Annotated in this window: 103 protein-coding genes, 2 tRNA genes, 2 pseudogenes and 3 riboswitches (2 of these 110 running past the window's edge); of the genes and pseudogenes, 40 read left to right on the top strand and 67 right to left on the bottom strand. The window is 63.6% G+C overall.

Annotation, left to right across the window (positions count from 1 at the left end; genetic code table 11):
• Both ACP8ML_RS02545 and mscL read left to right on the top strand, forming a co-directional pair.
• Positions 1-242 carry the 3' portion of an SAF domain-containing protein gene (locus ACP8ML_RS02545; RefSeq protein WP_333490145.1) on the top strand. The gene continues 343 nt to the left of window position 1, outside the view, so only the last 242 of its 585 coding nucleotides appear in the window; the start codon falls outside the window, past its left edge; it ends in the stop codon at positions 240-242.
• A 113-nt stretch (positions 243-355) separates the two neighbouring features.
• The gene (gene mscL, locus ACP8ML_RS02540; protein WP_016667066.1) at positions 356-724 is read left to right on the top strand and encodes a large conductance mechanosensitive channel protein MscL; all 369 of its coding nucleotides are present in this window, start codon (positions 356-358) and stop codon (positions 722-724) included.
• A 6-nt stretch (positions 725-730) separates the two neighbouring features.
• On the opposite strand, the gene ACP8ML_RS02535 is transcribed toward mscL, so the two are convergent.
• The 3 genes from ACP8ML_RS02535 to ACP8ML_RS02525 are packed head-to-tail and all read right to left on the bottom strand — an operon-like array spanning position 731 to position 5120.
• On the bottom strand, positions 731-1102 hold the full coding sequence (locus tag ACP8ML_RS02535; protein ID WP_016667065.1) for a hypothetical protein: 372 nt from the start codon (positions 1100-1102) through the stop codon (positions 731-733).
• A complete protein-coding gene (locus ACP8ML_RS02530) occupies positions 1099-2493 on the bottom strand; it encodes a UTP--glucose-1-phosphate uridylyltransferase (protein ID WP_117188778.1) in 1395 nt (464 codons plus the stop codon). Before ACP8ML_RS02530 ends, ACP8ML_RS02535 begins: the two co-directional genes overlap by 4 nt.
• Positions 2494-2528: 35 nt before the next feature.
• Complete coding sequence (locus tag ACP8ML_RS02525) at positions 2529-5120, bottom strand: sugar-binding protein (protein WP_249361246.1); 2592 nt, start codon at positions 5118-5120, stop codon at positions 2529-2531.
• A 164-nt stretch (positions 5121-5284) separates the two neighbouring features.
• On the opposite strand from ACP8ML_RS02525, the gene ACP8ML_RS02520 reads away from it, so the two are divergent.
• Positions 5285-5357, top strand: a tRNA-Arg gene (locus ACP8ML_RS02520).
• 3 nt (positions 5358-5360) lie between these two features.
• Here the strand turns inward: ACP8ML_RS02520 and ACP8ML_RS02515 are convergent.
• From ACP8ML_RS02515 to ACP8ML_RS02495, 5 genes are all read right to left on the bottom strand, one after another.
• Complete coding sequence (locus ACP8ML_RS02515) at positions 5361-6977, bottom strand: MFS transporter (RefSeq protein ID WP_065673247.1); 1617 nt, start codon at positions 6975-6977, stop codon at positions 5361-5363.
• Between the two features lie 175 nt (positions 6978-7152).
• Positions 7153-7536: a thioredoxin gene (trxA, locus tag ACP8ML_RS02510; protein WP_171048615.1), complete on the bottom strand. Its 384-nt coding sequence runs from the start codon at positions 7534-7536 to the stop codon at positions 7153-7155.
• Positions 7537-7677: 141 nt separating this feature from the next.
• Entirely contained in the window at positions 7678-8757 is a 1080-nt protein-coding gene (locus ACP8ML_RS02505; protein WP_065673246.1) for a hypothetical protein, read from the bottom strand.
• 20 nt (positions 8758-8777) lie between these two features.
• Positions 8778-9500, bottom strand: a complete 723-nt coding sequence (locus tag ACP8ML_RS02500) for a metal-dependent transcriptional regulator (protein WP_065673245.1) — start codon at positions 9498-9500, stop codon at positions 8778-8780.
• Positions 9501-9627: 127 nt separating this feature from the next.
• A complete protein-coding gene (locus ACP8ML_RS02495; protein ID WP_117188992.1) occupies positions 9628-10758 on the bottom strand; it encodes an N-acetylglucosamine-6-phosphate deacetylase in 1131 nt (376 codons plus the stop codon).
• A gap of 30 nt (positions 10759-10788) precedes the next feature.
• Between ACP8ML_RS02495 and serC the strand changes: the two genes are divergently transcribed.
• The gene (serC, locus tag ACP8ML_RS02490) at positions 10789-11973 is read left to right on the top strand and encodes a phosphoserine transaminase (protein ID WP_016667056.1); all 1185 of its coding nucleotides are present in this window, start codon (positions 10789-10791) and stop codon (positions 11971-11973) included.
• Here the strand turns inward: serC and ACP8ML_RS02485 are convergent.
• A complete protein-coding gene (locus ACP8ML_RS02485) occupies positions 11970-12809 on the bottom strand; it encodes a hypothetical protein (protein ID WP_117188996.1) in 840 nt (279 codons plus the stop codon). The genes serC and ACP8ML_RS02485 overlap by 4 nt on opposite strands.
• A gap of 303 nt (positions 12810-13112) precedes the next feature.
• On the opposite strand from ACP8ML_RS02485, the gene ACP8ML_RS02480 reads away from it, so the two are divergent.
• Positions 13113-13823, top strand: coding sequence for a hypothetical protein (locus ACP8ML_RS02480; protein WP_486703025.1), 711 nt, complete (start codon positions 13113-13115; stop codon positions 13821-13823).
• Here ACP8ML_RS02480 and ACP8ML_RS02475 read toward each other — a convergent pair.
• The gene (locus ACP8ML_RS02475) at positions 13798-15201 is read right to left on the bottom strand and encodes an NCS2 family permease (RefSeq protein WP_117188994.1); all 1404 of its coding nucleotides are present in this window, start codon (positions 15199-15201) and stop codon (positions 13798-13800) included. The genes ACP8ML_RS02480 and ACP8ML_RS02475 overlap by 26 nt on opposite strands.
• 123 nt (positions 15202-15324) lie before the next feature.
• Here ACP8ML_RS02475 and ACP8ML_RS02470 point away from each other — a divergent pair, with 123 nt between their 5' ends.
• Positions 15325-15603, top strand: coding sequence for a DUF2530 domain-containing protein (locus ACP8ML_RS02470; RefSeq protein WP_065673243.1), 279 nt, complete (start codon positions 15325-15327; stop codon positions 15601-15603).
• 22 nt (positions 15604-15625) lie between these two features.
• Here ACP8ML_RS02470 and ACP8ML_RS02465 read toward each other — a convergent pair whose 3' ends face one another.
• The 3 genes from ACP8ML_RS02465 to nagB form a co-directional block, all read right to left on the bottom strand.
• Positions 15626-16426 carry a DUF3027 domain-containing protein gene (locus ACP8ML_RS02465; protein WP_065673242.1) on the bottom strand — a complete coding sequence of 267 codons (801 nt, stop codon included), beginning with the start codon at positions 16424-16426 and terminating at the stop codon, positions 15626-15628.
• Positions 16426-16809, bottom strand: a complete 384-nt coding sequence (locus ACP8ML_RS02460; protein WP_179856547.1) for a cold-shock protein — start codon at positions 16807-16809, stop codon at positions 16426-16428. The genes ACP8ML_RS02465 and ACP8ML_RS02460 overlap by 1 nt, the downstream gene beginning before the upstream one ends.
• A gap of 141 nt (positions 16810-16950) precedes the next feature.
• Positions 16951-17736 (bottom strand): glucosamine-6-phosphate deaminase, encoded by a 786-nt coding sequence (gene nagB / locus ACP8ML_RS02455; RefSeq protein ID WP_065673240.1) that lies wholly within the window; start codon positions 17734-17736, stop codon positions 16951-16953.
• Between the two features lie 165 nt (positions 17737-17901).
• On the opposite strand from nagB, the gene ACP8ML_RS02450 reads away from it, so the two are divergent.
• The 4 genes from ACP8ML_RS02450 to ACP8ML_RS02435 all read left to right on the top strand — a co-directional run bounded on the left by ACP8ML_RS02450 (position 17902) and on the right by ACP8ML_RS02435 (position 23565).
• A complete protein-coding gene (locus tag ACP8ML_RS02450; RefSeq protein WP_371258412.1) occupies positions 17902-18663 on the top strand; it encodes a hypothetical protein in 762 nt (253 codons plus the stop codon).
• A complete protein-coding gene (locus ACP8ML_RS02445; RefSeq protein WP_117188782.1) occupies positions 18660-20789 on the top strand; it encodes a helicase-associated domain-containing protein in 2130 nt (709 codons plus the stop codon). Before ACP8ML_RS02450 ends, ACP8ML_RS02445 begins: the two co-directional genes overlap by 4 nt.
• A 62-nt stretch (positions 20790-20851) precedes the next feature.
• Complete coding sequence (locus ACP8ML_RS02440; RefSeq protein ID WP_117188784.1) at positions 20852-22510, top strand: DNA repair helicase XPB; 1659 nt, start codon at positions 20852-20854, stop codon at positions 22508-22510.
• 44 nt (positions 22511-22554) lie between these two features.
• The gene (locus ACP8ML_RS02435; protein WP_117188786.1) at positions 22555-23565 is read left to right on the top strand and encodes a serine hydrolase; all 1011 of its coding nucleotides are present in this window, start codon (positions 22555-22557) and stop codon (positions 23563-23565) included.
• Positions 23566-23591: 26 nt separating this feature from the next.
• Here the strand turns inward: ACP8ML_RS02435 and ACP8ML_RS02430 are convergent, their stop codons facing one another.
• The 3 genes from ACP8ML_RS02430 to groL all read right to left on the bottom strand — a co-directional run bounded on the left by ACP8ML_RS02430 (position 23592) and on the right by groL (position 26897).
• Positions 23592-24278 carry a copper homeostasis protein CutC gene (locus ACP8ML_RS02430; RefSeq protein ID WP_117188788.1) on the bottom strand — a complete coding sequence of 229 codons (687 nt, stop codon included), beginning with the start codon at positions 24276-24278 and terminating at the stop codon, positions 23592-23594.
• Between the two features lie 3 nt (positions 24279-24281).
• Positions 24282-25073 carry a CPBP family intramembrane glutamic endopeptidase gene (locus ACP8ML_RS02425; protein WP_117188998.1) on the bottom strand — a complete coding sequence of 264 codons (792 nt, stop codon included), beginning with the start codon at positions 25071-25073 and terminating at the stop codon, positions 24282-24284.
• Positions 25074-25265: 192 nt separating this feature from the next.
• On the bottom strand, positions 25266-26897 hold the full coding sequence (gene groL, locus ACP8ML_RS02420; protein WP_117188790.1) for a chaperonin GroEL: 1632 nt from the start codon (positions 26895-26897) through the stop codon (positions 25266-25268).
• Positions 26898-27232: 335 nt separating this feature from the next.
• Here groL and ACP8ML_RS02415 point away from each other — a divergent pair, with 335 nt between their 5' ends.
• From ACP8ML_RS02415 to ACP8ML_RS02405, 3 genes are read left to right on the top strand one after another with little or no spacing between them, the layout of a single operon-like run.
• Positions 27233-27517 carry a DUF3263 domain-containing protein gene (locus tag ACP8ML_RS02415; protein WP_016667042.1) on the top strand — a complete coding sequence of 95 codons (285 nt, stop codon included), beginning with the start codon at positions 27233-27235 and terminating at the stop codon, positions 27515-27517.
• Positions 27518-27565: 48 nt separating this feature from the next.
• Positions 27566-28747, top strand: coding sequence for a mannose-6-phosphate isomerase, class I (gene manA, locus ACP8ML_RS02410; protein ID WP_486703024.1), 1182 nt, complete (start codon positions 27566-27568; stop codon positions 28745-28747).
• A gap of 26 nt (positions 28748-28773) precedes the next feature.
• Positions 28774-29256, top strand: coding sequence for an S-ribosylhomocysteine lyase (locus ACP8ML_RS02405; RefSeq protein ID WP_171048616.1), 483 nt, complete (start codon positions 28774-28776; stop codon positions 29254-29256).
• Positions 29257-30114: 858 nt separating this feature from the next.
• Here the strand turns inward: ACP8ML_RS02405 and ACP8ML_RS02400 are convergent.
• The 4 genes from ACP8ML_RS02400 to cobT all read right to left on the bottom strand — a co-directional run bounded on the left by ACP8ML_RS02400 (position 30115) and on the right by cobT (position 33537).
• Positions 30115-30190, bottom strand: a tRNA-Thr gene (locus ACP8ML_RS02400).
• Between the two features lie 79 nt (positions 30191-30269).
• The gene (locus ACP8ML_RS02395) at positions 30270-31034 is read right to left on the bottom strand and encodes a helical backbone metal receptor (RefSeq protein ID WP_016667039.1); all 765 of its coding nucleotides are present in this window, start codon (positions 31032-31034) and stop codon (positions 30270-30272) included.
• Positions 31031-31870, bottom strand: a complete 840-nt coding sequence (locus tag ACP8ML_RS02390) for an adenosylcobinamide-GDP ribazoletransferase (RefSeq protein WP_353663930.1) — start codon at positions 31868-31870, stop codon at positions 31031-31033. Before ACP8ML_RS02390 ends, ACP8ML_RS02395 begins: the two co-directional genes overlap by 4 nt.
• Positions 31867-33537 (bottom strand): nicotinate-nucleotide--dimethylbenzimidazole phosphoribosyltransferase, encoded by a 1671-nt coding sequence (cobT, locus tag ACP8ML_RS02385; RefSeq protein WP_486703023.1) that lies wholly within the window; start codon positions 33535-33537, stop codon positions 31867-31869. The genes ACP8ML_RS02390 and cobT overlap by 4 nt, the downstream gene beginning before the upstream one ends.
• Positions 33538-33762: 225 nt before the next feature.
• On the opposite strand from cobT, the gene ACP8ML_RS02380 reads away from it, so the two are divergent.
• The gene (locus ACP8ML_RS02380) at positions 33763-34515 is read left to right on the top strand and encodes a cobalt-precorrin-6A reductase (protein ID WP_486703022.1); all 753 of its coding nucleotides are present in this window, start codon (positions 33763-33765) and stop codon (positions 34513-34515) included.
• Here ACP8ML_RS02380 and cobA read toward each other — a convergent pair.
• Genes cobA through cobO form a run of 3 tightly spaced genes read right to left on the bottom strand, consistent with a single transcriptional unit; the run spans position 34509 to position 38331 of the window.
• Positions 34509-35285: a uroporphyrinogen-III C-methyltransferase gene (cobA, locus tag ACP8ML_RS02375; protein ID WP_004810745.1), complete on the bottom strand. Its 777-nt coding sequence runs from the start codon at positions 35283-35285 to the stop codon at positions 34509-34511. The genes ACP8ML_RS02380 and cobA overlap by 7 nt on opposite strands.
• Complete coding sequence (cobBC, locus tag ACP8ML_RS02370; protein WP_486703021.1) at positions 35285-37717, bottom strand: bifunctional hydrogenobyrinic acid a,c-diamide synthase/histidinol phosphate aminotransferase CobBC; 2433 nt, start codon at positions 37715-37717, stop codon at positions 35285-35287. The genes cobA and cobBC overlap by 1 nt, the downstream gene beginning before the upstream one ends.
• A complete protein-coding gene (cobO, locus tag ACP8ML_RS02365; RefSeq protein WP_036979703.1) occupies positions 37717-38331 on the bottom strand; it encodes a cob(I)yrinic acid a,c-diamide adenosyltransferase in 615 nt (204 codons plus the stop codon). Before cobO ends, cobBC begins: the two co-directional genes overlap by 1 nt.
• Before the next feature lie 40 nt (positions 38332-38371).
• A riboswitch (cobalamin riboswitch) is annotated at positions 38372-38508 on the bottom strand.
• A gap of 23 nt (positions 38509-38531) precedes the next feature.
• Between cobO and cbiT the strand changes: the two genes are divergently transcribed.
• Positions 38532-39128, top strand: a complete 597-nt coding sequence (cbiT, locus tag ACP8ML_RS02360; RefSeq protein ID WP_202724899.1) for a precorrin-6Y C5,15-methyltransferase (decarboxylating) subunit CbiT — start codon at positions 38532-38534, stop codon at positions 39126-39128.
• Between the two features lie 216 nt (positions 39129-39344).
• Here cbiT and ACP8ML_RS02355 read toward each other — a convergent pair whose 3' ends face one another.
• The 4 genes from ACP8ML_RS02355 to ACP8ML_RS02340 are packed head-to-tail and all read right to left on the bottom strand — an operon-like array spanning position 39345 to position 42127.
• Positions 39345-40178, bottom strand: coding sequence for an energy-coupling factor ABC transporter ATP-binding protein (locus tag ACP8ML_RS02355; RefSeq protein ID WP_065674341.1), 834 nt, complete (start codon positions 40176-40178; stop codon positions 39345-39347).
• Positions 40175-41020, bottom strand: coding sequence for a cobalt ECF transporter T component CbiQ (cbiQ, locus tag ACP8ML_RS02350; protein WP_486703020.1), 846 nt, complete (start codon positions 41018-41020; stop codon positions 40175-40177). The genes ACP8ML_RS02355 and cbiQ overlap by 4 nt, the downstream gene beginning before the upstream one ends.
• Positions 41017-41451, bottom strand: coding sequence for an energy-coupling factor ABC transporter substrate-binding protein (locus ACP8ML_RS02345; RefSeq protein ID WP_486703019.1), 435 nt, complete (start codon positions 41449-41451; stop codon positions 41017-41019). The genes cbiQ and ACP8ML_RS02345 overlap by 4 nt, the downstream gene beginning before the upstream one ends.
• A complete protein-coding gene (locus ACP8ML_RS02340) occupies positions 41444-42127 on the bottom strand; it encodes an energy-coupling factor ABC transporter permease (RefSeq protein ID WP_065674338.1) in 684 nt (227 codons plus the stop codon). Before ACP8ML_RS02340 ends, ACP8ML_RS02345 begins: the two co-directional genes overlap by 8 nt.
• A 293-nt stretch (positions 42128-42420) precedes the next feature.
• Between ACP8ML_RS02340 and ACP8ML_RS02335 the strand changes: the two genes are divergently transcribed.
• On the top strand, positions 42421-43074 hold the full coding sequence (locus tag ACP8ML_RS02335; RefSeq protein WP_065674337.1) for a precorrin-8X methylmutase: 654 nt from the start codon (positions 42421-42423) through the stop codon (positions 43072-43074).
• Positions 43075-43278: 204 nt separating this feature from the next.
• On the opposite strand, the gene ACP8ML_RS02330 is transcribed toward ACP8ML_RS02335, so the two are convergent.
• The 6 genes and pseudogenes from ACP8ML_RS02330 to ACP8ML_RS02305 form a co-directional block, all read right to left on the bottom strand.
• Positions 43279-44352, bottom strand: coding sequence for an ABC transporter substrate-binding protein (locus ACP8ML_RS02330; RefSeq protein WP_486703018.1), 1074 nt, complete (start codon positions 44350-44352; stop codon positions 43279-43281).
• A gap of 1 nt (position 44353) precedes the next feature.
• Positions 44354-45145, bottom strand: a complete 792-nt coding sequence (locus ACP8ML_RS02325) for an ABC transporter ATP-binding protein (protein ID WP_221268786.1) — start codon at positions 45143-45145, stop codon at positions 44354-44356.
• Entirely contained in the window at positions 45142-46161 is a 1020-nt protein-coding gene (locus tag ACP8ML_RS02320; protein ID WP_171048617.1) for a FecCD family ABC transporter permease, read from the bottom strand. The genes ACP8ML_RS02325 and ACP8ML_RS02320 overlap by 4 nt, the downstream gene beginning before the upstream one ends.
• Before the next feature lie 86 nt (positions 46162-46247).
• Positions 46248-46427, bottom strand: a riboswitch (cobalamin riboswitch).
• A 568-nt stretch (positions 46428-46995) separates the two neighbouring features.
• A complete protein-coding gene (locus ACP8ML_RS02315) occupies positions 46996-48006 on the bottom strand; it encodes an ATP-binding protein (protein ID WP_486703064.1) in 1011 nt (336 codons plus the stop codon).
• A gap of 297 nt (positions 48007-48303) precedes the next feature.
• A pseudogene (locus ACP8ML_RS02310) lies at positions 48304-48564 on the bottom strand (AlbA family DNA-binding domain-containing protein); the annotation flags it as partial.
• 24 nt (positions 48565-48588) lie between these two features.
• Entirely contained in the window at positions 48589-48759 is a 171-nt protein-coding gene (locus ACP8ML_RS02305) for a hypothetical protein (RefSeq protein ID WP_462575180.1), read from the bottom strand.
• A 423-nt stretch (positions 48760-49182) separates the two neighbouring features.
• Between ACP8ML_RS02305 and ACP8ML_RS02300 the strand changes: the two genes are divergently transcribed.
• Complete coding sequence (locus ACP8ML_RS02300) at positions 49183-49605, top strand: AlbA family DNA-binding domain-containing protein (protein ID WP_435917154.1); 423 nt, start codon at positions 49183-49185, stop codon at positions 49603-49605.
• 534 nt (positions 49606-50139) lie between these two features.
• On the opposite strand, the gene ACP8ML_RS02295 is transcribed toward ACP8ML_RS02300, so the two are convergent.
• The 11 genes from ACP8ML_RS02295 to ACP8ML_RS02245 all read right to left on the bottom strand — a co-directional run bounded on the left by ACP8ML_RS02295 (position 50140) and on the right by ACP8ML_RS02245 (position 63035).
• Positions 50140-50976, bottom strand: a complete 837-nt coding sequence (locus ACP8ML_RS02295; RefSeq protein ID WP_486703017.1) for a VOC family protein — start codon at positions 50974-50976, stop codon at positions 50140-50142.
• A 63-nt stretch (positions 50977-51039) separates the two neighbouring features.
• The gene (locus ACP8ML_RS02290; RefSeq protein ID WP_486703016.1) at positions 51040-52311 is read right to left on the bottom strand and encodes a CbiX/SirB N-terminal domain-containing protein; all 1272 of its coding nucleotides are present in this window, start codon (positions 52309-52311) and stop codon (positions 51040-51042) included.
• Positions 52308-54884, bottom strand: coding sequence for a precorrin-3B C(17)-methyltransferase (gene cobJ, locus ACP8ML_RS02285; protein ID WP_117188812.1), 2577 nt, complete (start codon positions 54882-54884; stop codon positions 52308-52310). The genes ACP8ML_RS02290 and cobJ overlap by 4 nt, the downstream gene beginning before the upstream one ends.
• Positions 54881-55852: a precorrin-4 C(11)-methyltransferase gene (gene cobM, locus ACP8ML_RS02280; RefSeq protein ID WP_117188814.1), complete on the bottom strand. Its 972-nt coding sequence runs from the start codon at positions 55850-55852 to the stop codon at positions 54881-54883. Before cobM ends, cobJ begins: the two co-directional genes overlap by 4 nt.
• Positions 55849-56625, bottom strand: a complete 777-nt coding sequence (gene cobI, locus ACP8ML_RS02275; protein WP_117188816.1) for a precorrin-2 C(20)-methyltransferase — start codon at positions 56623-56625, stop codon at positions 55849-55851. Before cobI ends, cobM begins: the two co-directional genes overlap by 4 nt.
• Before the next feature lie 50 nt (positions 56626-56675).
• A riboswitch (cobalamin riboswitch) is annotated at positions 56676-56747 on the bottom strand.
• Positions 56748-56807: 60 nt separating this feature from the next.
• Positions 56808-58268, bottom strand: a complete 1461-nt coding sequence (locus tag ACP8ML_RS02270) for a cobyric acid synthase (RefSeq protein WP_117188818.1) — start codon at positions 58266-58268, stop codon at positions 56808-56810.
• Positions 58268-59296 (bottom strand): adenosylcobinamide-phosphate synthase CbiB, encoded by a 1029-nt coding sequence (gene cbiB, locus ACP8ML_RS02265; protein WP_117188820.1) that lies wholly within the window; start codon positions 59294-59296, stop codon positions 58268-58270. Before cbiB ends, ACP8ML_RS02270 begins: the two co-directional genes overlap by 1 nt.
• 324 nt (positions 59297-59620) lie before the next feature.
• A complete protein-coding gene (locus ACP8ML_RS02260) occupies positions 59621-60232 on the bottom strand; it encodes a response regulator transcription factor (protein WP_002549688.1) in 612 nt (203 codons plus the stop codon).
• Positions 60229-61335: a sensor histidine kinase gene (locus ACP8ML_RS02255; protein WP_063810874.1), complete on the bottom strand. Its 1107-nt coding sequence runs from the start codon at positions 61333-61335 to the stop codon at positions 60229-60231. Before ACP8ML_RS02255 ends, ACP8ML_RS02260 begins: the two co-directional genes overlap by 4 nt.
• Before the next feature lie 27 nt (positions 61336-61362).
• Positions 61363-62115, bottom strand: coding sequence for an ABC transporter permease (locus ACP8ML_RS02250; RefSeq protein WP_117188822.1), 753 nt, complete (start codon positions 62113-62115; stop codon positions 61363-61365).
• Complete coding sequence (locus ACP8ML_RS02245; protein ID WP_117188824.1) at positions 62112-63035, bottom strand: ABC transporter ATP-binding protein; 924 nt, start codon at positions 63033-63035, stop codon at positions 62112-62114. Before ACP8ML_RS02245 ends, ACP8ML_RS02250 begins: the two co-directional genes overlap by 4 nt.
• 92 nt (positions 63036-63127) lie before the next feature.
• Here ACP8ML_RS02245 and ACP8ML_RS02240 point away from each other — a divergent pair, with 92 nt between their 5' ends.
• Positions 63128-63715 carry a histidine phosphatase family protein gene (locus tag ACP8ML_RS02240; protein ID WP_117188826.1) on the top strand — a complete coding sequence of 196 codons (588 nt, stop codon included), beginning with the start codon at positions 63128-63130 and terminating at the stop codon, positions 63713-63715.
• A 19-nt stretch (positions 63716-63734) separates the two neighbouring features.
• On the opposite strand, the gene ACP8ML_RS02235 is transcribed toward ACP8ML_RS02240, so the two are convergent.
• A complete protein-coding gene (locus ACP8ML_RS02235; RefSeq protein WP_117188828.1) occupies positions 63735-64751 on the bottom strand; it encodes an NADP-dependent oxidoreductase in 1017 nt (338 codons plus the stop codon).
• Positions 64752-64860: 109 nt separating this feature from the next.
• On the opposite strand from ACP8ML_RS02235, the gene ACP8ML_RS02230 reads away from it, so the two are divergent.
• Positions 64861-65382, top strand: coding sequence for an O-acetyl-ADP-ribose deacetylase (locus tag ACP8ML_RS02230; protein ID WP_117189006.1), 522 nt, complete (start codon positions 64861-64863; stop codon positions 65380-65382).
• A gap of 3 nt (positions 65383-65385) precedes the next feature.
• Here the strand turns inward: ACP8ML_RS02230 and ACP8ML_RS02225 are convergent, their stop codons facing one another.
• The gene (locus ACP8ML_RS02225; protein ID WP_016667025.1) at positions 65386-65748 is read right to left on the bottom strand and encodes a DUF488 domain-containing protein; all 363 of its coding nucleotides are present in this window, start codon (positions 65746-65748) and stop codon (positions 65386-65388) included.
• A gap of 24 nt (positions 65749-65772) precedes the next feature.
• Positions 65773-66603, bottom strand: a complete 831-nt coding sequence (locus ACP8ML_RS02220) for a DedA family protein (RefSeq protein WP_117188830.1) — start codon at positions 66601-66603, stop codon at positions 65773-65775.
• 125 nt (positions 66604-66728) lie between these two features.
• Here ACP8ML_RS02220 and ACP8ML_RS02215 point away from each other — a divergent pair, with 125 nt between their 5' ends.
• From ACP8ML_RS02215 to ACP8ML_RS02200, 4 genes are read left to right on the top strand one after another with little or no spacing between them, the layout of a single operon-like run.
• Positions 66729-67553 (top strand): ABC transporter ATP-binding protein, encoded by an 825-nt coding sequence (locus ACP8ML_RS02215; RefSeq protein ID WP_117188832.1) that lies wholly within the window; start codon positions 66729-66731, stop codon positions 67551-67553.
• Positions 67550-68203 (top strand): ABC transporter permease, encoded by a 654-nt coding sequence (locus tag ACP8ML_RS02210; protein WP_117188834.1) that lies wholly within the window; start codon positions 67550-67552, stop codon positions 68201-68203. Before ACP8ML_RS02215 ends, ACP8ML_RS02210 begins: the two co-directional genes overlap by 4 nt.
• Positions 68200-68895 (top strand): ABC transporter permease, encoded by a 696-nt coding sequence (locus tag ACP8ML_RS02205; protein WP_117188836.1) that lies wholly within the window; start codon positions 68200-68202, stop codon positions 68893-68895. Before ACP8ML_RS02210 ends, ACP8ML_RS02205 begins: the two co-directional genes overlap by 4 nt.
• 22 nt (positions 68896-68917) lie before the next feature.
• Positions 68918-69832 carry an ABC transporter substrate-binding protein gene (locus ACP8ML_RS02200; RefSeq protein WP_117188838.1) on the top strand — a complete coding sequence of 305 codons (915 nt, stop codon included), beginning with the start codon at positions 68918-68920 and terminating at the stop codon, positions 69830-69832.
• Positions 69833-69856: 24 nt separating this feature from the next.
• Here ACP8ML_RS02200 and ACP8ML_RS02195 read toward each other — a convergent pair whose 3' ends face one another.
• The 6 genes from ACP8ML_RS02195 to ACP8ML_RS02170 form a co-directional block, all read right to left on the bottom strand.
• Positions 69857-71047 (bottom strand): glycine C-acetyltransferase, encoded by a 1191-nt coding sequence (locus ACP8ML_RS02195; RefSeq protein ID WP_117189008.1) that lies wholly within the window; start codon positions 71045-71047, stop codon positions 69857-69859.
• Positions 71048-71082: 35 nt separating this feature from the next.
• Positions 71083-72120: an L-threonine 3-dehydrogenase gene (tdh, locus tag ACP8ML_RS02190; protein WP_065674323.1), complete on the bottom strand. Its 1038-nt coding sequence runs from the start codon at positions 72118-72120 to the stop codon at positions 71083-71085.
• A gap of 106 nt (positions 72121-72226) precedes the next feature.
• Positions 72227-73120, bottom strand: coding sequence for a carbohydrate ABC transporter permease (locus tag ACP8ML_RS02185; RefSeq protein ID WP_202724876.1), 894 nt, complete (start codon positions 73118-73120; stop codon positions 72227-72229).
• A complete protein-coding gene (locus ACP8ML_RS02180) occupies positions 73113-74072 on the bottom strand; it encodes a carbohydrate ABC transporter permease (RefSeq protein WP_069101840.1) in 960 nt (319 codons plus the stop codon). The genes ACP8ML_RS02185 and ACP8ML_RS02180 overlap by 8 nt, the downstream gene beginning before the upstream one ends.
• Positions 74072-75367: an ABC transporter substrate-binding protein gene (locus ACP8ML_RS02175; RefSeq protein ID WP_117188842.1), complete on the bottom strand. Its 1296-nt coding sequence runs from the start codon at positions 75365-75367 to the stop codon at positions 74072-74074. The genes ACP8ML_RS02180 and ACP8ML_RS02175 overlap by 1 nt, the downstream gene beginning before the upstream one ends.
• A 25-nt stretch (positions 75368-75392) precedes the next feature.
• Positions 75393-77696 (bottom strand): ROK family protein, encoded by a 2304-nt coding sequence (locus ACP8ML_RS02170; RefSeq protein WP_117189012.1) that lies wholly within the window; start codon positions 77694-77696, stop codon positions 75393-75395.
• Between the two features lie 254 nt (positions 77697-77950).
• On the opposite strand from ACP8ML_RS02170, the gene ACP8ML_RS02165 reads away from it, so the two are divergent.
• The 9 genes from ACP8ML_RS02165 to ACP8ML_RS02125 all read left to right on the top strand — a co-directional run bounded on the left by ACP8ML_RS02165 (position 77951) and on the right by ACP8ML_RS02125 (position 92622).
• The gene (locus tag ACP8ML_RS02165) at positions 77951-79381 is read left to right on the top strand and encodes an L-serine ammonia-lyase (protein WP_117188844.1); all 1431 of its coding nucleotides are present in this window, start codon (positions 77951-77953) and stop codon (positions 79379-79381) included.
• Between the two features lie 884 nt (positions 79382-80265).
• Entirely contained in the window at positions 80266-81366 is a 1101-nt protein-coding gene (locus ACP8ML_RS02160; RefSeq protein ID WP_016667013.1) for an ABC transporter ATP-binding protein, read from the top strand.
• A 286-nt stretch (positions 81367-81652) separates the two neighbouring features.
• Positions 81653-83551, top strand: a complete 1899-nt coding sequence (locus tag ACP8ML_RS02155; RefSeq protein WP_117188848.1) for a hypothetical protein — start codon at positions 81653-81655, stop codon at positions 83549-83551.
• Complete coding sequence (locus ACP8ML_RS02150) at positions 83551-85245, top strand: class I SAM-dependent DNA methyltransferase (protein WP_117188850.1); 1695 nt, start codon at positions 83551-83553, stop codon at positions 85243-85245. Before ACP8ML_RS02155 ends, ACP8ML_RS02150 begins: the two co-directional genes overlap by 1 nt.
• The gene (locus ACP8ML_RS02145; RefSeq protein WP_117188852.1) at positions 85245-86408 is read left to right on the top strand and encodes a restriction endonuclease subunit S; all 1164 of its coding nucleotides are present in this window, start codon (positions 85245-85247) and stop codon (positions 86406-86408) included. The genes ACP8ML_RS02150 and ACP8ML_RS02145 overlap by 1 nt, the downstream gene beginning before the upstream one ends.
• A gap of 55 nt (positions 86409-86463) precedes the next feature.
• Entirely contained in the window at positions 86464-87156 is a 693-nt protein-coding gene (locus tag ACP8ML_RS02140; protein ID WP_117188854.1) for a hypothetical protein, read from the top strand.
• A complete protein-coding gene (locus tag ACP8ML_RS02135) occupies positions 87153-88310 on the top strand; it encodes a helix-turn-helix domain-containing protein (protein WP_016667008.1) in 1158 nt (385 codons plus the stop codon). The genes ACP8ML_RS02140 and ACP8ML_RS02135 overlap by 4 nt, the downstream gene beginning before the upstream one ends.
• Positions 88307-91468, top strand: coding sequence for a type I restriction endonuclease subunit R (locus tag ACP8ML_RS02130; RefSeq protein ID WP_117188856.1), 3162 nt, complete (start codon positions 88307-88309; stop codon positions 91466-91468). The genes ACP8ML_RS02135 and ACP8ML_RS02130 overlap by 4 nt, the downstream gene beginning before the upstream one ends.
• A 50-nt stretch (positions 91469-91518) precedes the next feature.
• Complete coding sequence (locus ACP8ML_RS02125; protein WP_138774612.1) at positions 91519-92622, top strand: hypothetical protein; 1104 nt, start codon at positions 91519-91521, stop codon at positions 92620-92622.
• Positions 92623-92954: 332 nt separating this feature from the next.
• On the opposite strand, the gene ACP8ML_RS02120 is transcribed toward ACP8ML_RS02125, so the two are convergent.
• Genes ACP8ML_RS02120 through ACP8ML_RS02085 form a run of 8 tightly spaced genes read right to left on the bottom strand, consistent with a single transcriptional unit; the run spans position 92955 to position 96852 of the window.
• Positions 92955-93311: an Asp23/Gls24 family envelope stress response protein gene (locus tag ACP8ML_RS02120; RefSeq protein ID WP_117188860.1), complete on the bottom strand. Its 357-nt coding sequence runs from the start codon at positions 93309-93311 to the stop codon at positions 92955-92957.
• Positions 93304-93828 carry an Asp23/Gls24 family envelope stress response protein gene (locus ACP8ML_RS02115; protein WP_117188862.1) on the bottom strand — a complete coding sequence of 175 codons (525 nt, stop codon included), beginning with the start codon at positions 93826-93828 and terminating at the stop codon, positions 93304-93306. Before ACP8ML_RS02115 ends, ACP8ML_RS02120 begins: the two co-directional genes overlap by 8 nt.
• Positions 93819-94394, bottom strand: coding sequence for an RNA polymerase sigma factor (locus tag ACP8ML_RS02110; RefSeq protein ID WP_117188864.1), 576 nt, complete (start codon positions 94392-94394; stop codon positions 93819-93821). Before ACP8ML_RS02110 ends, ACP8ML_RS02115 begins: the two co-directional genes overlap by 10 nt.
• A gap of 60 nt (positions 94395-94454) precedes the next feature.
• A complete protein-coding gene (amaP, locus tag ACP8ML_RS02105; RefSeq protein ID WP_117188866.1) occupies positions 94455-95171 on the bottom strand; it encodes an alkaline shock response membrane anchor protein AmaP in 717 nt (238 codons plus the stop codon).
• The gene (locus ACP8ML_RS02100; RefSeq protein WP_117188868.1) at positions 95168-95722 is read right to left on the bottom strand and encodes a DUF6286 domain-containing protein; all 555 of its coding nucleotides are present in this window, start codon (positions 95720-95722) and stop codon (positions 95168-95170) included. Before ACP8ML_RS02100 ends, amaP begins: the two co-directional genes overlap by 4 nt.
• 1 nt (position 95723) lies before the next feature.
• A complete protein-coding gene (locus ACP8ML_RS02095) occupies positions 95724-96137 on the bottom strand; it encodes an Asp23/Gls24 family envelope stress response protein (RefSeq protein ID WP_065674313.1) in 414 nt (137 codons plus the stop codon).
• Positions 96137-96322 carry a DUF2273 domain-containing protein gene (locus tag ACP8ML_RS02090; RefSeq protein ID WP_004810640.1) on the bottom strand — a complete coding sequence of 62 codons (186 nt, stop codon included), beginning with the start codon at positions 96320-96322 and terminating at the stop codon, positions 96137-96139. The genes ACP8ML_RS02095 and ACP8ML_RS02090 overlap by 1 nt, the downstream gene beginning before the upstream one ends.
• An 11-nt stretch (positions 96323-96333) precedes the next feature.
• Positions 96334-96852, bottom strand: a complete 519-nt coding sequence (locus ACP8ML_RS02085; RefSeq protein WP_065674312.1) for an Asp23/Gls24 family envelope stress response protein — start codon at positions 96850-96852, stop codon at positions 96334-96336.
• A 149-nt stretch (positions 96853-97001) separates the two neighbouring features.
• Between ACP8ML_RS02085 and ACP8ML_RS02080 the strand changes: the two genes are divergently transcribed.
• Together ACP8ML_RS02080 and ACP8ML_RS02075 are read left to right on the top strand one after the other, a co-directional pair.
• A complete protein-coding gene (locus tag ACP8ML_RS02080; RefSeq protein WP_117188870.1) occupies positions 97002-98171 on the top strand; it encodes a trans-sulfuration enzyme family protein in 1170 nt (389 codons plus the stop codon).
• Between the two features lie 76 nt (positions 98172-98247).
• A pseudogene (locus tag ACP8ML_RS02075) lies at positions 98248-99639 on the top strand (DUF4032 domain-containing protein); the annotation flags it as partial.
• A 17-nt stretch (positions 99640-99656) separates the two neighbouring features.
• On the opposite strand, the gene ACP8ML_RS02070 reads toward ACP8ML_RS02075, so the two are convergent.
• Positions 99657-99905, bottom strand: a complete 249-nt coding sequence (locus ACP8ML_RS02070) for a hypothetical protein (RefSeq protein ID WP_065674310.1) — start codon at positions 99903-99905, stop codon at positions 99657-99659.
• A gap of 47 nt (positions 99906-99952) precedes the next feature.
• Between ACP8ML_RS02070 and cysS the strand changes: the two genes are divergently transcribed.
• Together cysS and rlmB are read left to right on the top strand one after the other, a co-directional pair.
• Entirely contained in the window at positions 99953-101383 is a 1431-nt protein-coding gene (gene cysS / locus ACP8ML_RS02065) for a cysteine--tRNA ligase (RefSeq protein WP_065674309.1), read from the top strand.
• Between the two features lie 13 nt (positions 101384-101396).
• The gene (gene rlmB / locus ACP8ML_RS02060; RefSeq protein WP_065674308.1) at positions 101397-102359 is read left to right on the top strand and encodes a 23S rRNA (guanosine(2251)-2'-O)-methyltransferase RlmB; all 963 of its coding nucleotides are present in this window, start codon (positions 101397-101399) and stop codon (positions 102357-102359) included.
• A 3-nt stretch (positions 102360-102362) separates the two neighbouring features.
• On the opposite strand, the gene ACP8ML_RS02055 is transcribed toward rlmB, so the two are convergent.
• Positions 102363-104135, bottom strand: coding sequence for a DUF2264 domain-containing protein (locus ACP8ML_RS02055; protein ID WP_249361260.1), 1773 nt, complete (start codon positions 104133-104135; stop codon positions 102363-102365).
• A 239-nt stretch (positions 104136-104374) separates the two neighbouring features.
• Between ACP8ML_RS02055 and ACP8ML_RS02050 the strand changes: the two genes are divergently transcribed.
• A complete protein-coding gene (locus ACP8ML_RS02050) occupies positions 104375-106861 on the top strand; it encodes a polysaccharide lyase 8 family protein (protein WP_249361248.1) in 2487 nt (828 codons plus the stop codon).
• A gap of 19 nt (positions 106862-106880) precedes the next feature.
• Here the strand turns inward: ACP8ML_RS02050 and ACP8ML_RS02045 are convergent, their stop codons facing one another.
• Complete coding sequence (locus ACP8ML_RS02045) at positions 106881-107534, bottom strand: NAD(P)-dependent oxidoreductase (protein WP_212750687.1); 654 nt, start codon at positions 107532-107534, stop codon at positions 106881-106883.
• Between the two features lie 551 nt (positions 107535-108085).
• Here ACP8ML_RS02045 and ACP8ML_RS02040 point away from each other — a divergent pair.
• Positions 108086-109102 (top strand): LacI family DNA-binding transcriptional regulator, encoded by a 1017-nt coding sequence (locus ACP8ML_RS02040; RefSeq protein WP_117188877.1) that lies wholly within the window; start codon positions 108086-108088, stop codon positions 109100-109102.
• Positions 109103-109189: 87 nt separating this feature from the next.
• On the opposite strand, the gene ACP8ML_RS02035 is transcribed toward ACP8ML_RS02040, so the two are convergent.
• From ACP8ML_RS02035 to ngcE, 3 genes are read right to left on the bottom strand one after another with little or no spacing between them, the layout of a single operon-like run.
• The gene (locus ACP8ML_RS02035; RefSeq protein WP_249361250.1) at positions 109190-110077 is read right to left on the bottom strand and encodes a carbohydrate ABC transporter permease; all 888 of its coding nucleotides are present in this window, start codon (positions 110075-110077) and stop codon (positions 109190-109192) included.
• Positions 110074-111099 carry a carbohydrate ABC transporter permease gene (locus ACP8ML_RS02030; RefSeq protein WP_249361251.1) on the bottom strand — a complete coding sequence of 342 codons (1026 nt, stop codon included), beginning with the start codon at positions 111097-111099 and terminating at the stop codon, positions 110074-110076. Before ACP8ML_RS02030 ends, ACP8ML_RS02035 begins: the two co-directional genes overlap by 4 nt.
• A 34-nt stretch (positions 111100-111133) precedes the next feature.
• Positions 111134-112552 carry an N-acetylglucosamine/diacetylchitobiose ABC transporter substrate-binding protein gene (ngcE, locus tag ACP8ML_RS02025; protein WP_117188883.1) on the bottom strand — a complete coding sequence of 473 codons (1419 nt, stop codon included), beginning with the start codon at positions 112550-112552 and terminating at the stop codon, positions 111134-111136.
• Positions 112553-112959: 407 nt separating this feature from the next.
• Between ngcE and ACP8ML_RS02020 the strand changes: the two genes are divergently transcribed.
• Complete coding sequence (locus tag ACP8ML_RS02020) at positions 112960-114156, top strand: Gfo/Idh/MocA family protein (RefSeq protein WP_117188885.1); 1197 nt, start codon at positions 112960-112962, stop codon at positions 114154-114156.
• Positions 114153-114450, top strand: the 5' portion of a protein-coding gene (locus tag ACP8ML_RS02015; RefSeq protein WP_117188887.1) for a sugar phosphate isomerase/epimerase family protein. The gene runs 542 nt beyond the window's last position; 298 of the gene's 840 nt are visible here — the first part of the coding sequence; the start codon lies at positions 114153-114155; its stop codon lies beyond the right edge, outside the window. Before ACP8ML_RS02020 ends, ACP8ML_RS02015 begins: the two co-directional genes overlap by 4 nt.

Genomic DNA, 114450 nt, shown 5'->3' with positions numbered 1-114450 from the left:
ACTCGTCGATGGTCGGGATGCTGCAGGTGGGCCAGCGGGTGTCCGTCGTCTCCCCCGGCGAGGATGGGACACCGCACGTCCTGACCCATGGCGCGATCATCCGTAGCCTGCCCACCAGCGGAGGTGGACTCACGCAAGGCTCCCCGTCCACGGAGTTAGTGGTGGTGTCCACCGGATCCGCCGATGCCGCGGCGATCGCCGTGGCAGGCCAAGGACAGCCCCTGGGACTGGTTGTGGAATGAGTTCGCATCCGACGAAACAGCGTGAACGGTTTTAGCCGCACCTCTGATGTCCCATTATGGTTCTCGACGGGCCCGAGGCCATTGGGCACACACCACAACCCGAAAGGAGCCCTGTGAAGGGATTCAAGGACTTCCTGATGCGCGGCAACCTCATCGAGCTCGCCGTGGCATTCATCCTTGGCGGCGCGTTCTCCACCGTCGTCAAGTCGTTCACCACAGTGATCATGGATCTGCTCGGCAGGATCGGCGGCACCCCCAACTTCTCAGGTTGGGTACCCGGTGGAGTCCATGTCGGCGCCTTCATCACCGACGTCATCTCCTTCTTCGTGATGTCCCTCGTCATCTACTTCGGGCTCATCAAGCCCGTGGAGATCGCCACGAAGAAGCTCAAGCACACCGAGGAGGAGGCGGTTGCCGCCCCCACCACCGCCGATCTGCTCATCGAGATCCGCGACGAGCTGCGGTCCCGTCCGGTTCAGTGAGCCGCCTCAGTGCAACACGCTGTGCGGTGGTCGTTCGGCCAACAGACGAGCCTCGTCCGGCCCGATGACCACCGCGCCGCGATGCACTGTCGCGCTCAACCCGTCCAGCCCGGCGATCCGACGCGCCTGGGCGAGTACCGCTCCATAGCGGGCGAACTCAAGTCCGGTGGACAGGTCGTCGGGAAGCGGATCGGGCCACGAGCGACCGGCCTGTTGGCATTCAGCACGCCGCTGCGCGAGTCGTCCGGCAGGCCAACCCAACCCGACCAACCACTTCACCAGGTCGGCTGCCTCCCAACCGGGCTCGTCAGGGGCGGTGAACCGCTGTCCGGTGAGGACTGCGGCCACCGCTTCCCAACACTGCTGATCAGGTGTCACTTCTCACCGGGAATCTCGCCGGTGAGTACGGTGCCGTCAGGGATCGTCTGAGGCTTCTCGGTGCTGAGAGAGACATCTCCCTCGACGACGACCCCCGACCCGAAGGTCCAGTCTCCCTTGACCGTGAGAGAGGTGGCCCTGCGCAGCGACGGTGGCTCCGCGATGCGGTCGGTGAAGTCACCGACCTTCTTGTAGAACTCCTTGTCAAGGTCAATGGCGCAGGTGTCGTCAGTCATCTTGACCAAGTGAGCGGAGTCGTCGAGATCGTAGACGTCGGAACGCAGCAGCAACAGCTCATTAGTCGTCTTGACCGGCAGGAACCGGGAACGATCCACGCAGATGCAAGTGGCACCCTCGAAAATCTCGATGGCACCGCCCATGGCCGACTCGATCTGGATGACCGGGGTCGAGGAGGAATCCTTCGGGTCGACGGTCTTCTCGTTACGGATGATCTGCAGACCCATCACGCCGTGACGCTCGTCGAGGACCTTCTTGAGGGCCTCGAGGTCGAACCACAAGTTGTTGGTGTGGAAGTAGGGATGACGGTTCTCGTCGGTGAAGTACTCCATCTCCTCATCGGCGGTTTGAGCGGTGTCGCGCAGGATGAGCTGGCCGTCGGACTTGCGGACGGCCAGGTGTCCACCCTTCTTGTCATTGATGGTGCGACGACACAGCTCAGCGGCGTACGGGGCACCCGAGGCAGCGAACCAGCCAGCCAGACGACCGTCGGGGACCGCTCCCAGGTTGTCGCCGTTGGACACCGAGGCGTACTTGAACCCGGCCGCCAGGAGCTTGTCGAGCACACCGGATCCGAGCAGGGCGGTGTAGAGGTCACCGTGGCCCGGCGGGCACCACTCCAAGGAGGGGTCCTTCTCCCACTCAACCGGGGCGAGAGTCTCGGCGTCAAGCTTGGGCTCCTGATTCTGCAGGAAGTCCAGGTCCAATCCCTCGACGGCTAGGTCCGGGTACTTCTCGAGGGCCTTGAGGGTGTCCGCACGGGTGTTGAAGGAGTTCATGAACATCAGCGGCAGACGGGCGCCGAACTCTTTGCGGGCCGACAGCACCTGGGTAGCGATGATGTCGAGGAATGACTTGCCGTCACGCACCTCCAGCAGCGACTTGGCGCGATCGAGCCCCATTGAGGTTCCGAGCCCGCCGTTGAGTTTGATGATGACGGTCTTGTCGAGGGCATCAGCAGCCTGTTCCTCGCTGAGTTCGACGTCGTCGAGCATCAGCGGATCGGTCAGCGGGGAGATGGTGTCCTCGCGGATGAGTCCGGTGACACCGGTCTCGAGCTGGTGGTAGTAGGAGGTGAAGACATTGATGGCGACGGGATCGACACCTGCCTCGGTCATCTTCTGGCGTGCAGCTTCAAGTCCTTCTTCGCTCATCCTTGCTCCCCTGCTGGTAGACGGACCTGGCCAGTCTATCGAGGAGGGTCTACCGGCGCGGTGGAGCATGCCACCCCGTCACCGGTGATCCACGCAGCCAGAACGCGAACCCGGCTCCCAGGGCGACGTTCCGGGGACAGGGTCAAGGTCACTTGACCAGGTTCGTCCACCGTTGCCACGCTGGAGGTGACAGTGCGGGAGCGTCGGTCCACCAGTAGGACGTGGACGACTCCCCCGACCCAACCATGTAGGCCGACGGAGACCGCGTCCCCCACCCAGCTCGCGGAGATGACTTCCCCGGCCCGGCGCGAGTCCAGACGTGCCAGCCCGGACAATCCGATCCCTGTCGTCATGGCCTGCTCAATGGATTGCGGGGAATCCGCCGAATTGAGGGCGTCCAGTGGCATGACAGGATCGTCGACCGGCCAGTCCCGACCCTGGCCGGGATGATCGTCGAGGACCGCAACTCCCCAGCGATAGGGGTCTCCCTGCACCCCTCCCCACACCGACCAACCAATGCGACTCTTGGCAGTCTGGTCGGAATCGGTGTCGTAATAGAGGATGTTCACCCCGATGTGGTTGGGGTCGATGGGTGAGGGCAGGATCGACATCGGAATGGCCACCTGAATGTGGCTGCCGTCCGGAATCGGTCGAGCCGTCCATCTCATGCCGGGAGCGGTCTGCCAGGCCGGACCCTGACGCTGGTCGGCGTCACGCAGAGCCCACGCCCCGACGTCTGAGGTGAAAGGGATGACGGCCGCCTTGAAGGTGGACGAGGTGTTCTCCGAGGTCCCCTGCGGATCGATGTCGATCTCCAGGGAATCCGTACGCCAATGGCCCTTGCAGTCGGCGCTGGCCAACACCGATCCCCGCTTGGGGTCATGAACGGACGCATCGACGTAGAGGTAGTCGTCGCACCAGGCCATCCAGACCTTTCCGGAGGCGTCACGCATGGCCGCACACTCGTCACCTTCCCAGACCCGGGAGATGTCCATGGGCTCACCGGTGAAGACCTCGGAGTCGAAGGCACCATCGAGTTTGGGAGGACGTGGGGCGTGGGGAACACGGGTGGACGGCACCAGCTCGATCCACTGCGGAGTGGACCACTGACCGTCCTGCGATGTCACCGTCAGGGTGTACTCGTAGTCGCCGCCGTACTTGCCGGTCTCCAGGGTGGGGTCGGTGTTCGTCAGCTCCGCCTCGACCCGGCAGGCCTCTCCCGGCGGCAACGGACCGTAGCTGATGCGGCTACAGGCAACATCGAACCCTTCGGGAAGGTCCAGGATGAGGTCGCCGGACTGCTCTCGGTCGCTGTGATTGGTGACGACCAACCCCAGCCGCCTCGTCAGCCCTGATCCCAGCGTCACGACTGGCCTGACCAGCCTTGAAAGCTGAGGCATCCCGACTGAGTCAACCCACTGTTCATATTGGCTGACCTGGGGCAGGAAATCCTGGTGGGCACTCACAGATGGCAGGACGACGACTCGCGTGTCGGTGTATCCCACTCCCTGGTCGGCACGAATCCGCAGCCCGACCCGAGCAGGCCCCTCAAACGCATTCATCGGGATCGTCACCCTCACCTCGGTGGTGAACGCCGGCTCAGGGGAAACCTCATCGATCTCTCCGATCTCCACCTGCCAGCCCTCGGGTGCGACGGTCTCGAGGGTCACTCCGGACAGATCACCGGAAAGTGAGAGACGACCATCGAGTACCTGCCCGGCCGTGGCCGTCGCGGGAAGGTCCAGGTCAACCGTCGTTCCCAGCGGCAACCCGCCATCCTGCCGCACTGCTGCACCGGCGAGCACGGCGTCGACGCGAGATGCTTCCGGGATCCCCATCTGGGGGTGGGGGCCCCGGGACGCCACCTGACTGAGGAAGGTTGAACCGATGAGATGGGGCTGGGTGGGAACATCTCCCAGACATGCCCAGCCCTGGGAGATGAATCTCCGCTGAGCCTGACGCTGATGGTGGGCCCAGGTCACACCGGCATCGTCAGTGGCCCCTTCCCACAGCGCGTAAACGGTGCTGGCATCAGCCTGTTCAGGCACCAGGGCTGCGTCCGGGCCAGTGGGGCGCTCCCCGCCGAAAGAGTCCAGGAGGAGCCGTGACACCTGCCACGGCTGGAGTCCTTCGACCTCGACCTGGTCGGGCGCGAAGGTGGGATCAGCCGCCGCCAGATAGGCCTCGACGGCCAGCCGACCGGCCATCTGATGGTTGCCGTGTTGCCCCGGCATCGGGGCTGGATTCATGGTGATGATGACCGAAGGCTGGGTCGCCCTGACCACCCTGACAAGCCGAGAGAGGGTGTCGAGGTGTCCCCACACCCGAGCCGTGAGGGGCGCCGAAACGGTGTAGTAGAAGTCGACCTTGTCGAGGTAGAAGAACCTCTCAACGCCCACCAGGGACAGGGCACTGCGTTCCTCCCTCTCCCGCAGCAGACCCAGCAGCGGGCCGTCCTCGCTGCCAACCGCATTGCCGCCACCCTCACCACGGGTGATGGACACGACGCCCACCTTCACTCCGCACTCGTGACGCCACCGTCCGAAAGCAGCGAGCAAACCGGACTCGTCGTCGGGATGAGCACCGATGAAGAGGACGTCGAGACGCTCGGGCCTGGGCTGGGTCATCCCCACTCCCATCGCAGGTGTTTGGCGGTCAGGTGTTGATGACCGAGTGTAGCGAGGCCCGCCTGCGTGGCCCACGAGGTTGACAGGACATCCCGGTCCATCTGAGAGGCGGGTTGGCCCTGCCCACCACACCGGACTAGGCTGGTGTGGCCCTTCGTGGGCAGGGCCCCGTAGCTCAGGGGATAGAGCAGTGGTTTCCTAAACCATGTGTCGTAGGTTCGAATCCTATCGGGGCCGCCCTTAGGCGTACCGCCGCTTCATCTCGACCTCGATCTCCTCCAGCGAGCGTCCCCGTGTCTCCGGCATCACCTTGACCAGGATGAGCGCGATGACGAGGTTGACAATGCCGTAGGTGAGGTAGGTTCCGGCACCACCAAGCCCTGCCAGCATGGCCGGGAACGTCCAGGTGATCGTCGCGTTCGCCAGCCATCCGCAGAACACCGCGGCACCATTCATGGCTCCGCGCATCCGGGTCGGGAACATCTCACCGAGCATGGTCCACACCACCGTGCCGTTGGTGGACTGGACGATGAGCATGAAGATGCTCATGAGGACGAGCACGAGGATGGGCGCCCATGTCGGCACACCCTTGCCCATATGCGGAGCAATGGCGAATCCGAAGGTGGCGGCAATCCCGAGCAGACAGACACCGACAGCGGTGACGTCGAAGATCAGCAGGTGCCGACGATCGAACCTCTCGATGAGCCACAGTCCAGCACCGGCGCCGATGACGGACATGACGCCGTTGGCCACCTGGGCAATGATCGAGGCCTGGGTGCTCATCCCTGCGAATTCCAGCACCTTCGGCGCGTAGTACATGACGGTGTTGACACCTGTGGTCTGGTTGACCGCAGCAAGGAAGATTCCGACGAGCAGAAGACGACGCGTCCACCGCGACTCCATGACGACGGCCCACTGCTGGCGATGAGTAAGTCTGCCGCCCTCACCGTTGAGCTCGACCATCTCGGTGACCTCGTCGACGATCGGCTCGTCAACCCCTTCGACGCGCACCTGCTTCAGACATGCAATCGCCTCCTGCAGCCGACCGTGGCTCAAGTGCCAGCGCGCCGACTCAGGCATCCTCCGCATGCCGATCCACAAGGCAACAGCCGGCAGGGTGCACACCACGAGCATCCACCGCCAAGCTCCACCAGATCCGGCAGACACCGACAGCTGCATGACGAAAGTGTGGAAAGCTTCGTCACTCATCGTTCCGCCATGGGACGTTGCCATGGCCTGCAGCTTGTCCCAGGAATAGGTTCCGGGAGCGAGTCGGCCGGACGGATCTGCCGTCACCGTCAGGATCGGACCGCCATGTGCCGCAGAAATGGCGGCATTGACGGAGAAGGCCAACAGTTGACCGAAGACGATCATGAACTGGTCAAGAGCGACGATGCGACCACGCATCCGCTTCGGAGAGGTCTCCGACAGATAGACCGGCACCGTTGCCGAGGCCGCGCCAACGGCAAAGCCGAGCACCACCCGGAAGGGGTACATCACCCAGATGCTGGGAGCCACGGCCGTGCCGAGAGCACCAATGATGAACAAGACAGCGAGGGTCAGCAGGTTGTGACGGCGTCCCCAGCGATCGCTCATCATGCCGCCGATGAGCCCACCGAAGGCCGCACCAAGGGTGAGCGTTCCTCCGATGGCACCTTCATGGCCCACCGTCAGGGCCAAACCACCAGCACCATGTGGCAGGTACATGAAGGGTAGGGCGCCGGAGATGACCCCGGTGTCATAGCCGAAGAGCAGTGAGCCCAGGGTGGCGACCGCCGCCACCACACCAATGCGGCGTTTCGGGCCTGCCGGTTGCGTCGTCTCGACGAGCTTGGCGACCGCGGTTCTCGATGTCACGGACAACTCCTATGGACGGGATGTCGCACCGACGCACCACTGCGCTCGGCACCGCGACCTACCTGGCATCCATGGCTCAATCACGTATGACGTAAGCAGGGTCGACGGCAGGACGTTACCACCCTGTCGCCGACCCCGTGTCCGCACACATTGGCGGGAATGAGAAAACCTGGTGTCAGCCCTGCTTCTGGGCCTCGGCCTGCTTCTTGAGATCCTCGACGTCAATCTCCTTGACCTTCTCGATGAGCTCGTCGAGCTGACGGCCCTGCAGCAGGCCGGACTGACGGAAGACGAGGTAACCGTTGCGGAAGGCCATGATCGTCGGGATGGAGGTGATCTCCAGACCGGCGGACAGCTCCTGCTGGTCCTCGGTGTCGACCTTGGCGAAGGTCACGTCAGTGTGACGCTCACTGGCGTCCTCGTAAATGGGCGCGAAGCGCTGGCACGGCCCGCACCAGGATGCCCAGAAGTCGATGAGGACGACATCGTTCGAATCGATGGTCGAGGAGAAATTGTCCTTGGTCAATGCGACGGTAGCCACGTTGTACCTCCCGGTAATCGTTTGGGTTCGGTCGACCGCAACGCCGTGGCGCCTCGGCCCATGTCTGGTGCAACAGCGTCAGGAGCTGGTGTATTCCCGATGTGCCGATCCGTGATTCACCTGGATGTCGCAGCGCTCGGTGCCATGCCGACTTAAATGTCACACGGCCTTCAACTCGGCAATCGCCGTCGCTCCCAGATCACGTAGCAGATGACCGGCGCGAATGGGTCGCGCGGCGATGACCGACACCACACGGGACAGGCCGGGCAGTGCCTCGTCGGAGACGTCGACGTCGTAGCCGGGAGTCGAGGGGTCCAGCATCGGGTTGGACCCGTCCGCCCACTGCTCGTTGAGCTTGTTCCAGGTCGTCACCCAGGCGTTGCCGATCTCGTTGCCCGACGGCACCCCGAAGAAATGCCCCACTGGGGCATGATGGCGCAGGGCCACCAGGCCAGATTCCTGGAAGATACGGGCCAGACGCACCCGAGCGTCCAGGGCCCGGCGTTCCTCCCACGTACCGGCGAGCACCCACTGACACGGGTGCGGACAAGTGATACCGACGTCAGGACGCTCACCGGCATCAATGGTGGCATGGTTCATCGCACACACCCCCAGGGCCTCACCCAACCTGGAATGGAACTTGTCCAGATACGAGGTGTAGCCCTCCTCATCACCCTGAGCAGCATGAAGGCTGCGCCGAGCCGTCGCGTTCATGGCCGAGGTGTGGGCGCAGTCCTGGCCGTCGACTCCCCACTTCTCCCCCACCTTGCCGGGCAGCGTGAGTGGGTCCCCGCCGTCTCCCAGCACCGACTGCCAGGCCAGCTGACCCAGGTACTCTCCCAGGATGTGGCAGGTCACGACGACCTGCTGTGGCTCCTCGCGGTGCATCCGAATGTCGAGGACCTCGAGCATGAGCTCGTAGAGGGGCACCAGGTCTCCCAGTGCTCCCCTCTCGGTTGCCCGCGGGTGGTGCGGAAAACCCGCGGCGGTGAGACGGGATCGCAGATCAGCAGGCAGGGGGTCCCCGATCTCCTCGAAATCCTCGGCGTCGAGGGCCAGGACTCTGCGAGCCACGGCCGTCACAGCAGCGGCCTGCACCAAGTGGGGATCGTCGGATTCGGACGCCCGCGTCATCCGTAACATGGAATCGGCGGTGTCATACCAACCCGCCTCACAGAGCGTCGCGATCTGGTTTAGATCTGGCAGCTGACGGGGCCGCAGGGTTTGGGACACACTCATTGCGGCATCGTCACCGCGATTCAGGAGTTCTGGACGACGAACAGACCGGAAAGGACCTCCGGATCGACGACAACCGAACCGTCGGGACCCGTCAGACGGATGCCGTCGGCATCATCCTTGACCTCGATGCTCATGCCCGGCAACAGTCCAGCGGCGTAGACGTCGGTGAGATTGCCCTCGGTGGCCTGGAAGAACTCCGACAACCGGGTGATGGTCACACTGACCGGGCAGCCGGCCTCGGCAATGATCTCGTCGAGAGGCTTGGAGTCGTCGTGGAAACGGGCGGAGTCGTCCGGACGACGACCGATTTGCTCGGGAGGAAGGGGGCAACCGTACGGGGAGACATCAGGGCTGTCGAGGATCTCGGTGAGGCGCTTCTCAACCTCACCGGAAATGACGTGCTCCCAACGGCACGCCTCGTCATGGACCAGGTCGGGGCGAAGACCGATGACCTCGGTGAGCAGGCACTCGGCCAGACGATGCTTACGCATCACCGCCTCGGCCGCGTCGTGGCCTTCCTGCGTCAGCGAAATCGAACGGTCAGACTCGACGACCACGAGTCCGTCACGCTCCATACGAGCCACGGTCTGGGAGACGGTAGGGCCGGACTGGTGCAGTCGCTCGACGATACGGGCGCGGCGCAGCTCGACACCCTCCTCGAGCAGCTCGTAGAGAGTCCTCAGATACATCTCCGTTGTATCGACGAGCTCACTGCTCACGGTGCACCTCTTCCCCGCCCTCACAGCCGAGGGGCGTCGCTGTCCACCTGCCCATCGGACAGATTGTCTGACAAAACGGTCGGGGCGTCATTGCTCATGCCCGAGCGACCCCCCGTCAGGAAGTTTAGTGCTCAAATACCTGTCGTGATCGTCAGACGGACTCACCGCGACGGATGACGCGGACCAGACGACCCTTCTCGTCGGTGAGGCACATGTCGGCCCAGCGCCCCTCCTCCAGGATGCCAACGTCGCTCAGACCGTGGAGTTCGGCCGGTGTGGTGGCCGCCATGACGGCAACTTGCCCCAGCGGCAGTCCCACGACCGAGGTGACGAACTCGACTGCGCGACCCATCGTCAGAGTGGATCCTGCAATCGCTCCCAGCGAACCGTCAGCGTCCAGCAGTCGGGCGCGGCCGTCGACAACCTTCACCGGCAGGCTGCCCAGAATGTAGTCGCCGTCAGGTTGACCGGTGGCGCTCATGGCGTCGGTGACCAGAGCGATGCGCTGCGGTCCGGCAGCCAAAACGGCCATCCGAATGACGTCTGGTGCCAGGTGCACGCCGTCACAGATGAGCTCGCAGACCACGCGCGGGTCAGTGAGCATCGGCGGGACCGGACCGGGCTTGCGGTGATGGATGGACGGCATCGCGTTGAACAGGTGGGTGATGACATCGGATCCGGCATCGACGGCAGCGCTGGCAGTGGTGTTGTCGCACTCGGTATGACCGATAGCGGCATGCACCCCCGCCTTGCTGAAGGTCGCGACGGCCTCCAGACCGTGCTCGCGCTCCGGAGCAATCGTCACCATCCTGAGAGCAGGCCCTCCTGCCTCGATGAGTCGATCCACCGAGACCGGGTCGGGGTCGCACAACAGCTCGACAGCGTGGGCACCCTTGCGTGACTCTGCAAGGAAGGGGCCCTCGAGGTGGATGCCGGCGATCTCGTCCTCGTCAATGAGTTGACGGAGTCGTCCGATCTGGTCGACGACGTCGTCAATGGCGGCGGTCACCGTGGAGGCGAAGAGGGTCGTCGAACCCTGGCTGCGGTGGTAGGTAACGGCTCGCACGGCGGCGTCATGGTCGGGATCGGTGAAGTCGACACCGGCGCCACCATGGCAATGGGTGTCGACGTAGCCAGGCAGGATCCACTCGTCGACGAGCTCAGCCTGCGGATCGATCCCCTCCCCGACCTTGGTGATGCGTCCGGCCTCGACGGTGATCGTTGCCGGTGAATCACTTCCGTCACGGGCGACGACGTGGTGCGAAGCAATACGGCTGATCATCGATGCCTCCTTGACAGCGGGTTTTCCCACATGCTGCCACATGGTCACAGCGTGAACACGAGCTTCGTCAGCACCAAGATCTGCGAGGATCGGACCATGGCTGAGCCAAGGATTCCCAATGACCTCCTGCCCTCCGACCCCCGTTTCGGGTGTGGCCCGTCCCGGATTCGACGGGAGGTGGTGGCCAGTTTGTCCGAACCGGGATCAGTGATGGGTACCTCCCATCGCCAACCACCTGTCCGCCATGTGGTCGCCGCGATCCGCGAGGAACTCTCCACCCTCTACGACCTTCCCGCCGGATATGAGGTTGCCCTTGGCAACGGCGGAGCCACCCTCTTCTGGGACATGGCGACCGTCTCCCTGGTGGAGAAGCGCGCCGCGACAGGCGTTTATGGCGAGTTCACGAAGAAATTCTCCTCGGTCCTGCAGGGGGCTCCCTTTCTCGCAGATCCGGCAGTTTTCCAGGCCCCGCCCGGCGAGCTCGCCCTGCCACAAGCTCTGGGAGAGATCGACGCATATGCGTGGGCTCACAACGAGACCTCCACCGGGGTCGTCGCCCCGATCCGTCGACCGGATGAGATTGACGAGAATTCCCTGGTCCTCGTCGATGCCACGTCAGCTGCTGGCGGAGTTACTGCAGACGTGGCGCAGACTGACGCCTACTACTTCTCACCGCAGAAGAACCTGTCCTCGGACGGCGGGTTGTGGCTCGCAATTCTGTCACCAGCAGCGATCGAACGCTCGGAACGATTGACTACCTCGGCTCGCTGGGTACCTCAGATGCTCGATCTGAGCGTCGCAGTGAAGAATTGCCGGGCAGATCAGACCCTCAACACTCCCGCGCTGGCCACCCTCGTCATGTTGGAGGCGCAGTGCCGCTGGCTGCTGGACAACGGCGGCATGACGTGGGCGGCATCCCGCACCGCGTCGACCTCAGGGATCCTCTACCGCTGGGCTGAGGACAACCCGTTGACAACCCCCTTCGTCACCGATCCGGCGCTACGCAGCCCGGTGGTGGTGACGATCGACATCGACGAGTCCGTCGACGCCACCCAGCTGTGTGCCCGCGCCCGCGAGAACGGGATCCTCGACATCGAGCCGTATCGCAAGCTGGGCCGCAATCAGATCAGAGTGGCCACCTTCAGCTCGATCGAACCCGGCGACATCGAGGCGTTGACGGCCTGCCTGGATTGGCTACTGGAGCACCACGACTAACGGTGTCGCCAGGTGATGTCCTGGGAGCGGTCGTACACGAAGGTCACAACGCCGGCACACAGCGCCACCGCGACCGCTCCCAACACCGCGATAAAGGTGCCCGAGCGCGCCTTGGAGGTGGGCTTGCCACTGGCCTGGGTGGCCCCTGCCTTGGCACTCGGAGTCGACGAGGGGGTCGGCGAGATCGAGGTCAGCGTCGTCGGGAAGTCGATTTCCCGCACCTTGTTGCCGGAGGTCGCGATCTCCAGGGTCTTCTGAGTGGTGTCTGTGGTGATGGTCTGCCCGCCCGAGAACGCCGCATTGGCGACCGTCTTCCAGGAGTAGGCGTCAACGACCCGAACCTCATGGTCGGTCAGCACGGCCAGCCGTGACCCGTCTGGCAGGAAGGTGGCGTCTTTGACTCCGGCGGGGGCGTCCGCCACCTTTTCGAGCGGGTTGGACTCCGTGCGACTGACCTGCGGGCCACTACGGTAGATCGCCGGGTGGGGACCGTCAGTGACGATGTAGAAGCTCCCCTTGGGACTGACTGCCATGGCCTTGGCGTCGTGAGCGCCGTCGGGGTACGTGAACATCCACTCGTAGTAGGTGGATTGACTGGCTGCCGTCGAGGTGGGAGACATCACGCGGATGCCGCGGCGCCTGGTTTTCTCGTCACCGATGTCGGCGACGTAGAGCACGCCATTGGCCCACGCCATCGCCTCCACGTCGTGGAAGGCTGGCTCCCACCTCACCCGATGGACTTCCTTGCCCGTCTTGTCGAGGGCAAGCAGGGAGTGGACCGTCGACGGAGAACCATCGGTGACCCAGTAGCAGTCATTGTCGAGGTCGGCAGCCATGCCAACCGGGATGCCAAGCTTCTTGTCCGTCGTGATGGTTAGATCGACGGCGGCAGCAGGGCCAGCCGACAATCCCCAGGCGCATCCCAGGGCCACCAGCGCACTCGCGCTGCGGGAACGTCGGGGCCAGGATCGTCGGGTCACGAAAAGACATCCTGCCATGTCGGATCGACCTGTCACAGCAGGGATCCCACCACGACGATCAGTACGAGGATGATGAGAACCCCGCGGATGATGTGTTGCCTAGAGCGTGGATTCATGGATTACACCTTATGTCGACCTCATGGCGAATAATCTGTAGCCATGAGTGGGTTGAGGCTCAACGCCATCGCGATCGACGAAGTTCGCGACATGTTTGGGGCTGACGAGGGCCTCTCGGCGAAACTGCGCAAGTGGACCGAGGCCACATTCAGCGTACCCGTCCACCACCATTGTCGATCAGGTCGGCGCAGCCCGTTCCACCCGCTCCACAAGCCCAATGTCGAGGGACCGATGCTGCCTGTGGGATGGCCAACTCCCAATGATGTCGAGGACTTGGTTCGTGGCCGATTCATCGAGCCTGATCGCCTGGGACGGTGCTGGCGACTCGTCAATGAGTGGTTGACCCACCTGTCGTGGGGATGGACCGAGATCCCGATGTCGGTGGCGCGGCTCGATGAGCTTGATTTCGACCTCGCCGCTGTCGGCTTGTCCAGTACCTGTGCCATCAAGCGGCTCATGGTAGGGGAACCGCAGATTCCGCTGCGACCGGCACCTGGCATGAGGATCGGTTATGCGCGCACCGGGCAGGTACTGACGACTCGGCTTGGGTTGGCTGATGTCGTCGACAAGATACCGGCCGAGCGGCGAGGCGAGGGTGACGCCATCCTGGAATTCCTCAACTCATATCCGGGATGGATGGACCTCGCCGGCGACCTGGGGCGCCCGGCACCAGACCTCTTGGTGGTCTGGCAACCGGACACCGTCGGTGGGATTCAACCCACCAGCCTCACATCTGGCCAAACAGTCTCATGAGCAGGGACTGGACGAAGTAGACCACGAAGAGGGCCGCAACCACCCACAACAGCGGATGGATCTTGCGTGCCTTGCCAGCGATGGTCTTGGTGATGCAGAACATGATGAGGCCAGCGCCGATGCCCGTCGTGATCGAGTAGGCGAACGGCATGAGCACCATGCCCAGGAAGGCCGGAAGACCTTCCTCGACGTCTTTCCAGTCGATGTGGGTGACCTGGGCCATCATGAGGAATCCAACGAAGACCAACACCGGCGCGGCTGCCTCCGAGGGAATGATCGACACAATCGGGGACAGGAACATCGCCAGCAGGAATCCGATACCGGTGACGATGGAGGCGATACCCGTTCGCGCCCCCTCCCCCACGCCAGCGGCCGATTCGACGTAACCGGTGGCCGAGGAGGCCGACCCGAGACCACCAGCGACGGCAGCCAGGGCATCGACGACGAGGATCCCCTTGAGGTGCTCGGGGTTGCCGGTCTCGTCGAGGATGCCGGCATGGTCACCGATGGCGACAACCGTTCCCATGGTGTCGAAGAAGTCGGCGAGCATGAGGGAGAAGACGACCAAAAGGGTCCCCAGGAACACTCCGACGTGGAAGTGACCGTCAACCAGGAAGCCACCGAACAGGTCGACGTGACCCAGCAGGCTTAGGTCTGGCAGGCGGAAGTCATCCGCCCCGGGCAGCCGTGGGACGTTGAGGGCCCAGCCGGTGGGATTCTTCTCGCCCTGCGGTCCCAGGTGAGCGATGGCCTCAATGATGACTCCGAGCAGGGAGGTACCAATGATCGCGATGAGCATGGATCCCTTGACGTGACGCTGGTGCAGCACGACGAGAAGGAGGAATCCGAACAGGCACAGGAAGATCGGCCAACCCTCCAGGCTGCCGCCGACGCCCAAGGTGACGGGGGTGCCGGAGCCGCGACGGATGACGCCCGAGTCCACGAAACCAACGAAGGCGATGAACAGGCCAATTCCGACGCTGATCGCCGAGCGTAGAGAGTTCGGGACGGCCCGGAAGATCATTTCTCGGACGCCGGTGAGGACGAAGACGAGGATGAGGACGCCTTCCCACACCACCAGGCCCATCGCCTGGGACCAGGTCATCGTCGGGGCAACGACGTAGGCAAGCAGGGAGTTGATGCCAAGGCCGGTCGCGATACCCATCGGGAATCGTCCCCAGATACCCATGGCAATCGTCGTGATCGCAGCCACGAAAGCGGTGACGGCCATGACCATCATCTTGTTGTCGTCAATGGCAGCCGTGTTGAGGGTGGTGCCGGCGGCGTCGAGGAACTTCGGAGCCCCGTTGAGGAGCTTACCGTTCTTGTCCGCCGCGGTACCGATGATGAGAGGGTTCAGGGCCAGGATGTAGGCCATCGTGAAGAAGGTGACGAGGCCGCCGCGGATCTCGCGCGATCTCGTCGATCCTCGTTCCGTGAGATGAAACCAATTGTCGAATCTTGCTGATGAGGTGTTGCTGGGCACGGGGGCATTCTAGGGATGACATGTCACGGCCATGTTGCAGGGCATTACGATGGAACCGTGGCCAACCAGCGTGAACACCTGCTAACCCAGGCCAATGTCGCCCCTGTCGATGAGAACGGGGTGACGGTCGGCATCGTGGGAACCATTGCCTTCGCGGTGGCGTCCATCGTCTGCTGGATCATGCTCGACCGCCTCACCGTGAACGGCTACCGCGACTGGCTCTGGATCTGCCTGACGGGTACTGCTCTGGGAATCGTCGGCACGGCATACTGCTGGCGACGATCCCGCCACTGAGCCCCTCTCTGGGGCTCACAACTCAGTCGAACAACGAGTCGTCAATCGAGATGGTGTCGAAGACCGGCTCGGGCAGCTCGATACCGCGATGCTTCTCGACGACGTCGGAGTGACCGCCACAGCCATGATCGACGTGGACCACTGAGCCGTCAGAGGGCGAGAACTCGTTGGAACACACCCCGAAGACCCGTCCCAGGGAGTGCTGCAAGCGCACGAAGTAGCCACAGGTGACGCAGCTGGCAGGAGCATGACGACTCATGGCGTTGTCAGGGCCACCCTCACCGGCGAGCCAACGCTCAGCGGTGGAGTCACGGCCCTCCCGCGACAGCAAACGCTCACGGCCCAGCCCCAGCTCAGACGCCACAGCTCGGGTGGTAGCCCACTCAGCCGGATCCTCGTCGGCGGCAAGCTCACCACCGGTATAACCAGGCTCCAGGCGCGGATCATTGTCAGCGGTGGGCATGAGGGTGCCGGCGGTGATGTCCCCGGCACGCACTCGGTCGCGCCAAGGCACCCACTCGGGGGCCAGCAGGGAGTCGTCGCCCGGAATGAGAACGACCTCATTGACGGTGACGTTGCGTCCGCGCAGGGCACGCGACATCGTGACGGCCCACCGCCATCCCCGGTATCCCGGATGCGGGCATTCGAAGAGATGGGTCAGGACGCGCTCGTCCTCGACGATCGTCCCGACGTGCTCACCGACCCCGAAGTCACCCGCGCGACGCTCGGCCGCTTCCCGGGCCTGGTCAACAGCCTTCGCGATCGTCGCGTCAACCCTGACGGCCCGGGTCGCAGCGCGCGATCTCGACGTCACCTGTGTCATCACAGCTCCAACTCGTCGGCAACAGCACGAAGCATCTTGGCCACCGCGCCGGCGGTGCGCGGATCGGGATGACGTCCGTGCCGGTAGCCATTGCCCATCTTGTCGAGCATCTTGATGAGGTCCTCGCAGATCACCGCCATCTCCCGCGGCTTCTTGCGGCTCGCCTTGGACAGCGAGGCCGGGGTCTCGACGATCTGCAGGGACAGGGCCTGCTCTCCTCGACGCCCCTCAACAACCCCGAAGTCAACCTTCTGACCGGGTTTCAGGGTATTCACCCCTGCGGGCAAGGCGGAAGCGTTGACGTACACGTCGCCGCCACCGTCCTTCGTCAGGAAACCGAACCCCTTGGTGGCGTCGTAGAAACGCACCTTTCCGGTTGGCATCTCTGGCTCACTCCTTCTGGTCATGACGGTCAATGGACCGCCATACAAGGCTACAGCCTTGTCGACGGTCCACCACCCGCGATCTTTCCACAGCCCGACGGGAAGGTTTCCGACGGGCTGGGAGCGTCACACCGACGGGTCTCACATGGCGCCGGGGAGATCACCCCGCTGGCCGTCAGTCCATCGGAAGTAGTCGGCCATCGCCAGCTTGGAGGCCGCGGCCTCGTCGGCGATCACGAGAACATGGGGGTGGAACTGCAGCACCGAGGCCGGGCACATCGCCGAGACCGGGCCCTCGACGGCTCCGGCGAGGGCATCGGCCTTGTTGGCCCCGACGGCCAGCAGAACGACATTGCGGGCGTCCATGATCGTCCCAAGCCCCTGGGTGACGCAGTGACTGGGAACCTTCTCGCCCTCCTCGAAGAAGCGAGCATTGTCGGCCTTGGTCCGCTCAGCGAGGGTCTTGACACGAGTCCGCGAGGACAGCGAGCTGGTTGGCTCGTTGAATCCGATGTGACCGTTGGCCCCGATACCGAGGATCTGGACGTCGACGCCGCCGGCCTCCTGGATCGCCTTCTCATAATCCGCGCATGCCGCTTCGAGGTCGTCCGCCATGCCGTCCGGAGTGTGCACGTCGGCCGGGTCCAGACCGAGCTGCTCGGTGACGGTGTGTCGAATGGTGGCGGCGTAGGAGCGCTCGTCGTCGGCGGGAAGACCGACGTATTCGTCCAGGGCGAAGGCACGCAGACCGGTGAAATCAGCCTTGCCCTCCTGAGCGAGAACAGCCAACGAGGAGTAGGTCGTCAGCGGGGTCGACCCGGTAGCCACTCCCAGCACCGGTGTCTTCGCCTGGGCCAGAACCCTGGCAATGCGCTCGGCGGCAATCCGTCCGACGGCCTGCTCGTCGGGGCAGATGATGACCTCCATGTCGGCCCTCCCTCACATGCGCGGCCACGCCGCGCGTCGCTTCGTGTCTAGGTTGAGATTATGGCCACGTGAGCGTTTCTGAGCGATCACAATCATCTCCTGTGAGCGTTGACCCGCACACACTGAGCGCACCGCTTGGTCAGATCTACCCCCTACCATGGAGACATGGCACAGAACACCGTCAGGGGAGCACCCGTAGACGTCGTCGGCTCCCGTCCTGCTCCGAGTGCCTTCCAAGCTCCTCGGGTCACTCCTCTCGAGACCCCGAGCCTTCCTGCCAACCCGGCTGCCGGGAAGCCATCAGTCGCTCCCCGTGGTTACCAGGGTGGGGACTACCGCCCGCTGGCCGAGTTGATACCGCGTCGTCGAGGCCACCGCGAACCCCATGACCCGTTCTCCACCCAGGCAGGACTGACCGGCCCCCGTGTTGAGCATCGAGATCCGCATGAACCCATCCGCACAAGCCGGTTGGCCAGTAGCTCCTCGACCTGGGCAGCTCCGGCGGGAGACCCCGTCTCGACGGTTCCCCCGCCGCGTCTCAAGACCGTCCGGATGCCCCGGCGACTTGATCCGCGCATGCCCGCCACCGCCGGCAGCCGGTCCATCATGGACCTGTGTCGAGCGTTGGGATGGCCGTGGATCGTCGTGCTCGCACTGGGATGCGTGTGGTCCCCACTGTCGATACCGGCACTGCTCCTCGCATGGTGGTTGGCATGGCGTCACCCATTCGCCGCTGGACGCCTCAGCAAGGCTCTCACCGCTGTGACGGTCGTCATCATCATCGGTGGCGCGATCGAGTCGCCGGTACGAACCGTGCCGGCCCAGTTCGCATGGATGTCTCGCCTGGGATGCGTCGTGATGCTCGCACTCGGGCTCCTCCTCATTGATCGTCAGCTGACGCCTCGGGATCCGAGGCCACGTCGATGAGTGCGGTTGATGAACCGACGACCCTTGCCTCCACGATTCGGGGTCTGGACGCCCAGAGGCTCTCTCGGCTTCTGACCCTGCGTCCCGACCTGGCGAATCCCACCCCACGCGACCTCGCTGAGGTCTCTTCGCGGGCTGGCACCCACGCCTCCATCAATGCCGCCATTTCCAGCCTTGATCGGTGGCGACTGAGCCTGCTGACCGCCCTGGCGGCACTGGGAGACCTCACGCTGGATGAACTGACTGACGCCATCTGCCAGGGATGGCCGCCCAAGCCCGACACGATTCGTGCCGATGTCGCGGACGGCGTCTCCGATCTGCTCGACATGGTTCTCGTCCTGGAGGATTCCGGCCACCTGCACGTCATTCAGGTCGTCACCACTCACCTGCCCGGATACCCGGCCGGGTTGGCACCGGTGTCCGTCATGCCCATGAGTTCTGAGGAAGTGGCCGAGAGACTGGCTGCCGCGGGCCCCAAGGCGCACGCCGTGCTGGAGCGTCTGGTGTGGTCCCCCACCGGACACCTCCCCAATGCTCGACGCACGGTGACGCCCGAGACTGCGACGACTCCCGTCGAGATGGCGCTGGCCCACCGCCTGTTGCGTCCCCTCGGCGACGACACCGTCGTCCTGCCCCGTGAGGTGGCCCTGCCCCTGCGCGGGAATCGTCTCCTTGCCGAACAGCCCAGCCCCACCCCACCGGCATGGCCCGAGCCGCGTCAGACCACCCTGGTCAATCGTGCCGGCCTCGGGACGGCGCTGGAAGCCGTCAGCGCGATGTCCGCCCTGCTGGAGGGGGTGGAGCGTCATGACTGTGCCCTGCTGGCCAGTGGCGGCATGGCCAAGCGGGACGCCCGCACCGTGCTGTCGCGGGTGGCCACGGGGGACGATGGCTGGGTGCACCTCGCCGTCGCGGCGGCTGGCGGGTTCATCGGTGCCGACGGGCGCGGCTGGCTGCCCACCTCGCTCGCGGATCGCTGGCGCACTGATTCGTTGTGGGGCCAGTGGGTGAGCTTGCGCGATGCCTGGAGACGCATCCCGCAGTTTCCCGGAAGCCTGGGCAACACCTTGGATGCCTCGTCGCCGGCAACTGCCCGCGCGTGGCGACGCCTCGTCCACGAGGAACTGAGCACAGCTGAACCCGGCACTCCCGTTGAGGCCGGCCTCGTCGCCGACCGCATCCGGTGGCGTCAGCCGGGCACCACAGTCGATGACTCCTTGGTCGAGGCTGTCCTCGACGAGTGCCGGGTGCTGGGGCTGATCGCTCTGGGAGCACGCACCGATCTCGTCGATTCCCTCACCTGCGCTGACATGCCGGAACGCACTGACGAGGTGATCCTGCAGTCCGATCTCACCGCCATCGCCCCCGGCCCGCTGACCCCCGACACCGCCGCCGACCTGGCCCTGCTGGCCGATCGGGAGTCCACCGGGATTGCCGGTGTACGGCGATTCACCCGGACCAGTCTGCGTCGTGCCCTGGACGCCGGGTGGACTGGGGACCGTGTGCGTCAGTGGTGGACGGATCACTCCCTCAGCGATGTTCCCCAAGGTCTGCTGGTCCTCCTCGACGACGTCGTTCGTGATCATGGTCGGGTGTCGGTGGCCGCAGCTGGTGCCCTGCTGGAGGTCGACGACCCGGCTGCCGTCGAGGCCATTCTGCGCAGTTCCTTGGCGACTGATCTTGGACTGCGTCGAGTTGGACCGCAGGTGCTGGTGGCCCAGGCAGAACCTGATCAGGTGCTGGCAGGCCTGCGCCAGTTGGGAATGTCCCCCGTAGCCCGCGATTCCCACGGCGACGTCTTCTCGACTCCTCCTCCCCCACGCGCCAAGGTCGACGCCCTCACATCTTCGGCTCCGCAGGCCGATCCGGAGGGCCTTGCCACGGCACTGCTCAACAACAAGGGCCGTGGGTTCTCGGATCGCCGTCAGCTTCTCGCCCAGCTGCACCAAGCCCAGCAGGAGGGTGCGTGGATGCGGATCGAGCGAGTCATCGACGATGGCACTGCGGTGCGCCAGACGGTGCGGATCATGGCGGTCGCGGCGGGGGCGGTGCGATGCGTCATCCGTGGTGGTGGCGGGGCGGCGGTCGTCCCGGTGTCCCGGATCACCGCCTGCCAACCGGCCTGACGACGTCCCATCGACCCCTCGAAGTAGGAACAAATCCGGGATCAGGGACGATACTGGAAGTGATGACTTCTCTACCCGGCCCCCTCATTGTCCAGTCCGATCGCACCCTCTTGCTGGAGGTGGATCACCCTCTGGCGGACGAGTGCCGTCATGCCATCTCCCCGTTTGCGGAGCTGGAACGGGCTCCCGAACACATCCACACCTACCGACTGACCCCACTGGGTCTGTGGAATGCGATGGCCGCTGGTCACGACGCCGAACAGGTCGTCGACACCCTCATGAGGTACTCCCGTTATCCGGTGGCATCCGGACTCCTCATCGACGTCACCGAGACGATGTCTCGTTACGGTCGTCTGCGCATCGAGAAGCACCCCACCCTCGGACTCGTCCTGGTGTCGACGGACAAGGCCGTGCTCACCGAGGTACTGCGATCCAAATCGGTCCGTGGCCTCGTCGGCGACCAGATCGATGATGAGACGGCAGTGGTCCACCCTTCCCAGCGCGGCACCCTCAAGCAGGCTCTGCTCAAGTTGGGATGGCCCGCCGAGGACCTTGCAGGATACGTCGACGGCGAGCGCCATGACATCGATCTGACCGAGGACGGCTGGAGTCTTCGTCCGTATCAGCGGATGGCTGCCCAAAACTTCTGGGACGGTGGATCCGGAGTTGTCGTGTTGCCCTGCGGCGCCGGCAAGACCGTTGTCGGGGCGACTGCCATGAGCCTGGCCCGCTGCACGACACTCATCCTCGTCACCAACACCGTCTCGGCTCGGCAGTGGAAGGAGGAGCTCGTCCGTCGCACCACCTTGACCCCCGACGAGATCGGTGAGTACTCCGGTTCACGCAAGCAGGTGCGGCCAGTCACCATCGCCACCTATCAGGTCATCACGACCAAGCGTAAGGGTGTGCACCCCAACTTGGAGCTTTTCGAGGCCCGTGACTGGGGGCTTGTCATCTATGACGAGGTTCACCTGCTTCCGGCTCCGGTCTTCCGCATGACGGCCGACCTACAGGCACGCCGTCGGTTGGGGTTGACGGCCACTCTGGTGCGCGAGGACGGCCACGAGGACGACGTCTTCACCCTCATCGGGCCCAAGCGCTACGACGCTCCCTGGAAGGAGATCGAGGCCCAGGGCTGGATCGCTCCTGCCGACTGTGTCGAGGTGCGGGTGAGCCTGCCCGAGTCCGACCGGATGACCTGCGCCATGGCAGAACCGGACGTCCGTTACCGGATGGCCGCGACCCTGCCGATCAAGAACCGGGTGGTTGCGGACCTGGTAGCCCGCCATCGCGGCCAGCCCACCCTGGTCATCGGCCAGTACGTCGACCAGCTGGAGGAGCTGGCCGCGGAATTGAGGTGTCCGATCATCACCGGATCCACCACTCCAACCAAGCGTCAGAAGATTTACCAGGATTTCCGCGGAGGGTTTACCGACCTACTCGTGGTCTCCAAGGTTGCGAACTTCTCCATCGACCTGCCGAGTGCCGAGGTCGCCATTCAAGTGTCGGGGGCATTCGGGTCCCGACAGGAGGAAGCCCAGCGTCTGGGCCGTCTGCTGCGACCCAAGGACGGGCTCGTGGCCAGGTTCTACGCGGTCGTCTCCCGAGACACCGTCGATGCCGATTTCGCCAGTCACCGTCAACGTTTCCTCGCCGAACAGGGGTACTCGTATCGCATCGTCGATGCGGACGATTTGGACGCCCTGGACCGGACAGCGTGAAAATGGATGTGAACGAAATGGGCCGTGGAAGAAGGGGGACGTAATTGTCTGGGAAGGCGCTATTCTCCAGGCGCACTGCGTTAGGCGGTTTGCTCATAGCTACTGGGGCGGCCATCGGCTTACCGGCAGTCCAGGCCGCGAACCGACCAGATCACCCCGAGCCGCGCAGGCCCGCTCCGACGAGGGTCGCCAATCCGGCTGCTCCCGGACCCTACGTCACGTTCCCGTACCAGAACGAGCTCAAGAAATACCTCAACACCCGCGATGGCGAGCAGTCGGTCGCCATGAGGGTGCATGGACAACGCAACATCCACGTTCTCAATCACGGGGCCACGCACTACATCACCGCATCTATCATCAAGCTGGCAATCATGGAGACGGTCATGATTCAGGCTGCGGGTGAGAAACGTCAGCTTTCCGGAGCCGAGAAGAACCTTCTGGTCCCCATGATCGAGAACTCCAGCAACGACGCCGCGACTGCCCTGTGGAACAGGGTTGGTAGGGCTGACGGGGTTCGCAGGGCGATGCACCGCATGGGTGCCACTCACACCACCTTCGACCCCGATGACCACTGGGGATTGACCTCGACGACGGCCGCCGACCAGGTCGTGCTCGCTGACCACATCTTCTGCCCCAACAAGATCATTCCCGAGTCCATGCGGGCCTATGCCAGGGAGCTCATGTCCAGCGTTGCTGAGGACCAAGACTGGGGTATGACGGCGGGGATGCGATCGCCCTACGTCAAGAACGGATGGCTGCCACGTGATGACGGTTGGCACGTCAATTCCGTGGCTTCCACCGGAACCAAGGGTTACACCGCAGTTGGACTGACCCATTCAACCACGGCTCCCATGGAGGACCTCGTCGAGACCATCGAGGGGATGGCTCGGATCATTGCCCGTCACCAGCCTCGCAGCGTGACGACTCCTCCGCCGCCACCGTCAGCTCGGCCGACTCAGACCGCCGCCCCGGCGCCTCAGGCTGTCGGGGACGACCACGGTCACATCCCCTTCCGCGCACCCGGAACCCGGGACGTGTGGATTCAGGCGTTCTGAGTTCTCCCCGACTCATCGAGTCGCGGTCATCCGTCGAGACGATCGAGGAGATCGCGCCATGACCTCACCAGATCGACGTCCACCCACGCCTTCCACGACCCCTGAGGCCGAGCCGGGCCGCCGATGTGGAAGGCCTTGACCCCGGCCCGATACAGCCACGGGACGTGCTCGGGCCGCAGACCGCCACCAGCCATGATGAGCTCGGCCACACGCGGGGTGGCCTCGGCTCGGGCGATGAGGTCGTCAAGACCGTGATCGATCCCCCGCGGTGATCCGGCAGTGAGAACCTGATCGAGCCCCGGCAGACCCAGCAGCTGTACCCATGCCTTGTCGGGTTCCAGGCTGTTGTCGATGGCTCGGTGGAAGGTCCAGCCCGGCCAGCCCGCCGTCAGCTCGGTGACGGTCCCGACGTCAACCCCGGTAGCCTCGTCGAGGAATCCCAGCACCGGCCCGTCAGCACCGAGGTCACGATAGGTGCTGACCAGGTGGAGCATCTCGTCACGTCTGCGCGGGTCAGCGCGAAATCCACCGTCAAGGCGCAGCATGGGACGCACCGGGATGTCAACGGCGCTGAGGGTGCGTGCCAGCACTTCTGGGCCGGGCGCAAGACCGTCGTCGTCCATCGTGCCGACCAATTCGATGCGATCGGCACCTCCCTGTGCTGCCCGCTTGGCGTCGTTCTCGTGCAGACAGATGACCTCGAGCAATGCCATGGCCTAATTCTTGCGCCAGTCGCGCCGAATCACCACGACAAGTCCAGTGATGAGGATGACGAGGACGCCGGTACTGATGATGGATCCTTCCGCCCCGAAGGTTCCTCCGGTGAGCCAGGAATGGGATCCGACCGTCTTGTCAGCCGTCATCAGGGTGTTTCTGAAGCCCAGTCCGGAGACGTCCAATCCCAATACCACTCCCTGCAACCAGTTCCACACGCTGTGAAATCCCATAGCAGCGAGCAGATTTCCTCGCCACACCACCAAGAGACCCAGCATGAGGCCGTATCCCGCAACGTTGACCAGTGCAATCGACGTCATCCCCGGGTTTGCTCCGTGGAGGACAGCGAAGACCACAGCTTGGATGGCAAGACCGGCAGGAACCCCCCACTTCGCTGCGACCGACTGCATGAGGTAGCCGCGCAGCACAACTTCCTCGGCACACCCCTGAACCACGAACAACAGGAGCGAGGCGGCTACGAGCACCGCGCTCATGGCATCAGGACGGGCCCACGCCATCCGGACCTGGCCGCTGGCTGTCATGCCAGCGACGTCAACTGCCAGAACCGCCACTGCGATTGCCACGCCGATCCAGATGTCCCGGGCGAGCCCGCGCAAACCCAGGCACACCATCGGCCGCTGCTCGACGAACCTCATCCACAACCACAGCAGCAACCAGACCCCTGAGAATGACGCCAGAAGCAGGATCGTCGAAGTCTGAGCGTCTGGATGACCACCTGCCAAGGCCGTGAGCACAAGCGCGAAACCACCCTGTCCCACCCCGAGGATGGTCATTGCTGCCAACAATGACAACAGCGGATGGAAGGTGCCGGCTCCGGCCAGGAAACGATCGACAGGACGACGGTATGTGGGTGTCGAGGGCACCGTCCGAGACTAGTCGATTACCGACACTCGTCAGTAGTGCCATCAGACACAACAATGGGGCGTCCCCGCGGGGACGCCCCATTGTGGATCGAATGAGCTAGATCACATCATTCCGCCCATGCCACCCATGCCATCCATATCGCTGCCAGCCGGGGCCTTCACAGGCTCAGGCTTGTCAGCAATGACGGCCTCGGTGGTGAGGAACAGAGCCGCGATGGAAGCGGCGTTCTGCAGGGCCGAACGGGTCACCTTGGCCGGATCGATGATGCCGGTCTTGACCATGTCGACGTACTCGCCAGTGGCAGCGTTGAGGCCCTCTCCGGCGGGCAGACCGGCGACCTTCTCAGCCACAACTCCACCCTCGAGACCAGCGTTGATGGCGATCTGCTTGAGGGGGGCGGAGCAGGCGGTCCGGACGATCTGGGCGCCGGTGAGCTCATCACCCTCCAGCCCCTCGATCGTGGCGGCCTTGGAAGCCTGGATGAGGGCGACACCACCACCAGGGATGATGCCCTCCTCGACGGCAGCCTTGGCGTTACGCACGGCGTCCTCGATACGGTGCTTGCGCTCCTTGAGCTCAACCTCGGTGGCAGCACCCACCTTGATGACGGCGACACCGCCGGCGAGCTTGGCGAGACGCTCCTGCAACTTCTCGCGGTCGTAGTCGGAGTCGGAGTTCTCGATCTCCTTGCGGATCTGGGCAACGCGTCCAGCGATCTGCTCGGAGTCGCCGGCACCGTCAACGATGGTGGCCTCGTCCTTGGTGACGACAACCTGGCGGGCGTGGCCCAGCAGGTCGAGGGTGACGGCGTCGAGGGACAGGCCGACCTCCTCGGAGATGACCTGACCACCGGTGAGGATGGCGATGTCGTTGAGCATGGCCTTGCGACGGTCGCCGAAGCCCGGGGCCTTGACGGCAACAGACTTGAAGGTGCCGCGGATCTTGTTGACGATGAGGCCAGCCAAGGCCTCTCCCTCAACATCCTCGGCGATGACAAAGAGCGGCTTGCCGGACTGCATGACCTTCTCGAGGATCGGCAGGAGATCCTTCAGCGAGGAGATCTTGGAGTTGACGATGAGGATGTAGGGGTCCTCAAGGACAGCCTCCATGCGCTCGGTGTCGGTGACGAAGTAGGGCGAGATGTAGCCCTTGTCGAAGCGCATGCCCTCGGTGAGCTCGAGCTCCAGGCCGAAGGTGTTGGACTCCTCGACGGTGATGACGCCTTCCTTGCCGACCTTGTCCATGGCCTCGGCGATGATCTCACCGACAGTGGTGTCGGCAGCCGAGATGGAGGCGGTGGAGGCGATCTGGTCCTTGGTCTCGATGTCGATGGCCATCTCGGACAGACGAGCACTGATGGCCTCGACGGCGGTCTCGATGCCCTTCTTCAGGCCCATCGGGTTGGCGCCGGCGGTAACATTGCGCAGGCCCTCACGGACCATGGCCTGGGCGAGAACGGTGGCGGTGGTGGTGCCGTCGCCAGCGACGTCGTCGGTCTTCTTGGCGACCTCCTTGACGAGCTCAGCGCCGATCTTCTCGTACGGATCGTCGAGCTCAATCTCCTTGGCGATGGAGACACCGTCGTTGGTGATGGTGGGGGCGCCCCACGACTTCTCGAGAACGACGTTGCGACCCTTGGGGCCGAGGGTGACCTTGACCGCGTCGGCGAGGGTGTTCATACCCGCCTCGAGCCCGCGGCGGGCCTCGATGTTGAATTCGATGAGCTTTGCCATGTTTGGGGAATTCCTCCGCTCCGGTGGGCCTGGCAGCCCGTGGACGTCAGATGGTGTGGCGGGAGCGACCCCGCGTTGTATTTCCCCGTGATGCCCGCGACGGACGATCTGGTGATCTCATCACCGGGATGACCACCCTCGTCGGCACTCGCAACACCGATTCGGGCAGTAGCACTCTCGCTTGCCGAGTGCCAATGACATGTTTAGCACTCGCACCCAGTGAGTGCAAAGAGTTGATGAGCGGAAAGTGACTGATTGTGCTGCCGACGATGGCGTCAGGCAGATTGCGTCGCGTCACCGGGTGGTGATTGTGATGCGCGCCCTAGACTGGCCTTGTGTCAGATTCTCCCGCCCCTGAAACCGCGACGTCCAGCGATCTCAGTGCATCGGACCGCGCGATTCTGGATCTCGAGGAGTCCTGGCAGACCGGGAACCCGGGTGTTGACAAGGAGACCGTCATCCGCGAGAGGCTCAACATGTCGTCCCCCCGCTACCACTTACGACTCAACGAGCTGATCGACGATGAGTCGGCCGCGCGATATGCGCCCGCCCTCGTCGGGAGGCTGCAACGAGTCCGCAGTCAAAAGCGCAAGGCCCGCAGCGCGCAGCTGCTCGGATGACACACGCGGCGTTGTCAACGATGCGACGCCATTGACGAGAGGCACACTATGAAACGCCTGACCGGTACGGTCCGGACGTACTCCTGGGGCTCCTATGACGCGATCCCTGACATCTTGGGAAGGGAAGCCGACGGCCAGCCCTGGGCCGAGTACTGGCTCGGGGCCCACGAAACCTCACCATCGACCCTTGACGGTGCTCCCCTCACCGAATACCTCGACGCTCACCCCGAGGAGCTGGGTGAGCGCAGCCGTGATGCCTTCGGATCCAGGCTTCCTTTCCTGCTCAAGATCCTCTCGGCTCGCCGCCCACTGAGCCTCCAGGCCCACCCTGACGCCCGTATGGCGCGAAATGGATTCGTACGCGAGAACCAGGCTGGCGTTGACGTCACCGATTCCCAGCGCACCTTCGTCGATGACTGGCCCAAGCCAGAAATCCTCGTCGCCATGAGCGACTTCGAGGGACTGTGCGGGTTCCGGGATCCGCATGAGACCCGTCAACTCTTCGACGGGCTGGACATTCGTATTCCGGTGGATCCGGTGTTGGGATCGTTGACCGAGCGTTCCGGCCCGGCGGCACTGGCCGAGACCTTCCTCGACTGCCTCGCCGGGGATGACCTGCGTCGGCAGATCGTCACCGAGGTGGTGTCCGGGGCCGTCAACCATGTTGGCGAGGACACCCCGCTGGGTGAGTTCGCGCGCACCGCTGTCGAGCTCGACGAGTACTTCCCCGGAGACCCATCGATCCTGGCAGCACTGATGCTCAACCGCATTCATCTCAGGCCCGGAGAGGCATTAGCCGTTCCGCCCGGTCTCATGCATTCCTACTTGTCAGGAACGGGAATCGAGATCATGGCTGATTCCAACAACGTCGTGCGTGGTGGACTCACCGACAAACACATCGACGTCGATTCCCTGATAGAGATCGTGGACTTCCAGACGCAGGAACCATGGGTCATGACGGCCGAAGAGGTAGATCCAGGTATGCGGATCTTCCCGGGCACCGATGAACAGTTCCGACTATGGGAACTCGACCTCGACACCACCCGTCCAGCCATCCTGCCGGCCAACGACTTAGCCCGAATCCTGCTCATCACCGGTGGCTATGCGGTGTGCTCAAGCCCCCAGGGCACTGACGAGATCGTGCGTGGACAGGCCGTCTGGATTCCTGCTGGCGAACAGGTACAGGTGGACGGGAACTGCGACGGATTCCTCGCTGCTGCCGGGGTGTGACGCTGCCTCGTGTGGAATTCGAGAGCTTGCGAGAGGATGGACCCATGGCACACAAGATGAACGTCGAGAGTTTCAACCTGGACCACACCAAGGTAGCGGCACCGTTTGTCCGCGTGGCGGACGTCAAACACCTGCCCGCCGGCGACACCCTCACCAAGTACGACGTGAGGTTCTGCCAGCCCAACAAGGATCATCTGGAGATGCCTGCGATCCACTCGATCGAGCACTCCTTCGCCGAGTGCGTGCGTAACCATTCAGAGTCCGTCATCGACTTCGGACCGATGGGATGCCAGACCGGGTTCTACCTCATCATGGTCGGCGAGCCGGACGTACCAGCCACCTGCGAGCTGGTCGAAACAACGTTGCGTGACATTCTCACACTCGATGCCACTCCAGCCGCCAATGAGATTCAGTGCGGATGGGGAGCCAGCCACTCGCTCGAGGCGGCTCAAGACGCCGTCCGACGGATGCTGGACCACCGTGACGAATGGGAACAGGTGATGGCCTGAGCGCTCCTGCGATGTCGATTCATCGTCCAGAGTGCAAATCACAGGGAAACATGCCGTCATACGCCCGGACAAGGGGTGCTCCGATCGACATCGGAGCACCCCACAAGGTGAATGGTGTCGGCACTGGGAATGGAGAAATTCCCTTAGAGAATGGGGCTTCAACAACCCCTCCCCAATGATCAAGGATACGGACTCTTCACAATCGAAGGCGTAGTTGGGGGTCTGAATCCATCTGCGTGCGGGTATTGTAGTTGGCAGCATTACCAAAACCCAAGGGCCAAGCTATGGATCATGTTCGAAGCGACCATTGATAGCTTTGGTGAGCCCATCACTGACGTACATCTAAAAACAAGTTTCCGACGCCTGCACTCCTGCTTTCCGCAAAGGAGATAGTTATTTTTAGATCACTTGACATACCCTTTACTGTCTATCCAGATGGCAGCTCAATCGTTGACAACCACACTTGCTCGCCTGTGCAAGGAAGACTCTCGATGAACCCTCTTGTTTCATTGCTGTCGATCCAGACGATGTCACTATTTCCCACGAGTTATCAATCTCATACTTATTCCATGTAGTTCCCCATTCGGAACACCGATCTACATCAGTACCGTAGAAACCTCTTCGCAACGGAGAGGTACGGCACTCCGGGATATAGGTCCCCGAATCACTTTTCCCGAGGGATACCCGGGAGGAAGCGGTGCGGCAGCTGAACTACGCAAAAGTACTGGCACACTTACCACCTGCAGCAAGCAAGGCGGCTACGAGGCGTGAACCCAGATTTTCCCTCGTGCGGGCGTTTTGCGAACAGCTCTGGATCTCAGCGATGACAGTTTTCCTTGAGATCTAGCTAGGGGCCAGTGGAGCCTCTGACAGGATTCGAACCCGCGACCATCGCTTTACAAGAGCGGCGCTCTACCAACTGAGCTACAGAGGCATGCCGCCTCACGGCGACGTGGGACATTGTGGCACATGTTGCCAGCATGGTGTGACCAGCTAGCACACCGGCTGTGTCGTCAGGACAGCATCTCGCAGAGGTATCGACGGGCACCGACCATGGACGGGCCGTACCAGGCCAGCTTCTGGCCGTCGACGAGACGGACGTCGAGGTCAGGGAAAGCCGATACATCGTCAGGGCCGAAATGGTAGGGCTCGTCGGGCAAGATGACGCGGTCTGGACGGGCCGAGATGAGGTCGGCCAGTTCGGCGTGGGGATAACGGGACTCCCCCGGCACATCGATCAACTCCACGCCGACGTGCCTCAACACGTCGGCAATGTAGGTGTCCTGTCCGACGCAGATCCACGGATCCCGCCACACCGCGACGACGGCACTGCGCACCTCGTCAGTCCAGGGCTGGTTCCACTCCTCATCGGCATCGCACAGCCACTGCGGTCTCTCGACGCCGAACCCCTCCACGAGAAGCCTCGTCAGGCTGGAGATCGCCTCGGATACCGTGTCGATCCGTGTTACCCACACCGGCACACCGGCGTCCCGCAACAAGGTGACGTCGTGCTCGCGGTTCTCCTCCTGATTGGCGACGACCAGATCTGGTTCCAGGTCGGTGATGGCTGCCCGATCAGGATTCTTCGTCCCCCTGATTCGCGCCACCTCGTGGCCGACAGCCTCGTCCAGGTTGGCAGGCCGAATGCAGTAATCCGTGCATCCCACCAGAGTCTGCGGACACGTCGCCGCAATCGCCTCGGTGATTGACGGCACCAGGCTCACCACCCGCTGCACTCGTCCGCTCACCGGCACGTCGGCACCAAGATCGTCGATCATGACACCACCGCCACGGCCAGGGCGGACAGCACCCAGAAACTCATCTGCGTCACCTCATTGATGCTTCCAAAGGTGTCCCCCGTCATCCCGGACAGACGCCTCACCAGGTGATGAATCCAGGCCCACGCTATGAGCAGGGCCAATGCGGCGCAAATCAGGGCGATCAGGCACCACCGCCAGCCTCCGGCGACAAAGCCCGCCAAGGCCACGACAGCTCCCAGAACCGTCAGGTTGATCGAGGCTGATTCAGGGGTCGTCACCCCGGCGACAAGGGACCCGAATCCACCCGGACGAGCGCAGGGCACGCCGGTCATCGTGGCGAAGAGAATGGCAGCTCGACCGATGGCCGGCCCGAGCGCAACCACCATCGCCACACGCCACCATGCCCCCGAAACGGTCGTTCCGGCCAGGCTCACCACAGCAGCCGCGTCCACGATCAGTGCCAGGACGATGCTGATGACACCCATCGGACCGATGTCGGACTTCTTCATGATCTCAAGGGCCTTGTCCGGCGCTGCTCGCGACCCCAGACCGTCAGCAGTGTCGGCGACCCCGTCAAGATGGAAGCCTCCGGTTGCACCGGCCAGCCAGCACAGCGCGAGCACCCCGGCCAGCAACGATCCGGCTCCCAGTCCGAGGACCAGGGCGACGATTCCGCCGGCCACCGCCCCCAGACACAGCCCCAGCCAGGGGAATGCCGTGATGGCCCGACGAGCCAGCGGACGGTCGATGTCACTGAGGTACGGCCCGGGGAGGATCGTGAAGAGGGACAGGGCCTCCGCCACGCCACGCAGCGGACCGAGCTTTCCAAGATCCACATGCCGTTCGTCGCTCATGCCCACCTCTTCGGGACCCCGGCCACACACATCCACACCTCGTCACAGGCATCCCCGACAGCCGCATTGAGGCGCCCCAGCTCGTCGCGGAAAAGCCGTCCCGCCGGGGTGTCAGGCACAACCCCCATCCCCACCTCATTCGAGACGAAGGTGACGTCGCGCCGAGTACGACGGATGGCGTCGGTCAGTTCATCGACGCGATTTCTCAAGGACCTCTGCCACGACTCGTCCCCGGGATCAGCAACCCATGCTCCGACCTCGTCGAGGACCCGCGTGATCCACACCCCGAGACAGTCCACGAGTACCGGAGAGTCGTCGTCAGCCAGCAGCACGGACGCGATATCCGGGGTCTCGACGGTCTTCCAGGTCGCCGGGCGCCGGGCCTGGTGCAGCCGGATCCGCTCCTCCCACTCAGCATCGTCAGGATTTCGCTGGGAGGTAGCAACGTAGGTGACGCGAGAGCCATGGGGCAACCTCGACTCAGCGAAGGTCGACTTCCCGGATCGCGCACCCCCCAGAACCAGGACTCGACAAGGGGGAGCGCTCGTATCGAGGGCATCGGGAAGATCGGTCTCCCCAGTCACCTTGATGTCGGTGACGTCGGCGTCCTCGAAGGTGGCCATCTCGTTGAGGATGTGGGCGCTGGCCTGAACGATTGGCAGGGTGAGGATGGCCCCCGACCCCTCCCCCAGCCGCATCCCCAGATCCAGCAGGGCCGGAAGACCGAGTGCGCTGGTGGACGCAGTGATTCCCGGCTCGGCGCCGGCATGGCTGGTGATGATGAAGTCGCGTACCTCCGGGCAGATCGCGGTGGCCGTCAGAGCTGCCGAGCAGGCGATAACCCCGTCGATGAGCACCGGAACCCGCCGGGAGGCCGCGGCCAGGATGTACCCCGCCATGGCGGCGTGCTCGAAGCCTCCCACTTTCGCCAATGCCTCAACCGGGTGGTCGGCGTCGGGCCGGTTGACCTGGAGTGCGCGGGACACGACACCGATCTTGTGCTGGTGACGACGGTCGTCCGACCCAGCGCCCTTACCCGTCACCTCAGCAGGAGAGCACCCGGTGAAGACGCTGATGAGTGCCGAGGCCGGCGTCGTATTCGCGATGCCCATCTCGCCAGTGACGAGGATGTCTGCTCCCCCCTCGACAGCCTCCAGGCCGGTCTCGATACCGACTTCAAGGGCCTGGACGGCCTCGTCAGCACTCATGGCCGGGCCCTGGGAGATGTCATCGGTGCCTCGTCGCACGCAACGCTGGCGAATGGGCGCGTCGACCTCGTGGAGGGCACCGACGTCGGTGATCCACAGCTGCGCACCCATCTGCCGCGACAACACGCTGATCGCTGCCCCGCCGGCCGCCATGTTGGCCATCTGCTGGGTGGTGATCTCCTGAGGATCCGGGGAGACTCCCTGGGCCCACACCCCGTGGTCGCCTGCGAACAGCCCGACGACCGGGTGGCTCGGGACAGGGACCGGTACCTGTCCGTACATTCCCGCCAGCCGGATCGAGAGATCCTCCAACAGCCCGAGCGAACCCTCGGGCTTGGTGAGCACCTGCTGACGGGCTCGGGCAGCCTCCAGGGCCTTGGCGTCAGCTCCTCGAATGCCGCGCACTGTACGGGCAAGCAGGCTCTCAGCGGACACGGATTCAGACAGTCGGGCCATCATGCTCCATCGTCGGGGACGCCGCCGCATCCCCCGGGCCTGTGTCCTCGCAGTCCCGGACGCCACGCACGTGCGTCGCAATGTGGTCCCACCCCGGTCGGGGCAGGTGTGCGCGGTTCTGGTCTGACTTCGCCTCGATGGCGTCACAGTGGCGGGACCGTCCCGGATTCACACCGGTGTTCCACCGCGGTCGAGGATCATTGTCCCACAGCCTGCTTTGATGGAGTCATGGACGTCCTCATTCTTGGCGGCACGACAAAGGCCCGGCAGCTGGCCACTCGACTGGTCGATGACGGGATCGACCTGTGCACATCCCTGGCGGGACGCACGAAGTCCCCACGACCCGTCCCAGGACCGACGAGACTGGGCGGGTTCGGCGGTGTCGGCGGTCTCAAGGACTTCCTCACCGCCAACGAGGTCAAGGTCATGGTGGACGCCTCACACCCCTTCGCCGCGACCATGCACGGCCACGCCGCACAGGCGTGTCTCGATCTCAACCTGCCGCTGGCCCGGCTCGCACCGCCGAGCTGGCGCACCCAACCCGAAGCCGCGACCTGGCACTGGGTGGACGATCACGACGCCGCCGCACGAGCCCTTGCGGACCTGCCTGACGTCGTCCTGCTGACGGTGGGACGCCAACCCATCAGCCATTACCTGCGCCTTGGCCCGCGTCGGGTCATCGTGCGCTGCGTTGACGCCCCCGAGGAGGAGCTTCCCGAGGGCTGGACGGTGCTGCAGGAGCGTGGCCCTTTCACCATGGCCCGGGAGCGCGAGATCTTCTCCGGGGGTGTGGCGACCGTCGTCTCGAAGGACTCCGGGGGCACCGAGCTGGACCCCAAACTCCGTCTGGCAGCCGAGACCGGCGTCCAGATCGTCATGGTGTCACGCGGCCCGGCCCCTGGTTGGGGGGACGAGCTCAGCGAGGTCGACGAGGCGGTGCAGTGGATCAACGCCCACCTCGCGACGGTGAAATCTCAGTGATCAGACGGTTCGTGGACCTGGGTCTCGTCGAGGTCCAGGCCCGCGACGTCTCCGACAACGGTGATGGCCGGCGGCTTGATGCCCGCTTCGACCATGTCCTCGGCAGCCTTCTCCAGGGTCGTCGTCAGGGATCGCTGGGTGAACAGTGAGGCGTCCGCGACGACGGCGACGGGGGTGTCACCGGCAAGTCCACCTTCCATGAGGCGTGCAGCGATGTCACCGATGTGCGCCACGCCCATGAGGATGACGAGAGTGGTGCCAGTCTTGGCGATCTGTGCCCAGTCGAGTTCGGACCGGGTGTCGCCGGGGGCGACGTGCCCCGAGACGACGGTGAATCCCTGGACCAGGTGACGGTGGGTCAGTGGGACTCCCATGAGCTCGGGGCCGGCCACGCAGGAGGTGACTCCGGGAATGACGCGCACCGGGACGCCGGCTGCGGCGCAGGCCTGCCACTCCTCGCCACCACGTCCGAAGACGAAGGAGTCGCCACCCTTGAGGCGCACCACCTTGCGCCCGGCCCTGGCATGCTCGATGAGCAGCTCGTTGGTTCGCTCCTGCGGGACGTAGGGCCCGCGCGGCACCTTGCCGACCGGGATCTTCTCGGCGTCCGGATTCTCGTCCATGACGACGACCGGAGCGAGACGGTCGTGGAGGATGACGTCGGCCTGACGCACTGCCTCCAGCCCTGCAACGGTCAGCAGCCCGGGATCACCGGGGCCACCTCCGACGAGGGTGACAGTGCCGGGAACGAGTTCTGGGGAGTAGGACATCAGTTTTCCTTGGGTTGGTGTGCTGTCAGATCGGAGATGGCTCGGGCGAGCTCAGCATGTGTCTTCGTGTCACGGACGGCGAGTCTGATCCAGCTGGGACCGAGACCGGGGAAGGTCTCCCCGCGCCTCACGGCAAACCCGCGATCAGCCAGGGGAAGACGCACCGATTCGCCGCTGATTGACGAGGTGTCGACGAGCACGAAGGGAGCCTCGGAATCGACGATGGTCAGACCGAGTTCTCGAAGGCGTCCGACGAGGTCGGCGCGGGCCGCGGGAATCTCGTCGCGCAGCTGGTTGCGGAACCGAGACGCTTCCTCGGAGGTGCAGGAGACCATGGCCGCGACGGCCGGGGTGGACACCGACCATGGGGTCTGGTGAGCCGCCAGACGTGAGATGAGTCGCGGATCCCCGACGACGTATCCGGCACGGATTCCGGCCAGGCCGTAGGTCTTCGTCAGGGAACGCAGCACCAGCAGGTCGTCCATGTCGTTGCCGATGAGGGACTGGGACTCGTCAGTGGCGTCCATGAAGGCTTCGTCGACGACGAGGATCCGACCAGGGCGGCGCAGGGTCAGCAGGTCGGACGCCGGGTGCAGCCGACCGGTGGGGTTCGTGGGGTTACCGACGATGACGAGGTCGGCATCCTCCGGGACGAGGGCCGGATCCAGTGCGAACCCGTCGGAGGCATTGAGGATGACTCGGTCGACGTCAATCCCGGCTGATCTCAGAGCTGCCTCCGGCTCGGTGAACTGAGGATGGATGACCGCAGCGTGGTGCGGCTGCGTGGTCGCAATGAGGGGGAAGGCCTCGGCTGCTCCGGAGGTGGGCAGAACCATGTCGGTTCCCACACCGTGCATGGTGGCCAGGGCGTCCCGGGCCGGGGCGGCGTCAGGGTAACGCGCCCAGTCGTGCTCGGTGGAGGTGATTGCGTCGCGAAGCCACTGCGGCGGCTCGAGGACGCGGACGTTGACGGCCAGGTCGACTAGACCGTCGGCAATGTCGCTGTCCCCGTGGTGATTGAGGTCAGGCTCGCCCTCCTGGGCCCCTCTCCCCTCGTGGAACCTCGCCACCTCACGGGCAAACCACGCCGCCTGGGAGGGGTGACCGGCCCAGTGCAGGTGCAGGTAGGAGGCCTGAACGGTGGGACGCCCCAGAGAAGCAGGGTCTCCCAGAGCTCCCTCGGCACGATCGGTGCCGTCGGGCATGGCGATGTGCCAAGCCGGGTCGACGTCAGCCAATGGCGTCGTCGTGGTGCGGTGGAATTCGTGGCCGACGACGCTGATGGAGTTGCGGGTGGCGACCCGGTACCCCATCGTCAGCCTCGTCGCCATCGCCGCGTCCATCGGAAGGACGCCGGCCATGTCGCGCCCGTCGAGGTGACGGCAGAGGTAGAGAAGCCCGGCGCACTCCGCGACGATCGGCATCCCGGCCTCGGCATGGGCGCGGACATCTGCCGCGAGCTCGGTGTTGTCCTCCAAATCCGTGGCGTGCATCTCCGGGAATCCACCGCCCAGGTACAGGCCCTGGATGCCGTCCGGAAGACGTCGATCGGTGAGGGGATCGACGTCGACGACCCGGAACCCGGCCGCCCGCAACATCTCGGTGGTCTCGGGGTAACGGAAGGTGAAGGCTCGCCCCGCGAAGATTCCGACCACCGGCGGCTCGTCGAAGGAATGGCCTTGCCAGCCAGCTGATTGCAGAGCGGCTCGCGGATCCCAAGGCTCGACGTCGAGGTCGGGTGCGGAATCGGCCAGGTCCATAACGGCGTCGAGATCGACGTGTTCGGCGATGAGGTCACCCAGGCCGGCGACCTTGGAGGCGGAGTGCTCCCACTCCCCCGCCGGGACCAGGCCCAGGTGGCGAGACGGCACGAAGATCGACTCGGTGCGCGGAATCCGCCCCAGCACCGGGATGCCGAGTCGGTCGAGTCCGCGCACGACCTCGGCACCATGACGAGGAGAGGCGACCCGGTTGAGGATCACACCGGCGATCGTGACATTCGGATCAAACGTCGCCAGACCTGCCACCACTGCGGCGTGGGTGAGGGACGCATGAGCGGTGTCGACGACCACGACCACCGGGGTCTGGGTCGAGGTGGCGATCTCGGCGCTGGACCCGCGTCCGGTCCCGAGCTGGCCGTCGAAGAGGCCCATCACTCCCTCGATGACCGCAATGTCCGCCGCATCGGGGGTGACGAAGCCATGGGCCAGCAGCGGGGCCATGAGCTCGTCACCACACATGACGGAGTCCAGGTTGCGGCCCGGACGACCACTGGCCATCGAGTGGTAACCGGGATCGATGTAATCCGGCCCGACCTTGAACGGCGCCACCGTCCGGCCGGTGGCACGCAGGGCTGCCATGAGACCTGTCGCGACGGTCGTCTTACCGCCTCCCGACGCCGGGGCGGCGATGAGGATTCGTGGAATGCGCATCACCATTCGATTCCCGCCTGACCACGCTGACCGGCGTCGAAGGGGTGCTTGACCTTGGTCATCTCGGTGACGAGGTCTGCGGCCTCGACGAGGGCTGCCGGGGCGCGACGGCCAGTGATGACGACGTGCTGGGTGCCGGGGCGGTTGACCAGTGTGTCGACGACCTCGTCGACATCGAGCCATCCCCAGTCCAGCGGGTAGGTGAACTCGTCAAGAAGGTAGAAATCAAGCGCCTCGCTGGCCAGGAGTTCCGACACGTGTCGCCACCCCTCGCGGGCAGCGGCCTCGGGGTCATCGGCGGCATCGAAGGAGCGTGCCCAGGACCATCCAGTCCCCATGACCTCCCATGTGACGGGACCGCCGGCACCGGTCTCCTCGTGGAGTTTCCCGAGAGCTTGCAGGGCGTCCTGCTCGCCGACATGCCATCGTCCGGACTTCACGAACTGGAAGACGCCGACTTTCCACCCTTGGTTCCAGGCGCGCAGGGCGGTACCCATCGCCGCTGTCGTCTTGCCCTTGCCCTCGCCGGTGTTCACAGCAAGAACTGGCCGTAATCGTCGCTGTCTGGTGGACAGCCCGTCGTCTGGTGTGGCGCCACTGCGCGCGTGCGGCATGAACGACCTCCTTGCGGGTCCGCGCCCGTCGGGTCACGGGATTTCCGTGACCTGACCCGCAGGATCGACCTGGCTCGCGCTGAGGCGCTCACAGTGGCGGGACCGCTCCGGATTCACACCGGATTCCTCCCCGAGGGCCATCGTCGATTGTGTCACACGGGTCGGGTTGTCCTCACCCGGCACTGCCCTAAGCTTCCCTCATGACCCATGATCCTGACGCCACCCTCCTCGGACGCACGCCTGGCCTCGACGAGACGCACTTCGCCCATGACGGCCTCATCACCAAACATCCGGTGAGGGCCGTCGCTCTGGCAGCGTTGCGACCCATGCCGGGCCAGCTGCTGTGGGACCTCGGCACCGGCGCCGGGTCGATCGGTGTCGAGTGGTGTCGCACCGATCCGACCTGCCGAGCCATCGGGGTGGAGCGCAAGGCAGAACGGGCCGCCAATGCCCGCACGAATGCCGCAGAACTCACTCTGCCCGGCCAGTTCGAGGTCATCGACGCCGACCTCGCCAAGGGGCTGCCGGAGGGACTGCCCGACCCGGATGCCATCTTCATCGGCGGCGGTGCGACGGAAACTCTCGTCACCCAGTGTCGACCACGTCTGCCCATCGGGGGACGGCTCGTCGTCCATGGGGTGACGATGGAGGCCGAGATGCTCGTGGAGTCCTTGCACCGGGATCTGGGCGGTGACCTCATGAGGTTCGGCGTCGAGACCGCCGACAGCATCGGCCGGCTGCGGGGCTGGAAACCGGCCCGCACCGTCGTGGCGTGGACCTGGCAGCACACTGAGTGACGACGAGCCACCCAGTGTGCACAGTTGTCTGATCCTGGACTCAGCTGATCTGGGAGGCCAGCAGGCAGGCAGCCCAGGTCTGCTCGGCAGCGAAACGCACATGGTGTGGCACTGCCGAAACCGACAGCGCTGACCTGTTCATGATGACCATCGAACCGCCGCACTGTGGCCGCCCCATCAAGAGTGCCTTGTGCCGCTGATGTCACAACGATGACGTCAACACGGACTGCTCGGCGCCAGGTGTGACAGGATCGCGACGACCTCGCTCATCGTTCGGGGACGCTCATCCATCCCAAGACGCCGGACCAGTTCGAGGGGCCAAGGCAGGTGTAGATGGGCCCTCTCCACCATGGTCACATTTGCGAGTAACTCGTCGATCGGCCCCTGCTGCACTCCCCCGTCGACAACGATGAGCGCCTCGTCAGCCCAGGCCAGGGCCAGGTCGACGTCATGGGTAGCCATCGCCACGGTCGTACCGTGGTCGCGCAGACGGTCCAAAGCCTCCAGCATCTTGGTGACGCCGACCGGGTCGAGTCCGGCGGTGGGCTCGTCAAGGAGAAGCAGATCCGGGCGCATGGCGACGGCACCGGCGACAGCAATCCTCTTGCGTTCGCCGTAGGACAGCTGGTGCGTGGCACGCTCGGCAAGATGGCTGGCCCCGAGTAGCTGCAGGGCCTCGGCGACGCGGTCGCGCACCTCCGCCACGTCCAGCCCCATGTTCATCGGGCCGAAGGAGACGTCCTGGCTCACGTCAGCGCTGAAGAGTTGGTCGTCGGGGTCCTGAAGGACGAGCTGAACCGCCCGACGGTGCTCACGAAGCTGGGTGCGCCCGTGACCGAGCACGGTGTCACCTCTCTTGACCTTGCCCTTGACGGGCTTGAGGGAGCCCGACAAGCAACGCATCAGCGTCGTCTTGCCCGATCCGTTTGCTCCCAGAATCGCCACCCGAACTCCAGCGCGGAAGGACACGTTGACGTCGGTGAGCACCATGGGCCGGCCAGGGTGAGTGGCGTACAGGTGCTCGGTCGACAACAGGGCTTCGTCACTCATCTGAAAATCCTTCCGGTCGTCGACCAGCTGATCGCCCAGACTGCGGCGATGACGATGACGACGATGATCTTGAACCGCGCTGATCCGACGCGTTTGACGGGCAGGGTCACCAGTGCGGACTCGAATCCGCGGTTGACCAGGCCGTCGTTGAGGCGGTTGGCCCTCGTCCAGGCTCGAATTCCGACCGATCCGAGCAGCGCTGCGGTGTTGCTCATGCGCCGGTTGAGCCCGCCAAATTTCCCTTCCGGGGCGTCGCCGAGGCGGGCGTGCTGAGCTTCACCGGCCGTCACGACGGTGTCGAGCAGCACGAAGATGAGCCGGTAGGTCAGGGAGGCGATCTCGAGCAACGGGTCAGGGATGTGGAACTTCCGCAACCACGTGAGCAGATCGACCATGGGGGTGGTGACGGCCAGCACCATGAGGGTGAGGGTGCCGCAGACGCCATGTTCAATCAGTGACATCGCCTGGGCGGTGGTGACCGGCCCGATGCTGAACACCCCGGCATGCCACCAGACTGTCCCGATGGGGGACGACCCAAGGCTGATGAGGACCGAGATCCCGCCGACCACCAGGAAGACGATCGGGGCGGCCATGGCTTGCCACAGCACTCGCCCCCGGATGCGTGCCGGGCCGAGGATGACGATGACGCTGATGATCCCGGCGAGTAGCGCCCCGGGCCAGATGCCGGAGCCGACCACCGGGCTCACCCACGACGATGACTCCATCGACGGGGTACACAGAGCGGTCAGGAGCAAGGATGCTGATAGGGCGACCTTCTCACCAACCGGACGACACCGCCAGGGGGAATCCCAGGCGGCGTCGTCGAGAGAGGTGATTGTCATGACTTGGCAGTCGCAGTGGCTTCCGACGAGGTGACGGCGGCCTCGGGCACGTCGTCGACACTGTGCAGGTCAGAGGCGTGCTCGGCCTCCTCACGACCCTTCTTCTTGCCGGACATGCGGCCCAACGCGTACCCGGCAATGCCGGCACCCAGGGCAGCCTGCATGGCGAACAGACCGGACTCGACCTCACCCGAGTTCGGCTCGAAGATCGGCTCGATCCATTTCTTGGCACCGGCTTGCTCGGCGGCCTCGGCGGCAGCGTCGTCAGTCCCCCCGAATCCTTCCTCGTCGCCGCTGGTCTTCTTGCCACCCAGTACCATGCTGATGACGAACAGGGCCACCACGAGGACGATGATGACGGGGGTTACCCACTTGCTCTGTCCGGTCAGAGAATTGTCCTGACGGGTCTTGGTTACGGTGCTCTCAGGCATGAGCCACCTCCTGACTGTTACCGAGGACGCCGAGCTGCTGGAGCTGCGGGGTTGCGACCTTGGCAAGGAAACGGAACAGCAAGATGCCGATGAACCCCTCAATGAGGGCTAGCGGAATTTGGGTGATGGCGAAGATGCCGAGAAACTTTCCAGCAGCTCCCCAGACGCCACCGGTGGGATCCGGGAAGGCGAAGGCGAGCTGGAAGCTCGTGACGACGTAGGTGATGAAGTCGGCGAAGACCATGCACAGGAAGATTGCCAACGCGTCGGATCCGTGGAGTTTCTTGGTGAGTTTGTAGAAGGCGTAACCGGCCCACGGCCCGGCGATGCCCATCGAGAAGGTATTGGCCCCCAGTGTGGACATGCCACCGTGAGCCAGCAGCAAGGCCTGGAAGATCAACACGATCATCCCGAGGAATGCCATGACCGGTGGTTTGAAGAGGGCAGCGCCGACGCCGGTTCCCGTCGGGTGCGAGGACGAGCCGGTGACACTGGGAAGCTTGATGGCGGAGAGGACGAAGGTGAAGGCGCCAGCAGTGGCGAGCAAGAGCTTGTTCTCGGGGTGCTCCTTGACCTCCTTGACGACTCGATAGCCGCCATGGATGACGAATGGTGCGGCAGCCGCGTACCAGACTGCGCACTGAGTAGGTGAGAGAATCCCCTCAGCGATGTGCATGAGGCGTCATCTCCTTTCTCGGGATTCGCGTCCCGTCCTGGAAAGGCCTGACGTGCATGGCAGATCTGACTTTCGGTCCTCACGGGATCGTTCACAGTGGCGCGTCCGTGCCGGCGGTTCCCGGCTTCAACCACGTCATCAGGGCGTTCTTGAATTGTTCTAAGACCAGTGAAACACAGCAATTCAGGGGTTTCATCCAAGGGTTGCCTAAGCGTGATTCCGCCCTGTCACGACGGAATTGGCGAGTGTTACGCTTCCGAGGAATCAGTTTTCGCCGTCGTCAGGAGGACGTCGTGGCCCACGAGTACGTCAACAACGGATCCGACATCTACCGCGAGTCCTTCCGCATCATTCGTTCCGAGGCGAATTTGGATCGCTTCCCCACCGACGTCGAGGGAGTCGTCGTCCGGATGATTCACGCTGCTGCGGATCCCGCCATCGCTGACGACATCGTCTTCACACCAGGTGTGGTCAAGGCCGCCCGCAAGGCCTTGGGCAACGGTGCCCCGATCCTGTGCGACTCCTCCATGACGGCCACCGGAATCATCCGGTCCCGTCTGCCCCGTGACAACGAGACGATCTGTTACATCAAGGATCCCCGCTTGGCCGACATCGCCAAGGCCAAGAACATGACGAAAACCTGCGCAGCGGTGGACCTGTGGGCCGAGGAGGGCAAGCTCGACGGGGCCATCGTCGCCATCGGCAACGCCCCCACCGCCTTGTACCGGGTGCTCGAGGTGTGCGAGGAGACGGGTGCCTGCCCGGCAGCCGTCGTCGGCATCCCTGTCGGGTTCGTCGGTGCAGCCGAGTCCAAGCAAGCCCTTGTCGACTCGCCCCTGGACTTGGAATACCTCACCTTGTTGGGACGACGTGGCGGCTCAGCGATCGCAGTGGCCGCCGTCAACGCCATTGCATCGACCGACGAGCTGACCAACAACCATCGCTGAGAAGCCCCTCACCAGAGCATCGCAGTGGGGCTGAAACCGGCGTCGCCCAGCAGCCGCATCTCACCATCCCAGCCAGGCTCCGTAGCTCGCCTGTCCGGAGATCTGCACCCCTGCTCGCCGTCGTCATGGTCAACGACAACCACGTCAACGTCACAGACACCGCACCTGTGAAGCCAAGGGGTACCGAAGCGGCGCAGCTACCTCTCAGCCCTCGTGCCCGGGCACGGAGGCCGGAATCTTCAGCTGGGGTTTGATCGACGACTGGGGTTCCAACCCCCACTTCTCCAGGCTGACCCTCAGGTGCTCGGCGGCATCGATGTTGAGCGGACCAGAGGTCCACATGGCGTAGGGAAGGTTGAGGTAGCGCTTCTTCTTCACCGCATCCAGGTTCTTGGTCGCCGGATTCGATTCCAAGATCTTGATCTTCTCGCTGTAAGGCTGAGCGTCGTAGTCGACGAAGGCGATGGCGTCCGGGTTCATCTTCGCCACCTTCTCCCAGCCGATGCGCACCCAGGTGTCATTGACGTCATGGGCGCCGTTCTGCGCACCCGCCGCGTTGATGATGGCTTGTGGGCCGCCCTTCCTTCCGCTGGTGAAGACGGTGTCCTTGGCGGAGTCGAAGAGCAGCACCGTCGGGGTCTTCTTGGCCTTCGGAGCCTTCTGAAGGGCACCAAGACGATCATCCATGTCCTTCACGGCCTTCTTGCCGGTGTCCTCGTGCCCAGTGAGGATGGCGAGATTGGTGATGTCGGTACGCACCGCATTCCAAGGATCCATGACGCCGCGGGCGCTCTGGCCGTCCTTCTGTCGACAGGACTCGGTGAGCAGATAGCTGTTGATGCCCTTGCCGTGCAGATTGTCGGGGGTGAGATTGTTCGCCTCGGAGAATCCGTAGTCCCAGCCGGCGACGACGACGTCGGGCTTGTTGGCGATGATCGACTCGAGCGTCATGTAACCCTTGACGCCCTCGTGCAGACTGTTGATGGTGTCGGCCCCGTACTTGGCAGTGAGGATCTCCTTGTCCCGGCCCATCGAGCTCACTGCGGCGATCTGTTTGCGTGCCCCGGCGCTCAGCGTCATGGCGATGATGCTGCCGTCATTGACGTAGAGGCGTTCGGCATTCCTGGGGTAGGTGACCTTCTTACCGCAGTTGGTCACGGTGACTTCGCCGGAGTCCTTGGCGGAGTCGCCGCTCTTGGGAGTGGACCCACTGCCGCAGGCGGTGAGTCCCACGGCCAGACAGGCGGCCATGACGACGGGTAGGAATTTGGTGGACATTTCAGTTTTCCTCTCTGATGAGTTCAGGCAGCGGCGCAGTGCACACGAGCTCCTGGCTGCCATCGGGGGTGGTGACATGGTGTGCGACGACGTGGAATGCCGTCGCGACGTTCGATGGGCTGAGCGCCTCACGGGCCGGACCTGCAGAGAGCACTCCGCCATCCGCCAGGACGACGACGTGGTCGAAGTGGGCTGCGGCCATGCCCAGATCGTGGATGGTGGCGACCACCGTCCGACCGCTGGCGCGCAGCGTGTCCAGCAGCATGAGTTGGTGGCGCACGTCGAGGTGATTGGTCGGCTCGTCGAGCATGATGAGGTCTGCACCCTGGGCCAGGCCACGGGCGATGACGGCGCGACGCCGTTCACCGCCGGACAGGTGGTCGCAGCGACGATCGATGAGGTGGTCAAGTCCGACCAGGGCCAGGGAATCCCGGATGATCCTTCGCTCGGAACGCTGCCCCACCTGCCACGGCTTGCGATGCGGAGTGCGTCCCAGCGCAACCATCTCACCCAGCAGGAGGTCTGGCGATGGCGACTCCTCCTGCCCGACGAAAGCCATGAGTCGGGCACGTTGCATGGGGGTGTAGTTGGTGACGGAGGTGCCGTCGAGCAGGACGTCGCCGGAATTGAACTGACGCACCCCGGCGATGGATCGCAGCAGAGTCGACTTGCCGACTCCGTTGACGCCGACGATGGCGGTGAGCTTCCCCGGCTCGGCGATGAAGCTGACGTCGTCGACGATGACGCGGTCGTTGATGCGGCACTGGACGTTGCGAACTTCGAGACGTGTCATGACTCACTCGAGAATCGGTACTGACTGCGCCCCATGAGGTACAGGAAGATGGGAGCGCCGATGAACCCGGTGACGACGCCGAGAGGCACCTCCTGTGGTGCCGCGATGACGCGGGCGCCGACGTCCACCCACAGCAGGAAGAGACTGCCGATGGCGGCGGCGACAGGCAGCATCGACCGGTGACTGGCTCCCACGAGCAGCCGTGACATGTGCGGAATGACGAGTCCGACGAATCCGATGCCGCCCGAAACCGCCACGAGCACCCCGACGAGTACCGAGTTGCCGACGAACAGCGCCTTGCGCACCCTGGTGTCGGGGATGCCGAGGGATCGAGCGACGTCGGTGCCAGCCGCCAGGGCATCGAGCCAACCCGAGAAGGCGATCATGAGCACCACGGACAGAGCGGTGACGATGGCTGCCACCCACAAACTGTCCCAAGTGGCACCGGACACCGATCCCAGCATCCAGTACAGCACCGACTGCGCCGCGCGCGGGTCCGAGCTGCGGAAGACGAGGAAACTCGCCAGTGCCGAGAATGCCGCAGAGAGCACGACGCCCGAGAGCACCAGCCGCAGCGGCGTCATGCCACCCTGGGCCATGGAGATGAGGTACACCAGACCGGCGGCGCCCAATGCCCCCACCAAGGCTCCGAGGGTGAGCCGGTGAGGGCCCCAGGAGACAAACATCCCCAGGGCGATGACCGCGGTGGCCCCCACACTCGCACCGGCCGAGACACCCAGCAGGTAGGGGTCGGCCAGCGGGTTGCGCACCAGGGTCTGCATACCGCTTCCGGCCAGGGCGAGTCCGGCTCCGACGATGATCGCCAGCAGTGCCCTGGGGGCACGCAGGTCCCAGACGATGACATCGACCGTCGGGTCGGGGCCCGGTTCGCCGGTGACTCGGGCTCCGACCGTGTCGAGAACGCCGCGCAGTGGCAGTGCTTCCGAACCGATGGTCAGCGAAATGACGGCACTGACGGCGATGAGCACGACGAGGATGATCACCAGGGGTGCCACCGGCAACCGGCGGTCACGCTCGGCCGACCGTCTCGAGGAAGGCATAGCTGTTCCTTCTGAGTGCGAGGACCTTGATGCGAGGCCCGAACGACACAAGTCATACATGGGGTCTTCGGACTTCGGATCACTCTCGGTCGGCCCTTCCCAGGATCACTCCCAGTGGTCTTGCCGACGTCGTCACCGTCACCGCTGCGCAACAGTCCCGGATTCTCACCGGATTCACTGCGGCCTCATCGGGGCCGCACCATGTATGCGAGGCAGGCTAGCACCTGTGACACGCACTTCGCGACGTGCCGTCCGCCAGCCCCTTGTCACAGACATGCCGGATCGCGTGCGGCACACGCCTCGGAACCCACCGAGCGCAATCGACGGGGTACTTCGCACCCGCGTGGTAATTCAGTTCGGCAAGGTACCTCGTGCCACACCAGGCGACAGACACCACGACTCCTGACACATCTGCCACAGAGACGAACGGACCACAACACCGCCACCGACAGGATCTCCATACCGCGCAGAGCTCCCCACACTGCGAAAAGTTGTGCTCCCGCCGCCGCTTCATGCCTGGAGTACAACTTTGTGGCTGAAAAATTCTGCTCAACAGCACAAGCGCGAGGGTAAGCACAATTTTCTCGACTGGTTCAGCAGCCAGAACCACAGGGAGCAGCCTCGAAGACTGCACCCAGACACCCAATCCGAGGGTGCAAGTACAATCTTTCGGTCAAAAAGTTGTGCTCCACCGCCCCGAAAGGGGAAGTGCACTTAGCTTTCCGGTGTATCGGAACACGCTCTGCCTGACCAGGAACTTGGCGAGATGGATCATAAGGACTGAAAAAGTCAGGATGCCTCGTCACCTTTCCACAGGTAGTGAAATCCGCGACCTGCCATTGCCTCTGACGAAGGCTGCAGTACTCCGTCAGCCATGAGATCCTTGAGGACCTGTCCGACGTTGGAAGCCCACACATCCAGGATGACGCCCAATTCTGTCGTACTGATACGCCCTCGATGCCGGGCATATTGACGAGCCGTCACTGCTCTACTAGGCACTGAACGCTTCAAACCGCGATTCGCATATTCCATGTCCAGCTGCTTGTTTGCTCTCTTGGAGAGGGTAAACGCGGGGAGGGCTTCGTCGGGAACGCCGCGGATGGGCTTCAGCAAGGGTTCGCCATCACACTCCGTCTGCCGTAGAAGCTCAAGAGTTTCGTGAACTTCCTCGACGGGGACTTGCAGGTAGGGAGCAAGAATGTCCTCGTCGATCCAGAGATGATCAGTGAGGAAACGCATAACCATCAAAGTGCGGAGATTTTGCATGAGCTCGGGAACATCCATACCAGTGAGCCACGATGTCCATGCCACGTCAGGATCGACACCGGAAAGCGTCGTCACCACATAGGGACCGTCAATTTCCCGAATGGTCGGCATGCGAAGCCCCCGGCGAAGCAAATCACCAACCATACGGTCAACTCCGATACCTTCACGTTCTGCAATTCGAAGTGATGCCAAGAGCTCAGTGAGAGCAACGTTTCTGGACGTCGATGGGTGGGTGATGATGTTCTCAGCCGTCACACCTCCGAAGAATCCTCCGGGGCTGGTAACTCGCAAGACGGCTCCATTGTGCTCGATGAGCGTTGCATCGGGCAGCCCCCATTCACGATGAGCCAACCCATTGACGATGGCCTCACGAATGGCACGTTCCGGCAGCTGGCGGACCTGCCCCTCGACAAGTCCCGAAGACACATGCGATAAAGGGTTGTACGCCCGCGCGACGGCGAACACCCGTTGGAGCTGCTCAAGCAGTGATACCCCACCAATACGTACTCGGTCACCGCTGTCCTGACCGGGCATGTCACGACGTATGTAGTCAAGGCATGGCTCGGGACGCCCCACAAAGACCAGAGCAGCAGCATTGGTGAGCTTGCCCTCACCATCAATGGCGTTCAACCGGGACAGCAACTCACGACTCGTACAGTTGGCCAATTCCACCGCCGCCTCGTCGGTGCTGGCTTGGAGGAAGGCGCGTGCTGCGTCAAGGGCAGCAGGTCGCACTTCCTCCAGGCTCACGTTTGAGAACTGCGCCGACCAGTCGTAGCGGATAGAGTACTGATGGCGGTGGTGCCATGACGTTGCGTCGATCTCCTCGCAATGATCACCAATCCGCCAGCGGATCTTTCCCTTGACCTTGATCGGTTCCAGCGCGGTGGGTGATCTGACGATCAACAACCTGGCATCGTGAACGTGGACTTCTCGGACGTCAACAGTCAACGCGCGAGAGGTGTGCTCATAGATCTTCCTCCGCAACCACTCGGTATCCAAGGATGTACCGATGAGCAATGGTCCATCATCCTTGTCATTGACTCCGACGATCAGAGCACCACCCCCAGGGGTGTTGGCCATGCACGCGGCTTCACCGGCAAGCTGCTCAGCGGCTCATTCATCCTCACGTCGACCCAGTAGCAACTCACCGTGCTTGCCTCGTCGACTGGAATCCTCCTTGAAGTCAAGATACTTGCATTCCGGGACCCGGTGCCCTGCGTCCAAGTGCTCCAGCGCAGCGTCGATCTCAACTGCAATCGGGTCTGGCCCGAAAGTTGTTCCCATGTGAGCAGTCCACTTCCAGCTACAAGTTTGTGCCCAGAAACTTTTAACCAGGCATCCAGTCCAGACATTGAGTATAACTTTATGACTGAAAAGTTATGATCAAGCTCAGCGACGAGGAGTGCGCACACATTTTCGATGGATCTGACGTCCCCTCACGATTGGGGAGACAACTGGCTGGCATGTTGAGACAACATGAGCCAACACAGCGGGGCGGCGGATGATTCAGTGCGGTATTTCGGTTCGGCAAGGCACCTCGTGCCACGCCAGGTGGCGAACCCCACGATCCCTGGCACATCTGCCACGGGGTCGCTGGACCACGACCCGCTCGGCAGACCGGACCACCACCTCACCCGGGCCCGCGCACACTCTCACTTACACTGCAAACAACAGTGCAAGTAACGAACATCGGGCAACGTGCCAAAGATGGCGGAGACGCTATTCGCGAACATGCCCAATGGCGGCACAGTCATCCTCGGGGTGGACGAAGCAAACGGTCGGTTCGACGTGGTGGGCGTCAAGGACATCGCAACAACGGAGGCGGGTATCGCAACACAGGCCAGGGATGCCGTCCAAGCATCACCGCATCTGGATTTTCAGACATTCACCATTGACGGCAGACAGGTGGAGGTTCTCCATGTGGACGAACAGATCGACTACGACTTGGCCGCTGCCAGGGGACGTGTCGTTGACGACCTGGAACCTGAGCTGGTGGAGTCGTATCTGACGACAGTACGCACCAGTGACCGACGATTGCGCGACCATGCTGACGAGCGAATCCTGCGGACGACGAACATGCTGACAGCATCAGGGAGAACCAACGTTGGCAGGACTGTATGCCCTGGGTGACTATCCGCAGGGGCACTACCCGGCGCTCATGTGGCGTCAACATGACGACTACGAAGCGAAGACAGCGAGGCCCTCACCGGGCCCCAAAGATCTTCGGTCCCAACCCGCAACGAGGAGCACGTACTCGCTACACTCGTCGCAGGGGAGAGCACTGACGATCCACGAACTTGCAGACTACGCGGGACTGACAACTGGTCAGGTGCGTTACGCTCTGGCGTTGCCGCTCAAGGAAAGACTCGTCGTCATGGATGGCCGCCAAGGTGCCCGGACGACCTGCTACCGAATCCATACCGTATGCTGAACCATCCACACCTTCACTCACACTGCAACGCTTGCAGTGTGAGTTGCAGTCTGGCGACCCACCCGCCAGGCCTGGAACACATGTGAACGGCGTGGAGCTGGGCACCAGAACAGACACAGTCGGGAAACGGGGGCGCCTGCAGCTGGCTCACCCCCAACGCTTGGGGGGTGCCACGGGGGACGGAGTATCGCTGACCGTACGGGCCAGCCACATGGGGGGACCGGCACACGGCCTCAGCCCCAGAAGGATTCACCCTCCCAGGTTCCCAGCGATACCACCGGGACGACCTGACCCGAGATGACCGACCCCTCATGGGGAACCCTCGGCAGGTTCGCCGGGGCGGCCAGGGTCATCGGGATCGAGGTATCGCCGACGATCCGGTACCAGTCGACGCCGGTGAGCGCATTGGCGCGCTTCTCGACCCGCTCGCAGACCATCGTCATCTCGGCGACGGCGCTGGCCTCCCCGCGAGTGGCGCGACCGGCATTGATCTCCATCAGCCACGGGCTGATCAGGGTTCCGGCGGCGAACTGCAGATCACCGGTACCGCCCAGAGACCCCTCGTGAGAGCGTCCGTACTCCTCCTCGGACTCGAAAACCCGCAGCATCTGATTGGCGACGGCGCCCACCCTCAGATGCTCGATGAAGCGTGGGGTGTCGTCACCGGGTTCGGGGCACAGCGGTATCTCAACCGGGTCGTCAACATTGGCCAGGAAGCGCGCCAGGTGCTTGCGGTTGGCGGCGGGGAGCTTGAGCACCGACTCCCCGGTGAGCATGGATGCCAAGTTGGCGTGGGAGTAGATGTCGACCAGTGCCACCGTCGAGCTGAACCGCACCAGATCGGCGGGGTGAGTCGTCGGGGCGACGAGGGAGGCCATCGTCTCGATCTCGTCGCGATCCTTCTGCTTCATGAGCGCCAGCCGCGCCCCGGACGGATCGGTGTAAGCAGCCAGCAGGTCGAACCCGCCGACGTCCTCCACCCCGACAGCACCAGCCTCAGCCGCGGAATTGACGAGGACGTCGAGATCGGGGGCGTCGAAGCCCAGGGCATGTAGGTCGTGGGAGATCACCCGACGATGATAGGCAGGAAAGCCCTGAACCGTCATCGTCGGGGAATCCCTCCTTGACATGATTCAGCCCTGCAGGGCTCGCAGCACCTCGTCACGCAGCTTGGCGGAGCGACGCGGGGTGCGGTCGCCGACGACGCTGACTGTCATGCCACCAGCCCTCTCGGTGGCCGGGGTGAAGGCACTGCCCTTGCGTCCCTTGTCACCACGCACACAGAAGACGCCGCGCTTATCGGCCTCCTCGGCCACCAAGGCGTTCACCTCGGGATCGTTGGTGAGGGCCTGGACGAACCAGACGCCGTCAAGATCCTCGACCTGGAAGGCGCGACGCTCCAGGTCCACCAATCCCTTGCGGGACATCCGCGCGAGCTGGATACCGGAGTTCGGGGCGACGACGTGGACCTCGGCCCCGGCCTCGAGCAGCCTCACGACGCGGCGTTCGGCAACGTGCCCGGCACCGACGACCAGAACCTTGCGGCCCTGCAGACGCAGACCCGTCATGTAAACCGGGGCTCCCTCCCCCAGGCCCACCTCGTCAAGGGGTTCTCGGTAGCGATCGACGACGACGTCAGCAACCTCGTCACAGTCACCGATGACCGGGGCGATGCGGGTTTCGACTCCGGGATGGCTGGCCTGCCAGGCCTCCACCTGCTCGGTCATCCACACGTGCAGCAGCCCCGGGAAGAGGAAATTGCCCTGCACGACGATCTGGTCGGCACCCTGGGCAGCCAGGGCGGAGAGGGCCTCGGGAACCGACGGACGGGTCACCTGGATGAAGGCCGGTTCTACCCGGTCAAGGTCGTTCTCCTCCCAGAACATCCTCGTCAGGGTGTAGTGGGAAGCGTTGGCATCGGGCACGAGAGCTCCGCGTCCCACCAACACCACGGCCGTGTCGCGGGAACGCCACTCCTCGCGTCCCTCACCGGCGGCAAGGGTCTCAGCGAGACGACGGTTGAGGGCCTTGCGCATCCGCACGTCCGGCAGCAACGGGGCGGAATACATGACGCGTGCGTCCCCACGGCCCTCGTCGATGGCCTCTGGAATGTCCTCCCGGACGTGACCGCCGGTGTTGAACATCAACGGAACGACGACGGCGGCTGCCGGGTCCTCGTCACCGTCAGCGCCCTCGGGAACCTCCGGTGTCTGGGCGACGGCGGCACGGACGGCGTCCGGGATGCTGGGCTCGGCGAGCTCGACGAACCCCAGCTCGACCGGGATGCCGGGCAGTTTGCCGGCGATGCGCTCGGCCAGGGCGCGACACTCGGCCACGCCGGACTCGTCACGGGTGCCATGTGCTGCGATGACCAGCGGGGTCCCACTGGCGAGTGGATCGGTCATTTCGACTCCTTCGTCTCGGCGTTCTTCTCGGACCCGGACATGCGGGTCGAGTGGACCGGCGGCTTGGACAGGTAGGTCTTCTCGTCAGCCTTGGGCAGGTCCTTGTGTGTGTAGTTCTTGCGAGCCTCACCGGTGACGTGGCCGTCCATCCAGTGGTAGTCACGTGGGGTGACCATGAGGCGTCGTCCGTCTCCGGAGCTCACGTACTTGGTCGTCGTCGAACCCACGACGACAAGGGTCGTCATGCCGACCCATTCGGGCTTGAACTCCTCGAGGGTGGACATGATCACCTCCTGCTGACGACGCTCGGCATGGGAGACGATCGCCACCGGGGTGGACGGCGGACGGTGCTCAGCCATGATCGCCAGGGCGTCGGGGAGCTGATGGGTTCGGGTACGTGAACGCGGGTTGTAGAAGGTGGTGACGAGATCCCCCTCGGCAGCCGCTCTCACCCTCTTGAGGATGAGATCCCAGTCGGTGTGCAGGTCCGAGAGACTGATCGTGGCGTGATCATGGCCCAGCGGAGCACCGAGGATCGCCGAGATGGCGAGCTCGGCGGTGACACCGGGAACGATCTCGACGTCGATGCCATCGGTGCCCATCTCCAGGGTCGGGGAGGCCATGGCATAGATGGCCGGGTCGCCGCCGCACACGAAAGCCACGTTGCGACCGTCGCGGGTCGCGTCAATGGCCGCCTGGGTGCGCTCCTCCTCGGTGCCCATCTTGGTGGCCAGGATTGTGGCACCCGGACGCACCAGGTCGCGGATCTGACGGACGTAGGGGGCATAACCCGCTATGAAGGTGGCATTGCGGATGGCATCGACGGCGCGCGGGGTGAGAAGATCTCGCGAGCCGGGCCCGAGGCCGACGACCGAGAGGTGACCCCGAGCCGGGATGCGACCGACTGCGCAGGTGGCCTCGGGAGTCTTGGTCTTGTGGACCAGCAGCTCGGCTCCCTGGCACAGCACGGCAGCCTCGCTGACACTCGGTGTGCCGACCTCGCGGGCGACGACGTCGGAGGGAGTCGGGACATCCTGGGCGGCCAGCTCCTCCGCGGACTCGGTGCGGTACTCGACGCCGAGCTGATTCGCCAGCTTCACGAGACCGAGCTCACCGGCCTTGACCTCGTGGGAGACCAGACGAGTGACCGATCCAAGAGCCAGACCGTTGTCAGCGAGGGTCTTCTCGAGAAGCTCTCGCAGCGGTTCGACCTCGGTGCCCTTGTTACATCCCATCCCGACGACCAGGCAGTTCGGGTGCAGGACGACGGTGGGCAGGTCGTCACCATGGTCAGTCCGAATTCGCTCTGCGACCCGCTCGGAGACGATGATTCGGGCGACCGGGGATTCAGCATCCTCGGTGACGTTCTTGGGCAGTGGGGGCAGCGGCCAGGGCTGTTCGCGGATGACCAGCACCGGGAGTCCGGCGATGATCGATCCGGTCACCCCGGCGACGTCACCCTCGTAGGCCCAACCGAGCTGATCGAGGGCCGGGACACCGAGGGAGTCGGTGGCGGTGGACACGACGGCGGTGCCGCCGAGAGCCTCGGCGATGGTGCGGGAGAGCTCGTTGGCCCCACCGACGTGGCCACCCACCAATGGGATGGCGAAACGGCCGGCCTCGTCGACGACGACCACACCCGGGTCGGTCTTCTTGGACTCCAGCAGCGGGGCGATGATGCGCGTCGTGGCACCCAGGGCCAGGTGGGAGACGATGAGGTCGCACTCGCCCCAGGCCGCCGCCAGCCCGGTGCGGGACGGTCCGACGTACTTCTTGGTCTCGCGCTTGAGCACGTGGTCGATGGCCTCGGCGTGGGCCGCCGCGGCGTCGGAATTGATGATCTGTCCGATGATCGGGTCACGGTCCGAGCCGTCCGGGTTGGTGTCGGCGCCGGGCTGGGGGGCCTCGGGAGCATTGACGTTGACGTCACCGGCCAGCTCCGGGTTGATGCCCAGGGCCGCCGGGGAGTCCGGATGATGCTCGAGGACCAGCACGACGTTGGGGCTGAGGATGTCCGCGTCAGCAATGACGGCCCTGGCTGCTTCCTCGTCGAGGACACGCACCCGCTGGCCCTCCTCACCGATCTTCTCAGCGAGGACGAAGGTTTTGCCGCGACCCGCGAGCCCGTCGACCAATTCCGCCAGGCCTCGGTTGGGGGCTGTCAGCACGCCCACCTTGGGATGGATCTTGGCAAGCCGGATGGCGGTCTCGATGTCCTTGGAGTGTGAGGAGACGAACTGGGCGTCGTCCCAGGGCAGGGCCACGGCGGCGAAAGCAGCCTGCAAGGAGGTCGGGGCCGTCACGACCTCGACCTTGAGACCGGCCTGGCGGATACGTCGCACCACACCGAAGAAAAGCGGGTCACCGGAGGCGATGACAACGATGTTGGCGTCGTCGGGCAGGGACTGAACTCGCTCGACGGCAGGGCCGATGAGGCCGAGCTTCTGACGCTTCTCGTCGGGAACGTCGAGGGCGTCAAGGTGACGCTGACCTCCGACGACGAGGTCAGCATCGGCGACCTCCTGGCGCAAGGAGTCGGAAATGGTACCGAGATATCCGTGGACGCGAATCATGAATTGTCCTTCGTGTCGGAGTTCGTGGGGTTCTGGTCGTAGACGCCGCGAGTGCCGTGGGCCTTGAGGTCAGCGTGGGCCTGGGCGTCAGCTCCGCGGTATTCGTGACGGAAACCGGGGTGGTAGAGGTGGCTGCGAGTCTTGATCGGACCCTCTGCCAGGGCCGGTCCGACGAGGACGACGGCGTGCTTCCACAGCTTGTGGTTGCGCATCGTCTCCGAGAGGTGGGCCAGGTCGCAGCGGAACATGATTTCCTCGGGCCAGCTGACCGCGTACCCGATGATGCAGGGAGTCTCGGGCAGGTAGCCTCCCTCCAGCAGGGCATCCTGAAGAGCCTTGTTACGGGCCGCGGAAAGGTAGATCGCCATTGTCGCACCGTGACGGGCGAAGGAGGCGACGGTTTCCCCGTCGGGCATGGGGGTCCGCCCGCCCTCCAGTCGGGTGAGGACGAGTGACTGGGATACCTCTGGGACGGTGATCTCGACGTCCATCCGGGCGGCAGCGGCCGAGAAGGCCGAGATGCCCGGGATGGTCTCGAAGTCGATACCGATGCGACGACACAGGTCGCGCTGCTCGGCGGTGGCGCCATAGATGGACGGGTCACCGGTGTGGACCCTCGCCACCACCAGCCCCTCGTCACGGGCGCGGGTGTAGAGGGGCTCGAGGTCCTCCAGCGGGATGGAGGCGGAGTCAATGAGCTCGGCTCCCGCCTTGTGACGGGCCACCATGTCGGGGTGAACGAGGCTGGAGGCCCAGATGATGATGTCAGCGGTCTCGATGACACGGGCTCCGCGCAGGCTCACCAGGTCCGGAGCGCCCGGTCCGGCACCGACGAAAACGACCCTGCCTGCTCCCTCGGGGATCTCCCGCCGCGGTACCGGAGGCGGCTCGATGGCGTTGTGGTCCAGATCCTCCAAGGCCCTCTCAGAGGCGTGCTGAGTGGGTCGTGCAGCTTGAGGTTCGTTCACAGTTTTCCTCCCGTGATGGTGCGCTCTGGAGTGGTGAGGACGGTCGAGAAGTACGGCAGAGCCTGAGTATCAGCGACCTCACCGAGGGTGACGATCTGCTCGGACTCCAGCGTGACGTCGGTGCCGATGACAGCCTGACGATCCCGCTGCCGCAGCTGCTCGACAACGTCTGGGAGTTTGCGTCCCCCCTTGTAAATCGCCACTGAGTCGACGAGGTCGAGGACCTGGCCAAGTTTTTCCATCCCGACGGTGGCCGGGACGAGGGCCAGGACCTCCTTGCCCTCCACCAGCGGGCGCCCGGACGCCGCCGACAGGGCCTGCATGGCGGTGATACCTGGGCTCAGCTCGACGCTGACGTCGGGGAGTCTCTCCTCGACGTTGGCGCGCAGGTAGGTGAAGGTGGAAAAGACCGTCGGATCGCCGACGGTGGCCAGGGCGACAGTGCGAGCCCCTTCGTCGAAGGCCGTGATCGCCGCATCGGCGGATACCTGCCAGGAGGCCCTGCGCTTCTCGCCGACACCAGACCTCTCCCGCATGGAGAAGGGGATGCGCTTGATGCGCTCGACGATCTCCGGGGCGACGGCAGTGATGATGGTCTCGGCACGTCCGGGCCCGTCGGTGGTGGCCTCGGTGTAGGGCACGAGGATGGCATCAGCCTCGCGCAGGATGCGCACGGTTCTCAGGGTGACCAGCTCTGGGTCACCCGGCCCCACTCCGACCCCGATGAGGGTTCGTCCCGATTTGTGGTCAGGATGTACAGGGGCATAGGTCATGACGGCCTCCTCAGGTGTCCTCGCCCGATGACGTGCGCAACGAACCGTTCGAGTGTCTGGCTGCCATCACCGCGGCGATGGTCACAGTGGCGGGACCGCGCCGGACTCACACCGGCTTCCTCGAGATCGGTCGTTGTATCGATCCTCCCACATCGTGGCACCACACCACGACACGGCCGGGGTCAGCTCCCGCCTGCCAGGGAGAACAGACGGTCAAGACCGAGATGCTCCTCGACGGCGTCGGCCAGCACGTCGATCATCTGCTCGCGGCGCTGCCCATACCCGATGGCACCCTCCACCGGGCGCCACGCCGATCCGGCATGCTCGGCAGCCTCGGCCAGCCAGGCGCGCCGGAAATCGTCACATTCGAAGGCACCATGCCACATCGTCCCCCAGACACTTCCGACGCGGACTCCGTCGAGGAAGGGCTCCCCCGCCGACAGGTCGACATCCATTCGGCCGTGATGGATCTCGTAGCCGCCGACCTCGATCCCCCGCCAGGATCCGCTCGGGATGGCCAGGGTCTTGTCGGCACCGAAGGCCACCTCAACCGGCAGCAGCCCGAGTCCCTCGGTTCGCTCGGTCGGCGATTCCTGACCCTCGGGGTCGAGGATGAGGCGGGTGAGCATCTGGTAGCCGCCACAAATGCCCAGCACAGTGCGACCTTGACGGGCACGGCGGGCCACGACCTCAGCGATTCCGGTGGACCTCAGCCACTCCAGATCACGCACGGTGGACCGCGATCCGGGCAGGACGAGGACGTCGGCCAGTTCGCAGGTGTTGGGGTTGGTCGTCACCTGGACGTCGACCCCGGCCTCGGCGGCCATGGCGTCGACATCGGTGGCGTTGGAGATTCTCGGCAGCCGGACGACGGCAACCCGCAGATCGTCGGTGGAAACGGAGTTCCCGTCGTGACGCCAGCGTCCCACCTCCAACGCATCCTCACCGTCGAGCCACACCTCGGGGACCCAGGGCAGCACCCCAAAACTCGGCATTCCGGTGCGACGAGTGATCTCCTCCAGACCGGGAGCGAGAACGGACTCATCACCGCGGAATTTGTTGATGACGTACCCGGCCAGCAGGGAACGGTCCGCGTCGTCGAGCAGCGCCCAGGTGCCGAAGAGGCTGGCGAGCACTCCGCCGCGGTCAATGTCCCCGACGAGCACCACCGGCAGGCTCTTCTCCCTTGCCAGTCCCATGTTCGTGTAGTCACCGGCACGCAGGTTGATCTCGGCCGGGGAGCCCGCACCCTCGCAGATGACCATGTCGTGTGCGGCGGAGAGCTCGTCGTAGGCGGCCCATGCGGCTTCCGCGAGGTGACGTCGTCCGGTGGCGTACTGTCCCGCTTCCAGCACGCCTCCCGGCGTGCCACGCAGCACGATGAAGGAGCGACGATCGGTGCCAGGTTTGAGCAGCACCGGATTCATGGCTGATTCCGGAGTCACCCTGGCGGCGCTGGCCTGCAGGTACTGCGCCCGGCCGATCTCGGACCCGTCGGGGCAGACCATCGAATTGTTCGACATGTTCTGGGCCTTGTAGGGAACGACGTCGATCCCGCGACGCCACGCGGCCCGGCAGAGGGCGGTGACGACCAGCGACTTCCCGGCGTCAGAAGACGTTCCGGCGACGAGGATTCCACTCATCACTTCTCCTTCGCGCTCGAGTCGTAACGACGAGGCAGGATGCCGCCGTAGAACCTGAGGTGGGCGATGGCCGCTACGCCGAGGCAGGCGGCAGCCGTCGCCATCCCGGTGACCCCGGTGACGAGGTCGGCAGCGTCCGCGACCTTCCGACCGTCCGGGCGTGCGCCGTCTCCCAGTAGGGGGCGATCCTCGTGACGATTGCCGTAGTAGACATTGCGTCCGCCCAGTTGCACCCCGAGGACACCCGCCCAGGCCGACTCGCACCATCCCCCGTTCGGACTGGGGTGATGACCATGATCACGCATCATGATCTGCACTGCCCGACGCCGGTCTCCCCCGACGGTGGGCGCCAGCAGGCAGGCGAACAGTCCGGTCAGCCGGGCGGCAGGGAGATCCAGCAGATCGTCAAGATGGGCGGCAACCTTGCCGAAGTTCTCGTAACGCTCGTTGTGGTGTCCGATCATGGCATCGAGGGTGTTCGCCCCTCGATGTACCAGCATTCCCGGTACTCCGGCCACGGCTCCCCACCACAGGGATGCCACGGCGGCGTCGGCGGTGTTCTCGGCCATGGACTCCACGGTCGCCCGAGCCAGTTCCGGCTCGTCGAGCTGGTCGGCGTCACGGGAGCACAGGTGGGACAGCTGCTCGCGGGCCCCGGCCAGGTCGTCCTCGTCGAGCCGGACGTACATTCGCTGACCTTCGTCGGCCAGCGAGGTCGCCCCGATGACCGCCCAGGTCGTCGCAGCCGTCGTGATCACGCGCAGCATCGGGTGTTTCGCGGTGACCTTCTCGACCCCTGCCCCCAACAGGGCCAGAGGGACGAGACATGCAGCCACATGAGCACCGCCACGCGCGACGGAGTCGGCCCAGTCACGCTTCTCGAGGGCAGCGGCGGCATTGCCAAAGACCGCCACCGGGTGGTGTTCCTGCGGATCACCGAACAACCGATCGGCGACGACACCTACTCCCAGCCCCACTGCCCGGGCGGCCAACCCGAGCCCACGACGACGGTCACGATGACACAGCATGCCCACACCCTAGAGCAGCGGCCCGGACTGATGAGGAGAGGAGTCGCTGATGAAGGGTCCAGAGGGATTGGTACCCCGCCCCACGAAAGGACTGACCAGTGCGGCCTAATCCAGCAGGAGCCGACCGACACCTCATGCGGGCTCTGGGTTGACGGCATGTGGTGACGGGCACCGGGACCGCACCACACGAGCAGCCACGAGTCAGAGGTTTGGTGTTGGTTCGACGCGGGGAGTGGGTGTCGGGCGCTTTCACGGTGCCTCCTTGAACTGCCTGACACAAACCTGGACAATCGGTGGTTCCAAAAGCTGGGAGCACTTCCGCCTTCACAACCAGCCGCGTCTCCTGGCCTCGGCAACTGCCTGGGCCCGATTGACGCTGTTGGTCTTCGCGATCGCTGAGGACACGTGGTTACGGACCGTTCCGGTCGACAGGGAGAGTTTCCTCGCGATGACGGCGATCGGCTCCCCCGACTCCGCCTCCCGCAACACACCTCGCTCCCTCTCCGTCAACGGGTTGTACCCCTCCAGCAGGGACTCTGCGGCCAAGGATGGGTCGATGACGCGGCCTCCCTGATGAACCTTGCGCACTGCCTGGGCCAGTTCGGAGGCCGGGGTGTCCTTGACGACGAATCCCGCCGCCCCGGCATCCATCGCCCGGCGCAGGTACCCGGGGCGTCCGAAGGTGGTAACGATGAGAATCTTGACGTCAGCCCCAGCCAAGCGGTCCGCCACCTCGATGCCGTCCATTCCGGGCATCTCGATGTCGAGCAGCAGCACATCGGGACGGGTCTTCTCAACCGTCAGGACGACCTCGTCGCCACGACTGCACTGGCCGACCACCTCGATGTCGGGTTCCAGGGAGAGCAGAGCGACAAGGGCACCGCGTACCAAGGCCTGATCATCGGCGAGAACGAGTTTGATCGACTCGTCGGTCATAACACCACCACCTTGGTTCCCCGACCATTGTCCCCCGAACCGATGTCCAGCTGCCCACCGACGCCCTCGACCCGACGCCTCATCCCCGCCCGACCGGAACCTTCCTCGGCGTCGCCGACACCGATGCCGTCATCGATGATGCACATCCGGTCGTCGGACAGATCGATCCAACAGCACCTGGCCTGAGAGTGGCGGATGATGTTGGTGACGGCCTCACGCACCACCCATCCCCACACGGCGTCATGGTCGGACTCACCGGTCCGCTCGTCGCGGACCCGAAGGGAGATGCCAGCTGTCGTCAGGGCTGTCGCCGCGGTGGCGAGTTGGGAGTCCAGGTCAGCCTCGTTGAGGTCACTGACCAGGCCTCGAACCTGCGCCAGGGCCTCGCGAGTCAGGTTGTGCGTGTCCGCTGCCTGTTCCTTGGCAGCCTCCGGGTTGATGTCGATGAGTTTGCCGATGAGTTCGGCTTTCATGGAGATCACCGTCAGGCTCTGGCCAAGAAGGTCATGGACGTCGGAGGCGATCCTCTCCCGCTCGGCATAGGTGGCCTCGATCTTGTGCTGCTTGTTCTGCTCGAGTCGGTTGTTGCGCCACACCCGCCTGATGCATCCGGCCAGCAGAATCATGGCCATTGACGGCAGTCCGATGAGCCACCACTGCCGCTGGTCGTCGACGATCCGGGCCACCAACAGCGCGGCGACCTCGAGCACGAGGACCATCAGGACTGCGGATGTCGACATTAGGAAGAGGGTGAAGGCCAACGGAAAGGCGAACATCTCGACGGCCGCCGGCGGATCAACGAGGGCCACCCCGCCGTTGAGCAGACATATTACGGCCAGAAATGCCCAGGGCCAGCGAGGCATCCAACGTCGCGAGAGCCAGGTCTCCAGCGTGTCGACCCCCAGCCAGAATCCGAACAGGTAGACCAGCACGAAGAGGCCGATGAGGACGAACCCGGTGACCCGCTGGGACCTCACGAGCTCGGGGTTGGCAGCTATGTGCTCGATGGGATAGGCAAGGAAGATCGTCCAAATCCCGGCGTACAAGGTCTGCGTCCCGCGCGCGCCCCATATCGACAGCGAGCGTCTGGAGCGTTTGCGCATCGGCCTGTTCTCCTCCCAACTGGCCTCTCAGCAGTCCCTGTGACGGCGGGAGACCAGCCATGCCAACACGACGAAGACAACAGCCCACGCCACTGCGCTGATGATGGCACGGAAGAGGTCGACCTCGACCGGCCCCTGGGTCGTCATCTCGTATCCTCCCATGATCGGCCACCGCGGCAGCAGGTTGACACCCCACAGCGGGGTGAAGCGGGAGAGCTTGAGCATGAACCCGCCCAAGGGCATGAAGACATTGCCGAGAAAAGCGAAGGCCAGCACGAAGAAGGACACCAGGGAGGCAGCGTTCTCGTTGCGGATGAGTATCGCCATTCCAAGACCGAAGATGGTGTAGGGAACGCAGCACACCCATGCCAGGAGGAAGGTCCACGGCCATCCGATGCCGTCGATACGCGCACCCGAGAGGGCGCCGACGAGCAGCACGAGGGCCACCGGCACGGCCGCGACGACCTGGATCGAGACGATCTTGGTGACGAGGTAGTTCCACTGGGTCATCGGGGTGGTCGCCAGCTGCCGTCCCCATCCCGCCTGTTGCTCCAGGGCCGACGACGACCCCAGACCTGAGGCGGCGGTGGCAGTGCCATAGAGGGCCATCGACGCCATCACCGCGGCATTGACGTTTCCATGTGCCACCAGGATGGTGCCGTAGTCCTGGATTGCACCGAAGAGCACGTACATCGCGACCGGCATGACGAAGGCGAAGATGATGATCGACGGGGTGCGAACCATCCGCCGGATGTCGAGAAGGGAGTAGGTGATGTTCATGAGGCACTCTCCGCCCGGTCGATGCTCTCGCTGGTGAGTGAGAGGAATGCGTCCTCCAGAGTGGTGCGGGCGACCAGCACGTCGTGGGCCTCGGTGTGGTTGAGCAAATGGCGCACCAACTCGTCGGAGTCGTCGGTGGTGAAGGTGACGGTGTCGGACTTGATGTCGTAGTGGTTGACGTAGGACAGGCGATCCAGGGTCGCGGGATCCACGTCGGGCCAGACGACGGTCACCGTCGAACCGGAGACCGACGCACGGATCTCGGCGATCGGTCCGTCTGCGATGATGCGGCCGTGGTTGATGAGGATGACCCGGTCGGCGAACTCGTCCGCCTCGGCAATGTAGTGGGTGGCGAAGATGATGGTGCGGCCGTCGTCAGCGGCCTTGTGCATCTGGGCCCAGAAGTGACGCCGTCCATCGACGTCGAGACCCATCGTCGGCTCGTCCAGAACCAGGAGATCCGGATCGGGCAGCATCGCCAGGGCGAAGCGCAACCGCTGTTGCTGACCGCCTGAACACTTTCCGACCTTCCGGGAGGCGAAATCCTCCAGCTCCCAGACCCGCATCTGCTCATCGATCCGGGACCGCGGGAGCTTGAAGGTCGATCCGATGACTCGCAAGGTCTCGTGGACGGTGAAGTTGTCGAGCAGGCCACGGGTCTGTTGTACCGCCGAGACCCGGCCGGATCGGGCCCCCTCCTCGGCGTTCCGGCCCATCAACTCGACTCGGCCGGAGGTCGGGTCGGTGATCCCCAACAACATGTCGATGGTTGTCGTCTTGCCGGCGCCGTTGGGGCCGAGGAAGGCGACAACCTCCCCTTGCTTGATGGTGAAATTGATGTGGTCGACGGCCGTCAGGTGTCCTCCCTTGGCAGGGAAGGCCTTGACGAGATCCTCGACGACCACCGCTGTTTCGTTCATGCCTCCATGACACCCCACCAGGCGTGGTTCCGCCCATGGTCCGGCGTCACGACTTCGCCATGACATTCGTCATGGGGGGTTAGGCTACGGCAATGACTCGAATCGTCCTGGTACGCCACGGCCAGTCCACCTGGAACCTGGAGCACCGCGTCCAGGGACAGACGATGGAGGTCCCCCTGACCAGGAGAGGCCACCGTCAGGCCGGTGAGGCCGGACGGAAGGTCGCCGTATTGGTGCCTCGTCACACCGCACTGCTGAGTTCGGACCAGAAACGTGCCCTGCAGACCGCTCAACGTGTGGGTTGCGCGATCGGGTCGACACCTCAGGCTGACGCCCGGCTGCGGGAGCAGTACTTGGGTGACATGGAGGGCCAGCTGTCCAGTGAACTGCACGAGATGCCGATCCCCGAGGATGCCGACATTGCCGAGGTCGGCTGGGGTGGCGGGGAGTCACTTCTCGACGTCTGGCGACGCTGTCGCGATCTGTTGGACGAGCTTGCCCAGAATCCCCCCGAGGCCGTCGTCATGGTCAGTCACGGGGACACCCTGCGTGTCATGCTGTCGGCCCTGTCCGGAGGCACCCACCGTGACTGCGACTACTCCCTCGCGCTGACAAATGGAATTGTTATGTACCGGGATCTCGACCTGCACGAGCTGGTGGAGAGCCTTCCGAACCTGTGAGCTTCCGTGCCGGGGAATCTCACAGTCTCACGAGCATCTTCCCGGTGTTGGCACCCTCGAGCATGTCGATGAAGGCCTTGGGCGCCGCGTCGAGGCCATCCCGGTAGGTCTCGTCCCAGTGGATCTCGTCGTTCGCCAACCACTGGGCCATCTTCTGCTGGAACTCCGGACGGACTTCCTCGGCGTACTTGGCGATGACGAAACCCCGCAGCGTCAGCCGCTTGCCGATGGCCAGCCCCAGATTGCGCGGGGCACACGGCGGCTCGACGGAGTTGTACTGGGAGATCGCCCCACACATGGCCACGCGACCATCGGTGTTGAGGTGGTTGATGGCGGCCTCCAGGTGGTCTCCCCCGACGTTGTCGTAGTAGACGTCGATGCCGTCGGGAGCGGCTTGTCCGAGCAGGTCGGTCACCGGGCCGTCGTGGTAGTTGAAGGCAGCGTCGAAACCAAGGTCACGCAATCGGGCAACCTTGGCATCGGTGCCGGCAGAGCCGATGACCCGAGTCGCCCCGAGCAGGCCTGCCAACTGGCCGACCATCGAGCCGACGGCCCCGGCGGCGCCGGAGACGAAGACGGCATCTCCGGCCTTCATCTCCGCGGCGCGGGTCAGACCCGCGTAAGCGGTGAGCCCGGTCATGCCCAGAACACCGAGGTAGGCCGAGGCGGGTGCGATGTCGACGTCGATGGCCCTCGCATCGGAGGCGTCAAGAACCGCGTGTTCACGCCATCCGAGCTGGTGGACGACGTGCATCCCTTCCAGAATGCCTTCGCTGCGCGACGCGATGACGGTGCCGACCGCTCCGCCGTCGAGGGGCTGGTCGACCTGGAATGGTGGCACGTAGGACTTGACGTCGTTCATCCGGCCGCGCATGTACGGGTCGACCGACATCACCTCATTGGCGACGAGGATCTGCCCGGCGGCCAGTTCGGGAAGGGGGATCTCCTCGATGCGAAAATTGTCCTCGGTCGGTGCACCGTGTGGTCGGGATGCGAGATGGACAGCGCGGGTGGAAGTCAGATGGGTGGTGCTCATGGGAGTGTTCCTCTCTCGACGCCGGTCAACATCTCGACCATCGCACGCCTCATGCCACCAGACCAGCGGATTCCGCGGAGGGTGATCGCCGGTCATGCACAATGGGGTCATGGCCGAGATCAGGATCCTTCGCACTGACATCACCACTCTCGATGTCGACGCCGTCGTCAATGCGGCGAACCGTCGGCTGGCTGGCGGCGGAGGGGTCGATGGCGCCATCCACCGGGCTGCAGGGTCTGAGTTGTCGGCGGCTTGTCGCAAGCTCCGCGAGACTACCCTGCCCGACGGCCTACCCACGGGGCAGTCGGTGGCCACCACCGCGGGAAAGATGACTGCCAAGTGGATCATCCACACCGTCGGTCCGGTCTGGGCGAAGACCATCGACAAGTCTGACCAGCTCGCCTCCTGCTACCGCACGTCCCTGCGGGTGGCTGACGAGATCGGCGCGAGAACCGTCGCCTTCCCGACGATTTCGGCAGGGGTGTACGGCTATCCCATGGACGAGGCCACCCGCATCGCCGTCAAAACATGCAAGGAGACCGACACCTCGGTGGAGACGATCTACCTCGTCGCCTTCAACGCCGAGGCCGAAGCGGGATACCGCTCCGCTCTCGGAAACGGATGGTCGTAATTCTCATCCAGCCAGATCGTTGAGGATTCGCTCCAGCACGACGGCGTGGTTGACCTCACGGTCGCCGGCACCGAAGAGCAGGATCACCTCGTCGTGGTCGGCGCACTCGTCAACGAACTTCTTCGCTGCTCCCGATTCGTCGAGATCAGCCTCGTAACGGCCTGCAAACTCGTCGAACCGGTCAGCGTCGTGGTTCCACCAGGTGCGCAGTTCCGAGGAAGGGGCCAGATCGGTGCGACGCTCATCGAGCTCAGCATCGTCCTTCTTGACCCCTCGAGGCCACATGCGATCAACGAGGACCCGATATCCCTTGGCCGGGCCCGCCTTGAGGTCGTCACGGATATTCACTGCGCGGAAGGTTGTCATGCCTTCCACTGTGTCACGCCGGGATCAAGCCTTCTTCTTGGACTTGAAGAAGAGGGGGGCGAGGATGACGACGAGCAGGATGATGGCCACCCAGTTCGCAATCTTCGCATAGTATTTCAGTGCGTCAACGATGGGATCACCGACTCCCCACCCCAGAGTGAGGTAGCCCAGGTTCCAGACTGTGGCGGCGACGAAGTCCAGCGCGACGAACCACTTCACCTTCATCCCGGAGGCACCCGTCAGGACGAAGACCACCGGCATGATCGGCAACGGAATCGGCACATAGGCGACGAGAACACCCAGCCAGCCGAGCTTGCGAGCCCACCTCTCCGCCTGGTCGTAACGGCGTCGGGACCGCTCGGATCGTCCGGCCCAGACCTCGATCATCCCTCGGCCCCACAGCTTTCCGGCCCACCAGTAGACCCAGTCAAGTTTGATCGACATGATCGAGCCCAACAGCAACCACCACAGCCAGTGCGGGGCCTGATTGACCGATGCCAGAGCTCCGGTCGCCGCTGCACCGGTACGGGATCCCGTGAGCCCCACGAGGATCGGCGGATCAAGGCCGAGCAGCCAACCACGCAGCGGGAGCATGGCCAACGAGAAGATGCCAAGGAAGCCGATCCACCCCATGCACCAGTAATCGGAGCGGCCTGGCTTGTGGTTCCAGGGCATGCCCTCGGCCTTCCACCACTCCTCGTCCTCGGCGGAGTCGTCACCGGCGGCGGACCTCTCCAGTTCATTCTCGGCCGCGGCAAGGGCGGTGGCGGCCACGGCGAAGGAATCCTTCTCCCCCGCAGCCGCAGTACTCATCTCGTCCTGCACGCCGTCGAGGATACCCAGTGCAGGTGACAGTCCTGCAGCTGCGATGTCTGCCGAGAGGAGAACGCACTTCTCCTGACCTCGTACGGACGGTAGCGTGATCTCTCAACCGGCGTCACCCACAGCACACGCGAACTGGCCGGCCGGGGAGGGACCGCATGATCCGTTTCGACCACGTCAGCAAGCGTTTCGACGAGGGCACTGTCGCCGTCGAGAATTTTGACCTGGAGGTGGAATCCCACCACCTGGTCGTCTTGCTAGGGTCCTCCGGATGCGGAAAGACCACCCTGCTGAGGATGGTCAACCGAATGGTCGATCCGTCCGAGGGCCAAATACTCATCGACGACACCGACATCGCCACGGTTGATCCGGTCAAGCTGCGTCGTCAGATCGGATACGTCATGCAATCGGGTGGGTTGCTCCCCCACCGAACCGTGGTCGACAACATCGCCACAGTGCCGCTTCTCTCCGGGACTTCCCGGAGCGCTGCCCGGTCCCGGGCCATGGATCTGTTGGAGAGGGTCGGCCTGGACTCCTCGTTGGCCCGCCGCTACCCCACCCAGCTGTCCGGCGGTCAGCGCCAGCGGGTCGGAGTGGCCCGGGCCCTTGCCGCCAACCCTGACATCCTCCTCATGGACGAGCCCTTCGGCGCCGTCGATCCGGTGGTGCGTGCCGAGTTGCAGCAGGGTCTTCTACGTATCCAGGAGGATCTCGCCAAGACGATCATATTCGTCACCCATGACGTCGACGAGGCCTTCTTGCTCGGCGACGAGGTCCTCGTGCTGAGACGCGGTGCCCAGGTCGCCCAGCGGGGCCGCCCCGATGAGATCCTGCTCCACCCCGTCGACGACTTCGTCTCCTCCTTCATCGGTGGAGATCGTCGCAGTCTCCACGTCGAACTGCGCGACGAGCCTCCCACCGTCGTCGACGCCGGTGGCCGACTCGTCGGTCGTCTCACGGGAACTTCCGAGGAGAACTCGTGAACACCCGGTGGATCGACGAGAACCGGGACCAAATCTGGCAATTGACGAGCCACCATGCCGTGCTCGGCATCATTCCGGTGGTCGTGAGCCTCGTGCTGTCAGTCCCGCTGGGGTGGTGGGCGCACCACTCTCGGACCGCACGCCGCCTCCTGGTACCCGGCGCCTCCATCCTGTACGCCCTTCCCTCCTTGCCACTGTTCGTCCTGTTACCGCTCATCCTCGGCACGAAGATCCTCGATCCGAGCAATGTCATCGCCGCCCTCACCCTCTACGGCATCGCCCTGTTGGTGAGGACGGCCACCGACGCCTTCGACTCGGTGGGACGATCGGTACGTCGCGACGCCGTCGCCATGGGTTACTCCAATTCCCAGGTGTTCTGGCGAGTGGCCCTGCCGCTGGCTGTCCCTGCACTCACTGCGGGAATGCGGGTGGTCTCGGCATCCACGTTGTCCTTGGTCAGCGTCGGTGCCCTCATTGGCGTCCCCTCCCTGGGCTACTTCTTCACGGACGGTTACCAGCGTTCCTTCCCGACCGAGATCTGGATCGGGATCATCGGGACTCTCGTCCTGGCAATCGTCTTCGACCTCGTCATCGTCGCGGTCGGCCGTCTCCTCACGCCCTGGCAGCGTCGCAAGGGGGAGTCGGCATGACCCAGATTGCATCTGCTTTCACCTGGTTGGCGACCTCATCGCACTGGAGCGGTCCCGGAGCCATCGGGGTCCGCATCGGCGAGCATCTCTGGTACACCCTGTTGGCCATCCTCCTCGCCTCGGTCATCGCGATCCCCGCTGGTCTGGCGATTGGCCACACCGGCCGCGGAAGGACCGTCGCGGTGACCTGTTCAGGGGCTCTGCGCGCACTGCCGTCCCTCGGGCTGCTCACCTTGCTGGCCATCTCGACGACGATGGGAATCGAGCGTCCCGTCGTCCCGGCCACCATCGTGCTGGCGATCTTGGCGATCCCGCCCCTGCTGGCCGGCAGCTACTCCGGGATTGAAGCCGTCGACGACGAGGTGACTGACGGAGCTCGAGCCTGCGGCATGACCGGGATGCAGGTCCTGCGCCGCGTCGAGTTGCCGCTGGCTGCTCCCCTGCTGCTGGGCGGGTTGAGGTCAGCCACCCTGCAGGTCATCGCGACGACGACCATCTGCTCCTACCTGGGCATGGGTGGCCTGGGACGTTTCATCCTTGACGGTCTGGCGGTCTCCGATTACCCGCAGATGCTCGCCGGGTCCATCGTCATCATCGTGTTGGCCCTCGCCACCGATGGCCTACTCGCCCTGGCAACGCGCCTACTCACCGGTCCGGGTGTGCGACACGCCCTGGCCCTCACCCCACAGTGATCACCCATCGAATGGAGCAAGAATGACCACGACGACTCGCCGAACACTGCTCGGAGCCGCATTGCTGACCGGCCTGGCGGCGTGTTCCTCCCATGATCCCCTCGACTCGAACGACTCCGGCTCCGGTGGCGCAGGTGTGACCGTCGGATCGGCGAATTTCACTGAGTCCGAGATCATCGCCGAGGTCTACGCCCAGGCTCTCGAGAAGGCTGGCGTCAGCGTCAAGCGTCGGATGCAGATCGGCGCCCGCGATGTCTACGTCAAGGCGCTCAAGGACGGCTCGATCGACCTCGTCCCGGAATATTCCGGGAACCTGCTGCAGTTCTTCCAGGGATCCTCGACGGCCTCTGACGAGAAATCGGTCATGGCCGCTCTGCGCAAGGCGGTGCCGTCCGGGATGTCCGTGGGTGAACCGTCAGCAGCCCAGGACGCCGACTCCTGGTGCGTCACCTCCGAGTTCTCCAAGGCCCACAAGGTCACTTCCCTGGCAGATCTGGCCAAGCTGGACGCCGTCAAGGTGGGCGGAAATCCTGAGCTCAAGGAACGTCCCTACGGGCCCAGGGGATTGACGAAGGTGTACGGGGTCCCGGCATCCAAGGTCAAGTTCACCGCACTGTCGGACTCCTCCGGCCCGCTCACCGTCAAGGCGTTAACATCAGGGACGGTCGACCTCGTCGATCTCTACACGACGACTCCCGCGATCAAGGAGCAGAATCTCGTCGTCCTGGAGGACCCCAAGCACCTCATCGTGCCTCAGAACGTCGTCCCGCTGATGAACACAAAGGTCAACGACAAGGCCCGCGATCAGCTGGCCAGGGTCTCGAAGGCGCTGACCACCGACGATCTCATCACCATGAACCAGCGAGCTCAGGGGGAGGAGAAGGCCTCGGCGTCAACCATTGCCAAGGATTGGTTGGACACGAAGGGGCTGGCCTGATCACCAGCCCCCTCACCAGAAATCTCAGCCGATCTCCTCGCGAGCCTCCTCGAAGGCCTTGATGGCCGTGTCGAGCTGTTCACGGGTCAGTCCGGCAGACATTTGGGTACGGATGCGGGCCTTGCCTCGGGGCACAACTGGGTAGCTGAAGGCGCGCACGTAGATGCCCTTGGCGAGCATGGCGTCGGCCATCTTCGCAGCCTTGACGGCGTCGCCGATCATGACGGGGCAGATCGGATGATCCGACTCCGGGATGTCGAATCCGCGTGTGGTCATCTCAGCACGGAAGTACGCGGTGTTGTCGCGCAGACGATCCAGCAGATCCGAGCTCGACTTGAGCAGTTCTAGGGTCGCCAGGGCGGCACCGGCGATGGACGGGGCGAGCGAGTTCGAGAACAGATAGGGGCGTGAGTTCTGACGCAACATCTCGACGACTTCGCGGTGGGAGCAGGTGTAGCCGCCAGAGGCTCCGCCCAGGGCCTTGCCGAGGGTGCCGGTCAGGACGTCGACACGGTCACGTACTCCCCAGTGCTCGGGCGTGCCGGCACCAGTCTTGCCCACGAATCCGACGGCATGGGAGTCGTCGACCATGACCATCGCACCGTACCTTTCGGCAAGATCACAGATCTGCGGCAGCGGTGCGACGAAACCGTCCATGGAGAAGACGCCATCGGTGGCGACCATGATGTGCTTGCACCCCTTGCCCTGGGCGTCCTTGAGCTGGGCCTCCAGGTCGGCCATGTCCTGGTTGTGGTAGCGGAAACGCTGTGCCTTGCACAGCCGGACGCCGTCGATGATCGAGGCATGGTTGAGCTCGTCGGAGATGATGGCATCGTCGGGCCCCAACAGCACCTCGAAGAGACCACCGTTGGCGTCGAAGCAGGACGAGTACAGGATGGTGTCCCAGTTGTCGGGGTCGTCGGGGTGCAGGAACTCGGTGATGGCCCGCTCCAGCTTCTGGTGCAGGGTCTGGGTGCCGCAGATGAATCGCACCGAGGCCATACCGAAGCCCCACTCGTCAAGGGCCTTCTTGGCGGCGTCAACGAGCACCGGTGAGTCAGCCAGACCAAGGTAGTTGTTGGCGCACAGGTTGATGACCTCGCGTCCGTCGTCGACGGTGATCTCGCCTGACTGGGGGCTGGTCAACGGGGCCTCAGCCTTGTACAGCCCTTCCTCCTTGAGGGCTTCGATCTTGGCGCTGAGTTCGTCCTTCATGGATCCGTACATGGTGATTGTCCTTCCTTCGTCGGTCAGTCGAGGCATTCCCAGTCCATGACGACCTTGCCGCCATGGCCCGAGCCGGCGACGTCGAATGCCTCACGGAATTCCGTGATGGGGAACCTGTCGGTGATGATCCCGGAGATGTCCAGACCGGAGCGGATGAGGGAGGCCATGGTGTACCAAGTCTCGAAGATCTGACGGCCGGTGACTCCCCGGATCGTGATCATGTTGAAGATGATCTTGGACATGTCGAGGGTGATGGCCTTGCTCGGGGTTCCCAGCAGGGCGATACGACCGCCATGGGTCATGTTGTCGATCATGGAGGTCAGGGCGGCACCCGACCCGGACATCTCCAGGCCGATGTCGAAGCCCTCCTTCATGTCGAAGCGGTTCCACACCGTCTCCAGGCCCTCCCGGGAGACATTGACGGTGTTGTCCAGGCCGAGCCTCTGGGCCAGTTCGAGCCTCTCGTCGGACAGGTCGGTGACGACGACGTTGCGCGCCCCCTGGAACTGGGCGACGAGGGCCGCCATGATCCCGATGGGTCCGGCTCCCGACACGAGGACGTCCTCGGCCAGGCAGGGGAACTGCAGCGCCGTGTGAACGGCATTGCCGAACGGGTCGAAGATCGCCGCGACGTCGGGGTCGAGGTTCGGGATGTGGTGGACCCAGATGTTGCTGGCCGGCATGACGAAGTACTGGCAATAGGCCCCGTCGACCGCATATCCGATGCCTTGGGTATTGCGGCACAGGTGTCGCTTACCGGCCAGGCAGGCCCGGCAGCGGCCGCAGACGTAGTGGCCCTCACCAGAGACGAGCTGGCCGACCTCCAGATCATTGACCTCGGAGCCGAGCTCGATGATCTCACCGCAGAACTCGTGTCCGAGGACCAGCGGGGTGTGCACCGTCTTGGAAGCCCATCCGTCCCACGTGTCGATGTGGACGTCGGTGCCGCAGATCCCACTGCGCAGCACCTTGACGACGACATCGTTCGGGCCCGGGGTCGGGTCGGGAATGTCAATGAGTTCAAGCCCCGGTTCCGGCCGGGTCTTCGCCAAGGCCTTCATGGCCCCTCACCTTTCCGGGGCGTGACCCCCTCAACCACATCTTTGTGACGACACAACTGTGCCACCACCCGAACAGTGCTGCACGTCGGGTGGTGAACTCCGGGGCTCAGCCCTTCAAACCCGAGCTGGCCAGCCCTTCGATGACCCTCTTCTGCATCGAGAAGAACAGCAGGAAGATCGGTGTCATGGCCATCACGGAGGCGGCCATCATGAGGGCGAACTCGCTGGAATGCTGTCCGGCCAAGGTGGCTATACCCACGCTCAACGGCATGGATTCCTCCCGCGTGGTCACGATGAGTGGCCACAGCAGGTCATTCCAGGACCACAACACGGTCGTAATCATGACGGCGAACAAGCCTGGCTTGACGACGGGGACCATGACTCGCCAGAAGGTCTGCCACGGATTGCACCCGTCAAGGCGGGCTGCTTCCTCCAACTCGACGGGCAGGCTCATGAACGACTGCCGCATCAGGAAGACGCCGAAGGCCGAGAAGAAACCTGGCAACACGATGCCCCACGGGGTCTCCAGCAGGCCAAGGTCACGAATGATCTGGTACTGGCCAATGAGATAGGACTGTCCGGGCACCATAAGGATGGCCAGCACGAACCCGAAAAGGATGGACTTGCCTCCGAATTTCATCCGGGCGAAGGCGTATCCACCCATGGCGCACAGGATCAACTGCGCGACGGTTCGCAGGACGGTGATCGTCACCGAGACACCGAACTGCTTGAGGAATGGCAACCTCGTGAAAACGTCGGCATAGTTCTTGAACTGCCACTCGTCCGGGATGAACTTGGGCGGAACGGCCTGAATCTCAGCGTTCGTCGACAAGGACATGAGCACCTGGTAGACGAACGGGAACACCATGAAGATGCCGCCAATGATCAGTAATATGTGGACGCCAACCAGGCCTTTCTGGGAGTTTCGGTCGCCCTTCTTGACGAGCTGGTCGATCTCCTGCTCACTCAAGCCCTCGCCAGCCTGCGTGATCTCAGACATAGTTGACCCACTTCTTCTGACCCAGGAACTGAATGAAGGTGACGATGGCGACCAAGAGGAAGATGACAATGGCGATCGCAGCGCCTACCCCTTGGTCGTTGTTGACAAAGGCCTCCCGGTAGAACAGGGACACCAAGGACCTCGTTCTGGGCTCAGCCGGATTGCCGGTACCGATCATGGCGTATAAGGCATCGAAGAGCTGGAATCCGCTGATCGTCGTCATGATCACCAGGAAGAAGATCGACGGTGACAACAGCGGAACCGTGATCGACCGGAACTGGCGCCATCTCGAGGCACCGTCAATGGATGCGGCCTCGTACAACTCTCGAGGAATCGATTTCAGACCTGCCGACAAGATGATGACGTTGAAACCAATGGATGCCCACAGCCCGAACAGGGCAACCGCGAACAGCGCCCATCCCGGGGTGACGAGCCAATAGGGAGGATTGCTTGCACCAAGTCCACGAAGTATCTGGTTGAGGAGACCGAACTGGCCGTTGTACACGATCTTCCAGACCTGGGCGACAGCCATCGGCATGGCCAGGTACGGCATGAAGTACAGCGCTCGATACAACCCCTTGAACTTCAGGCCTGGCAGTTCAATCATCGACGCGATGATGACCGACAGTGGGATCCCCAGCAGGACGATGAGCGTATACAGCAAAGTGTTGAGCATCGCCGAGCCCAGATCAGGACTCGAGAACAGGTCGTTGTAGTTCTGCAGTCCGACGAACTCGGGATTTCCTCCGAACGCATTGGTCTGCTGCACCGAGGCGACGATGTTCTTGACGATGGGCCAGTAGTAGAACACCGCGATGCCGAGCATGAGCGGACCGATGAAGAGGATGGGCCACGCTCCGACGCTCGTCGGATTTGGTCGTCCGGGCCGGTGGGATCCCGACCCGGAGGGCGAGGCAGCCGCCTGACTGCCTCGCACACCGGGCCGTGGCATCACTTCTCCTTGCTCAGAGCGTCGTTCATAAAGGCTGCCAGCTTCTTGGCAGCCTGAGGCACTGGGGTCTCGCCGGCAAAGGCCGGGTTGAGGAAATCAGCCTCACGGTTGGCCCAGGCGTCGGTGTTACGGCTAACCGGGTAAGTCACGGCGTAGCTCGTCGCGGCGGCGACAAACATCTTGCAGTTCCACTTCGGGTAGCTCTTGATCCACGCGTCCTGAGTTCCGTTAAAGGCTGGGATGGCGGTGCCGTTCTTCGCCTCGACCTCCTGGCTCTCTTTGCCCGACATGTGAGCAATGAGAGCTAGGGCTGCTGCCTTGTTCTCGCTCTTGGCGGAGGCAACCCATCCGAGACCGTGGATGATGGTGCCTTTCTTTTCCTTCTTAGGCAGGTCGATGACGTCGTAGTCGTCCTCCTTGCCCTTGAACTCCTCGGCTAGCTCGGAGGCCGTCCAGTCACCAGTCCAGAACATGGCGGACTTGCCGCTCTTGAACATCTGGGACGGCTTGGTGTCAGTGACGACCTTCGGGGAAGCGACCGATCCATCCTTGACCCAGTCAGCCCAGCACTGCAGTCCTTCGATGCTCTTGGGGTCGTCGAATCCGGACTTGTTGTCCTTGATGACGTAACCACCGGCCTGGGCGATCGTGTTGTAATAAGTGCCCTGTCCGTCGCCGTTGATGGTGGTCGCACATCCGTAGATGCCCCTGGGTTTGCCCCAGTCGGAGATCTTCTTGGCCTTGTTGTGGAAGTCGTCCCAGGTCCAGTCAGCGGTCGGGAAGTCGACTCCGGCCTCCTTGAAGATCTTCTTGTTGTAGAAGACGCCAATGGTGTCGAAGTCCTTCGGCACTCCGTAATGCTTGCCCTCGTAGGTGTAGAGGTCGACAAGGGCTTTCGGGTAGTCCGACCACTTCACGCCGGCATCCGTGATCTTGTCGATCGGGGCGAGCATACCGTTGGCGGCGTACAGCTGGATGTTGGGACCGTTCATCCAGAACACGTCGGGAAGCTCATTGCCCTGGGCCTGGGTGCGCAGCTTGTTCCAGTAATCCTTGAACCCGGCCAGGTTCGTCTTGACCTTGATGTTCGGGTACTTTTTGGCGAAGGACTTGAGGTTCTCCTCGATCGTCTTCGTCTGGTTCTTGTCCCAGTAGGCCAGGGTCAGCTCAGCGGACGTGTTCGAGTCGACGCTTGGCGAGACGTCCGTCTTGTCGTTCTTGCTCGACGACGAGCATCCGGCGATGGTCAGGGTGGCGAGGGCCGCCCCTCCCATGATGAAACCTCTGCGATCCATGATTGACCTCTCTGTCTCGTTGTGATCACTTGACCTGGTTGTTGTTGAAGTATTGGACGATCTCCTCGTCCAGCGTCGGCACCTGGCGCGGCGTCGACCCTTGACGCAACGACTCAGTGGCCTCGATCCCCGCTGCGACCGCATACCAGGCGCCCAACGGCGAGGTATCCGTACGGGTTCCGTTCCTCACGAAGTTGAGGAACTCGGTGACGGTCAACACGTCGGCGTCACCGTGTCCATTGGCGTCCCCAATGATCGGGACGGTCTCATCACCGTCGGCGTTGTAGTGGGTTCGCTTGTTCCACAGTCGAATGACACCTCCCTCACCGTCACCGAAGTTCTCGATGCGCCCCTCCGTGCCGATGACGGTGTAGTTGCGCCAGTAGTCCGGGGTGTAGTGGCACTGCTGGTAGGACGCGAAGACGCCGGACTCCATCCGCATGAGCATCATCGAGATGTCCTCGACGTCGATGACCGGGTTGAGTCCCTTCTGGGTCAGCGGAGGCCAGTTGTCGAGGGAGTACCAGTCGCCCATGAGCTGGTCAGAATTGTCGCGACGATCAGTGATCCGGTCGTAGAGGGTGAGCCCGCCCATCCCGACGACGTCAGTGGTGTGGGAATCGGCGAACCAGTGCATGACGTCGATGTCGTGGGCAGCCTTCTGCAGCAGCAGACCCGTGCCATGCTCGCGAGTGGCATGCCAGTCCTTGAAGTAGAAGTCACCGCCCGACCCGACGAAGTGACGACACCAGATGGCCTTGACCTCGCCGATCCGGCCAGAGCGGATGAGATCGCGCATCGACCGCACGACGTTCATGTGGCGCATGTTGTGACCGACGTAGAGCCTCGTCCCGGTCTCGTAGGCGGTGGTGAGAACCTTGGTCGCCGAATCCATCGTGATGGCCAGGGGCTTCTCCAGGTACACCGGGATCCCCGCCTCCAACAGCTGACAGGTGACCTCGGCGTGGGTGTCGTCAGGGGAGGTGACGAAAGCGACGTCGATTCCCGATGCGATGAGCCCGGCAACGTCAGAGGTGATCGTGATGGAGTCGGGATCCTTCCCGAGCCGGTCGGCCACCCGCTCGCGGGCCAGGTGATGGGGCTCGCAGACAGCGGTCACGAGGCCGTCGTTGCCCTCCAGCTCGGCGTTGAGGGCCAGGCGCGACCGCGCGCCGACGCCGACGACGCCCACCCTCATGCGATCGCCAGTGTGTCCTTCTCGATGGGTTGTCGTCATGACGCTGTGCTGTCCTTTCTCGACTTCGGAAACGACTTTGGCCATGCCACGCAAGGCCACGGGATGCGGGTGTCCGGTACCGAGGGCCTTCCTCGTCACCAGTTCCAGTGCGGTGTTGAGGGCCCCGACGACCGATGCAGCCTGCCCCAATTCCTCGACCTCGGCGGTCATCGCCTCCGAGTCGAGAGGACGCCGAGCCATGAGCCGAGCGATGATGCGGCGAATCACCGTGACCGACGCATTCGTGGGTCCAGACATGACGATGACGTCCGGGTCGATGACGGCCGCGACCGAACCGGTCGTCAGGGCTGCTCGATCGATCCAGTCGTCGTCGGGCATCTCGTCGCCGTCCAGGCGAAGATCGAGCACGTCGCTGATCTCACCGGCGTTCCAGGTACGTCCGCGATGCAGTTGTCCGTCGAGGACCAGTCCGGTGTGCAGTCCGCGGGTCATCCGTACCAGGAGCATGTCAGCATCGGTGTCGAGGCGACCGCGCTGACGACGCTGGCAGAACTCGCCATAAGCAGCCATGTTGATGTCGTTGTCGACGGTGACCGGGACATCAAGGCGCCGGGAGAGCATTCGGCCCAAGTCCAACCCGGTCCACTGCGGCACGAGGTCGCTTCGCACGATGCGACCATCGCCGTCGATGACGCCCGTCGTCGAGACCGCCAGGTGCAGCAACGGCCCCTTGTCCCCGCACGCATCTCGCAATGACTCGATCGCGCTCACGACGGTGTCGAGACGGGCTTCGGGTCGGTGCTGGTCGAGCCGAGAACTACGGGCGTCGAGGATCGTCCCGCCGAAAGTGGCCGCCACCAGGAGCATCGAGTCGACGAGGATGTCGGCCCCGATGACGATTCCGACGTCCTCACCCAACGACCACACCGAGGCAGGGCGCCCCAGACCGCCACCATCGGAGGTGCCACGGACCACCCATCCGGACGACTCGAGGTCATTGAGGATTGAGATGACGGTCGGACGTGACAACCCGGTGCCCTCGACGAGATCGGCCGCGCTCATGGCCTCTCCGGCACGCAGTTCGAGCAGGATGTCGTCGGCTCTCTCACTGCGTCGATCACGCTTCGCCACCGTCACCACTCCTTCTCCGCGACCAAGGTCACCGTGGGTCCATGCCCTCACGATCCTTGTAAAGGCATATTTCAAAACACGGTTTCAATTCTTGTTGGAAAGAGAATGGACCACCACGGCGAGTTGGTCAAGGGGTTTGTCGGAACTCGTCATCACGATGCCTTGCGGTGGCCCCTTCAGCGGCGGACAACCCAGTGCCGGCCGTCATTGCGCTTCACTGACATTGCGCCTCGATCTTTGGCAAAATCGATGCCGTGGCAGTCAGTGTTTTCGATATCTTCAAGGTAGGCATCGGCCCATCCAGTTCCCATACCGTCGGCCCCATGCGAGCCGCACAGATCTTCGTGACTGATCTGGCTCAATCACCGGCGTGGCCCGACGTCACCCGGGTGCGCGCCGAACTCTTCGGCTCACTGGGGGCGACCGGACACGGACATGGCTCTGAAGCCGCCGTCCTGTTGGGCCTGGAGGGAGAGGATCCCGCCACCGTCGACACCGACCAGACCCCAGCTCGAGCCGCCACCATCGCCAACAGAGGACGCATCACCCTCGATGCCGTCCATGGTGGTCGGGAGATTTCCTTCGACGTCACGACGGACCTCATCCTGCATCGCAACCGGTCCTTGCCCTTCCATCCCAACGGCATGACATTCACGGCCTGGTCGGGTCAGGAGGTCGTCGCCGAGCGCACCTTCTACTCCATCGGCGGTGGCTTCGTCGTCGAACACGGTGAGGACGAGCATCCCGCCATCGTCCGTGACTCGGCTCCGGTCCCCTACCCCTTCGAGACAGGCAAGGAACTGCTGGAACAGTGCTCTGATTACCGGATGAACATCCCCGAGGTCACCATGGCCAATGAGATGACCGTCCGCGACGAGGAACATGTGCGCGGCGAACTCCTGGACATCTGGGCCGTCATGCACGCCTGCGTCGAGCGTGGTTGTTCCCGCTCCGGCGTTCTCCCAGGTGGACTGCACGTGCGTCGCCGTGCCATGAAGATGCACCGCGATCTCGCCACCCGGGAGCGCATCACCCCAGGCAAGCCAGAACCCTTCGGATCGGTCGACTGGCTGACGGTGTGGGCCCTGGCGGTCAATGAGGAGAACGCAGCAGGTGGACGTATCGTCACCGCCCCCACCAACGGTGCGGCCGGCATCATCCCGTCCTGCCTGCACTTCGCGGTGAAGTTCCTCTCCCCTGGCTCCGACATCGACTCGGGTACTCCCGGAGTCAGCACCGGTGACGACGACCTCATCGTCGACTTCCTGCTGGCCGCCGGCGCCGTCGGCGAGATCTACCAGCAGTCGGCGTCCATCTCTGGGGCTGAGGTCGGCTGCCAGGGCGAGGTCGGCGTGGCATGTTCGATGGCCGCAGCCGGCCTGGCCCAGGTCATGGGCGGGACACCTGCCCAGGTCTGCAACGCGGCCGAGATCGGCCTCGAGCACCACCTCGGGCTCACCTGCGATCCCGTCGGTGGTCTGGTTCAGATTCCGTGCATCGAGCGCAATGCCCTGGGTGCCATTAAGGCCGTGACGGCTGCCCGTCTGGCCATGGCAGGCGACGGCTCCCAAATCGTCAGCCTTGATCAGGTCATGAAAACCATGATGGAAACCGGACGCGACATGAAGGTGAAATACAAGGAGACGGCGCGAGGCGGACTCGCGGTGAACATCGTCGAGTGCTAGCAGCTCGACGGATCATCTCCCCGGGGATCCCCCTCTAAGAAGGACGGCTTGACTATCCAAAGAACGAGGAAATAATTCAACAAAATCAAGCCGGCGCGAGAGCGTATTTTCACCTGCTGACATAGGCAACCGTATCTGCTTTGTCGATATCACCAGCGATGAGAAACGTGGGAACCAGATCCATGCACACAGTGCCCATACCCGTGATTGAGGCATCACGGGGCGGCACATGCGCCAGAAACGTCATCGCCATCACCAGAGAACGCACCTCACTCTCAGAGACTCTAACGGAACGGTATTTTCAAATTTCAGTAACACCTTCAAGATGAAGGGAATCATTCACGGCCGCAAAGACAACACATTGTATGGCCATATGACCGTTTGCAATGGACTGGCGTTCCATAAGATCATTATGTCAAGCTACGTTTATGCTCGGATGAAGAAAAACGTAAACTTTGCCCATTCTCGCATGAATATCGAAAATGCCATCATGATCTTGTTCGTATTATCGTTTTGATCGTCGAAGTCATCGTTCTAGTGGTGATGTGCTGGTGATACAAAGCCACGATCATTACGGGACTCAATTACAGGGTCCCCCGTGGGAGCAGCCCTGAACCCCAGCTTGTAGGCCGGTGCGATGACGCCCACCGGTCCGTGGGCCGCACCGACACGCAGGGTGGCCCACGGCTCAGCCCCGAGGTGCGCGAGCCGACAAGGCAAAACACTTCTTCCAGCCAGCCTCTTGCCACCATCGCGGGCAATGTCCCTTATGATCGACACCAGGTCCTCGCAATACCCGCGGGGATCCCGGCGGCACCCTTGGTCGTCGGATTTCCACAACGGATCGTCGGGCACGTACCTGCCCGTGGAAAGGATTAACGGTTATGGCAACCGTGCAGTACAAGGAGGCGACTCGGGTTTACCCGGGCACCGATCGCGCAGCCGTCAGCAAGCTCAACCTGGAGATCGGCGATGGTGAGTTCATGGTCCTCGTCGGGCCGTCTGGCTGTGGTAAGTCGACCTCCCTGCGAATGCTGGCCGGCCTCGAAGAGGTCAATGCCGGTTCCATCTGGATCGGAGACCGCGACGTCACCGATCTGCCCCCGAAGGACCGTGACATCGCCATGGTCTTCCAGAACTACGCCCTGTACCCCCACATGACCGTGGCCGACAACATGGGCTTCGCCCTCAAGATGCAGAACGTGCCGAAGGCTGAGCGTCAGCAGCGCGTTCTCGAGGCTGCCAAGCTCCTCGGTCTCGAGGACTTCCTCAACCGCAAGCCGAAGGCTCTCTCCGGTGGTCAGCGTCAGCGTGTCGCCATGGGTCGCGCCATCGTTCGTAACCCTCAGGTCTTCCTCATGGACGAGCCGCTGTCGAACCTCGACGCCAAGCTCCGTGTCCAGACCCGTACCCAGATCGCTGCCCTGCAGCAGCGCCTCGGTGTCACCACCGTCTACGTGACCCACGACCAGGTCGAGGCCATGACGATGGGCGACCGCGTTGCCGTCATGAAGGACGGCATCCTGCAGCAGGTCGACTCCCCGCTGGCCCTCTACGACACTCCTAAGAACCTCTTCGTCGCCGGCTTCATCGGCTCCCCTGCCATGAACCTCATGGAGGGCGACGTCGTTGATGGTGGCGTCAAGCTCGGTGACTACGTCGTTCCGGTTTCCCGCGAGGTCCTAGCCAAGGCCCCGAACGAGACCAAGCTCACCCTCGGTATCCGCCCGGAGTCCTTCACCCTCGCCAGCGAAGGCGTCGGACTCGACGTTGCCGTCGTCGAGGAACTCGGCGCTGACGCCTACCTCTACGGATCCCTCGTCGGCTCCGGCAAGGAGGCCTCGATCGAGGACGGAGAGGCCCACCAGGTCGTCGCTCGTATCTCGTCGCGTCGTCCTCCGCAGCGCGGCGAGCAGGTGCGCCTGGGTGTCGACCCGGCCGCCGTGCACGTCTTCAGCCAGGAGACCACTGAGCGCATCTCCTGATCCTCGGTTTCCGCAGACACGACGAGGCCCCCGGTTCTTCCGAGGGCCTCGTCGTGTTCTGTGTGGCCATGGGGGGCGTGCCCTGATTCTCGCCGTCGAACGCAGCGAACTCTTTCATATCTGCTTGTGTGACACGGCCCCTCAGCGAGCTGCTGCGGCTATGTCCGAACGTCGATGCAGCCTGTGCTTATTTCACTTTACATCACTTTGATAAGTCTCCTTATCAGCTACTTCATATATCAAAGGCGTCTACTCCAGTAAGCTGCTTGCAGCGGAAGGAGGAACCATGACAACTCAGCAGACGCTGTCTCTGGGGCAGATCGCCCGGCTGTGCCACGTCAAGCGCGCCGTGGCGACGATGTGGCTCAAGCGCCCTGTCTCCGGCGCCCCGTTTCCCTCCCCGTCCCCCACGGGCCGCTATGCAGCCGACGAGGTGCTCGACTGGCTGGAGCGGACCGGCCGGGGCAACAATCCCCAGCCCCGACTCGACCTCGCCCTCGAAACCACCTTCAACGCGGGCCGTGGCACGAAGGAAATGCAAGCCCTGACCGCGATGGTGGCTGCCCGGAGCATCGTCGACTGCCCGCTGGCGAGCATGGACACCGAGGATCTCCTCGATGCCGTCGAGGAGGCCGACCCCGACGATGACTGGCTCTGGTCGGAGGTCGAGGCGCTCGACGTCGAGAGGCTCTCTCATGAGGCTGACGCGCTAGTCGAGGCAGCCTGGACAACCTCCGACGCCCACGACCGGCTGGTGCAGGAGGTGACGCGTCGGACCGCGAACACACCCCGCCTCGCCGAAGACTTCGTCGCCCTGGTTAGCACAGCCGCCAAGGCCTTGCTGTCCCCGGGCGGGGAGCTCGTGGACGTTAACGGGACCGCCAACGACGTGCTGGTGAACCTGATGCGCGACGAGGACCTCCAGGATGTCGGGCTAGTCCTGCCCGGCGAGGGTGCCGGTCATCGGATGACGCGACAGCGTCTGGCGGTGCGCCACCTCGTCGCGCGCACACCCTCGTTCGACGACGACTGGCAGCTAGCCGAAGGCAGCGTCATCCTCGCCCGCTTGGAGTCCGACGTGCACGCAGCACTAGATGACCTCGACCAGCTCTCGCTCCAACTCGCGCCGGGCACACGGGCCCTCGTGATTGGTCCAGCCCAGATCCTCGTCGACCCGCTGGGCAGCTCCACGAGCCGTCGCGACGCTGTCCTGCGTGACCACTTGGTGCGCGCTGTGGTGCGACTCCCCCAGGGTCTCTTGGCCGATGGGGCGCGGGGGCATCTGGCGTTGTGGCTGATGGATGGAACGGCGGATGCCCGCCCCTTCGTCGGTGACCTCAGTGGCACCCCGTTGAACAGCGCCTTACGCCAGCGGCTATTGGATGATCTGGTGGCTGTGGCCCAGAAAGACAGTCGCCGCTGCATCGAGTTGCTGCACCCGGTGGCACTCCCCTCCCTCCTAACGCGCTCCAGGTCGCTGGTAACGCTGGGCCAGACCGTGCCGGTGGGGCTGCCCAGTGCCCCCGGTGATGACGCGGCCAAAATCCAGCAACTGCTCACCAGGCTCACGGTTTCCGAGCCGAGTCCGATGGAGGGCATCACGGCGCGGGTGGCCACCGGCCGCACACCATCGTTGGTGGTGCTGGGTGAGCTGGCCCACCAGCGGCTGGCGAAGGTGGTGTCCGGTACGCGCCTCAACGTCGAGGCGCTCCCCGAGGGGTCGTCCAGGCTGTGGACCGCTGCCGGGTTAGCCCGCCGCGCACCGCAACCCGTCGACATGCTGCAGCTGACCCGGCAGGCTCCCGAGGCGAAGGTGACCCAGCCTGGCGACGTGGTCTTCTGCTCGACCGGGAAGCCGGTCGCCCAGGTGGACGACGAAGGTAGCGCAGTCGTCGCTTATCCAGCGCGGGTACTCCGTCTCGATTCCCGTGCGCCCATCTCACCGCGGTCCGTCGCGGCCGTCATCAATGAGCTTCCTGCCGGGTGCGGTGCGTGGCGTACTTGGCAGGTCCCCATAGCCCGGGACCGCAGGGCTACCGACGACACGCTGGCTTTGCTGGAGCGGTGCGAGCGCCAGTTGCAGGACCGACAGAATGTGGTGGACGAGCTCCGCCGCGTGGTGATGCGTTGCGTGCCCTGTGGTGCAGTGACGCTCACCACGACCGAGAAGAAGGAGGGCCAGTGATGGCACCCAGGAAGAAACAGGACGCACTGTTACCCAGCACCGACAAGGAGCTGAAGGACACCCTGTGGAAGGCTGCCGACAAGCTGCGCGGCTCGATGGATGCTTCTCAGTACAAGGACGTGGTGCTGGGGCTGGTCTTCCTCAAGTACGTCTCGGATGCGTTCACGGCGCGGGCTAGCGCGCTGACCGCCGAGCTGACCGAGGAAGGCTATGACGCCGAGGCAATCGCCGAGACTCTGGAAGACCGTGACGAGTACACCGCCTCGAACGTCTTCTGGGTGGACGAGGATGCCCGCTGGCCCCATCTGGTGCAGATGGCGAAGGTGAACGATGTCAAGACGATCGGCCAGCGTCTCAACGAGGCGATGGACCTGTTGATGTCAGACAATCCGTCGTTGGCGGGCACGCTGCCGCGGGTCTTCAACAACTCCAGCGTCGACCAGCGTCGGCTGGCAGAACTGCTGGACCTGCTGAACTCCCTGCGGTTCAGCGGGCAGGGTGCTAGCCGGGCGCGGGATCTGCTGGGGGAGGTGTACGAGTATTTTCTGGCGAAGTTCGCCTTGTCGGAGGGACGCCGAGGTGGCGAGTTCTACACACCGGCCAGCGTTGTGCGCACCATCGTCGAGGTGTTGCAGCCCCGCGAAGGCCGGGTCTACGACCCGTGCTGTGGTTCGGGCGGCATGTTCGTGCAGGCGGAGAAGTTCCTGGCCGCACACGATGACGACCCGATGAAGCTGTCGGTCTACGGGCAGGAGAACGTGGAGAGCACCTGGCGGATGGCGAAGATGAACCTCGCCATTCACGGCCTGAACGGCAACTTGGGGCCGCGCTGGGGCGATACCTTCTCGCTGGACCTGCACCAGGGCGTACAGATGGACTACGTCATGGCCAACCCGCCGTTCAACATCAAGGACTGGAACCGGGTGGAGTCGGACAGCCGCTGGACCTACGGCGTACCACCGGCTAAGAACGCGAACTACGCCTGGCTTCAGCACATCATCTCGAAGTTGAAGCCCACTGGCACGGCGGGCGTGGTGATGGCCAATGGGTCGATGACATCGAAGTCGGGCGGCGAAGGTGAGATCCGCGCCCAGCTGGTGGAAAACGACCTGGTGAGCTGCATGGTGGCGTTGCCCGAGAAGCTCTTTCGCTCCACCGGCATTCCGGTGTGCATCTGGTTCTTCGCCAAGGACAAGTCGGCCGGTCGGGGTGGTTCCGTGGACCGCCGTGGCGAGGTGCTGTTTATCGATGCCCGCAGCCTGGGCCACATGGTGAGCCGTGCCGAGCGCGCCTTCAGCGACGCCGACATCAAGCAGATCGCCGACGCCTACCACCTGTGGCGCGGCATGGAGATCCTCGATCTGGGCACCAAGGACGCCACGGCGACCGAGTCTTCCTCCCCGGCTCCTGAGTCCGCCGAGGGGACGGGAACAGGTACTGAGCCTGTCGAGACCACTTTCCCGGACGGAGCCTACCGCGACATCCCGGGCTTCTGCCGCTCGGTGAGCCTCGCCGAGATCAAGGAGGCCGGCTACGCGCTGACCCCGGGTCGTTATGTCGGCATGGCCGAGGCCGAGGCTGACGACGAGCCGCTCGACGAGAAGATCGCCCGCCTCACCGCCCAGCTCCAGGAACAGTTCGCCGAGTCCGACCGCCTGCAAGCGGTTGTGCGTGAGCAACTGGGGAGGCTGTGATGTGGCCGGCTGTCCGACTTGGAGACGTCACAACCAAAATTCGTTCTGGCGCTACCCCGAGGGGAGGGGCCTCCGGCTACACAAACTCGCGAATCGCCTTGATCCGGTCACAGAATGTGCTCGATAACTCGATGACACATGAAGGTCTCGCCCATATCAGCGACGAAGCCGCCATGAAGTTGGCAAACGCTTCAGTCGAAAAAGACGATGTTCTTCTCAATATCACTGGGGACTCCGTAGCGCGTTGTTGCGTAATGGAAGAAGCTTTCCTGCCTGCACGCGTGAACCAGCACGTTTCAATTATTAGGACTGAATCACAACTCGACCCACGATTCCTCCAGCGGGCTCTCGTGAATCCAGAAATGAAGAATCATCTTCTAACCATCTCATCCGGAGGAACGCGCAATGCGCTGACCAAGTCGATGCTCGAGAACTTAGAAGTTCCTCTTCCGCCACTCCCCGAGCAACAGGCAATCGCGGAGGTCTTAGGTGCCCTAGACGACAAGATCGCCGCCAACCGCGCTCTTGTCGCAACCATCGGCGACTTGATGGTGGCCGAAGTCGCGGACCTGCCGCTCACTGGAGCGCTTACTGACCTTTGCAATCTGACTAAGAAAGTAACCACCACTGACGAGATGCCAGAACGTGTCTGGCATTATTCGCTACCGGCCTTCGACGAGCATGGGCTTCCAAACCACGAGGCCAGTACTGACATCAAGAGCAACAAGTTCGTCGTTACTAAACCGAGCGTTCTCTTGTCGAAACTCAACCCCAGATTCCCGAGGGTATGGGACATCCCTGACCCCGAGTCGGGGGCGGTGGCCTCCACAGAGTTCTTGGTTCTGGAGCCGAACAAATTCTCGACATCCGTGTTGTGGTCATTACTGGCGCACCCTCGTGTCTCACGGTTCTTGGCTGAACACGCAGCTGGAACGTCAGGCAGTCACCAAAGAGTGAAGCCGAGCGAGGTGATGGAGTTGTCGATGCCCACTGACCTGCCCGCATCGCTGCAGGAAGAGCTGACGAGCCTCGGCTTGCGAGCAGAGTCGGCGAAGCGTGAGTCCGCCACCCTCGCCGCACTCCGTGACACCCTGCTCCCCGCTCTCATGGACGGAACGCTGCGCGTTAAGGATGCTGAGAGGACAGTCAGCGAGGCTCTCTAGAACTCCTTTCATTTGTATGCAAAACTTTCTTTAAATCCTCTGATTGGAGTTGCCCATGAGCCCCGTAACCAGCCTCGTGCTGAACCGCGTCCAACTTATCGCCCCGCGGATCGACGAGGCCATGGCCAGTGCCATCGTCCAGGCCGAGACCCGCGCCCAGGGTTTCGAGCAGGATCGCTTTCCGCACATCCGGCCGCTCAACATCCGCCAAGACGTCCGCCTCTCTCTCGAAGCAGAGCCTCTTCCCGGCGGCTGGCGGGTCGAGGGCGACCCACGAAAGATGGGCCAGCTGCTGCTCGTTGACAGCGAGACTGGGATGACCGTGCGATTCCTCAAGGCGCCCTACACCCAGCCTGACCACGTACCTCATGCCGGCTACAACCCTGCCCGTCGCGAGACATGGAGCAATGAACCGCTCGACACCAGCCTGCAAACCGCCCTGCCCTCGCTCGGCGATGCCGGCACGCTCGCCAAGCGCACCGACGGCCTGCACGGCGAGACCTTCCTGCTGATCTGGGCCTGGAAGGACCCGTCAGACCGGGAGAGCGGATACGACCTGCGAATCGTCCACACCCGCGCCCCCGGCGCATTCGGCAAGGCCACCCCGTGTGACCTCGACCTTGTCATCCCCCGCGGTGGCCTCGTCAATGAGGACGGTCTTCGCTTCGTTGGCTCGGACGAGGACAGCGACCTTTTCATTTTCGACATCCCCGACGAAAACGACACCGAAGGGCTCGCAGGACAGTGACCGACCAAGATCTCGTCGGCCAGCGCATCCGGGCGCTCGCCGAGCTACTCGGCATGTCGCGCACGCGGCTCGCCGAGAGCGTCGGCGCCACCCCGGCACAGCTGTCCAAGATCGAGAGCGGCATTCAACGCTTCCCGCTCGACCTCGCTGCCGCCATGGCCGAGAAGCACGGCGTCCCACTCGCCTTCTTCACCCAGAACGACCCCGCACACGAGGCGGCCGTGCCCACTTTCCGCAAAAAAGCCCGCGCCTCCGCACTCGACCAGAAGCGCATCACCCGCCTTGCCCGCGAAGCAGCCCGGGTCTTCACCCAGGCTTCAACACAGACCGGCTACAAGCCCTTTGTCTTCACCGACGACAAAGATCTCCTCGACGACGTCGAACAAGTCGCCCTCGAAGTACGACGTGCCGCTGGTATTGCCGACGACGCCCCTGTTCCCAATGTCACACGAGCCCTCGAACGCCAGGGCATCGCCGTCATCAACGGCCTCGACCCAAACACCGAACGAACCCTCGACCTGTCCGGCATCAGCCTGCCAACCCGCCACGACCAGCGGCCGCTCGTCGCCCTGGTCAGCAACCTGCCCGGCGCCGTCGCCCGCTTCACGCTCGCCCACGAGGCTGCCCACCACATCTGGGACCAGGACCTGCCCAGTCCGATCACCAGTACCAAAGACCACCGCGAACTACGCGCCCACCACTTCGCCGGAGCGTTCCTACTCCCCAAACAGCAGGTTATTGCCCGCATCACAGAGCAGACCACGCTGCGCGGATACCTCCCGGTCAAGGCCGATTACGGAGTCAGCGTCGGTGCAATCATCATGCGCTGCCGAAACCTCGGGATCATCAGCAGTAACCGCGCGCGAAGCCTCCAGATCCAGCTCTCCTCCCTGGGATGGCGGGATCCAGACATCGAACCCGTCCCCGTAGCCGACGAACGCCCCCTACTACTCAAACAGGCCCTGAAACGCGCCACCCTCACCGGCGGCCCGGCACTGGGCACCTACACAGGCCTGCCTCCACACCTAGTCCGTCACTGGGCCCGTTTGGACCCGCCCACCAATCCCGCCGATTCCGGAGCCGACATCATCGATCTGGCTACACGCCGGCGTCATTCCCGCACCACCCCCGCACATGAAAGGCACAACCCATGATCCTGGAATCCGAGTGGGAGACCACCATGCTTGACTGGCTCGGTGAGCTCGGCTGGGAGCCGACCACCGGGTCCGCCGTCGAGGCCGGGCGGAAGGGCCTCGACGACCTGGTGCTGAGCGACGTCTTCCTGCACGCCCTGCGCCGCCTCAACCCGGGGGTACCCGACACCTTCCTCGCCCAGGCGCAAGCCGAGATGCTTACCCCGAAGAGCCAGGATGCACTGGCCGAGAACAAGGCCTTCCACGCCCTGCTCGCGCACGGCTTCCACGGGCTCGCCTATGTCGACTCCTCAGGTGCCGAACAGACCCCCACCCTGCGCCTGGTCAGCCCCAACCCCGACGAGAACGCCTTCCATGCGGTGCAACAAGTCCGCATCGTGCACGGCCAAAACAGCCGTCGCTTCGACGTCGTCCTCTACGTCAACGGTCTGCCGCTGGCCGTCGTCGAGCTCAAGCAAGCCGGCGCAGCCAATGCCACCATCGCCAAGGCCCACGCCCAGATCGGAACCTACCTGGCAGAGTTCGGCACCGCCTTCCGTAGCGTGGTCACCACCGTCATCAGCGACGGGATCAGCGCTCAGTACGGCACGCCGTTCACCCCGCTGAACCACTACTCGCCGTGGAAGGTGGACGACTTCGGCACCCCCGTCGAGACCGGCCCTAACACCCCCGAGCTGGAGACCCTCACCTACGGCTTGTTCGACCTGCGCCGATTCCTCGACATGGTCCTCAACTTCACCGCATTCGACGAGGACTCCGGCCACATCACGAAGCGCATTGCCAAACCCCACCAGTACTTCGCCGTGCGCAAGGCCGTCGACTCCACCCTCAAGGCCATCGACTCCACCGGCAAGGCCGGCGTCGTCTGGCACACCCAGGGGTCCGGCAAGAGCATGGAAATGGAGCTCTACGCCAACCTGGTGATGACCCACCCCGAGCTACTCAACCCCACGATCGTCGTCATCACCGATCGCACTGAGCTCGACGGACAGCTGTTCGCCGGCTTCCGTCGCTCCACCCTGTTACCCGAGACGCCCGTGCAGGTCACCCGCCGGTCCGAGCTGCGCGAACGGCTCGCCAACACCGCTTCTGGCGGCATCTACTTCACCACCCTGCAAAAGTTCGGCCGCTCCGCAGCCGAACGTGACTCCGGCCTCGACCACCCCATGCTCACCGACCGGCGCAATGTCATCGTCATGGTCGACGAGGCCCACCGTAGCCACTACGACGACCTCGACGGCTACGCCCGACACCTCAAGGACGCCCTACCCAACGCCACCCTGATTGCCTTCACCGGCACCCCCATCAGCACCGCCGACCATGACACCCGCGCGGTCTTCGGCGAATACATTGACGTCTACGACCTCAGCCGAGCCGTCGACGACGGTGCCACCGTGCCCGTCTACTTCGAGCAACGGTTAATCAACGTCGGACTCACCCCCGACATGACCTCCGAGGACCTCGACCGCATCGCTGACGAGACCACCGAAGGCCTCGACGACGCCGAACGCAGCCGCATCGAGAAATCCGTGCTGGTGATCAACGCCATCTACGGCGCCCCCGAGCGCCTGCACGCCTTGGCCGCCGACATCGTCGCACACTGGGAGGCCCGACGCGCCACCGTCGAGCCCGCCCTACGCGACGGCGACTCCGCGACCACCCCGCACGGCAAGGCGATGATCGTCGGCGCAACCCGCGAGATTTGCGCAAACCTCTACACCGAGATCACTCGGCTGCGACCCGAGTGGCACAACGACGACATCACCAAGGGGCGCATCAAGGTCGTCTATTCCGGCAATGCCACCGACACGGAGCCGATCCGCAACCACGTGCGCCGCGACTCCGAAAACCAGGTAATTAAGAAACGCCTCACCGACGTCAATGATGAGATCGAGCTGGTGATCGTCAAGGACATGATGCTTACCGGCTTCGACGCCCCGCCCCTGCACACCCTTTACCTCGACCGGCCGCTCAAGGGTGCCCTGCTCATGCAGACCCTCGCCCGGGTCAACCGCACCTTCCGCGGCAAACAAGACGGCCTGCTCGTCGGTTACGCACCCCTGGCCGAGAACCTGCGCGAGGCACTCGACGAGTACACCGAGACCGACAAGACCACCCGCCCCGTCGGTCGTGACGTCGACGAGGCCGCCGGGGCCACCCGCGACCTCCTCAATGCCCTTGACCGGCTACTGTCCGGCTACGACTGGATGGGCGTGCTCCGCTCCGGAACCAAAAGCGCCCGACGCGACGCCGTAGCCGGCGCAGTGGAGTACCTCCGCTCGCCCAGCACACCGGGTAACCGCGTCGACGACGGCGAGGAGACCCTGGCCGATCGTTACCGCAAACTGTCGGCCAGGCTCGCCCGCATGTGGGCGCTGTCCGCGGGCAGCCAGACCCTCGACGACAAGCGCATCGACGTCAATTTCTACGAGGAGGTGCGGGTCTGGATGGCCAAGTATGACGCCAAGGAACGCGAGGCCAACGGCCAGCCCGTCCCCGACGAAGTCCTGCGACTGCTGCGCGGTCTGGTCGCCGACGCCACTGTCAGCAGCGGCATCACCGACATCTATGAGGCCGCAGGCATCCCCAAGCCCAGCCTGCAGAACCTCACGCCGGCAATGGTGCAGCAGTTCAAGGATGCCACCAACCCGCACCTGGCTATCGAGGCCCTGCGCGATCTGCTCGTCGAGGAAGCCGACAAGGCCACCCGCAAGAACCTAGTGCGCAACCGCGACTTCAGCGAGCGCATCAACGAACTGATGCTGCGCTACACCAACCAGCAACTCACCTCGGCCCAGGTGATCAGCGAACTTGCCGAGCTAGCCAAGAGCATCAGCGAGGAGAACGCTCGCGGCGCGAAGTTCGACCCGCCGCTCAACCACGAGGAGATCGCCTTCTACGACGCGCTCGCCAATGACCCAGGAGCGTTGGAGACCATGGGCGACGATGTGCTGGCAGCCATGGCCCGCGATCTGCTCGCCATCGTGCGCAAGGACTCCCGCACCGACTGGACCAGGCGCGACGACGTACAGGCCAAGCTCCGCAGCTCGGTGAAACGCCTTTTGCGCCGGCACAAGTATCCGCCCAGCAAACAGCCCGAAGCGGTAAAACTGGTGCTCGAACAGATGGAGGCAATCGCACCGGATTTCCAAGCATGAGACTCGGAAAATATCTCAGCCCGACACAGCCGCGAACCGATACTGAATCCATGGAATGGCTTACCGTGGAGCGCGACGGGAGATTCCAGAAGTTTCTCGGAAAGAACATGAAACGTTATGACTGCACCGACGATGGCATGCAGCTGGATTTCGCGCTCGCCGTCACATATCATTCACTGCACGACCTCGTCTGCAAATATGCGAATCATCAGCTTGCCATCAGCATGGCAGAGCTGGAGTGGTGCCGCTCAAAAAATGCCCCTATAGATCAACAGTATTACCTCCTTGAATCTGCCATCACGCGCCATTGTTGTGCGTGGGAATATCTCTTCCAGATGCTCACCTATATCCTGTCGCTCCAGGAAGAAGTCGCAGCAACCAAGGCGGACTACAACGCCATACTCGGCCTCTCTTCCTACGACGTGGAATTCATTCCAGGCCCCACCGGGACCAAGGTCCAATACACACCACGTGAGATACAACAGGCAGTCCGTGATATTCGACGCCGTCGCCAGGAGCTCGACTACGTACAGGTTGGAGCTCGAGCAGACAGGTTCTTCAGCAAGACCGACAAGAAGTTTGCGCGAGGAACATGGTTGGATGACGTCAAGCGCCTCGTTCGCGACTACCCTGTCCGCGAAGTCACGAAGATCCGGGATCAGATTATCCACCACCGGCCCCTTGGCAGCTCCTACCGAACAGGCTCGGGAGAGGCCCTCCCCGTCAACGGGATCACCTTCTCAAAACCAGCTGCCGAGGAGATCCCGGAGACCCTCAAGAAACTGCGCCAAGCCCAGAAACGCCTCTTCGAGGCGATAGGGATCGTAGTTCGCGAAACTTCCCGGTCAAACATTCCCAACATCAGAGAGAACGAAGGGGTGGAATACTGGATAGCTTTTTATCGGTGTCTTCGTTGCGGCAAGGATTCCCCCGAGCCCAACCGCAGCGAAGCCAAACCATTTCCACTCTTCTACTGCATGAACTGTAGTCTGTGGTCCCGACGCGAGGACGCAAAAGTCAAGCGCAAACTTTCCGTGTCGGAAATCTTATATTCGAGTCATTTGCGCGACTACTTGCCCCGCCTCAGGGAGTCAATCCAGTACATCCCACCCGAACTAAGAGATATCTTACCTTCATCGCATCACACACAGTAAATGAAAGCTTCCTGCTTGTTTTCGTACCAGTGAACTTTACCGGCCGAGTCTCTCATCATCCGCTCGGATAATCGCAACGAATTCACTGCAGTTCGACGGCCAGGATGCGCTTCAGCGGAAGTTTCACGCGCCCCCTCACCAGCTGGTCGCCGTAGTCACGCAACGTCGTGTCTGGTCGGCAGCGCCAGGCGCAGCGGGTCCGTGAGCAGGTGGTAGTCCTGGCTATGGGTATTTGCTCTTCGCCACCAGTTTGAAACCATGGCTACCGCGTCTCTCTTAGGAGCCAAAGCGACGCTTCATAATCCAGGGCGTAGGGCCGGTTCAGCCCGCCGTCACCCGTCCTTGCGCTCAACCTTGGAGACGGTGACGTCGATCTTCCCCGGGATGCGTCCGGAAGCGGTTATGGCCGTGGCAACCCGGTGACGAAGATCTTGGGTGAGCCGCACGATAGGCACCGTCAGATCGACGGTGACCTCCATGTCCACGTCGGTACGTCCATCCTCTTCACTGATCCGCACCGCGGAGCGTTCGTCAGACTTGCCGACCCGACGCCACCACGGCCGGACGAGTCGAGTCACGCCGGGGGTGTTGAGAACAGTGGTGACGATGACCCCTTCCAGATCATCACTGGTTTCGTCGCCCATCAGGACAGTTCCGGAGACGACAACGTCGTTTTCGGGCTCAGGCATGGATGTCCTCCACAATGATGTCAATGGCTTCTGGGCGTCCGCCCAGCTGGAGATACATTTCCGACGCCACCTGCTGACGCACCCGGTCGGCGCATTCCGGGATCCGAATGCCTTGGGCAACCGACAGGTCAATGCGCAGTCTCAACGGGGCATGCGGCACCGAGAAACGAACTCGGCTCAACCTGCCATCCTCGCAATCAGCCAGGGTCTCGCGCACGATGGTGGTCAGCACGGTCTCTCTGACCTCAATGTCGCCATCGTCGTCACTGACGATGCAATGACGCGGCGAGAGATCAGCGCTGTAGGACCTCCACACCGACGACAGCTTCGGTGGATCAACGACTACCTTGGTCTTGGCATCCTCGGCAACCGTGTCGTCACGCAGTTGACCGGCACGAACGGCCACGGTGCGCACCGCCTGGCAGGCTGGGCACTCGACCTCGTGCTCGGTGGGAGGCTGTGTCGCGTTGTCCCAGACGTGGTTCATGTCCGCGCCACACGCGAGATTCACCTCCATGGTTCCATCTCCTCCGCAATGGTGGCCCTCGCCCGGGCCAAACGGCCACGGACGGTGGACACCGGTAATTCTTCAATCTCAGCAATCTCGGCGTATCCGAGACCGTCGATCTGAGCCATGACCCAGATACGCCTCTGGTTGTCCGGCAGCCGGACAACACTCTTCCTCAACGCCTTCATCGCGGCATCCCTGGTGTGTGCCCTTGCTGGGTCCTGAAGGGTGTCGATCCTCACCGGAACTTCTTCCGGTGCCACCGGATCGGTTGCGCGTCGCCCGGCGGTCCGGATGACTTCCCGGCAACGATTCCGAGCAATGGTGTACATCCACGCCCTGAACCGGGACCTATCGTCGAGATCGGGCAGCTTCTGCCAGGCGGTCAGCAAAACGTCCTGGACGACGTCCTCCGCGTCAATCGTGGCCGGCAAGTGGTTGTGACAGAACCTCAGGAGCGGCCCGCCCCATGACTCAACAACGCGAGCGTATGCCGCAGCATCTCCGTCCTGAGCAGCACTTATGTCCGCAAAAACGATCTCGTCGCCGTCGTCACCTTCGACCCCGCTGACCATGGATTCGACGCTAGCAGCGGTCGAGGACAACTACTGAGTCCTCGACCGCTAGCGCGCAGCTCAGGCGAGCACCTTTCCGTCACGTGTACGCGGCTTGGCCCGTTCGGACTTCTCGTTGAGGAAGGTGGGCTTGGGCATCGGATTGGCGGGGAGGTTGTCTCCGGACTCGTCGACATTGGACACTTCGGTCACGCCGACGTGACTCACACCCATTCCGGTGACGTGTGCCCCCGTCCGCAACTTCGTTCCGAAACGGATCAGCTTGGCATCCAGAGCGGTCTCGACGTCACGAGCCACCTCGGACTCCAGCCAATTGACGAGCTTTCGCACGTCGGCACGGTCGTCAAGGTCGATCTGAACCATCATCTCGGGAGCAACACGGGCTCCGAAGAATCTGACATTGGCACTGCTCACCCCGGGGAATTCCTCGATCTGCTCCTCGATGGCTCGTCCCAGAGCATCGGTGGACAGCACCGTGGATCCATGGTTCGTCTCGTGGCTGATGCTGTAGCTGTGAGCGCGATTGCTCGACGAGAACTGCCGAAGCAGCCAGATCAGCCCAATCACGGCAGCCAGGACGCCCACGATGAGCAGGGCCCAGGAGGCGTGGTCCGTGCGCCATGCCTTCGGCACGTCGGCAATGGGCGCGTCGGGTTCAGGTTGCCACCATCCCCACGACGAGGCGACGTTGAACCGCACCAGCATGAACCACGCGACCACCAGCAACAAGATGATCCCGACGACGGCAAGTCGTGTTCTGTTTGCGCGGCCCCTCATCGCAACCTCACTTTCACGTTCGGGGACTGTTCCAGGCCAAGCGAGTCGACGCGATCAGCAATCCTCCTGGTGAGCTGTTCCCGCATCACCTCAGGATCATTGACGTCGGTCTCGACGTCGATCTTGAGCGCGTTGCCGCGACGCTTCACTGACGAAGATGCGACACCGTCCTCCTCGTCAAGCCAACGAGAAAGCCAGCCCGTCAGGTCGGAGTTGTCCATGACGATCTCGCGGTCGTCCGGGGCACCCTCAGCCGGCTTGAGGAAAACACCAGAAGTGCGTCCCGGCTTGAAAGCCCAGATCACCAGCATCAGGGCGATGACGCCGATGACGATGGCAACCGTCAGCGCGGTGTCGTTGAGCCATGAGGCGGTGGTCATGTGACCACGGCCCCAGCCCAACCACTGTGGCAAGGATCCGTGCTGGAGACGGTGAATGGCAGCGATGATGGCCACCACTCCGGCTGCCACCAGCAGGACACCGAGGATCGTCACTGGGGTCGTCCGAGAGGGACGACGAACGAGTGGCGGAGACATGTATTGATGACTCATCTCAGTTCAGCTCCTTCGTCGTCGATGCCTTGTTGACAACTCGGCTCACCAGAATGTCGATGGTGCCGATCTCAACCCCGGACAGTTTCGGAACCTGTTCGGTCAAACGGGCTCTCAGGTCGTCGCACTGAGCCTGGATGGGGGCGGGATAGCTGATGGCAACTTCCACCTCGAGATCAGCAGTACGACCGGTGAGAACCGCACCCACCTTCGGGCCTCGGTCGAAGTCGGCACGCGACCCCGATCCGAACAACGACGAGGTGGGAGCCCCAAAACCCTCGCTCTGGGCCGCCACGCGGGCAGCCACCTTCTCGACAACCGCCGTGGACACCGTCAAGGCTCCACGGCTGGCCTTCTCACGGTTGTGGACCGCCAGCGACGGCACCGAACGTACGCGGGTGGTGCCGACAGACATCAACGGTTCCGCTGACTTGGCTTGCCGAAGATGTCGTGCACGTCGAGCTGACCATCAATGATCCGCCCCACGATCAGGCCGAGCAGGCCCAGTACCAGCACAACGATGGCCTGCCACACGCCAACGCAGACCGCGATGACGCCCAGCAACAGACCGACGAGTGCTCCGATGCGCGATGCATTCATACTGCGGCCTTTCAGGAGAGCTCGGTGTTCTTACGCTGAGGGGCGACCTGGGTCGGCTGGTCGTCGTCCTCGCCCTCGTCCTCACCCTGGATGTACACATCGGTGACCTGGACGTTGACCTCGACGACCTCGAGGCCGGTGCCATACTCGACAGCGTCAATGATGGTCTCGCGAAGCTTGTTGGCGACCTCGACGACCGAGTAGCCGTAATCGATGACGACGGAGAGATCGATGGCGCACTGACGCTCACCCTTCTCAACCTGAACGCCATTAGAGACGTTGGTGGTGGAGCCCGGGATGCGGTCAGTGATGGAGCTCAGCATGCGACGTCCGGTGGAGCCCATGGCGTGAACGCCAGGAACCTCGCGGCACGCAATACCGGCGATCTTCTGGACGACCTGCTCGGCAATAAGGGTCGAGCCGTGGTCGGTGTGAAGCGGCGACGGGGCCACGGCCTCCTTGGTGGTGTCCGGAAGATTCTCGGTCTTGGTCTCGTCAGTCTTGGCGGAAGCAGTCTTGTTGTCAGCCATGTCGGCTCATCTCCATTCGATCTGTGGCGACTTTCACATGTTCAGATGTTCAGCGAACCGAATCGTCACGCCGAATCCGAGAATTGGGCGAAAAAAATATCCTCCGCGTCCTCGGCTACCCTCGAAACCACCCGATGACAGGAGGGACCATGCCGACGTCCACCACCATGCAGGGATTGACGACCGGGCTGTGTTCGGATCATGCCCACTCCAGCGTCGCCCCTCCCGCCTTCCTCTCCTCGAACTACTTCTACGACACCTTCGGGGAGCGCCCAACCTTTGACTACGGCCGCGGAGGCAACCCCACCCGAGCCCTGCTTGCCGACGCCCTCACGACCCTCGAGGCTGGCACGGGGGCGGTCGTCACCTCGTCGGGAATGTCGGCCATCATGGTCGTGCTGCAGGCCTTCGTGCCGATTGGTGGCCACGTCATCGCGCCGCACGATTGTTACGGCGGTACCTGGCGCATCCTCGACACCTGGGCCACCGCCGGACGTCTGACGGTCGACTGGGTCGACGAGACCGACCTTGACGCCCTGCGCACCGCCCTGGAATCCCCCACCGACCTACTCCTGGTGGAGACCCCGTCCAACCCACTGCTCCGCATCACCGACATCGCTGCCGCGGCTGAGCTGGCTCATTCCTCGAAGGGCGAGCGCACTGTCGTGGCCGTCGACAACACCTTCTGCTCGCCGATCCTGCAGCAGCCGCTGAATCTCGGCGCAGACCTCGTCATCGCTTCCGATACCAAGTTCCTCAACGGCCACTCCGATGTCATCGGCGGCTCCGTCGTCGCCGCTGTCCCGGAGGATGTCGACCTGATGGCCTTCCACGCCAACATGCTAGGGGTGACGGCATCTCCGCTGGATTCCTGGCTGACGCTGCGTGGCCTGCGCACCCTCAGGGTGAGGATGAAGGCCCACTGCACCAACGCTGCCCGGATGGTCGAAATCCTTTCCTCCCACGCTGCCGTCGCGGCGGTGCACTGGCCTGGGCTGCCCGATCACCCCGGTCACGACCTGGCCGCTCGTCAGCAGAAGGACTTCGGATCCCTGCTCAGCTTTGAGCTGGCCGGCGGACTACCCGCTGTCGAGGCATTCATGACCGGAGTGGAAGGGTTCATCCTCGCCGAGTCCCTGGGAGGTGTGGAATCCCTGGTCTGCCATCCTGCGACGATGACCCATGCAGCGATGAGCCAGGAGGCCCGGGACGCCGCTGGGGTCAATGACTCCATGATCCGGATGAGTCCAGGAATCGACCCCGTCGATGACCTCGCCACCTGCCTGAACGAGGCTCTCGACCGAGCCGCTGCCGTCTGAGTCCTCGCGTACCCAATGACCTGCTGACTAGGACCCACGCCCATGAACAGGTCATTGGGGTGGCAGACTGTCCCCCGTGACCCGTTTCCTCAGCGCGAAGCCCGACTCCCGCCTGCTTCCGTTGCCGTGGAGCACACCGCTGGCACAGTGGCCGCAGGAGCTCCTGGTCGCGCTGCCCCGAGGCATCTCCCGCCACGTGGTGCGATTCATCACCGTTGGCGACGACGTCTACGCCGCAAAGGAGGTCGTCGAGCACCTGGCGATCCACGAGTACCGGCTGCTGCACGACCTCATGCGTTTGGACACCCCGTCCGTCGAGCCCATCGGAGTCATCACCGACCGTTACTCCACCGATGGGGAACCACTCGAACCGATCATCCTCACCCGCCACCTGCGGTTCTCACTGCCGTACCGGTCCCTGTTCCATTCCGGTGTGCGTCAGGGGACCGTCATGCGGCTGCTCGATGCCCTCGTCGTCCTGTTGGTACGGCTGCACCTGGTGGGATTCCTCTGGGGAGACATCTCGCTGTCGAACGTGTTGTTCCGACGCGACGCCGAGGCCTTCGCGGCCTATCTGGTCGACGCCGAGACCGGCGAGTTCCATGACCGCCTCACCACCGGACAGCGGGAACACGATCTGCAGATCGCCCGCACCAACCTTTACGGCGAGTTCCTCGACCTGGAGGAGGGCGACATGCTCGACGCCGCCCTCGATCCGCTGGGCCTGGTGACGACGATTGAGGACCGGTACCACGAGCTGTGGAACGAGCTCACCGCTGCCGAGGAGTACGCCGGCGGTGACTACTCCCAGGTGGAGTCGCGGGTGCGTCGTCTCAATGCCCTGGGTTTCGACGTCGCCGAGCTAGACATCCAGACCTCGTCGGACGGTCAGCGGCTGCGCATCCAGCCCAAGGTCGTCGACGCCGGGCACCACCAGCGTCGTCTGCTGCGTCTGACTGGTCTGGACACCGAGGAGTTCCAGGCGCGACGTCTCCTCAACGACCTCGACACCTTCCGGGCCCGCAATGGCCTACAGAGAGTTGACGAGGCGGTGGCTGCCCATCGCTGGCTCACCGAGTGCTTCGAGCCCGTCGTCCAGCAGATTCCCCCGGAACTGTCCCGCAAGCGCGAGCTCGCGCAGTTCTACCACGAGGTGCTCGACTACCGCTGGTACGAGTCCCAGCGCCAGCAGCGCGAGGTTCCGCACATCGAGGCGGCCCAGGGATATGTTCGCGACATCCTGGCCCAGCTTCCTGACGAGGCCATAAGTGCGGAATCGGTTGTCTCCGTCGACGGATCGCAACCACGCAGCGGTCACGAGCTGATCAATGTGTACGACCCGTCCCTGGGATATGTCGAGGACGAGGAGGATGACGCCCCCTATGACCCGTGGGAGGCCGATGCCGAATCCGTAGACGTGGAATCGGCATCTCGTCTCGACATCGACGCCTTGCGCGCCCGCGGGAAGGGCGTAGGAAAACCTCGTCACTCCGAGGACTTCGGCGGTATCGGCACCGTGAACGACCCACCCTTGGAAGATCCACCGCTGAACGATCCCCACTGTGTGGGAGCTGCTGCCACCGAAGGGCCGGCCTCAGGCTGGGTCCTGGGCTCCTCAGCGTCCTTGTCAGGACGCGATCCGGGGACCACCGGCTTGATGGATTCACCCATCGCGGCCTCCAGGGCCCGGGAGATGGGGCTGGACGACGGCTTGTGCTTGCGAATCTCGGCCATGCGGCCATGGTAGGCGATGTGTCGGGGTCCCCCGGTAGCCTTGAGGCGTGACGTTCAAGCTCTACAACACCGCTACCCATGGCATCGAGACCTTCGAACCCCTGCACGAGGGTCAGGTGTCGATCTACCACTGTGGCATGACGGTGCAGTCCAGTCCGCACCTGGGCCACATCCGCAAGGAGGTCGTCTTCGACGTCCTGCGGCGCTGGTTGGAGTGTTCTGGCTACCAGGTGACAGTCGTCGCCAACGTCACCGATATTGACGACAAGATCCTCGCCAAGTCCGCTGCTGCCGGCGTGCCCTGGTGGGCCCACGCCTACCACTACGAGAACGAGCTGCACGCGGCCTACAAGGCTCTGGGATGTCGTCCACCATCCTACGAGCCGCGCGCCACCGGCCACATCCCGGAGATGATCGAGCTCATCAGAAACCTCATCGAGAAGGGCCACGCCTACCCCGCCCCGGACGGCTCCGGTGACGTCTACTTCGACGTCCGGTCCTGGCCGCGATACGGGGAGTTGTCCGGGATGCGCGTCGACGAGATGGCCCCGGCCGAGGACTCCGACCCGCGTGGCAAGCGTGACCCACGCGACTTCGCACTGTGGAAGGGGCACAAGGATGATGAACCGGAGACGGCATCCTGGGCCTCCCCCTGGGGACGTGGTCGTCCCGGTTGGCACCTGGAGTGCTCGGCCATGTCCGGGAAGTACCTGGGTGATGCCTTCGACATCCATGGCGGCGGCATCGACCTGCGATTCCCCCACCACGAGAACGAGTTGGCGCAGTCGGCGGCGGCCGGACGTGCGTTTGCCCATTACTGGATGCACAACGCCTGGGTGACGATGTCCGGGGAGAAGATGAGCAAGTCCCTGGGCAATACCGCCCAGGTAACCGAGGTCACCAAGACCTACAGCCCACGAGCCGTCAGGTACTTCCTGCTCGCCCCCCACTACCGCTCCATGATCGAGTTCAGCCCATCCGACGAAGACACCAAGGGATCCCTCGACGAGGCCACCAAGGCCATCGAGCGCATTGATTCCTTCCTGGATCGCGCCCGCGACCTCGTCGGCGAGGAGGCCGCGCCGTCGAAGGATCTGCCGGCGGCCTTCGTCACGGCGATGGACGATGACTTGGGAACCCCGCAAGCGGTTGCGGCCCTGTTCAGCGAGATCACCGAGGGCAACAAGTCCGTCTCTGCCCACGACGTCGACGCCACCCGCGAGCACATGGCTCGGGTACGTGCCATGCTCGCGGTCTTCGGGCTCGATCCGCAGGCCCCGGAATGGGCGGATACCGCCGGAAACGAGGCCCGTCTCGAACCAGTCGTCGACGGCTTGGTCCAGGCCATGCTTGATCAGCGTGCCGAGGCCCGTTCCCGCAAGGACTGGGCGACTGCCGACGCGATTCGTGACACCTTGACCAACCTCGGACTGACGATCGAGGACACCCCCACCGGCGCCCACTGGTCGCTGAGCTGACGAGGAGACCGACATGGCAGGAAATTCCAAGCGCCGCGGCGCAGGACACAAGGGCAAAAGTTCCGCTTCCGGATCCGGTGGCCGAGGTCGCAGGGGCCTCAAGGGCCGCGGACCCACCCCCAAGGCCGAGGATCGCACTTACCACAAGGCGTACAAGGCCAAGCAGGAGAAGCTGGCTCGCGGCGGCAACCGCAAGCCAGCCGAGAAGCAGGCCAAGGGTGCCGGCCCGGAGTGGGTGATCGGTCGTAATCCGGTGTTGGAGGCCCTGCACGCCGGTCTTCCGGTGCGCACCGCCTACGTCGCGGAAGGAGCCGAACACGACTCCCGGCTGCGAGAGATCCTCTCCTTCGCCGCTGACAACGGCATCGTGTTGATGCAGGCCACTCGTGGTGAGCTCGACCGCATGACGGGTGGGTCCAATCACCAGGGTGTGGCCCTGCGCCTTCCCGAGTACGAGTACGCCACGGTCGACGACATCATCGATGCCGGCACTCAGGCCTATCGCGGCGGTCTCGTCGTGGCACTGGACAAGATCACCGATCCACGCAATCTGGGAGCGATCATCCGCTCGGCTGCCGCTTTCGGCGCCCAGGGCGTGCTCATCCCGTCTCGCCGCTCGGCCTCGATGACCGCTGCGGCGTGGAAGACCTCCGCCGGGGCTGCCGCACGCATCCCGGTGGCGATGGCGTCGAACCTCAACCAGGCCCTCGGCAAGTTCGCCGAGGCCGGCTGGATGATCGTCGGGCTGGCTGGCGAGGCCGACTCCGACATCGCTGCCGCTCCCGGTCTGGATGGTCCACTGGTGCTCGTTGTCGGTTCCGAAGGTGAGGGCTTGGCCCGTCTCACCCGGCAGTCCTGTGACGTGCTGGCGTCGATCCCGATCAGTAGTGACGTCGAGTCCCTCAACGCCTCGGTGGCAGCATCGATCGCGCTGTACGAGGCGTCAAGGGTACGCGGGAGTGCGTCAGAGAGCTGAGCCTCAGGGCTTGACTATCACGGCTGGCTGTCCGGGGAAGGTCACCGTCACCGAGCCGTCAGCGACGCCGATCTCAGGACGGGGGCCACACGTCCCAAGCCCGACGAGGGCTATGTAAGGACCGCTGCCCTGCATGGGCGTCTCCATCTGCTCGACGGTCGTCACCTCGGACAGACCCGTGACCGACTGGGCGCTCGGTCGCCGTCGGCCCTGCCACTGCGTCACGGGTTCGAGGAAGGAATCGGGATCCTGTTCGGGGTCAGTTGGCCAACCTGCGACGACGACGGAAGCCTCTGCCACGTCCTCGTCGAACCAAGCGCAACGCACCTCAGTTCCCGAGTGGCAGACCTGCGCACAGACGATGCGCGGGCCCAGGTCGGACTCGCCGCGCGCGCCATAGCCCACTTGAGAATCTGACTCGACCTCGATCCAGTGAACCTGCCAGGAGGATTGCCCGACGAGGACGTCCCCGACCTGTTCCAATCGGTCGACGTGCTGGCCCGATCTGCAAGAAACCCGCCCCTTCGCATCGCGCAGGGCGATCACGTTGGCAACGGGTTGCATAGCCCACTCCCCCGCTTGCGCTGGGGCTGTCGCGGTGGAGAAGCCGAGAGACGTGTACAGGGGAGCCTCACTGACAAGGTCTCCCTCGTTCTCGCCATCGGTACCGAGGTTGAACACACGAACCACGCCGTCGGCTGAGGTTCCGCTGACCATCCATCCCGGCGTGGGAATGAGGCGATGGGTGTCCTCCCTCTCGACCGGCAGAGGCTCTTCGTCTGCAGTCCACACCGGGTGATCAACGGGCAGCGCCAGGCCAAGCATTCCCTTTGACGCCCAGTAAGGGGATCCCACGCCAGAGTAGAATTGGGCCATCGGACGGAACTCTCCAAACCAGCCCATGGTCAGGATGCCGTCAGCGGCCGCCCCTCGATCGAGGAAGTGGCGTACCGTTCCCGAGCAGATTCTTCGTGTCAGGCCTGGCGACACCGGAGAAACACCCATGAAGGCTCCGGCCCACAGCGGCGCGCAAGTGCACCATCGGTAGATGAGGCTACGTCCTTGGATGAGAGGGGCAGCGCCTCCCTGGCCGTCCAGATCGGCTCCGACGAGGAAGGGAACATCCTCCAGGTATCTCCGCAGCCTGGGCCCGTGGACGGTTGCGAAGTCCCTACTGAGATCCCAGGTCGGGTCCATCAGGGTCCACAGGGCAGGCAGGGTCTCCATGGCCCACCCGACGTAGTGGTCGTAGCAACGCCTCGGCCCGTCACTAATCCAACCATCCGTGCGGTACCAGCCCTCATGGCGTTCCAGGTGCTCGCGGGTGAGGGCCTCATCCCAGTGGGCGCCGACCCCGCGCAGGAAGGCCTCGACGATGACCTGGAACCAAATCCAGTTGTTGTCCGGGATTTCGGGATTGCGCACATCCTGGAACCACTCGACAGCCTGTTCCCGGGTCCGCTGAGAGAGCTGATCCCAGATCCAGGGCTTGGTGAAGTGGAGCATCAAGGCCAGGGAGCACGCCTCGACGCAGGCCTGACGATGTTCGGAGGGTCGCAACCAGCGATCCTCGGCGCTCGGATCGACACCGGTGGCGACACCTCCGGCCCACCACTCAGCCAACTCGTCCAGGCCTTCACCCCGCTCACCGAGGATACGCGCACCAGCCAGTAGACCAACCCGGGCAAACCCTTCGAGCCCGTCGATGTCAGTACCCAGTCCACCAGGCTCCCCAGGCATCACGATCCGCCCGTGGCCTGGTGTTGCATGGTTCATGGCCGTCGTCACCAGACGATCGGCGAGATTGCACCAGTCCTCGCGTTCCCAACGGGTCAATGGACTCATCTGCGTCATGTCATCACGTCCTGTCGCTGACCATCGAACTGCCGTGTTATCCAAAGATCAAAAATACGATGCTCACCTGATTACGATGGTAATCGCTTTCCCCTAAAGTTTCTAAACAACAAATCCGTACGTGTGGCAGTGCTGCCACCCTCTCCTCAGGAGCGTGACCCGTGTTCGACGCCTCATCTCGACGCACCTTTCTCACCGCATCTGCACTATCAGCCATGGTGCTCGCCGCCTCTCCTACTGTGGCGGACGCCATCGCCGCCCCCATCCCCGACAGCTGGGCAGCGTTGTGCGAGCGGTGGGTCGACATCATCACCGGACGCAGAGCCGCCCGGACCTCCGACCCACGCGCCCGCGAAATCATCGCCAAGGCCGACCGGAAGGTCACTGAGATCCTCACCGACCTCGCATCCGGCTCGAGTCGTCAGACCGTCCTGATCTCGGCGGACCTCCGGAAGGAGCAGTCGCCCTTCATCACTAAGACCGCCCGAGCCATCGGCTCGATGGCCTGTGCCTGGGCCACCCCCGGGTCCAGATACCACAAGGATCCCGAGATCCTCTCCGCGTGCGTCGAGGGACTCAGAGACTTCTGCCGGCTTCGTTACAACCCCTCCCAGGACGAGTACGGGAACTGGTGGGACTGGGAGGATGGCGCGTCAAGGGCCATCGCCGACGTCATGTGCATCCTGCACGACGTCCTGCCGACCGACGTCATGTCCGCCGCGGCAGCCGGCATCGACCACTTCGTTCCCGACCCCTGGTTCCAGCAGCCTGCGTCGGTCAAGCCCACTGCCAACCCCATTCAGCCCGTGGTCTCGACCGGCGCAAATCGCATGGACCTGACCCGTGCCGTCATGTGTCGCTCCATCGCGACCAACGACGAGAAGAAACTGCGTCATGCCGTCGACGGATTGCCTGACGCCTGGCGCGTCACCACCGAGGGGGACGGTTTTCGCGCTGATGGCGGATTCATCCAGCACTCCCACATCCCCTACACCGGCGGTTACGGCGATGTTCTGTTCAGTGGACTGGCAATGCTCCTACCCCTGGTCTCCGGGACGAGATTCGACATCGCCGAATCGGCCCGCAAGGCCTTCCACGACCAGGTCGAACGCGGCTTCGTCCCCGTCATGTATAACGGACAGATCCTCGACGACGTGCGCGGTCGATCCATCTCACGCATCAATGAGTCGGCAGCCATGCACGGCATCTCGATCGCCCGTGCCATGCTCATGATGGCCGACGCCCTACCGACACACCGCGCCGAGCGGTGGCGGGGGATCGTACATGGCTGGATCGCGCGAAACACCTTCGATCACTTGTCCGAGCCGTCCACCCTCGTCGACATCTCCCTGTTCGACACCGCAGTCAAGGCGCGCCCCGTTCCGGAGACGTCGACGCCGAGCTATTTCGCCTCCATGGACCGTCTCGTTCACCGCACCGCGGACTGGCTCGTCACCGTGTCCAACTGTTCGGATCGCATCGCATGGTACGAGTACGGCAACGGGGAGAACGAATGGGCCTCCAGGACCAGCCAGGGAATGCGTTATCTCCTGCTGCCCGGAGACATGGGACAGTACGAGGACGGATACTGGGCCACCGTCGACTACTCAGCACCGACGGGGACGACGGTGGACTCCACCCCACTCAAACGTGCTGTCGGAGACTCGTGGGCAACCGAGACCCCTGCCAACGAGTGGTCCGGGGGACTGGCATCGGGTGCGTGGTCAGCAGCCGCGTCCCAGATCACCTCGCAAGACTCCACCCTTAAGGCACGACGCCTGTGGGTAGGGCTGAAGGACGCTATGGTGGAACTGACAACCGACGTGACCACCAACGCGTCGCGGGCCATGACCGTCGTCGAGCACCGCAAGGTGGCAAGCCCCTCGACGAAACTCTTCGTCGACGGCAACCCGGTCTCATCCGCGACTTCCTTCCAGAACCCCCGTTGGGCCCATCTGGACGGAGTAGGCGGTTACATCTTCGCCAGTGACACTGACCTCTCCGCAGAGGTGGCGACGAGGAAGGGAACCTGGATCGACGTCAACCCCTCCCGCAAGGTTAAGGGGGCTGACGAGGTCATCGAGCGCACTTATGCATCCCTGCACGTCACCCACCACGATCATCCGGTCGCATGGGCCCTGATACCCACCGCCAGCCGTTCCCGCACGATCACCCTGGCCACGCGCCCGGGCGTCAAGCCATTCACCGTGCTCCGGAATGACGCAACGGTCCAGGCCGTCCGCTCTGCGGGGGCCCTGTTGACGAAAGATCCCACTGTCGTCACCACCCTGGCCTTCTGGAAGCCTGCCGGCTGTGGCGGGGTAACAGTCGACTCCCCCACCATGGTTCAGACCCGCGAGCGCGAAAACCGGATGGAGGTCGTCATCTCCGAGCCCACCCAGCGAAAGGACTCGGTCACGGTCACCATCGACGGTAGCTGGCGTCTCGACACCTCCGACGAGCACGTCGGCGACAGCCGAGGTGACTCGGCCATGACCCTGCACATCAACACAGCAGGGCTGGGCGGCCAGTCCGTCCGCGTGGCCCTGTCACGCCCGATCATCCCGGCCGCCCCAACCCCTCAACCATCGAAGTCAGTCCCCGGAACGCCGACCCGCCCGATCAGGCTGCCGCGCACCGGGGTCTGACTCCGGGGGATCCGGTCGGTCAGGCACGCCCCGCATACTGGCCGACCGGGAATTCCCCGGCCACTGGAGTATCGGCAATGTAATTAGCCAAATCGTCGATAGCGCCGTCACCGAGGCGGTGAAGCTCTCGCCCCATTGACCCGGCAGCGTGTGGAGTCAGGATGACGTTCGGCAGGGTCCACAGCGGTGAATCGGGGACGTTGACCTCGGGATCGGTGACGTCGATGACGGCACAGATGCGATCGCGCTGGAGTTCAGCGATGAGGGCGTCCTGATCACAGATGGCCCCGCGTGCAGTGTTGATGAAGGTCGCTCCATCCTTCATCTTCGCGAAATCCTCAGCTCCTAGCATGTGATAGGTCTGTGGCGTCGACGCCGAGTGCAGGGAGACGACGTCGCATGTCCGCATGATCTCGTCGATGCTGGCAGTAGTGACACCAAGCTCACGCGCTCTGGCCTCGTCAAGATGATGGGAGAACACCTTGATGTCGACGTGGAAGGGGGCCAACATCTCGATGACTCGCCGGGAGATTCGTGACAGTCCGATGAGGCCTATCTTGGCACCGTAAAGCCCGACGCCGGGAAAGTTCTCCCAGAAGGTCTCCTCCTTGGCACGGTTCTCCACGTACCGACGTCGCGAGGCGAAGATCCCCTTAGCGGCCAGGATGATCATGGCGAGGCTATACTCGGCGACCGGTTCTGCATTCAGTTGGGTTTGGGAGGAAATCCGAACCCCGGCCTCATAAGCCTGCACCCCGATGACACCCTTCACCGATCCTCCGGAGTGGATGACCATTCGAAGCTGCGGCATCTGTGGCAGGAGTTCCGTGAGGTCACCAGTCTCCCACGCTGTGACGACCACTTCGGCCTCGCGCAGCATCTCCCGGCTCTCCGCCAAGGCATGTCCAGCCGGGTCAGGGTCGATCCGCAAATCAGCCAGGTCGCGGATCCGTTCGAAGGCCGCAGGAGTGAAGAACATGGGCTTGTAGAGGTCCAGAACAGACAGGACCACGCAGGGTTTTCTCATCTTGGACTCCATCCTGTCGGTACGACATCGTTCAACAATGCTGGAAATCACTTTCCACGATACCAATATGTGCCCTCACCGAGGCGAATCGGCAGGTATTTGTGAAAGCGTTTTATCGGAGTTTGCGAAGCAATCCCATTCCATGTCGCAATGAAAACGATAGAGTCAGATGTCAACACCATCCCAGGAGGAATCACATGGCGACGCTCAGCGACGTGGCCGTGCGGGCAGGAGTGTCCCTGGCCACCGCATCGAGGGTTCTCAACGGCTCGGCCCAAAGAGTGGTGGGGCCCGAATTGCGCGAGCGCGTCGCTGCCGCAGCCGCCGAGCTCGGGTACGTCCCCAACAAGGCCGCCCAGGCAATGGCGCGCGGACGCACCGACGTCGTCTCACTTGTCGTCGGTTCCATCGCGGATCCCTACTTCTCATCCATTGTGGCCGGAGTGAGCCGAGAGACCCAGTCCCACGACCTGCGTGTCACCATCTCCGAGTCGGACGGCTCCGAGAAGTCAACCCTCGCTGTCATCGCGAACGCATCCAGCCAGCAGGCCCGCGCACTCATCTTCGCCGGTGGCGCAATCACCTCCACACCAGCAGTCACTCGCGCTATTTCTGACTTCACCACGCATACTGGTTCCCCCGTACTGGCGATCGGAGCAACCAATCTTCCCCCCGAGATCAAGGGCATCGGGGTTGACGACCGAGCCGCAGCCGAAGACCTCGCCGGTATGATGGTGAAGTTCGGTTACCACGACATCTCGGTCATCGCGACATCACCGATCGTATTGGCATCCCAGCTGCGCACCGAAGGGTTCACCGAGGCGATCCGCAAGGCTGGCGGAACGGTGCGCGAGATCGTCGAGACCCCTTTATCGCGGCAGGGTGGCATCGATGCAATGAATCACATCCTGGCCTCCCCAACCCGTCCCCAACTCGTCTTCGCCACTGCAGACGTCATGGCGGTAGGCGCCCTCGCAGCGGTCCGCACCGCCGGCGTCAAGATCCCCGGCGACATCGCACTGTGCGGATTCGATGACATTCCGACCCTGGCCGACATTGTCCCCGGTTTGACGACCGTCCACATCGACCTAGAGGAGCTCGGCCGATGGGCAACCCGGCTGCTGGTCTCCCCGGAAGAACCCATTCAGCGGATAATGCCGACCTCCATCATGATTCGCGAGTCGACCCCTAATCTCTCTGCCATGCGCGGGTAATCCCGTGTCAGACCCCTTCCTGAATGGCGATGGTGTCCCCGGAGATCTCCGGGGACACCATCGCCACATCTCTCAGTGATCACCCATTCACTTCATGGTTCCTTGACTCAAGGAGCCATGAAGCTGGCGCTGGAAGACGATGTAAACCAGCACTACCGGGATGACGGTCAGGGTCACCGAGGCGAACAGCGCACCGAAGTCGACCTCATAACCCATCTTGGTGGCAAAGGTCGCCAAGCCCTGGGACAGCACGTAATTGTCCTCCTTGCTGTTGATGGCAATCGGGATGAGGTACTGGTTCCACAGACCGAGGAAGTTGAAGATGGCGACCGACGCGAACCCGGGCTTAGCCATCGGCAGCATCACCTTGAAGAAGGTCGTCCACTCACCGGCACCGTCAATCTGCGCCGCCTCGTAAATCTCATAGGGGAGGGTCTTGAAGAAGGCGTAGAGGAAGAAAACGGTGAAAGGAAGAGCGAAGGCCACATAGGTGATGATGAGGCCAGGGACCGAGTTCGTCAGGCCCAGGTTCTTCAAGGTGAAGAACAGCGGGACGACGGCCAGGAAGATCGGGAAGGTGTTGCCCGCGAGCATGAGGACGTAAATGGCTTTGTTCCCACGGAAGCGATACCTGGCGAGGACGTAGGAGGACATTGCCCCGAGGACCATCACGATTGCCAACGCACTGAAGACGACGATGACCGTGTTGAGGAAGTAGTCCCCAATATGGGCCTCGTTCCAAGCATTGGTGAAGTTCTCCCAGTGGAGGTTGCTGGGCCAGGAAAACGGCGAAGCGAAGATCTCCGAGGTTGACTTGAACGAGGTCATCAAGGTCCACAACAGAGGCAGCACAACGATGATCGTCCAGATCGCCAGCAGAATGTGTGCCACTGTGGCGAAGGCCTTGTCTCCCTTTGTCGGTTCCGCATGGCGGATCTCGACATCGAATGCGTTGAGAGGAGTCATCATACTCATGCCAGCGTCACCGAATCCTTTCCACCTGTGAGGCGATTGACTAGCCCGACGACGCTGGCAAAGGCCAACGTGAACAGGCAGATCACCACACCTTGAGCACATGCCAACCCGTATCGAGCGTTCTGGAACGAATCCCACAACTGCTGGCTCATGACCAAAGTGGAGTTGTCGGGACCGCCGAAGGGGTTAAGGACGCTCATGTATACGAAAGCATCAAGCGAAATGATGCCGAGGTAGATCCAGGCCGTCTGAATGTTGTCACGGATCAACGGAACCGTGATCGACACCGCGACCCGGAACCGACCGGCGCCGTCGATCCTGGCTGACTCGAAGATCTCGGCCGGAATCGACTTTATGGCTGCCACGAAGAGCAACATGTAGAAGCCGACATAGCCCCACAGCATGATGAAGATGGAGACCGGCATGGCCGTGGACTTCTCCCCCAGCCAGGCGAGGTTCTGGAACTTGTCCAGGCCCATGCCAGTCAACAGTCCATTCACCAAACCGTGGGACGGGTCGAGGATCTGCGACCACAGCAAACCGATGACGACCGCCGGGACGCAGTACGGGAAGAAGGAAACCACCCGGTAGAAGCCCGAACCCTTGAGGCCACGCGTGTGTCCATGACTGGAACCGCCCACCGTCAACATGGTGGCTAGCACCAAAGCCAAGAAGATCGTCACGAACGGGACGAAGATGCACAACACGACGTTGTTGATCATCGCCCGCCGGAACAGGGGGTCAGCGAACAACTGTTTGTAGTTGTCCAGGCCAACCATCTTGAACTTCATGGAGAAGCCGCCCCAGTCCGTCAGTGAGTAATAGAACGCCTGAAGGAATGGAGAGATGACGAAAACCAAGTACACCACCAAAGGCACACCGAGGAACGCCACGAAGAAGCTGATCTTGTCGAAGCTCCAGTGGTGACGCTTTCGGGGCGTCGCCCGCATGCCGGGAACCTCATGCTCCCCCGCGCCCTCCAATGCTGACGTAGTGCTCGGCGGAATAGCAGAACTAGTCATGGGCGTTTCCTCAAGGGCTCAGAACCTAGGTGGATCACTTGAAGGTGGGCTTCTTGATCGAACTGTCGTTGGCAACCTTGTCCGAGATGGCCTGCATGGCGTCAGTCAGCTCCTTGACCGACTTCTTGCCAGACAGGAAGTCATTCCACGGGACGAGGTTGTCCTTGGTCATGCCGTAGAAGGCGGAGAACCGAATCGGGAACATCTTGTCCTCAGCGGCATCCAGCATCTTGCTCAGCGACATCAGCGCGGTTGAGCCGAAGCCGTCCTCCGGAACACTGCCCTTGACGATGGTTGGGACATGGACGGTCTTAGCGAAGCTCGTCGCGGCCTCCTTCGACAGCATGGCGCGCATGAACTCCTTACCGGCACCCGGGTTCTTGGCCTTGCTCGGGAAAAGAAAGGCTTCGCGCGGACCGGCGTGCAGGGCCCCATGACCCATGGCAGGCGAGTTCGAGACCGACGGCTCAGGGCAACCCATCATATCGAAGCCAGACTTCGTCTGAGACTTCATCTCGTTCTCGATCCAGGAGCCCGAGGGATACAGCAAGGCGGCCTGGTCGTGGCACCACTGGGACTGAGCGGCAGTGAACTGAGTTCCGGCGCCACCGGGCTTCATATATCCGTTGTCAATGATCTTCTTCAACGAGGTAAGAGCAGCCTGCATCGGTTCCTGGGACCATGCCTTCGGCTTGAGGTTCTCGAAGTTGAGACGAACCTCGTCGCCACCCTCCTTGATGGCTGAGCCAAGACACATGAGCATGTAGTAGTCGGCGGCCTCTTTACCGAAGAGGAAGAGGTACTTGCCGGCCTTCTTGGCCTCCTCACCGAGTTTTAGCAGGTCGTCCCACGTCTCCGGAGCCTCCCAGCCGTGTTCCTTGAACAGAGAGCCCGAGTACCACAGGCAGTAGGCGGACATGACATAGTTAAGCTCGATGAACTTGTCACCGTAAGTGCCAGTGTCCTTGACGCCGGCGTACAGAGTGTCAGCGATCTTCTTGCCTTCGTAGTTTTCAGCCTCGAGCAGGTCGTCGATGCTGTCGAGCTGATCAAGTATGGCCGAGACATTGATACGCCCGGAACCGGCGTTGTCGAGGACGTCCGGCGGATTGCCATCGGCGAAGCGCGGCTGCAGCTCCTGACCGATGTGGTTGGAAGCCTTGACGGATACCGACTCCGTCTTGGGCCACTTCTTCTTCATGAGGTTGGCGGCGTACTCGCAGTAGGCGATGCCGTAGCCGCCGTTGAAGACCACCGCGTCGAGCTTGCTATTCTCAGCCATGCCGAACGGGTTGCCCTTCGACTTCGCAGCAGCGGACTTCTGCTTGGTGTCGTCCTCACCGCCACCGGTGCCGGCAGCACAGGAAGACAGCATGCTGGCGAGCGGGGCTGCGATAGCTGCAGCTCCCAATCCCTTGATGAATCCGCGGCGCGGGAAGGTGGACTGACTCATGTCATTCTCCTCATCTGTGATCCACCGTCGTTGGTGGACTGAGCAGCCCGTTGATCCAGCTCCCAGCAATGCCAGACCATCGCCGTGACAACGAGCCCAGAAATCGGTTCTGCTCCGGTGCAAGCACCACTGTAAAGCAGTTTTCCCGGAATGGAAACCGCTTACCGGCATTTTCTCTGATTTTTTCCATGCGGGGCTAACCTCAACTCCCGGTATGCCAGATCACGCCACCATCAGCTCAGGCAAACCTCAGCGACTGCATCGTCCCATCGCTTGGCCGGCGTAAGAGCGCGCGAATCCCACAGTTGAGATCAGCGAATGTCATTGACTCACAGCTTGTGTCGTGCGTAGCATGGTAAGCGCTTGCCGCACCAATGGTGGTGCGCCCGTGATCTCAGGAGACAGCTATGCCACAGACCGACACGCGGACATTCCGTATTGCCATGAACGGCGTGACAGGCCGGATGGGTTACCGACAACACTTCGTCAGGTCGATTCTGATAATTCGCGATCAAGGCGGCGTCACCCTGCCAGACGGCTCGACGATTCAGGTCGAACCCATCCTTGTCGGGCGTAACGAGGCAAAGCTGCGCGCTCTCGCGGAGAAGCACCACGTGGATGAGATCTCGACCGACACAGACGGGGTCATGACCCGCGACGACATCGACATCTACTTTGACGCCCAGACGACATCACGTCGTTACCGAGCTCTGCGCACCGCCATCGAGGCCGGCAAGAATATCTACACTGAGAAGCCCACTGCGGAAACCCTCGATGAGGCCATCGAATTGGCGACGTTGGCGCGGCGTCACAACGTCATCGACGGCGTCGTCCACGACAAGCTCTATCTGCCCGGCCTGGTGAAACTGCGTCGTCTGGTCGACATGGGATTCTTCGGACACATCCACTCCATGCGCGGCGAATTCGGATACTGGGTCTGGGAAGGCACCGATGTCCCCTCCCAGCGGCCGTCGTGGAACTACCGCAAGGCCGACGGCGGCAGCATGACGACCGACATGTACCCGCACTGGAACTACGTCATCGAGGGCATCATCGGGCAGATCCAGGACGTTTACTCCCAGACCGCCACCCACATCACCAAGCGCGTGGACGAGCAGGGCAGCATTTACAACGCGGACACCGACGATGCCGCTTACGCCATTTTCAACGCCGTCACACCCTCTGGCGACCCAGTCGTCGTGCAGATGAACTCTTCCTGGGCCACCCGCGTCTTCCGCGACGAACTGCTCGAGTTGCAGATCGACGGCACCGGAGGCTCAGCCGTGGCAGGCCTGTTCGGATGCGTCTGCCAGCCTCGTGGGGTCACCCCCCGCCCGACCTGGAACCCCGACGTCCCTGACACACACGACTACATGTCGATGTGGCAGAAGGTTCCCGACAACGCCGCCACTGCCACCGGCAGCCTCGACAACGGCTTCAAGGCGCAGTGGGAGGAGTACCTCACCGACGTCGCGATGGATCGCAGGCACCGCTTCGACCTGCTGTCGGGAGCGCGCGGCGTCCAGCTTGCCGAGCTCGGACTGCAGTCGGCTGCCGAGGGACGACGCATTGACGTCCCCGAGATCGTGGTGGACCAGCGATGAGCGACCTCTCGAAGCTGTCCCTCAACACCGCGACGGCCAAGCACGCGACCTTGGCAGAGTGCGCCTCGGCATGCGCCGAGACGGGACTGGGATGGATCGGCCCCTGGCGCGACCGAATCCAGGAAGTAGGCAACGATGAGGCAGCCCGGATCATCTCCGACGCCGGGCTCAAGGCCTCGACGGTGTGCCGGGGCGGATTCCTCACCGGTACCGACGACAACTCCTTGCCCGAAGCCATCGCCGAGAACACCCGGGCTCTGGACGAGGCCGCGGCCGTCGGGGCGGGCGAACTCG

This window comes from Cutibacterium sp. LaCa_255, assembly GCF_057458005.1.
Note: the sequence above shows the minus strand (reverse complement) of the source record. Positions and strands in the feature narration are given on the sequence as shown.

Excerpts from the sequence above, each read along its gene's own strand:
- ACP8ML_RS02230 (WP_117189006.1), top strand. The coding sequence starts at position 64,861 with ATGGCCGAGATCAGGATCCTTCGCACTGACATCACCACTCTCGATGTC.
- ACP8ML_RS02125 (WP_138774612.1), top strand. The coding sequence starts at position 91,519 with ATGGAATGGCTTACCGTGGAGCGCGACGGGAGATTCCAGAAGTTTCTC.
- cobT (WP_486703023.1), bottom strand. The coding sequence starts at position 33,537 with ATGATGGCCCGACTGTCTGAATCCGTGTCCGCTGAGAGCCTGCTTGCC.
- ACP8ML_RS02300 (WP_435917154.1), top strand. The coding sequence starts at position 49,183 with ATGGCGGAGACGCTATTCGCGAACATGCCCAATGGCGGCACAGTCATC.
- ACP8ML_RS02035 (WP_249361250.1), bottom strand. The coding sequence starts at position 110,077 with ATGAGTATGATGACTCCTCTCAACGCATTCGATGTCGAGATCCGCCAT.
- ACP8ML_RS02120 (WP_117188860.1), bottom strand. The coding sequence starts at position 93,311 with ATGCCTGAGCCCGAAAACGACGTTGTCGTCTCCGGAACTGTCCTGATG.
- ACP8ML_RS02430 (WP_117188788.1), bottom strand. The coding sequence starts at position 24,278 with ATGGCATTGCTCGAGGTCATCTGTCTGCACGAGAACGACGCCAAGCGG.
- manA (WP_486703024.1), top strand. The coding sequence starts at position 27,566 with ATGAAACGCCTGACCGGTACGGTCCGGACGTACTCCTGGGGCTCCTAT.
- cobJ (WP_117188812.1), bottom strand. The coding sequence starts at position 54,884 with ATGATTCGCGTCCACGGATATCTCGGTACCATTTCCGACTCCTTGCGC.
- ACP8ML_RS02090 (WP_004810640.1), bottom strand. The coding sequence starts at position 96,322 with ATGAATGCATCGCGCATCGGAGCACTCGTCGGTCTGTTGCTGGGCGTC.
- rlmB (WP_065674308.1), top strand. The coding sequence starts at position 101,397 with ATGGCAGGAAATTCCAAGCGCCGCGGCGCAGGACACAAGGGCAAAAGT.
- ACP8ML_RS02340 (WP_065674338.1), bottom strand. The coding sequence starts at position 42,127 with ATGCACATCGCTGAGGGGATTCTCTCACCTACTCAGTGCGCAGTCTGG.
- ACP8ML_RS02480 (WP_486703025.1), top strand. The coding sequence starts at position 13,113 with ATGAGTGGGTTGAGGCTCAACGCCATCGCGATCGACGAAGTTCGCGAC.
- ACP8ML_RS02200 (WP_117188838.1), top strand. The coding sequence starts at position 68,918 with ATGACCACGACGACTCGCCGAACACTGCTCGGAGCCGCATTGCTGACC.
- cobI (WP_117188816.1), bottom strand. The coding sequence starts at position 56,625 with ATGACCTATGCCCCTGTACATCCTGACCACAAATCGGGACGAACCCTC.
- ACP8ML_RS02450 (WP_371258412.1), top strand. The coding sequence starts at position 17,902 with ATGGCACAGAACACCGTCAGGGGAGCACCCGTAGACGTCGTCGGCTCC.
- ACP8ML_RS02460 (WP_179856547.1), bottom strand. The coding sequence starts at position 16,809 with ATGCCAACCGGAAAGGTGCGTTTCTACGACGCCACCAAGGGGTTCGGT.
- ACP8ML_RS02380 (WP_486703022.1), top strand. The coding sequence starts at position 33,763 with ATGGACGTCCTCATTCTTGGCGGCACGACAAAGGCCCGGCAGCTGGCC.
- cbiT (WP_202724899.1), top strand. The coding sequence starts at position 38,532 with ATGACCCATGATCCTGACGCCACCCTCCTCGGACGCACGCCTGGCCTC.
- ACP8ML_RS02055 (WP_249361260.1), bottom strand. The coding sequence starts at position 104,135 with ATGAACCATGCAACACCAGGCCACGGGCGGATCGTGATGCCTGGGGAG.
- ACP8ML_RS02505 (WP_065673246.1), bottom strand. The coding sequence starts at position 8,757 with ATGAGTGTGTCCCAAACCCTGCGGCCCCGTCAGCTGCCAGATCTAAAC.
- cbiB (WP_117188820.1), bottom strand. The coding sequence starts at position 59,296 with ATGCTGTGTCATCGTGACCGTCGTCGTGGGCTCGGGTTGGCCGCCCGG.
- ACP8ML_RS02145 (WP_117188852.1), top strand. The coding sequence starts at position 85,245 with ATGTGGCCGGCTGTCCGACTTGGAGACGTCACAACCAAAATTCGTTCT.
- ACP8ML_RS02095 (WP_065674313.1), bottom strand. The coding sequence starts at position 96,137 with ATGTCTGTCGGCACCACCCGCGTACGTTCGGTGCCGTCGCTGGCGGTC.
- ACP8ML_RS02130 (WP_117188856.1), top strand. The coding sequence starts at position 88,307 with ATGATCCTGGAATCCGAGTGGGAGACCACCATGCTTGACTGGCTCGGT.
- ACP8ML_RS02445 (WP_117188782.1), top strand. The coding sequence starts at position 18,660 with ATGAGTGCGGTTGATGAACCGACGACCCTTGCCTCCACGATTCGGGGT.
- ACP8ML_RS02205 (WP_117188836.1), top strand. The coding sequence starts at position 68,200 with ATGACCCAGATTGCATCTGCTTTCACCTGGTTGGCGACCTCATCGCAC.
- ACP8ML_RS02260 (WP_002549688.1), bottom strand. The coding sequence starts at position 60,232 with ATGACCGACGAGTCGATCAAACTCGTTCTCGCCGATGATCAGGCCTTG.
- ACP8ML_RS02315 (WP_486703064.1), bottom strand. The coding sequence starts at position 48,006 with ATGCCCGGTCAGGACAGCGGTGACCGAGTACGTATTGGTGGGGTATCA.
- ngcE (WP_117188883.1), bottom strand. The coding sequence starts at position 112,552 with ATGAGTCAGTCCACCTTCCCGCGCCGCGGATTCATCAAGGGATTGGGA.
- ACP8ML_RS02470 (WP_065673243.1), top strand. The coding sequence starts at position 15,325 with ATGACATGTCACGGCCATGTTGCAGGGCATTACGATGGAACCGTGGCC.
- ACP8ML_RS02185 (WP_202724876.1), bottom strand. The coding sequence starts at position 73,120 with ATGTCTGAGATCACGCAGGCTGGCGAGGGCTTGAGTGAGCAGGAGATC.
- ACP8ML_RS02330 (WP_486703018.1), bottom strand. The coding sequence starts at position 44,352 with ATGTCCACCAAATTCCTACCCGTCGTCATGGCCGCCTGTCTGGCCGTG.
- ACP8ML_RS02465 (WP_065673242.1), bottom strand. The coding sequence starts at position 16,426 with ATGACACAGGTGACGTCGAGATCGCGCGCTGCGACCCGGGCCGTCAGG.
- ACP8ML_RS02355 (WP_065674341.1), bottom strand. The coding sequence starts at position 40,178 with ATGAGTGACGAAGCCCTGTTGTCGACCGAGCACCTGTACGCCACTCAC.
- ACP8ML_RS02255 (WP_063810874.1), bottom strand. The coding sequence starts at position 61,335 with ATGCGCAAACGCTCCAGACGCTCGCTGTCGATATGGGGCGCGCGCGGG.
- ACP8ML_RS02070 (WP_065674310.1), bottom strand. The coding sequence starts at position 99,905 with ATGGCCGAGATTCGCAAGCACAAGCCGTCGTCCAGCCCCATCTCCCGG.
- ACP8ML_RS02020 (WP_117188885.1), top strand. The coding sequence starts at position 112,960 with ATGCCACAGACCGACACGCGGACATTCCGTATTGCCATGAACGGCGTG.
- ACP8ML_RS02345 (WP_486703019.1), bottom strand. The coding sequence starts at position 41,451 with ATGCCTGAGAGCACCGTAACCAAGACCCGTCAGGACAATTCTCTGACC.
- ACP8ML_RS02115 (WP_117188862.1), bottom strand. The coding sequence starts at position 93,828 with ATGGAGGTGAATCTCGCGTGTGGCGCGGACATGAACCACGTCTGGGAC.
- ACP8ML_RS02325 (WP_221268786.1), bottom strand. The coding sequence starts at position 45,145 with ATGACACGTCTCGAAGTTCGCAACGTCCAGTGCCGCATCAACGACCGC.
- ACP8ML_RS02215 (WP_117188832.1), top strand. The coding sequence starts at position 66,729 with ATGATCCGTTTCGACCACGTCAGCAAGCGTTTCGACGAGGGCACTGTC.
- cbiQ (WP_486703020.1), bottom strand. The coding sequence starts at position 41,020 with ATGACAATCACCTCTCTCGACGACGCCGCCTGGGATTCCCCCTGGCGG.
- nagB (WP_065673240.1), bottom strand. The coding sequence starts at position 17,736 with ATGGAGGTCATCATCTGCCCCGACGAGCAGGCCGTCGGACGGATTGCC.
- ACP8ML_RS02495 (WP_117188992.1), bottom strand. The coding sequence starts at position 10,758 with ATGATCAGCCGTATTGCTTCGCACCACGTCGTCGCCCGTGACGGAAGT.
- ACP8ML_RS02030 (WP_249361251.1), bottom strand. The coding sequence starts at position 111,099 with ATGACTAGTTCTGCTATTCCGCCGAGCACTACGTCAGCATTGGAGGGC.
- ACP8ML_RS02225 (WP_016667025.1), bottom strand. The coding sequence starts at position 65,748 with ATGACAACCTTCCGCGCAGTGAATATCCGTGACGACCTCAAGGCGGGC.
- ACP8ML_RS02195 (WP_117189008.1), bottom strand. The coding sequence starts at position 71,047 with ATGAAGGACGAACTCAGCGCCAAGATCGAAGCCCTCAAGGAGGAAGGG.
- ACP8ML_RS02245 (WP_117188824.1), bottom strand. The coding sequence starts at position 63,035 with ATGAACGAAACAGCGGTGGTCGTCGAGGATCTCGTCAAGGCCTTCCCT.
- ACP8ML_RS02525 (WP_249361246.1), bottom strand. The coding sequence starts at position 5,120 with ATGACCCAGCCCAGGCCCGAGCGTCTCGACGTCCTCTTCATCGGTGCT.
- ACP8ML_RS02160 (WP_016667013.1), top strand. The coding sequence starts at position 80,266 with ATGGCAACCGTGCAGTACAAGGAGGCGACTCGGGTTTACCCGGGCACC.
- ACP8ML_RS02250 (WP_117188822.1), bottom strand. The coding sequence starts at position 62,115 with ATGAACATCACCTACTCCCTTCTCGACATCCGGCGGATGGTTCGCACC.
- ACP8ML_RS02045 (WP_212750687.1), bottom strand. The coding sequence starts at position 107,534 with ATGATCATCCTGGCCGCTAAGGGGATCTTCGCCTCGCGACGTCGGTAC.
- ACP8ML_RS02150 (WP_117188850.1), top strand. The coding sequence starts at position 83,551 with ATGGCACCCAGGAAGAAACAGGACGCACTGTTACCCAGCACCGACAAG.
- ACP8ML_RS02100 (WP_117188868.1), bottom strand. The coding sequence starts at position 95,722 with ATGAGTCATCAATACATGTCTCCGCCACTCGTTCGTCGTCCCTCTCGG.
- serC (WP_016667056.1), top strand. The coding sequence starts at position 10,789 with ATGCTGCCACATGGTCACAGCGTGAACACGAGCTTCGTCAGCACCAAG.
- ACP8ML_RS02140 (WP_117188854.1), top strand. The coding sequence starts at position 86,464 with ATGAGCCCCGTAACCAGCCTCGTGCTGAACCGCGTCCAACTTATCGCC.
- ACP8ML_RS02110 (WP_117188864.1), bottom strand. The coding sequence starts at position 94,394 with ATGGTCAGCGGGGTCGAAGGTGACGACGGCGACGAGATCGTTTTTGCG.
- ACP8ML_RS02270 (WP_117188818.1), bottom strand. The coding sequence starts at position 58,268 with ATGAGTGGAATCCTCGTCGCCGGAACGTCTTCTGACGCCGGGAAGTCG.
- ACP8ML_RS02040 (WP_117188877.1), top strand. The coding sequence starts at position 108,086 with ATGGCGACGCTCAGCGACGTGGCCGTGCGGGCAGGAGTGTCCCTGGCC.
- ACP8ML_RS02180 (WP_069101840.1), bottom strand. The coding sequence starts at position 74,072 with ATGCCACGGCCCGGTGTGCGAGGCAGTCAGGCGGCTGCCTCGCCCTCC.
- ACP8ML_RS02485 (WP_117188996.1), bottom strand. The coding sequence starts at position 12,809 with ATGGCTGCCGACCTCGACAATGACTGCTACTGGGTCACCGATGGTTCT.
- ACP8ML_RS02390 (WP_353663930.1), bottom strand. The coding sequence starts at position 31,870 with ATGAGCGACGAACGGCATGTGGATCTTGGAAAGCTCGGTCCGCTGCGT.
- cobBC (WP_486703021.1), bottom strand. The coding sequence starts at position 37,717 with ATGCGCATTCCACGAATCCTCATCGCCGCCCCGGCGTCGGGAGGCGGT.
- ACP8ML_RS02155 (WP_117188848.1), top strand. The coding sequence starts at position 81,653 with ATGACAACTCAGCAGACGCTGTCTCTGGGGCAGATCGCCCGGCTGTGC.
- ACP8ML_RS02530 (WP_117188778.1), bottom strand. The coding sequence starts at position 2,493 with ATGAGCGAAGAAGGACTTGAAGCTGCACGCCAGAAGATGACCGAGGCA.
- tdh (WP_065674323.1), bottom strand. The coding sequence starts at position 72,120 with ATGAAGGCCTTGGCGAAGACCCGGCCGGAACCGGGGCTTGAACTCATT.
- ACP8ML_RS02175 (WP_117188842.1), bottom strand. The coding sequence starts at position 75,367 with ATGGATCGCAGAGGTTTCATCATGGGAGGGGCGGCCCTCGCCACCCTG.
- ACP8ML_RS02085 (WP_065674312.1), bottom strand. The coding sequence starts at position 96,852 with ATGGCTGACAACAAGACTGCTTCCGCCAAGACTGACGAGACCAAGACC.
- ACP8ML_RS02080 (WP_117188870.1), top strand. The coding sequence starts at position 97,002 with ATGCCGACGTCCACCACCATGCAGGGATTGACGACCGGGCTGTGTTCG.
- ACP8ML_RS02395 (WP_016667039.1), bottom strand. The coding sequence starts at position 31,034 with ATGATCGACGATCTTGGTGCCGACGTGCCGGTGAGCGGACGAGTGCAG.
- ACP8ML_RS02440 (WP_117188784.1), top strand. The coding sequence starts at position 20,852 with ATGACTTCTCTACCCGGCCCCCTCATTGTCCAGTCCGATCGCACCCTC.
- ACP8ML_RS02475 (WP_117188994.1), bottom strand. The coding sequence starts at position 15,201 with ATGGCCTACATCCTGGCCCTGAACCCTCTCATCATCGGTACCGCGGCG.
- ACP8ML_RS02235 (WP_117188828.1), bottom strand. The coding sequence starts at position 64,751 with ATGAGCACCACCCATCTGACTTCCACCCGCGCTGTCCATCTCGCATCC.
- ACP8ML_RS02290 (WP_486703016.1), bottom strand. The coding sequence starts at position 52,311 with ATGACCGATCCACTCGCCAGTGGGACCCCGCTGGTCATCGCAGCACAT.
- ACP8ML_RS02305 (WP_462575180.1), bottom strand. The coding sequence starts at position 48,759 with ATGGGAACAACTTTCGGGCCAGACCCGATTGCAGTTGAGATCGACGCT.
- cobO (WP_036979703.1), bottom strand. The coding sequence starts at position 38,331 with ATGCCGCACGCGCGCAGTGGCGCCACACCAGACGACGGGCTGTCCACC.
- amaP (WP_117188866.1), bottom strand. The coding sequence starts at position 95,171 with ATGAGGGGCCGCGCAAACAGAACACGACTTGCCGTCGTCGGGATCATC.
- ACP8ML_RS02240 (WP_117188826.1), top strand. The coding sequence starts at position 63,128 with ATGACTCGAATCGTCCTGGTACGCCACGGCCAGTCCACCTGGAACCTG.
- cobA (WP_004810745.1), bottom strand. The coding sequence starts at position 35,285 with ATGTCCTACTCCCCAGAACTCGTTCCCGGCACTGTCACCCTCGTCGGA.
- groL (WP_117188790.1), bottom strand. The coding sequence starts at position 26,897 with ATGGCAAAGCTCATCGAATTCAACATCGAGGCCCGCCGCGGGCTCGAG.
- ACP8ML_RS02425 (WP_117188998.1), bottom strand. The coding sequence starts at position 25,073 with ATGACCATCCTCGGGGTGGGACAGGGTGGTTTCGCGCTTGTGCTCACG.